The sequence below is a fragment of the Demequina muriae genome (genome assembly GCF_030418295.1).
Taxonomy (GTDB): domain Bacteria; phylum Actinomycetota; class Actinomycetes; order Actinomycetales; family Demequinaceae; genus Demequina; species Demequina muriae.
Genome location: NZ_JAUHQA010000001.1, coordinates 2,104,027 through 2,217,694, shown reverse-complemented (window position 1 = coordinate 2,217,694; position 113,668 = coordinate 2,104,027). Strand labels below are relative to the sequence as shown.

The window sequence follows — 113,668 nt, the reverse complement described above, 5'->3', positions numbered from 1 at the left end:
ACGGCAACAGCATCATCGACGCCGATGGCAACGCGGTCTGGCTCACGGGTGCCAACTGGTTCGGCTTCAACACCACCGAGCGTGTGCTGCACGGCCTCTGGTCCGTGAACCTGGAGAGCACCATCGCGGCGATCGCGGAGCGCGGCTTCAACGTGCTCAGGGTGCCGATCTCCACCGAGCTGCTGCTCGAGTGGCGATCGGGCAACGCCCCCGCCGCCTCCAACGTCAACGCCGGCACCAATCCCGAGCTCGACGGCGCCACCACCCTCGAGGCGTTCGAGGCGCTGCTCGTCACCTCGAAGGCGCACGGGCTCAAGGTGATCCTGGACGTGCACTCGGCCAAGGCGGACAACGCGGGCCACATCGCTCCCCTCTGGACAGCCGAGGGCATCACCACCGAGGACTTCTTGGTGGCGTGGGAGTGGGTGGCCGAGCGCTACCGCGACGACGACACCATCGTCGGCTTCGACCTTCAGAACGAGCCTCACGGGAAGCCGCCGGAGAATCCGCGTGCCACCTGGGGCGACGGTTCGGACGGTGATTGGCGCGCTGTCGCGTCCGAGGCCGCGCAGCGGATTCACGCCGTGCATCCCCACGCGCTGCTGCTGGTCGAGGGCATCGAGGCGACCCCTGCCGACGGCGAGCAGTGGTCCTCGAACGATCCGGGCGACTACGACATCACCTGGTGGGGAGGCAACCTCCGGCTGGCGGGCGTCCAGCCAGTGGATGGCCCCGCGGACAAGGTCATGTACTCCCCGCACGACTACGGCCCGCTGGTCTACGAGCAGCCGTGGTTCCGGGGATCGTTCTCGGGCGCGAGCCTCGAGCGCGACGTCTGGGGGCCGACATGGCTCTACCTGCATGACGAGGGCGTCTCACCCCTGCTGATCGGCGAGTGGGGCGGCCGCCTGGGGGAGGACGAGCGCCAGGACCGCTGGATGACATACCTACGGGACCTCATCGTGGACCGCCACCTGCATCACACGTTCTGGGTCGTGAACCCCAACTCCAGCGACACCGGTGGGCTGCTCATGGACGACTGGACCACGTGGGATGAGGAGAAGTACGCGCTCGTCGAGCCCGCGCTGTGGCAGGACCGGGAGGGGGCGTTCGTGGGCCTCGATCATGAGGTGCCGCTGCCGGGCGGCGTCACGGTGACCGAGTACTACGAGAGCGGCGGGCGTCCACCCGTCGGCTGACGTCAGCCGCGCTCGAGGAAGTCCTCGCGCTCGGGTCCCAGCCACAGGCTGATGGCCGAGGCGAGGGCCGGGGCGGTCTCGAGCAGGGGGTCGGCGGCGACCAGGTCACGTGCCACGACCCGCGCCTCCTCGATCAGGGCCGCATCCCTGACCACCCGCAGCAGCCGGAGCGAGTGGCGCCCGCCCGACTGCGCCGCGCCCAGGACGTCTCCCTCGCGCCGCAGCTCGAGGTCCTTCTCCGCCAGCGCGAAGCCGTCGGTGGTGGACGCGAGCGCCTCGAGCCGCTCGCGGGACACCGAGCCGGGCTCCGCGCGCGACACGAGGAGGCACAGGCCGGCGAGGGTACTGCGCCCCACCCGCCCGCGCAGCTGGTGCAGCTGCGAGATCCCGAACCGTTCGGCGTCGAGCACGATCATCACGGTCGCCTGCGGGACGTCCACCCCCACCTCGATCACGGTGGTCGACACCATCACCGGCGCCTCGCCCGAGGCGAATGCGGCCATCGCCGCCTCCTTCGCATCGGCCGGGAGCCGCCCGTGGAGACGTCCGATCCGTATGCCTGCGAACTCAGGCCGAGCGGCGAGCATCGCGGCCGTCTCCGTCACCGACGCGAGCGGGACGCTTGCCGAGGGTGCGTCATCGCCCTCCCACTCGAGCACGAGCGGCTCGTCGCCGCCGGCATCGGCCGCATCGCTCGGCGGCGCGCCGCCGTCAACTGCTGGCTCATCGGCGTCGATGCGCGGGCACACCACGTAGACGCGATGGCCCTGGTCGACCTCCTCGCGCACGCGCTGCCAGGTTCGCGCCAGCCAGGCCTCGTTGTCCGCAGGCACGATGTGAGTGACGGTCTCCGCGCGACCGGGCGGCCGGTCGGCGAGGGTCGACGTCTCCAGATCCCCGAACACCGTCATCGCGACCGTGCGCGGGATCGGTGTCGCCGTCATCACCAGCATGTGCGGCGGCCGGTCGCCGCGAGTGCGCAGGGCATCGCGCTGCTCGACGCCGAACCGGTGCTGCTCATCCACGACGACCAGGCCCAGATCAGCGAACTGCACGCCTTCGCTCAGCAGCGCGTGAGTGCCCACCACGATCCCCGCAGCTCCCGAGGCCGCGTCGGCCAGCGCCTGGCGGCGCACCGTGGACCCCTGCGAACCGGTGAGGAGCGTGAGGCGCGTCGCGCGCGCGTCGCCCCCGAGCATGCCGCCGTGGCCCAGCGGACCCAGGAGCTGCTCCAGGCTGCGCAGGTGCTGCGCGGCGAGCACCTCGGTCGGCGCCAGGAGCGCGGCCTGACCCCCGGAGTCCACGACCTGCAGCATGGCGCGCAGCGCGACCACCGTCTTGCCTGCGCCCACGTCGCCTTGAAGCAGTCGCATCATGGGCGTGGCACCGGCGAGGGAGGCGGCGATCTCGCGTCCCACAGTCTCCTGCGCCGGCGTCAGGGTGAACGGCAGGCTTGCGTCCAGCGCGTCCACCAGTCCGCCGTCACGCGGGGGGCGCGGCGTGGAGGCGAGCCCTTCCCGAGCGGCGCGGCGGCGGGCGAGCGCGGTCTGCAGGACGAGCGCCTCCTCGAACCGCAGGCGGTCCTGCCCGCGCTCCCAGTCCGATGGCGCATCGGGCACGTGGACGGCGCGGAGCGCCTCGAGCAGCGTCGGCAGCGACCGCTCCGCACGGATCGCGGCGGGGATCGGGTCCGGAACGTCCTCCTCGGTCAGCGGGTCCAGCACCGTGCGCACCGAGCGGCCGATGCGCCACGTGGGCACCGCTGCGGCCGCCGGGTAGATCGGGATGGGTCGCGAGGCCTCGAGGACGGCCTCGGCCTCGTCGGCCGCATCTACGCCGACGATGAGGTAGTCGGGGTGGGTGAGCTGGCGCCTGCCGCGGTAGTCGCCGACGGTGCCGGTGAACAGCCCGGTGCTCCCCGGCTTCAGCTTCGACTCGTGCATGCGCAGCACGCCCGCGCGCTTGGCGAAGAACGTCAGCTGCAGCGTGTCGTGGCCGTCGGTCACGATCGCCTCGAGCATCGCGCCGCCCCGCGAGCGCATGCTGCGCACCTGGGTGGACCGTACCTCGGCCATCACCGTGACGTGCTCACCGACGGCGAGCGCCGACATGTCCGTGCGCTCCCCCGGCGAGCCGTACCGGCGCGGGTAGTGGCGCAGCAGGTCCTCGACCGTCTCGAGACCGAGCTTGGCCAGTCCCCCGGCGGTACGAGCGCCCAGCACGCGCGACAGCGGCTCCGCGAGCCTGTCGGCGCCGTTCATGAGGGTGCGCGCTCGACGCCGATCAGCACCCCGGGGTGGGCCTGCTGGCCTCGGTACACGTTCACGTCCGCGTCGGGGGCGGCGGCTCTCACGGACATCCGCACGGCGTCGGCCACGCTGGCAGGCATGCCTGCGGCCAGGATCAGCGACACGACCTCTGTGTCGGGGACGATGAGGCGGTCGACATCGTCGTCGAGCGCGTCGCCGCTGCTCTGCCCCACCACGGTCGCCGCGACGGCGGCCGCCATCTCGTCCGCGAGGTCCTGGCCCGGGGTGACGAGGGCCGCGGCGGCGACCGCCGCGATCACCTGCGCCTCGTGCTGGCTGTCGAGGATGGTCAGCCGGGGCTTGCGCCGCTTACGTGCGAGCTCCTCGGCCGCAGCGCGCAGGGCCGGGTGGCCCGCCACGACGACCGCCGCGGTGCCGGAGGCGTCCTTCACCGCTCGTCGCAGCGCCCGGCGCTTGAGCGCGGTGGGATCGGGCACCACGAGAACGATCGCGCCCGCGTCGGCGAGCGGCTCCGCAAGGCCAGGGCAGTGCGTGAGAGCGACGATGCCCGTCGAGGCGCGGTCGGCATCATGGCCCACGCGCACATTGCGCACCACGATCTGACGGGCCTTGGCCTCGATCCCGCGCTCGACCGCCAGATGCGGCTGGTCCGTGTGCACATGCGCCTGCCACAGCCCGTGCGTCCCAGTGACGGCGACGGAGTCGCCCATCGCCTCGAGGTCGCGGGTGAGGGCCGCATGGATGTCGTGATCGGACTTGGCGACGAACATCACCTCGTATGCGCCCTCGTGAGAGTGGTGCACGTACGAGATGCGGGTGGTGCCCGCGTCGGTGACCTCCCACTCGACCCTGTCGAGGGAGCTGAGCACCTCGGGGCCGCCGAGGGTCTCGGCGAGCATCTCGAGCTGCAGCACCAGTCCCGCGGCGCCCGCATCGACGACGCCCGCCTCTTTGGCGAGCGGCAGCTGCTCGTGGGTCTGCGCGAGGGCGGCGCGGGCGTCCTCGACTGCCGCGACGAGGGTGGCATCGCGCCCGGCGCGGGCATCCACCGCCCGCTGAGCGCCCGTCGCCGCGGCGCGCGCCACGGTGAGGATCGTGCCCTCGACGGGCGAGCCGACGGCGCGGTAGGCGGCAGCGGCGGCGGCATCGAGCGACTGGGCGATGCCCCGCCCGTCGACGCGGCTGAGGCCTCCGTGATGATCGATCGCCGACAGGAACCCGGTGAGGTACTGCGAGATGATCACCCCGGAGTTCCCGCGGGCGCCCACGAGCGACCCGCGCGCGAACGCGGCCACCACCTCACGGTGGCTCGCGTCAGCTCTGAGCTTCGCGACCGCCCGGTTCCCCTCCTGCAGGGTGAGGTAGAGATTGGTGCCGGTGTCGGAGTCCGCCACCGGGAAGACGTTGATCGCGTCCAGACGCTCGCGGGCATGCTTGACGGCACGGGCACCGGCGTCGAGCCAGCGCCTCACGTCCGCAGATTCGTGCATCCATCCCGCCCGTCACGCGACATGCGCGCAGTTCTCCGGCGCCGATCTCGCTGCGCCTCTTGCCCGATTTCCTGGCACCATGGTGTCACGGTGGACCGTGACGACCGTCGACCCCGCTCACATGGCGACCGCTCGACCGCGCCTCGGTTGCCCGGTGCGCCATTCGTCAGATACCCTAGTGCGGTTGTCCGACACCGGACAGATGAACGTGGCGCCGCCCAGTCGGGCGAAGCGCAAGTGCAACTGAGGAGAACTATCGTGGCTGCCAACTGCGACGTCTGCGGCAAGGGTCCGTCCTTCGGACACTCGATCTCGCACTCGCACCGCCGGACCAAGCGTCGCTGGAACCCCAACATCCAGCGCGTGCGCGCCGTGGTGGCGGGAACGCCCAAGCGCGTCAACGTCTGCACCTCCTGCCTCAAGGCGGGCAAGGTTCAGCGCGCCGTCTGACGACGGCGTACTCGGGAAGCCGGCGCACCCCTCGGGGGGCGTCGGCTTTTTCGCGTCCGCCCTCCGGTCAGGAGAAGTGGTCCCACCCCGGGTCCGCCGGCGTCTCGCCGTCGACCAGCAGCGTTCCGGGCCCGTCGACCGCGGACCCGATGATGTGCCAGCCCTCGGGGACCACCGACGCACGCGGGAAGGTCGCCAGCATGTGGTGGTCCTCACCCCCGGACAACGCCCACGCGAGCGCGCTGTCGGGCTCCCCCAGCGCCTCGGCGGTGCGCTGCGCCGCCGGGTGAACGGGCACTGTGGCCGAGTCGACCGCAATGGTCAGCCCCGATGCCCGCGCCAGCCTCGCGGCGTCGCGCGCCAGCCCGTCTGACAGGTCCATCATCGCGGTGGCGCCGTGCAGGGCCGCCTCGAGTCCGGCGCCGATGCGCGGTTGAGGGCGCAGGAACAGGTCGACCGCCTCCGCGTCCACGCGCTCGCCGCGAGAGAGCTGCTCGTACCCCGCCTTGGCCCCGCCGAGCGCGCCCGCGACGGCCACGACATCCCCTGCGAGCGCATCGGCCCGCGTGATCGGTTCGGTGCCGTGAGTCTCCCCCATCGCGGTCACGGCGACCACGATCTCGCTCGCCCCCGAGAGATCGCCGCCCACGACGCCCACCCCGTGCGGCTCGCAGGCCTCCCGGAGCCCGTCCGCGAGCCCGAGCACGAACTCCACGGGTGTGGAAGAGGGGGCGCACAGCGTCACCTCCAGCGCGGTCGGAACCGCGCCCATCGCGTCGATGTCCGCAAGATTCTGCATGGCGGCCCGCCAGCCCACGTCCGCACCGGTGGACCACTCGAGCCGGAAGTGACGGTTCTCGACGAGCACATCCGTGCTGACCACGAGGTCGCCGTCGACCGAGAGCACCGCAGCGTCATCGCCTGGGCCCAGGATCTCGGCGTCGGTGCTGGGCAGTCGCGGCGCGAACAACGCGATCAACGCGTCTTCGCCCATCTCTCCGAAAGTCGTCATGGCACGAGCCTAGGCTCCCGCATCGGCCGTCCGTAGCCAGCCCCGCGTGCGGGTCAGGCGCCAGTACGCGGCTCCGAGCAGGACTCCCCGCGCCACGTTGAGCAGCGTGAACGCCAGCCACAGGCCGTCGTTGCTGGCCTCGCCCGTCACCCACGCGGGCACGAAGAAGACCGGCAGGTAGACGCCCACGACCGCCACGAGCATCGTGTTCCGCATGATGCGCGACTGCCCCGAGCCGATGAAGACGCCGTCGAGCTGATACGCCGCCACCGAGATCAGCGGCAGCCACGCGGCCCAATGGAAGTACTGGGCGGTCGTCGCGGCGAGGTCCGGCAGACTCGTCATGAGGCTGATGAAGGGGTCCTGGGCCACCAGGAAGAGCGCCGTGAACGCCGCGGCGATCCCGAGCGCGGGCAGGGTGGCCGCCGCATTCACCCGGTGGAACTCGGTGAGGTTCCTGGTGCCGAGGGCCTTCGCACTCATCGCCTCCGCGGCGTGGGCGTACCCGTCGAGTCCGTAGCTCGCGAGCAGCGTCACCTGCAGCAGGATCGCGTTCGCGGCCAGGACGTCCTCGCTGATGCGCCCTCCGGCGGCCGTCAGGAATGTCAGCGCGACGTACAGCAGGGCCGTGCGCACCGCGAGATCGGCGTTCATGGTCAGCAGCGCGCGCCAGCGACGCCGCAGGCCCTGACCGCGCCACTTGCGCAGCCGCTCCCGCAGCGTGGGGTCCAGGAACCTCCACAGCAGCACGGCGGCGACCGCGAGACCCACCCACTCGGCGATCATCGTCGCCCACGCGGCTCCAGCAGCGCCCCAGCTCAGCCCGCCCACGAAGGCGATGTCCAGCACCAGGTTGAGCAGGTTGACCACGACGGCGATCGCCAGCGGCCTGCGGGTGTCCTGCGAGCCGATGAAGTATCCGGTGATGACCGAGGTTCCCAGCACCGCCGGCAGCGAGTGCACGCGGATCTGTCCGTACGCGGTCGCCAGCTCGCGCACCTCGCCCGCGGGGGCGACGATGGTCATCGCTAGCGGGATCAGCACCCACTGCAGCACCAGGATCGCCGCCGCGATGACGCCCGCGAGCATCAGGCTGCGCTGGAGGTGCGAGATCGTGTCGAGTGGCCGCCCCGCCCCGACCGCGCGGCCCACGAGGCTGGTGGTGCCGAGGCGCAGGAAGGACAGCACCCAGTACGCCGCCGAGAGCACGATCGCGCCTGCCGCGACGGCGCCCAGGTTCTGCGTGTCCGAGAAATGCCCCAGCATCGCCGTGTCGACCAGTCCGACCAGCGGCACCGAGACGTTGGCGACGATCATGGGCCACGCGAGGGACAGGGCGCGCCTGTGGGGAAGACCCCTGAAGAGGTCGCGGCGAGAAGTCACGGATCGACGCTACCGGTTCCGGCACCCGCCGCCCGCCAGGGCCGATGCGATGGCCGGGGGCACCGGGCGGCCGAACTAGGCTGGGAGTCATGCCCAGCCGCCTTGCCGTCGCCGCCGCATCGGCCGTCGCGGCTTTGCCGCTGCTGGCGGGATGCGCGCACGCTGAGGTGATCGAGGCCGCCCCCTACGCGGCCGACCCCGACTGCGCCCGCGTGATGCTCGCGATCCCCGAGACGGTGGGTGGCCTGGAGATGCGCGCCACCACGTCGCAGGCCACGCAGGCGTGGGGGGAGGAGTACGCGATCCTGGCCCGCTGCGGTGTCGAGCCGCCCGGTCCCACCACTGAGCAGTGCATCGCGGTCGAGACGCCTGCGGCGACCGTCGACTGGCTGCTGCGCGAGGAAGGCGAGGACTGGGTCGCCGTGACGTTCGGCCGCTCCCCCGCTCTCGAGCTCACGGTGCCGCAGGTCCGCGCGGACGAGGCGGTCGGCGACGTGCTCGCGGAGCTGTCGCCCGCGGCCGCGTTGGCGCCGGAGAACGGGCTGGAGTGCAGCTGAACCGGGCGTCGCGGACTAGCGCAGGCCGGTGGCGCGCTCGAGCGCGCCGGTGAGCAGCGTCTCGATGAGCTCCGGGTAGCTCACGCCCGCGGCCGCCCACATGCGCGGGTACATGCTGGTCGCAGTGAACCCTGGCATGGTGTTGATCTCGTTCACGGTCACGGTGCCGTCGTCGCCCACGAAGACGTCGACTCGGGCGAGCGACTCCGCCCCCACCGCCGCGAAGGAGCGCAGCGCCATGTCGGCGACCTGCGCGGCGACGTCGTCCGCCAGCTCGGTGGGGCACCGCAGGTCCACGGCCTCGTCGTCGAGGTACTTCGCCTCGAAGTCGTAGAACTCGCGGCCGGCGCCGGTGACGATCTCACCCGCGGGTGACGCCACGGCCCCCTGGGGTCCGTCGAGGACGGCCGTCTCGATCTCGCGACCGACCACCGCCTGCTCGATGAGGACCTTGGGGTCGTGCTTGACCGCCGCGGCCACGGCGGCGTCGAGCTGCGACCACTCCGACACCTTCGAGATGCCCATGCTCGACCCCGCACGTGCGGGCTTGACGAACACCGGCATGCCGAGCGCCTCGATCTCGGCACGGCGCCCATCGGGGCTCTCCCCCGGCGCGAGCACCACGTCAGGCGTGACGGGCAGTCCAGCGGCGCGCAGCGCGATCTTCATGTAGGCCTTGTCCATGCCCACCGCCGAGGCGAGCACGCCTGATCCGACGTAGCGCACGTCGATCAGTTCGAGGGCGCCCTGGATGGTGCCGTCCTCACCGAACGGCCCGTGGAGCAGCGGCAGCACCACATGCACGTCTGCCAGCGCCGATGCGGTGCCGTCCGCACCGAGCACGCGCCACGTGCGCTCGGAGGCGTCCCGTGGGGGCAGCACCGTCCGCTCGTCGTGGGGGACGTGAGGGAGCGCGCCATCGCGGATGCGCCACTGGTCGGGATCGGCGGAGACGGGCACCCAGCGCCCCTCGCGCGTGATGCCGACCGCGACGACGTTCCAGCGGTCGCGGTCGATCGCGCCGAGCACGCCGCCTGCGGTCGCGCACGACACCTCGTGCTCGGAGGACCGTCCGCCGAACAGCACGGCGACGGTGGGCCGGGACGCGGCGTTCACGCTAGCTCAGCTCCGCCTTGCGTGGCCGGGACAGCAGCGACGTGAGCACCTCCGAGAGCGGCTGCTCGTGGTGCAGCATGTCCACGACTGCGTCGCAGATGGGCACGTCGACGCCGTGCTCCCGCGCGAGCTCCTGAATGGACAGGGAGGTCTGGACGCCCTCGGCGGTGCCGCCGGTGCGCTCGATCGCGTCGACGAGGTTCAGCCCGCGGCCGATGTGCGCTCCCAAGGTGTGGTTGCGCGACAGCGGAGACGCGCAGGTCGCGATCAGGTCGCCCATGCCAGCGAGACCGGAGAACGTGTCCGGATGGGCGCCCAGCGCGACGCCGAGGCGCGTGATCTCGGCCAGGCCGCGGGTGATCACCGTGGCCGTGGTGTTGTGTCCGAATCCCATGCCGTCGGTGACGCCGACGCCCACGGCGATCACGTTCTTGAACGCTCCACACAGCTCGACGCCCACCACATCGGGATTGGTGTACGGACGGAAGTAGTTCGATGCGGTCGCCGTCGCGAGCATCTCTGCGGCCGACGAGTCCGTGCCCGCGACCACCGTGGCCGTGGGCTGCTTCACTGCGATCTCGCGCGCAAGGTTGGGCCCGGAGACCACCAAGGTGCGTTCCGCGGGGAGTCCCCACACCTCGCGCAGGACGTCGCTCATGCGCGCATGCGTGCCGACCTCGATGCCCTTCATGAGCGAGGCCACCACCGCATCGGCCGGCACCGCATCGGCCCAGTCGGCGATGATGCCGCGCACCCGCTGCGCCGGCAGGGCCACCGCGACGATGTCGGCGCCCGCGAGAGCCGAGCGCGCATCGTCCGTCGCCCGAATCCCCTCAGGGAGATCCATCCCCGGAAGGAATCGCTCGTTGCGTCGCTCGGTGTTGATCTGCTCCGCGACCTCAGCGTCGCGACCCCAGAGCGTGACCTCGGTGCCGGCGTCCGCGAGCACCGCCGCGAACGTGGTCCCCCACGCCCCGGCTCCCAGTACTGCGGCGCGGGTCATCGGCCGCCACCGTCGCGACGCATGTCCCACGGCTTCGCCGGCGCCTTCTCACCACGGATCTCTTCCAGCATGGAGGTCAGCGTAGCCATGATGCGGTCGGTGGCCGCACGCAGCACCTCGATGTCGAGGGGACGCCCGCGGAACTCGTCGAGGTCGACCGGCGGACCCGCCTGAACCGTGACGTCCGTCCGGGGGAACAGGCGCGGCCGCTTCGAGTACGGCGCGAGCAGCTCATGCGCGCCCCACTGCGCGATCGGCACCACGGGGACGTCGTGAGCGAGCGCCATGCGTGCGGCTCCCGTGCGCGCGAGCATGGGCCACATCTCGGGGTCGCGCGTGAGGGTGCCTTCGGGAAAGACCACGATCGAGTCCCCACGTTCCAGCAGCCGCACGGCCGCCTCGACGGCCTCGCGCGCTTGGGCGCTGCCCCGGTGGACAGGAACGTGATCGAGGCTCGCCAGGAACTTGCCGGCCACGGGGATCTCGAACAGTGATGCCTTCGCCAAGAAGTGCGGGGCGAACCCTTGGTCGTAGAGGTAGTGCGCGACCGTGAAGGGGTCCGCATACGTCACGTGGTTGGATACGGCGATGAAGCCCTGGTCGCGCGGCAGGTGCTCTTCGCCGGACCAGTGGCGCCGCGTGGTCGCCGTGAGCACCGGCTTGACGAGAGCCGCGACGGCGCGGAACCCGGCGGGGATCGTGGGAGGCACGGGCTACTCGACCGCCGCGCCGAGCGCCGTCAGCTTGTCACGGAACGCCTCATAGCCGCGGTCGATGATGCCGATGCCGGACACGGTGGAGGTGCCCTTGGCCGCGAGCGCGGCGATCAGGTGAGAGAAGCCTCCGCGCAGGTCCGGAACCTCGATGTCCGCGGCGTGCAGCGGCGTCGGTCCAGAGATCACGGCGCTGTGGCGGAAGTTGCGCTGGCCGAACCGGCACTTCTTGTCGCCGAGGCACTCGCGGTAGAGCTGCACCTCTGCCCCCATCGCGACCAACGCCTCGGTGAATCCGAACCGGTTCTCGTACACGGTCTCGTGGACGATCGACAGACCCTTCGCCTGCGTGAGCGCCACGACCAGCGGCTGCTGCCAGTCGGTCATGAAGCCGGGGTGGACATCGGTCTGCAGCGCGATCGCGTTGAGGTCGCCACCGGGGTGCCAGAACCGGATGCCGTCCTGACGCACGTCGAACTCGCCCCCCACCTTGCGGAACACGTTGAGGAACATGCCCATGGTGCGCTGCTGCGCGCCGTGGATCATGACGTCGCCACGCGTCGCGAGTGCGGCCGACGCCCACGAGCCCACCTCGATGCGGTCGGCGAGCGCGGTGTGGTCGTAGCCGTGCAGCGTCTCGACGCCCTCGATGGTGATCGACCGATCCGTGTCGACCGAGATGATCGCGCCCATCTTCTGCAGGGTGTCGATGAGGTCCTTGATCTCGGGCTCGACCGCCGCGTTCTCAAGGGTCGTGATGCCCTTCGCGAGCACGCCGGTCAGCAGCAGCTGCTCGGTGGCGCCCACAGACGGGTACGAGAGCGTGTGGGCGATGCCCGTGAGGCCGTTCGGAGCCGTCAGGTGCAGACCGTCCCCGCCCTCCTCGACCTGCGCACCGAACTTCTGCAGGATCTCGAGGTGGAAGTTGATGGGGCGATCGCCGATGCGGCACCCGCCCAGGTCGGGGATCACGGCTTCGCCGAGCCGGTGCAGCAGCGGGCCGCACAGCAGGATCGGGATGCGCGATGATCCTGCGTGAGTCGCGATCTGCAGGGCGTCGGCGTACTGCAACGACGTCGTGTCGAGCGCGATCTCGCCGGACTCGACGTTGTAGTCCACGCCGGCGCCGTGGAGGCGCAGCAGTTCGGAGACGACCTTGACGTCGCGGATGTTGGGCACGTTGCGCAGCGTGGATGGCGTGGATCCGAGCAGGGCGGCGACCATGGCCTTCGAGACGAAGTTCTTGGCGCCGCGCACCGTGATCTCGCCACGCAGCGGCTCGCCGCCGTGGACGCGAATGGAGTCGGTCATGGTTGCTATCTTCCCTCATCGCGCGAGCGGGTACCGCATCGGCGCGTCGCTCGCGCCACGCCGCACCGCCCTCGCCCCGCCGCACCGCCCTCGCCCTCGCCCTCGCCCCGTAGGAACGTTCTGTACCCAGTTCGCGCTCGGGGTGCGCGCTGGAGGAAGAATTCGTCCACGCCTGGGTGACACGATGGTGCCGTGACCGCATCTGCGCCCCGTGCCCTGTTCGTCGGCCTGTGCACCCTCGACGTCATCCAGTCGGTGGACCGCGTGCCGGGCGCGAACGAGAAGGTCGTCGCGCGGGAGTCGTTGCTCGCGGCCGGAGGCCCGGCGACCAATGCGGCAGTGGCCTTCGCTCATCTGGGGGGTGCCCCGACGCTGGTCACCCAGCTTCCCGACCATCCGCTGTCCGCCGTGATCAGAGCCGACCTCGAGACCTGCGCCGTGCCGCTCGCCGCGGACGACGAAGGCGCGGGACCGCCCGTCACCGCCTCCATCATGGTGACGCGCGGCACCGGTGAGCGCGCGGTCGTGTCGCCCTCGTCTGGTGCCACCGCGCTCGAGGACGCCGCCGCGCCGGTGCCACCGCTCGACGAGGTGCGCGCGGTCCTCGTGGACGGCTACCACCCCGCCAGGGCGATCGCGACCGCGAAGGCCGCCCGCGCATCGGGCATCCCCGTGCTCATGGACGCCGGCAGCGTCAAGCCGCACACCCCGGACGTGGTCCGAGAGGTCGACGTGGTGATCGCATCGGCCGATCTCGCGACCCCGGACGGATCGCGCGAACCCGACGACGTGGTCGCGTGGCTCGCGACGCTGGGAGTCGAGCGCACGGTCATCACGCGCGGCGCTGACGACGTGGTGTGGCGCACGCCTGGCGCGACGGGATCCGTGAAGATCGACCCTGTCGAGGTGGTCGACACCCTGGGCGCGGGCGACTTCTTCCACGGGGCACTCGTGTGGAGGGTGGCCACGCTGGGCCTGGACGATACGCGGCTCGCCGAGGACATCGCATGGGCAGCGCGGGCCGTGGCGCCGTCGCTGGGGTCGTTCGGCACGCGGGCGTGGCTGCACCGCTGAGAACTACCAGGTCAGCGTGGGCCAGCCGTCGTCGTCCCACTCGATATCGATCAGTCCCAGTTGAGGCTGCCCATTCAGCGCCTCGTCGTAGTAGTGAAGAGCCACCACACCGTCGTACACCGACTGACCTCCTGGGCCAATGCGCTCGCCCTCCGTCTCGAGCAGCACCGTGCCACCCCCATCGAGCAGCGGCACGCCGTCCCGGTCGACAAAGGGCCCCTGGGGTGAGTCGGAGCGGCCCACCGCGATCCGATACGTGCTGTCCAAGCCGCTGCAGCAGCTGTCCCAGGACACGAAGAGGAACCACTGACCATCCCTCTCGACGAGGTAAGGCGCCTCGACGGCGTTGGGCGGCGCGCCCCGGTCAGCGACCCGCGCTGGCTCCTCTTTCCCCGCCCTCATCCCGCTCGGCCACTCGAGCTCGACCATCCGGATCCCAGACCAGAACGATCCGAACGCCATCCACGGCGTGCCGTCGTCGTCGACCGCGATGCCGGGGTCGATCGCGTTGTAGTCGTTCTCCCCGGATGACGAGATGACCGGCCCCTGATCGACCCACTCATACGCCGGGTCACCAGGATCGAGCGTGGTGTTGGTGGCCAACGCGATCGCCGAGGTCTGAGACCCGAAAGTGGACGCGGAGTAGTACAAGTACCACGTGCCATCGTGCTCGATGAGCTCCGGCGCCCAGAGATTGTCGACGCCCGGCACCGCCTCGCTCAGCCACGCTGGCTTCTCGTCCCAGACGAACCCCGCCCTTCTCCAGGTACGGCCGTCCTCGGACGACCGCACCGAGATGTTGCCGTCCTTGACGGTGCCCGTCCCGGTCGCGTACACGAACCACGTGTCTCCGTCCTTCGCCAGCGCTGGGTCGTGGACGTCCAGGTCGCCTTCCAGACCCCCACTACCGCCAGGTGAGCAGCCCGCCACCATGGCGCTCGCCACAAGCGCAACGGCGAACAGCCACCGTCGGCGACCGCCACGCTCGCTTCGCCAGGTCCAGCGACCCGTCACCCGAGCGCCAACGCGGTCCACGACACGGGTGGGAGCGTCACGGTGAGCTCGCCCGCCTCGATGTGCGCGGTGTCGTTCGCGTGCGGCGAGACCCGCTCCGGCTCGTCGAGCGTGTTCCGTGCGTAGATGTCGTCGTCGCTGAGCGTATTCGCCTCGAGCACCGACACGTCGCCGAGCCTGGCCACATCGACTGTCAGCGTTACGGCTTCATCGGCCGAGCGGTTGACCAGGAACACGGCACTGCGCCCGGTCTCCTCGTCGTGGGTCGCCACTGCGTCGACCAGCGGGACCACGCCATGGCGGTCCGTCGCATAGGTGGGTGAATCCAGTTTCAGCTCCAGCGCCTTACCGCGCGCGAGACGGGACGTGATCGAGAACGGGAAGAAGGTGGTCTGGCGCCATGCGGGGCCTCCTGGCTCGGTCATGATGGGCGCGATGACGTTGACCAACTGAGCAAGCGAGGCGCTCGTGACGCGATCAGCATGCTTGAGCAGCGAGATCATGAGATTGCCGAAGACGACCGCATCCGCCACCGAGTAGACGTCCTCGAGGAGCCGCGGCGCGATGGGCCAGTTGTCGAGCCCCTCGATCTTGTCGACGTTCTCGAAGCGCGTGATGTACCAGACGTTCCACTCGTCGAAAGAGATGTTGATGGTCTTGTCACTCTTCTTGAGTGACTTGACGTGATCCGCCGTCGCCACCACCGTCTCAATGAAACGGTCCATGTTGACCGCCGATGCCAGGAACGACGCGAGGTCGCCGTCGTACTCCTCGTAGTAGGCGTGGCAGGAGATGAAGTCCACGGCGTCGTACGTGTGCTCGAGTACGGTGCGCTCCCACGCTCCGAAGGTCGGCATCTGAGCGCTCGAGGAGCCACACACGACGAGCTCGATGGCAGGGTCGACCTGTCGCATCGCCCGGGCTGTCTGAATCGCGATCTTCCCGTAGTCGTCGGCGTCTCGGTGGCCCAGCTGCCAAGGCCCGTCCATCTCATTCCCCAGGCACCACATCTTGACGCCCAAGGGCTGGTCCCGGCCGTGCTCGCGGCGGAGCTCGGACAGCGCGGTGCCCGCGGGGATGTTCGCGTACTCGAGCAAGTCGAGCGCCTCGGACGTTCCCCGCGTGCCGAGGTTGACCGCGAGCATGAGCTCACTGCCGACCTTCTCGAGCCAGGATGAGAACTCGTGCAACCCCACCTCGTTGGTCTCAGTCGAGTGCCATGCGAGGTCCAGCCGACGTGGGCGCTGGTCCCGAGGCCCCACCGAGTCCTCCCACCGGAACCCGGACACGAAGTTTCCGCCCGGATAGCGAATCGTGTCGACGCCCAGCTCCTTGACGAGCTCGATCACGTCGGTGCGCCAGCCTTCCTCGTCGGCGGTCGGGTGCCCCGGCTCGTAGATACCGTCGTAGACGTGGCGTCCCAGGTGCTCGACGAAACCTCCGAACAGGCGGCGGTCAATGGTGCCGACGGTGAAATGGGGGTCGATGGTCAGATGAGCGTGTGGCATGCGAAGTGGTGCTTTCTGTGAAGGAGTGATGGGTTACTTGACGGAGCCGATGGCCAAGCCACCCTGCCAATAGCGCTGAAGGAAGAGGAACGAGATCAGCAGCGGCAGGATGGAGATGAAGGCGCCAGAAGTGATGAGATTCCAGACCTGCTCTCCGCCCGCGCCTGCATTCGACAACTTGGTCCAGTTGTTCAGTCCGACGGTGACCGGCAGGAGCTGAGGGTCCGAGAGCATCGCCAGCGGCAGGAAGAAGTTGTTCCAGGTGGCCACCACGCTGAGGAGCAGCACGGTCACGATGGCGGGCTTCAGCATCGGCAGCGCGATCCTGAAGAACGTGCGGAACTCGCCTGATCCATCGATCCGCGCCGCCTCGAGCATCTCGTCGGGAATCGCATCCTGGGTGTACACACGCATGAGGTACACCCCGAACGGACTGAGGAGCGACGGGAGAATCACCGCCCACGGGGTGTTGATGAGCCCCACGTTGCTCAGCAGCAGGAACGTGGGCACCACCAGCGCGGTGAGCGGCACCATCACCGATCCCAGGATGAATCCAAAGGCGACGCCACGACCGCGAAAGCGGTACTTCGCGAATCCGTACCCCGCCAGGATTGCGAGGATCGTGGCGCCGACTCCACCCGTGAAGGCGTACAGGAACGAGTTGCCCAGCCACGTCCAGTAGATGCCGCCTTGGTGGGTGAACAGCCCTTGCACGTTGTCGACGAAGTCAGCTGGGTTGTCGAACCACAGCGGCGCGGACGAGAACAGGCTCGAGGTCGACTTGGTCGACGAGACCAGCAGCCACCAGAGCGGCAGGATGAAGTAGATCGCGAGAATGCCGAGCAGCACATGCGAGCCGATGCGCCGGTTGTCTCCGACGCCGCGCTCGGTGTGATCTCGCGAGGAACGGCTCTTTCGAACTGAAGGCTTGTCAGTGACGGCGCTCATTTTTCCAATCCGCTCTGCTTGCGAGTGAAGTACAGGAAGATGTACGAGCCGATGAACACCAGGATTCCCAGCGAGAAGGCGATCGTCGATGCGTAATTGAATTGGCTGTATTGGAAGGCCAGTGCGTACGCATACATGTTCGGCGTGAAGGCCGCATCGATGGCGCCCGGCGCAATGTTGCGCAGCACCACTGGCTCGGTGAAGAACTGAAGCGTGCCGATGATCGCGAAGATGAGCACCATGACCATCGAGGAGGAGATCATGGGCACCTTGATGCGCAGCGCGATCTGCGTGCCCGTCGCACCATCGACGCGAGCCGCCTCGTAGATCGACGCGTCGATCGACCTCAGCGCGGCGTAGATCACGATCATGTAGTAGCCCGACCACTGCCACGTCACGATGTTCACGAGGCTGCCGAAGATGAGGTTGGCGGACAGGAACTCCGGCGCCTGCATGCCGAACACTTCGAAGATGGTGGTGGCAGGACCAAAGCGCGGACTGTAGAGGAAGCCCCACATCAGGGCTCCGATGACCACCGGAATCGCGTAGGGCGCGAAGATCAGCAGGCGCGAGGCCTTCGACAGCTTGGTCGCGAGGGTGTCGAGAACGAGCGCCGCCAGCAGCGCGATGCCGATCTGAAGCGGAATCATCACGAGGGCAAAGAAGCCGACGCGCGCCATTCCTTCCAGGAAGATCGGGTCCGTGAATGCCTTGATGTAGTTGTCTGCGCCGGTGAACGACTTGCCGGCAGCGAGCGTCGAGGTGAAGAGGCTCATGTAGAACGCATAGCCGAGCGGGACGACGAGGAAGATGACGAAGATGAGGAGGAATGGCGAGACGAACAGCCAGCCAACCCGTTGACGGCGTCGCGCCACCGTTCCGGGGTGCTGCGCACTGCCGGCCTTGGCGCGTGCAGGGGATGTCGTGGTTTCCATGGGCGAAGACTCCGTGAGTGATCGGGACCCCGCGACCGGGCCGAGAGGTTGACCCCCCGGCCCGATCGGAGAGATCAGTTGACCGTGAAGCCCTGGTCGTTGGCGTACTGGACAAGGGTGGCCTGGAGGTCGTCCAACGCCTGGTCAGACGACTTCTGCCCCTCCACCATGGCGAACAACTCCTCCGTGAGCTGGTCGTAGGCGTAGTTCTGGAACGGGCTGAACGTGAAGCCTTCGTAGCCCGCGGCCGCCTCCAGGAACACGTCCCGGTTGATCTGCTGACCGTCGAAGAACGGGTACTCAAGGTCGGCGAAGTAGTCGGACTCCAAGATCGGCGTCCACAGCGGGAACAGCGCCGCCTCCTCAATGCCGATCTTCCATGCCTCCTCGGTGCCGAAGATCTCCTTCGCCACCAGTGCTGCGGCCTCAGGGTTCTCCGCCTGCGAGGTCACGGCGAACGTGGATCCACCCCAGTTGATCTGCACCGGGTTCGCCAGGTCCCACTGAGGAACCGGGGCTGCGCGCCACTGGGCGTCCGGCTCGGCGTCCGACAGACCTGCGAGGTAGCCCGGGCCCCATGCCGCTGCAATGTAGACGGCGTAGCTGCCATCGACCAGCTTGGTGTTGTAATCGGCGGCGAAGGCGTCATCCGTGGCGACCAGACCACGGTCCACGAGGTCGGCCCAGTAGGCGTTGACATCCTTGGCGCCCTGATCATTGACCTCGATCGAGATCTCCTGCGGCTGGGCGCTGTCGTACTCGAACGGTACCGAGCCGGCCTGCGCGAAGAGCGCCTGGTTGTACGCCCTGCCATTGGTCGGGAAGTCGGCAAGCACTCCCGGAGCGCCCGCGTCCTTCAACGCCTCGGCCGCCACTGCGAAGTCTTCCCACGTCTCCGGCACCTCGATGCCGTACTCGTCGAAGATGTCCTTGCGGTAGAGCATGCCCATGGGCCCGCCATCGACCGGCACGGCATACACCGCGTCGCCGCTCTTCACGTCCGACCATGCACCTTCGGTGTAGTCGCCCTCGATGTCGTTGACGCCGTACTCGGTAAGGTCCACGAGCGCGTCACGGATGGTGAAGCTGGAGAGGACCTCGGCCTCAAGCATGATCACATCGGGGGCTCCCGAGCCCGCCTCGATCGCGGTGGAGAACTTCGAGTACTCGTCGTTCCCCTGGCCGGCATTGGTCCAGCAGACCTGAACGTCGTCGTGCGTCTCGTTGAACAGGTCGACGACGGGCTCGAAGGACGGGTACCACGCCCATACCAGCACTTGCGTGGCGTCTTCGTTGACGATCTCGTTGGTGCACGCCTGGTCCGAGCCGCCCGTACCGGCGCTCTCGCCGTTCTCGCCTTCTTCGCCGGACGAGCATGCGGCCAGCGTCGCCACGCCGAGCGCGGCCAACCCCGTGGCTGCGATGAGTCTGATGTTCATGTGGTGCTTCCTCTCGCGGTGTTCGACACCTTTGTCTGAGTGCGATGGGACCGGCCCGCGGTGAGCCACATAGGTAACTCTGCGGTGAGCCCTAGCTTGTACAACGTTGGAAAGTAAACGTTGTAAAGACATCATGGGGGCGTCGATGTCGCCTGTCAACCGCTCAACGGGGACTTTATGATTCTGTGACCTGGGTCGCGTGCGCGGCCTGAGTCAGCGTCGCGGCGCCGACTCGCGCTCGACGATGGAGAACTCCGCGAGCTGCGTTTGAGGTGGCGGTCGGTGGCCGCGGCTGTGCGCCTCAAGGCGCGCAATGAGCGTCTCGACAGCCGTCCGAGCGATCCAGTCCTGACCGGGGTGCACGCTGGTCAGGGACGGCACCGAGTACCGCACCTCTTCGATGTCATCGAATCCGATCACTGCGACGTCCTCGGGGATCTTCAGCCCCGCCTCAAGAAGCACGCGCACCGCTCCGAGGGCGAGGGTGTCGTTGAGGCCGAACACTGCATCGAACTCGACCCCGGATCGAAGGAGCCCGCGCATCGCCTCGGCCCCGTTCGCGCGATGCCACAGCCCGGTGTAGCCGATCAGGTCCGGGTCGACCGGAACCCCCGCCGCCTCCAGCGCCGCGCGGTAGCCTGCGAACCGAAGTCCGGCGGAGCCGATCACTTCGCCTTCGTGCGCTCCGATGATGGCAATCCTGCGGCGGCCGGATTCGAGCAGATACTCCGTCGCCGCGCGCGCGGCATCCTGGTTGCGCATCGTCACGTGGTCGGCTGGTCCGTCGAAGATGCGCTCGCCGAGCAGCACCAGCGGGTAGGGAACGTCCAGCGCGGCAGCGTCCTCTTGGCCCATGCCAAGCGGGCTGAAGATCAGGCCGTCGCTGGACTGGCGTCGTGGACTGCGAAGAAGCTCGAGTTCCCGGTCACGATCCCCACCCGTGTGCTCCAGCTGGACGATGAGGCCTGCGGACTCCGCCGCCTCGATGACTTGAGCCGCCAACTCGGCGAAGTACGCCAGGGCCATATCGGGCAGGGCCAGGGTGATGGCACCCGAGCGTCCGGCGCGAAGGTTGCGGGCCGTGAGATTGGGCGTGTATCCGAGTTCCGCGACCGCGGCCTCGACCCGTGCGCGGGTGGCCGGTCGAATATGCGGGTAGCCGTTGATCACATTCGACACCGTCTTGATGGACACGCCTGCGAGCTGTGCCACCTCTCGCAACGTCGGCGTCATAGTCCCTGCTCCTCAGATCGTGGCACTCAGGCTACAACGTTGCAGCCAGCCTCCTTAGCGCCCCGGCACGGTGATGAAGATGTTGAACAGGTCCGGGTGGTGTGCGTGCACGAGCACCGCGAACACGACGGCGTCGAACAGCAGGTGCACCGCGAGGACATACGGCAGCGACTTGAAGCGCGAGAAGATCCACGCCTGGATCAGCGCGAAGGGGATCGTGAGGAGCGGCCCCCACTCGCGGTAGCCGAGCTCCCACAGGAACGACACGAACACCAAGGACTGCAGGATGTTCGCGAGCCACATCGGGAAGTGCCGCATCAGCAGCGCGAACACGGTGCAGATGAAGAACAGCTCGTCCCAGATGCCGACGGCGTTCACCCCCACGAAGAGCCGCGCGATCTCGTTGCCGCCGGTGATCTCCGGCCAGTTCATGTACGCGCCGGAGCCGATGAAGTAGAAGGGCAGGATCAGGTACCCGGCGAGGACGACGAACCCCAGGTACCACCATTGCGCGCGACTCCAGCGGCGGCCCGTGAACATGGGGAACTTCACCGCGTCGTGCTTCAGCCAGTAGCGCGCGAGCGCCCACGGCACCAGCACCGCCAGCGACAGCGCGATGGCGAATCGGGTGATCCCGGCATCGGAGAGGTCGGCCTCGAGCGAGATCGTGGAGATGATCAGCTGACCGATCGCGATCAGGCTCAGGTCCTTGGCGAGGCTGCGGTCGATCAGGAACGCGAGCACCACCCCCGCGATCAACGGGACGTACCCGAGGGGGCGCTCATGAATCGCGAACAGCAGCACCGCCGCACCGCACACCAATGCGGCGGCCGTGACGCGGCCGACCGTTCTTGCGTCGGCGCGCAGGGGCGCGATCTCCACCGGGGCCTGGGAAGTCATGGTGACGAGCATCCCATGACCCCCGGCCGATGCGGTCGCTCAGCTCCGCGCGCAAGCGCACCGGATCTTCCTACAGCATGCACCCCGAGGGCAAACCGTGAACAGAATCTTCCTATAGGGGAAGGCGGCGCGGAGGGCTAGGCGTCGACCGGGCGGGCCGCCTCCACGTGGAAGGTGGGCTCGGTCTTGGCGGGCAGGGTCTTCGGACGCCACGAGCCGCGCGTCGCCTCGAAGGCCGTGATCTCCTCTTCGTGCTGGAGGGTCAGGCTGATGTCGTCCAGCCCCTCGAGCAGGCGCCAGCGCACGTAGTCGTCGATCTCGAACGGCACGGTGAGCTCGCCGCAGGTGACGGTGCGGTCCTCGAGGGACACGGTGATCTGCTTGCCGGGCTCGGCCTCGAGGAGCTTCCAGATGAGCTCGATGTTCTCCTGCGTGACGATGCCGGTGACGAGCCCCTGCTTGCCGGAGTTGCCGCGGAAGATGTCAGCGAAGCGCGGGGCCAGGACGACCTTGAAGCCGTAGTCCTTGAGCGCCCACACGGCGTGCTCGCGAGACGAGCCGGTGCCGAAGTCGGGGCCGGTGACCAGCACCGACCCGTTCTTGTAGGACTCCTGGTTGAGGACGAACGACTCGTCGCCGCGCCACGCGGCGAACAGCGCGTCCTCGAAGCCTGTACGGGTCACGCGCTTGAGGTACACGGCGGGGATGATCTGGTCGGTGTCGACGTTGGAACGGCGCAGCGGGACGCCGATGCCGGTGTGGGTGGTGATCTTCTCCATGGCGTCTCTCCTTTAGGCGGAGGCACCGACGAGCACGTCGGCGTCCTCCAGGTCGGCGGGGCTGGACAGCGTGCCGCGGATCGCGGTCGCGGCGGCGACGAGCGGGCTCACCAGGTGAGTGCGGCCGCCCTTGCCCTGGCGTCCCTCGAAGTTGCGGTTCGAGGTGGAGGCGGCGCGTTCCTTGGGCTTCAGCTGGTCAGGATTCATGCCCAGGCACATCGAGCAGCCGGCGTTGCGCCACTCGGCTCCGAAGTCGAGGAACACCTGGTCCAGCCCCTCCTGCTCGGCCTGCAGGCGCACTCGCGCCGAGCCGGGCACGACGAGCATGCGGGTGTTCGGGGCCTTGGTACGGCCCTGAATGATGGCGGCGGCGGCACGCAGGTCCTCGATGCGGCCGTTGGTGCACGATCCGAGGAACACGGTGTCGATCTCAAGATCGCGCAGCGCCTGGCCGGGCTCGAGGCCCATGTAGACCAGCGCGTTCGCGGCAGCCTCGCGCTCGTCGGCGTCGGCGATCTCCTCGGGGTTGGGGATCGAGGCGCTCAGCGGCAGTCCCTGGCCCGGGTTGGTGCCCCAGGTGACGAAGGGCTCCAGCTCGCTCGCATCGAGATTGACCTCGGTGTCGAACACCGCGTCGTCGTCCGTCACGAGCGTGCGCCAGTACTCGACGGCCTCGTCCCAGTCCGCGCCCTCGGGAGCGTGCGGGCGGCCCTTCACGTACTCGAAGGTCGTGTCGTCAGGCGCGATCAGTCCGGCGCGGGCGCCGGCCTCGATCGACATGTTGCAGACCGTCATCCGCGCCTCCATCGACAGCGACCGGATGGCCTCGCCGCGGTACTCGAGCACGTAGCCTTGACCGCCGCCGGTGCCGATCTTGGCGATGACTGCGAGGATGATGTCCTTCGCCGTGGAGCCCTCGGGCAGAGCGCCGTCGACGTTGATCGCCATCGTCTTGAATTCCTTGAGCGGCAGCGTCTGCGTGGCGAGCACGTGCTCGACCTCGGAGGTGCCGATGCCGAAGGCCAGCGCGCCGAACGCGCCGTGCGTGGAGGTGTGCGAGTCGCCGCAGACCACCGTCATGCCCGGCATGGTGAGGCCCAGTTGCGGGCCGACCACGTGGACGATGCCCTGATCGGCGTCACCCAGCGAGTGGATGCGCACGCCGAACTCCTTGGCGTTGTTGCGCAGCGTGTCCACCTGGGTGCGGCTCGTGAGGTCCGCGATCGGCTTGTCGATGTCGAGCGTGGGAGTGTTGTGGTCCTCGGTCGCGATCGTGAGGTCGGGCCGGCGCACCTCGCGGCCGGCGAGGCGCAGACCCTCGAAGGCCTGGGGGCTGGTGACCTCGTGGCACATGTGAAGGTCGATGTAGATGAGGTCCGGCGCGCCGTCCTCGCCCTTGCGGACCAGGTGGTCGGCCCACAGCTTCTCCGCCAGTGTCTTTCCCATCTCAACCTCCGTGCTCGACATCTCATATTTTGAGACGCTAGTATCGCTCTATGGACAAGCATAGCGGCGTCGGCGTCGTTGACAAGACTGCAGCGATTCTTGGCGCGCTCGAGCAGGGACCGGCGACTCTCGCCGAGCTCGTGACCACCACGCACCTGGCGCGGCCCACGGTGCACCGCCTCGCCCTCGCGCTCGAGCACCACCACCTCGTGGGCCGGGACGCCCGCGGCGCCTTCATCCTCGGCAGGCGCTTCTCCGAGCTCGCCGCGACCGTGGGCGAGGACCGCCTGGTCTCCGCGGCACTGCCGGTGCTGACGACGCTGCGGGACCGCACCGGCGAGTCGAGCCAGCTGTACCGCCCGCACGGCGCCCACCGCATCTGCATCGCCGCGGTCGACCGCCCGGTGGGCCTGCGCGATTCGATCCCCGTCGGTACGACCATGACCATGAGCGCAGGATCCGCGGCCAAGGTGCTGCTGGCGTGGGAGGAGCCCGCGCGCATCCACCAGGCGCTGGCGGACGCGAACTTCACGGCGGCCGATCTCGCGCAGGTCCGTGACGCCGGCCATGCCGAGAGCGCCGGGGAGCGCGAGGCGGGCGTCTCGTCCGTCTCGGCACCCGTGTGGGGAACGGCCGGGACGGTGATCGCCGCCGTGTCGATCTCCGGCCCCATCGAGAGGCTCACCGCGCACCCCGGAGCGGCCCACGCATCGGCCGTCATGGACGCCGCACGCCAGCTCAGCGACGTGCTGCGCCGCACCGACCACTAGCGCCGCACCGCCCCGCGGGGCCGATGCGCGCTCGAGTCCGCCATTTCCCCGGCCGAGCGCGCTTGCATCATCGCCCCTGGCAGAACACCCATTTCCGAATGTGAACGTTCTACCGCGCGCGTATCGAAACGTTTCTTGCTACGTTCCTGACACGGACTTCGGAGCGCCTCGCGCCCGGCCCGTGAAGGTCCCGGATACCTCGATGGCTCAAAGGAGAGCATTGTGAACCGAGCAGCGTCCAGACGCGCCTCCATCGCCGCGGCGAGCGCCGCCATTCTTGTCGCCGTAGGGCTGGCGCCCGCGAGCGCCGACGTCGTCAACGGCGACTTCGAGTCTGCCGTCGACCCATGGTGGACCACCGCGAACCTCACCGACAGCGCGAGCATCGACACCGGCGCCCTGTGCGTCGACGTGCCCGGCGGCACCGCGAATCCGTGGGACGCGATCGTGGGCCAGGACGGGCTGAGCCTCTCCCCCGGCGACTACGTGTTCGGCTTCGACGCGTCGTCCTCGACAGGCACGTCGACCGCGGTGGGGCTCGTCCAGTTCCCCGTGGACCCGTGGACCCAGCTCGCCAACGTGACGCAGCCGCTCACCGACGAGATGACGCGCTACGAGACATCGTTCACCGTCGACGAGGACGTGACCGGACTGCAGACGGCGTTCCAGGTCGGCGGCGCGAGCGACCCGTGGACCTTCTGCGTGGACAACGTGTCGGTGGCGCCCGCGGGCGTCGAGCAGGTGGTCAACGGCACGTTCGACGACGACCTGACCGGGTGGACCCACTACGGATTCGTCGACGGGAGCGCACGGGTCGAGGACGGCACGTTCTGCGCGACGGTGCCGGCGGGCACCACGAACCCGTGGGATGTGGCGCTGTTCCAGGACCTGCAGCTCGTAGCCGGCGACTACTCGTTCAGCTTCGACGCGAGCGCGGCAGGGCCGGTGCGGGCGATCGTGCAGCAGGAGGGGGGCGCGTACGCCTCGTACGGCGAGATCGCGGCAGGCAACGACGCCGAGTGGACCCGCTATGAGACCTCGCACCAGGCGAACGACGACCCGGTCGACCCTCGGCTGGGCTTCCAGGTCGGCGGCGCCGCCTCCGAGTGGGAGTTCTGCCTCGACAACGTGTCCTACCTGGGCGGCGTGACCGTAGAGCCATACGAGCCCGAGACCGGCCCCCGCGTGCGCGTCAACCAGGTCGGCTACCTGACCCACGGACCCAAGGAGGCGACGCTCGTCACCGACGCGACGGAGCCCGTCGGGTGGGAGCTCCTCGACAGCGCCGATGCGGTGGCCTCCTCCGGCATGTCGGTCCCCCTCGGCACTGACGAGTCCGCGGATCAGAACGTGCACGGCATCGATTTCTCCGACGTCACGGCGACCGGCACGTACACGCTGGTGGCGGATGGAGAGGCGTCCTACGAGTTCGAGATCGGCACGGACGCCTACGAGCAGTTGCGCTACGACGCGCTCAACTACTTCTACCTGGCGCGCTCAGGGCTGGAGATCGACGGCGACATCGTGGGTGAGGAGTACGCACGGGCCGCCGGCCACGTGTCGTCGCCTGCCGACGGCGTCGCGAACAAGGGCGACCTCGACGTTCCCTGTCAGAACGCGGCCGATGCGGCGGCGGTCTACACCGATGGGTACGGCTGGGACGGGTGCGACTACACGCTCGACGTCGTGGGCGGCTGGTACGACGCGGGCGACCACGGCAAGTACGTGGTGAACGGCGGCATCTCGGCCGCTCAGCTGCTCGGAACGTACGAACGCACCAAGACCGCCGCATCGGCCGAGCTGGGCGCCCTCGCCGATGGCACGCTGAACGTGCCGGAGACCGGCAACGACGTCCCCGACGTGCTCGACGAGGCGCGCTGGCAGCTCGAGTTCATGCTGGCGATGCAGGTGCCAGAGGGAGCACAGTTCGCTGGCATGGTCCACCACAAGATCCACGATGACGGCTGGACGGGCCTCCCACTCATGCCGGCGAACGACGCGCAGGTGCGGGAGCTGCACCGGCCCTCGACCGCGGCGACGCTCAACCTCTCCGCCACCGCGGCGCAGGGCGCTCGCCTGTTCGCGCCGTACGACGAGGACTTCGCTGACGAGCTGCTTGCGGCCGCCCGGTCCACGTGGGCGGCGGCGCTCGCCACCCCGGACCTCTACGCCCCGGTGGCCGACGGTGCGGACGGCGGCGGTCCGTACGACGACGACGACGTGACTGACGAGTTCTACTGGGCTGCGGCCGAGCTCTTCCTGACGACCGGCGACGATGAATACGAGGACTTCCTGCTGGCGTCCGACGTCGACGGCGCGGACGACGTCGCGGACGGGTTCTACTGGGGCTCGCTCGCCGCGCTCGCGAAACTGGACCTTGCGACAGTGCCGAACGACTACGAGCGCCGTTCGACCATCGTCGACCAGGTCATCGCCGGTGCCGACGCGCTGCTGGCAGTCCAGGAGGGTCAGGAGTTCGGCCTCGCGCTCGCTGACGATGCCTTCGAGTGGGGATCGAATTCGGCGGTGCTCAACAACCAGGTCATCCTGGGCACCGCGTTCGATCTCACGGGAGAGCGCGCGTATGCCGATGCGGTGATCGAGTCCATGGACTACCTGCTCGGCCGCAACGCGCTCAACGTGTCGTACGTCACCGAGTACGGCGACGTGACGAGCCAGAACCAGCACTCGCGCTGGTTCGCTCACCAGCTCAATGCCGAGCTCCCGAACCCACCTGCAGGCTCGGTGGCGGGCGGTCCGAACCCGGACTACGGCACGTGGGACCCGACCATCCAGGGCCTCTACCCGGATCAGGACTGCGCCCCGCAGCTGTGCTACGTGGACCACATCCAGTCCTGGTCGACCAACGAGATCACCGTCAACTGGAACGCGGCGCTCAGTTGGGTCGCCTCGTGGATGGCGGATCAGGGTCAGGCCGCGACCGAGGTCGCGCCGTGCGCGGTGTCGTACACGGTTCACGGCTCGTGGCCGGCTGGCTACAACACCCAGGTGTGGATCACGAACACCTCGGATACGGCGATCACCGACTGGTCCCTGACGTGGGGCTACCCGGCTGACGACACCGTGAGCAGGCAGGCCTGGAGCGCTCAGTGGAGCCAGGAGGGCGCCTTCGTCACGGCTGAGTCGATGCCGTGGAATGGGACCATCAAGCCCGGCAAGCGCACCACGATCGGGTTCATCGGGGCGCCCGGGACGCTGGCCGATGCGCCTCCCGAGCAGTTCTGGGTGAACGGCAACGCCTGCACCACGGGCTGACGCTCACTCACCGCGAGGGGCCGAGCGCATCACGCCGATGTGCTCGGCCCCTTGAGCGGTGCGTCGTCGGACCCCCGTGCGGCAGCTTCCTCCGCCAGCGCCGCCGCGACTCGCCTGACCGCGCGGTAGACGCCGTTGCCTCGCTCACCAGCCTCCGCCAGGACGACGAGCACGAGTTCCCCGTCCACTGAGCGGGTGATGACCTGACGAGAAGCACCGTAGATGACGGCACCCTCGGCCTCGTCGACCCCGAGAGCCTGCGCCACGAGCCCCGCGACGCCCACAAGTGTCGCGGCAGCGGCGGCTCCCTGCTCACGCGCGCCAAGCGCCGCATCGTCGTAGTGGGCGATGCCGTCATGACCCGCGACGATCACGCGGTGGACGCCTGGGTGGGCGTGCAGTTCCTGTGCGTAGTGAGCGCAGCGGTCGCGCGCGATCACGACGTGCGAACCATGCCGGAGATCGCACGCAGTCTCTCGGCCTCGTCGAGCACGGCATCACCGCCGGCGATCGGATCCGCATCGGCGTCCATCAGGATGGCGAGCACGTGGCCCGCATCGACGGGCGCGAGCACGACGGTGCCCGACTCCCCCACTGTCAACGATGCGCGCGCGGCGCCAAGGCCGAAGGCCGCCGTCGCGGTCGCCGCGAGGCCGAGGATCGCAGCGGTGAGCGCCGCCCCGCCGTCGCGCTCCTTGAGCGGAACGTCGTCGTAGAGTGCGATGCCATCGGTACGGGCGATGATGACTCGAGTCACGCCACGGACCGTGTGCCGGAGTCGCGCACCGGCCAAGAGCCCGTGCTTGGGGATGATCACGAGTGCACCCCGCCCACCATCGCCTGTGCCTCGACGGCGGAGATGAGCCGGGCAAGCAGCGCATGGACCGCATCGGGATCGCGAGGATCACACGCGACGAGCGCGTGCCGCGGCACTCCCACGAACTCCGCGAGCTCGTCGCCGCTCACCTCGGAGGGGTCCCACCGGTTCACCGCCAGCACGAACGGGGCTCCGGGCGCGAAGGCACCGAATCGCCGGACGATGGACTTCAGTTGAGCCTGCGCCTGCAGCCGACTCGCGTCGACCATCAGCACGTACCCGGCCATCCCGTGCGCGAGCATCGGCCACATGAAGCTGAACCGTTCCTGTCCGGGCGTGCCGAAGAGCGTGACGACGCGCTCGTCGACGCCGACCGCGATGGTCGCCGTCCCGTGGTCCATCGCGACGGTGGTCTGCTCCTTGAGCCGCGAGGTCGCGTCGGAGACCGTCCGCTCAGCGCCGATGGCGTCAGAGCAGATGGTGCGGACGAAAGTGGTCTTGCCTGACCCGAAGGGGCCGGCGATCACGATCTTGTGAATGTCTGACATGGCGCCGACCTCCCGGGCGAGCGATCACGACCGCTCGCCACGGCGAGGGACATCAGATCGAGAGCGACTGCTCGACGGACTGGAGCTGGCGGCGTGCCATCGCAAGATTCGCCCGGTCACGCTGCAGCACGAGGTAGATGAAGAGCCCGTGACCGCTCGGCGACGTGACGAGCCGGATCAGGTGGAACTGCTTGCCGAGCGTGATGAGGATGTCCTCGATCTTGTCGTCCAGTCCGAGCGAGTCCATGACGCGCATCTTCGAGCGCACCACCTCGGTGTTTCCCGCGGCGGCAAGATCGAGATCGACTCCGCCCCCTGCAGTGGCGAGAGTCATGCCCGACTCGTAGTCGACAAGAGCGGCCGCCGTCGCGCCTTCGATCGTCATGACGGTGGTCATCGTCTCAGTGGCGTTTGCCATGTTCCCCTCCTAGGGACCGTCGGACCCGGAGGCCCGAATCAGTAGTGCCGTCGCACCCCGAACTGGTGCGCAAGCGAATGCAAGACGTCCCTCCGTCGGGGAGGGACGCTACGTGTTCGCACGACGTCGGCGGGCGGACTGGTCACCATGGCGATGAACTTTTCGACCCGCTCCGCAGCGGGACCAAGGTCCGTTGCGACCGCGCCGAACCCGGAGTAGACCTGGAGCATGGACACCGTCGTCGTATATGAGTCGCTGTGGGGCAACACCGCCGCCATCGCGCAGGCCATCGCGCGAGGTTTCGGCAACGGCGCCGTCGCACTCACGACCGACAAGGCCACCCCCTCCGTCGTGGCCCGAGCGCGGCTCCTCATCGTCGGCGCCCCCGTGCACGCGATGAACCTTCCCACTGACGCCTCCCGCACCTCCGCCATGTCGAAGGTGTACGGCCGCCCGGGCCTCCACGCCGATGTGAGCCACCCGTCGATTCGCGACTGGCTCGAGGCCGTGCCCCCCGCCGACCGTCAGTTCGCCGCATTTGAGACCGGGATTCGCGGGCCACTGGGGCATGGGGCGGCGCGCGCCATCACCAGCCGCCTGACGGCACTGGGGCACACTCCGATCGAAGAGCCGCGCACCTTCACCGTCGCGCTCGTCACCGGCTCAGCGGAGCCGGCGGCGCTGCTGATCGGCGGCCAGGAAGAGAAGGCGGTGCAGTGGGGCGAGCATCTCGCCACTGTCATGGCCGCCAGCCGGGCGAAGGATTCACCGCATCGACCGTGAACCACGCGCGCATGCGTGATCTACCCTGACCGCATGACCGACCAGCCGCGTGCCATCGTCGTGTTCGACGGCGACTGCGGGCTGTGCAACGGATTCGTCGCGTGGCTCATCCGCCATGATCGCGAACGCCGGTTCCTGATCGCGGGCAGTGCGGGCACGGTGGGCCGTGCCGCGCTCGACGCGATGGGTCTGGCCCCCGCGGTGGCCGCGTCGACGCTCGTGATCGCCACCCCCGACGGCCCGCGGCTGCGTTCCGACGCCGTGGCGAGCGTCGCATCGCGCCTGGGCTGGCCCTGGCGCATCGGCGGAGCAATCCGGTGGATTCCCCGCACGATCAGGGATGGCGTGTATTCCGCAGTAGCGGCGAGACGCCCTCGGCGGCCCGCCGATGACCCGGCCTGCGGCACTCCCCCTGGGGAGCTCGTGACCGAGTGGCGTGCACGCCTCGCCACTACTGAGGACGTCGAAGCGATCACTGCCGCATCGCCCGGCCGTCACCGCTCGCCATAAGCGACTAAGGCCGCCCTCCTCCTGCGTTCTTGCCGTCCTCGCCTGGGTTCTCGGGCTTGCCCGTGTCCCCCGACGATCCTGACTTTCCTGTCTTGCCTGAATCCTCGGCCGGTCCCGGCTCCGCGGGCGACTTGGAGTCGCTCGGGGACCCCGCGTCGGCGGGCGGGGCGGCGTCCTCAGGCTTGGCGGGAGCGCCCGAACCGCCCTTGCTCTCGGGCTTGGCTCCACCATCGGACTGGCCGGCGTCTCCAGAGGCGCCGCGGTCGTCACCGACGGGCGGGCGGGTCTGCTGCGACTTGCCAGCATTTCCCTCTGCCGCAGCATCGGGGTTCTCGCTCGTCACGCCGTCAGTCGCTGCCGGGTCGTTGCCGTTCCCGATGGCTCGTGCGCGCTCGGCGACGCCCTGGCCGAACTCACGGCCCTCCAGGTCGGTCTCCGACATCCACATCAGCATGGCCGACACTTGCTCGCGAACCTCGCGCGACTGATCGGACCCTGCCGACGCCACCGATTCGGCGGCGGCCCTGAGCGCCTCGGTCGCCTCGGGGTCGAGCTCGTCGGTGGCCTGCTCGGCGTGGACGAGCGCGCCGTCGACGTCGCCCGTCTCGAGCAGCACCCGCACCTCAGCGAGGCGCTCATGCGCGCCCCCATTGTTGATGCCCACCGCTTCGAGGGCGCGGTCGAGCCCGTAGAGCGTGTCCCCGGGCGCAGCGCCGTCAGCGGCAGCGGCTCCCGCGAATCCCACTCCCACGAGACCGGCGCCTGCCACGATGGCGACGAGGCGCCGCGACAGCGCCGAGCCACGTCGCGGAGAAGGCCGGGCGTGGGCTCGTGCGACGCCACCATCGGTCGTCGCAGGAACCGCCCGGGACAGTGCGACCGCCATGGCGGCCACCTGATCATCTGACGGAGCGTCGGCGGACGTCGACCGCAGCGCGGCCATCACCGGACCAAGCTCCGCGAGGCGCGCATCGGCGATCGCGCGGCCGGAGAACAGCGCGTTCAGGTCGCGGTCGGAGAAGTGCTCGTCAGTAGTCATCTCACTGTGGTCATCGCTCGACGGGCCCCGGACGTTACGCGTCATCGTCAGATTCTTTTCCAGGAGTGTCAGAGTCGTCGCGACCGAGGGCGTCGCGCAACGCGCGGACGGCGCGGTTCTGCAGCACGCGCACCGCGCCCTCCGACTTCTGCAGCACCTCGGCGGTGTCCTTCACGGACATGTCCGCGACGACTCGCAGCATCAGGACATCACGCTGCATCGCGGTCAGTCCCCGAATCACTGCGCGCAGCTCCATCAATGAAAGGTCGCTGAGCGCCTCGGACTCCACGTTGCCGAGGAACCTCTCGTCAGCGATCGTCGACAGGTCCACCTCGCCGGTGACCGGCGCCGTACGACCGTGCGATCTCCACGCGTCCTGCATGCGACGGCGCGCGATCGTGAAGGTCCACGCCCGGAACCGATCTTCATCTCCCTCGAACCGGTGGATGTCGCGCGCAATGTTGAGGAAGGTCTCGGAGACGACGTCCTCCGCCTCGCCTGGCACACCAGATCCCCGCACGAAACCGTGCAACGGGCCGTAGAGGTCACGGTAGATGGATTCCCACGCCCAGGTGGCACCCTGGCGGGCCGCCGCCAGCGTGGCAGGGAAGTACTCGCCCAAGGTCACGGCCGAGCCACCTCCCCTCTCTTCGCATCATGGCACGACGAGGTCGACGCAGTGCACCACCGTGTGCACGCGTCGCACAACGAAGAAGACTCCCCACCTGATGGTGAGGAGTCTTTCCGTAGCCCCGACGGGATTCGAACCCGCGCTACCGCCTTGAGAGGGCGGCGTGCTAGGCCGCTACACAACGGGGCCCTAGCGGTCCGCCCAACCTGCGGCGAACGCGAGTCACGATGATAGCCGATGTTTCGACCCTTGCGCTAATCGCGGCCGCGCACTCGACCACGGGCCACGATAGCGAGCTCCTCGGCTGTCCCTCCGCAGCCCGCCTTCTCCTTCTCGCCACCCTCTCCCCCGCATCGTCCGTCGCCTCCTGTTGCCGAGCGTAGGTGAGTTATGTAAACTTGAGTGCATACGGCTCAACTTCGAGCCTCATGTCAGATCAAGCAGGAGGTTCATCATGACCACCCCACAGCAGGCGCCCCAGGCCGACCAGCAGCCAAGCGCCCTCGAGCAGTTCGGCCAGGACTTCACCGCCCTCGCCGAGTCGGGCTCTCTCGACCCCGTCATCGGCCGCGACGAGGAGATTCGCCGCGTCATGCAGGTCCTCACCCGGCGCACCAAGAACAACGCCGTGCTGATCGGCGAGCCCGGCGTGGGCAAGACGGCGATCGTCGAGGGCCTCGCCCAGCGCATCGTCGCCGGCGACGTTCCCTCGTCCCTCAAGGACCGCCGCGTGATCGAGATCGCCATGAGCTCGGTGGTCGCGGGCGCCGCCTACCGCGGGCAGTTCGAGGAGCGACTCAAGGCCATCCTCACCGAGGTCGAACAGGCCGAGGGCCGCATCCTGCTGTTCATCGACGAGCTCCACACCATCGTGGGAGCCGGCAAGGCCGACGGCAGCGTCGACGCGGGCAACATCCTCAAGCCGATGCTCGCGCGCGGGAAGCTGCGCATGATCGGTGCGACCACGCTCGGCGAGTACCGCGAGCACATCGAGACCGACTCCGCGCTCGAACGCCGGTTCCAGCCCGTCTACGTCGGCGAGCCATCGATCGAGGACACGGTCGCGATCCTGCGTGGGCTTCAGGAGAAGTACGAGGTCCACCACGGCGTGAAGATCACCGACGAGGCGATCGTCGCCTCGGCCCGCCTCTCCGACCGCTACATCTCGGACCGGTTCCTGCCGGACAAGGCCGTCGATCTCATCGACGAGGCCACCAGCGCTCTCAAGATGCAGCTCGACTCGATGCCGATCGAGTTGGACCGCGCGCGCCGCCGGATCATGCAGCTCGAGATCGAGCGCACGCAGGTGGCGAAGGACAAGTCCCCCGCCGCCCGCGCACGACGCGACGAGATCGACGCCGACATCGCGCGCCTCAAGGCCGAGTCGGACGAGCTGAACATGCGGTGGGCGCGCGAGAAGGACCTCATCGTCCGCGTCTCGTCGGCGACGGAGCGGCTGGAGTCCCTCCGCGGCGAGCTTGACCGCGCCGAACGCTACGGCGAGCTGGAGCGCGCCGGCCGCATCCGCTACGGCGACATTCCGGCGGCGGACAAGGAGATGGCCGATGCGCGGGCTGAGCTCGAGGCGATCCCCGCCGAGGAGCGCATGCTCCGCGAGGAGGTCACCGGCGACGACATCGCCAGCGTGGTGGCGAAGTGGACCGGCGTGCCTGTCGAGAAGCTGCTGACCGACGAGTCGTCCAAGCTGGGCCAGCTCGAGGACCGCCTCCACGAACGCGTGGTGGGACAGCATCGCGCGATCGCGAGCGTGGCCGATGCGATCAGGCGCGCCCGCGCGGGGCTCGCCGACGAGCACCGGCCCATCGGCTCGTTCCTGTTCCTCGGCCCCACGGGTGTGGGCAAGACCGAGCTGGCGCGCGCTCTCGCGGAGCAGCTGTTCGACGACGAGCGGGCGATGATCCGCATCGACATGTCGGAGTACATGGAGAGCCACGCCGTCGCGCGCCTGATCGGTGCGCCCCCGGGGTACGTGGGCTACGACCAGGGCGGACAACTGACGGAGGCCGTGCGGCGCCGCCCGTACAGCATCGTGCTGTTCGACGAGGTGGAGAAGGCCCACCCCGACGTGTGGAACGTGCTGCTCCAGGTGCTCGACGACGGTCGCCTCACCGACGGTCATGGGCGCACGGTGAACTTCACGAACACCATCCTCATCATGACGTCCAACCTCGGCTCCGACATCGTGCTCGGATGGGACGGCGTGGACCGGGCCGCGCTCGAGGCGAACCTGCAGGTGGCGCTGCGCACGGCGTTCCGGCCCGAGTTCCTCAACCGGCTCGACGACGTCGTGATCTTCGACCGCATCGACCCGTCCGCGATGGGCGACATCGTGGAGACGGAACTCGCGAAGGCCGTCGCACGGATCGCCGCGCAGAAGGACATCGCGCTGACCGTCACCGACGCCCTTCGGGAATCGCTCGCGCGCGACGGCTTCGACCCCGCGTTCGGGGCGCGTCCGCTCAAGCGGCTCATCCAGACCCGGGTGCTGAACGCTCTGGCGAAGGAGATCGTGGACGGCACCGTCGGAGAAGGCGATCAGGTGCGCGCCGACTGGGACGGAGAGCAGGTGGTGCTCGAGTCCGCATAGGGCCAACCGGGGACGCCGATCGATTACCGTGGTCGGCGTCCCCGTCCCCGCCCCCTGCCTCGTCGACGCCAGAGGGCGGCTGATCCGAAGGATCTCGATGATGCCTCGCACCGCAGTCCGCTCGCACGCGGCCGTGATCGCGCTTGCGCTGGTGGCGGTCACCGGCTGCGCGTCGCCCGCACCCGTCGCCGAGGCGCCTGAGCCGTCGGCCCCGTCGGTCGCGCCGTCCTCGTCTCCCGCTGCCACTCCCACGGCCGCGGATCGGGCGACCACGCGCGAACTGCGGGAACTGGAGGCGGAGTTCGAGGCTCGCGTGGGCGTGAGCGCAGTCGACACCGAGACGGGCGCCACGGTCGAGTTCCGTGCTGACGAGCGCTTTCGCTTCGCGTCGACTCTGAAGGCGTTCGCTGCGGCCGAGCTGCTCCGCACCGCGGCACCGGATGAGCGCGAGACAACGGTGACGTGGACCCAGAGCGACGTCGATCGGGCGGGCTACTCGCCCGTCACGAGCGAGCACATCAGCACCGGCCTCAGCTTCATGGAACTCGCCGAGGCGGCGGTGCGCGACAGCGACAACGCCGCCATGAACCTCATTCTCGAACGGCTCGGTGGCCCGTCCGCCCTCGGTGAGGGTCTCGCGGCCCTGGGCGACACGACGACTCGGGTCGTCGACGACGAACCCGATCTCAATGACGTCGATGCTGGCAGCACCGATAACACCACGACACCAGCGGCATTCGCCGAGAACCTGCTCGCGTTGAGCGATCCCGAGAATCTCGCCGGTGACGACTACGACACCCTGATCGACTGGATGAGCGGCAATGCGACGGGCGATGCGCTGGTGCGCGCAGGTGCGCCGGCCGGCTGGACCGTGGCCGACAAGTCGGGGGGAGCCGGGCCGATGAGGAACGACGTCGCGATCGTCTTCCCACCCGACCGCGCCCCAATCGTGATCACCGTGCTGACCGAACGCACGGACCCGACGGCGGAGTATGACGATGCGCTGGTGGCACGCGCGGCCGAGATCGTCCTGAGCCAGTTCGAGTAGCGCGTGCGACGGGCCGCCCTGCCACCGTCACCCACGCCCGCGCATCGGCCCGGAGACGAGAAAAGGCCCGCCGTAGCGGGCCTTCTCTTCTGGCTGGGGTACCAGGACTCGAACCTAGACTAAATGAACCAGAATCACTCGTGCTGCCAATTACACCATACCCCAACGCCCTCGGGCGGACCCGAGACGAAGGCCGAGCAGCAAGCCCGGCCGACGAACCACTCTACCCTGCATCGGCCGCCTGTCCAAAACCGAACGCGCGAGCGCGTCGCGCGCGGCGCGTCAGTCCCAGTACACATCGGCGAGGCTCTCGGCCTCGACGATTCCGCCCCTGATCAGGGCGTTGCAGGCGGTGCCGAGCGCGTCCATCACATCGGCGAGATCGTCCCCGTCGCCCCACGGTCCTTTGACGGCGGCGCTGATGGTCACCGGGCCGCACTGGATGGCCTCGGCCCGCGTCATGTACGTGCCCCGGTCGAGCGCCGCATCCTCCTCGCCGACGCGCACAGCGACCGCGCCGCCGCTCACCGTCAGCCCCACTGACTGCGCAAAGGTGCCCTGCGATGCGGTCACCACCGGCACCCACACGGTGCCCTCGCTGGCGACGTCCGCCACCAGAGCGAGAGCCTCGTTCCAGCGCATCGACTCCTCTGCGTCTGCTCCGGCGGACCGGTCGTGTCGCAGCAACGAGATCTCGTGAGTGACCTCCGCCGGGTGCTGCTGCACCCACACCTGCTCAGCGACGGTCACGAGGAAGAGCTCGTCGGCCCGTGCCGCCGCGACCGCCCGATCGACCGCAGCGTCATCCGCGGTGTCGACGGGCGTGCGGGGCAGCGTGCACGTGGCCTCACCGCGCAGCGCCTCCTCGACCACGCTGCCACCCCGGCCGAGGTAGAGGTCGGGTTGGCGCAGCATCGGCACGGGCGCGCTCGGTGTGGCGGTCGCGGGCTCCAGGCCCAGGTACTGCGCCACCGTCCCGAGCGAGTCCTGGTGATCGACGATGCGCGCCTCGTAGGAGAAGCCCCGCTCCCCGAGGCATTCGACGAGCACGCGCCTATCGCTCCACTCCTGGTAGACGACGGCGGTGGTCTTGGCGGCCGTGGCGGTGGGCGGATCGGGCTCCGGCAGAGGATCGGCACGGTCGTCGGGCCACGCCAGCACCATGCCAGCTCCCACGACCACGAGCGCTGCGGCGGCGACGAGGACCATGCGCGTGCGGCGTACGCGTCGCGGGGCCGAGAGCCGCGGTCGGTCGCGCGCGGCGTGCTGGTCCTCGACGACCACGTACTCCTGAGTCACCCGTCACCTCGCCTCGTCGCGCCCCTCACTTCGGACCCTACCCCTGCGGCCCCGCGGCGGCGAGAGTGGACGGTCACCGTCCGCAGAAGCCCTCGGTGATCGCCCGATGCGCGATCGCCGCCGGTCCGTCCACTCCCCCACGGGACGCGGCCCAGGATGGCCACGCCGCGATCTCGATCTGGACGCCGGCGCACGTGACGACGTCCGGCATCACGCCCGCCGTTCCCGGGACGATGCGGGGCGCACCCTCGCGCCCCACGCGCACCAGCAGCGCCGTGCCGTCGCTCGCGAGTCCCGCCACGTCGGCGTACGACGCGACGCGCATCGGATCGTGGGGAATCCACACCATCGCGGCACCGAGCTCTTCGTTCACACGCGCGAGCTCCGCGTCCCACTGCCCATCGGCGGCAGGCTCCGCCCGCCCGGCTCCCACGAGGGCAGCCGATTGGACCGCGCGCACGGGGTCCTCTCGCAGGTACAGCACTTCGGCCACGTACGCACGGAAGACCGCGTCCGCCCTCGCGCCGTCGACCGCCTCTGACACGGCCCTGGTGTTGTCGATGTAGACGAGGTGCGACGGGGACGCGCACCCACCGGCGCTGGACTTCGCCGTCAGCGCAGTGCGCCAGGAGTCCTGCTCCGCAGGGTCGAGGAGGGCGAGCGTGTGGGCATTGCGCATGGTGGCGGAGGCGATGTCCGCGCCGGTGGGGGCCGCCGCGATGTCGAGCAACGACGCGACGCGGCCTGCACGCCCCGCTTCTCGTTGGGGATCGGCCTCGTAGGGCAGCCCACGCTCCTGCATGCACGCGGCGACCTGCTGCTCGTCGGTCCACTCGTGAAACAGGAGAAGCGTCTGCTGCTCGTCCGTGAGGATGGTGCCGGACCGGACCTCGGGAGTGGGATCCTCCTGGACCACCGGATCACCTTCGGAGAACTGGTCGATCCCGACCAGCACGGCGACCGCGATGGCGATCACGCCGAGCACGCGCCACGGCACATGCCACCGCCGGAGAGGTGGCGGCCGAGCGCCGCTGCCCTCTCGCCCTTCGACCACGTCGACGGTCTCCATCGCGCTCCCGTGAGCGCCCGAGCACGCCGCGGGTGGGGACCGGCGCCGTTGCGCTCTCGATACGACGATACGTCGCCAGAGAGCGCGGGGCCAGAGATGAGCGAGGTCCTCCTGAGAGCAGCCGCCGTGCGCCGTTACCGGAGCGCGGAGAGAACCTCGTCCAGTCCGCTGACGCGCACGACGCCCGCCGACGTGGGCGCCGTCTCTTCTGCCGTCCCTCGGCGTGCGCCGGGTCGGTCGAGCCACACGCCGGTCAGCCCCGCAGCGGCTGCGGCGCCCGCGTCGATGTCGGGCTCGTCCCCCACGTAGGCGACCTCTGCCGGGTCGAGGCCCAGGCGACGCACGCCCTCGACGAACACCCGCGCATCGGGCTTGCCGACGCCGAACGTGTCGACCCCCACGAACACCTCGACGCGGTCGAGCCCGCAGGCAGCCAGCTTGAGCTCCTGGTAGGCCGAGTCCGCGTTGGTGACGGCGCCGTAGGGGATGCCAGCCTCATCGAGGGCGTCGAGGAACGGTGCCGCGTCCTCGAATGCGCGCCATCCCTCACGGAAGTGACGCTCGAAGCGGGCGTCCCAGACGTCGTAGGCCTCGTCGTCCATGGGGTCGCCCCCGAACTCGGCATGCAGCTCGTTCGCGCGCCGCTGACGCTGCTCGCGGTGCGTCATCTCGCCGCGCGTGTGAGCCCGGTACCAGCCGGAGCCGTCCGCGCGCCAGAACTGCACCAGCAACTCGGGGTCGATCCCTTCGCTCAGATACTCCTGCGCGACAGCGATCAGGGCGTGACGGAAGGCGCCGCGCGTGTCGACGAGAGTGTCGTCGACATCGAGCAGCAGGCCCCGGACCGGGCCGCCCGTCACAGCCCTGCCGTCACAGCGTCGCGCGCAGGCGACGCAGACGAACGAGCGCGTGATCCTTGCCGAGGATCTCCATCGACTCGAACAGCGGCGGCGACACGAGCCGGCCCGTGATCGCCACCCGCAGCGGCCCGTACGCGAAACGGGGCTTGATTCCCATCTCGTCCACGAGCGTCGCCTGCAGCGCCTGCTGCTGACCCTCCGCGTCGAACTCCTCGAGCCCGTCGATCACGCGGATCGCGGCGTCGAGCACCTCGGCGGCGTTCTCCGGAAGCTTCGCGAGTGCGGCCTCGTCGTGGGTCAACTCCTCGTCGCCCACAAACAGGAATCCGAGCATGCCGGGAGCCTCGCCCAGCAGCGTCATGCGCGTCTGCACCAGCGGCGCGGCCTCGGCGAGAATCTGCTCTTCGTGCGGCAGGAGCTCGCGCGTGTCCGCCGTGGAGAGATGCCCACTCGCGTGAAGGTAGGGCGCCATGCGCACCACGAACTCACCGACGGGGAGCTTGCGGATGTGCTCGGCGTTGATCGCCTCGGCCTTCTTCAGGTCGAACCGCGCGGGGTTGGGGTTGACGTCCCGGATGTCGAAGGCCGCGACCATCTCCTCCGGCGTGAACACGTCGCGGTCGGGGCCGATGCTCCAGCCCAGCAGCGCCAGGTAGTTCAGCAGTCCCTCGCGGATGAAGCCGCGGTCGCGGTGCAGGAACAGGTTCGACTCGGGCGCACGCTTGGAGAGCTTCTTGTTGCCCTCCCCCGTCACCATCGGCATGTGGCCGAACTCGGGCACCCGCTCGGCGACGCCGATCTCGACCATCGCGCGGTACAGCGCGATCTGGCGCGGCGTCGAGGACAGCAGGTCCTCGCCGCGCAGCACGTGAGTGATGCGCATCAGCGCGTCGTCCACCGGGTTGACCAGCGTGTAGAGCGGCTGGCCGTTGCCCCGCACGATCACGAAGTCAGGGATGCTGCCCGCGGGGAACGTCACGTCGCCACGGATCAGGTCCGTGAACGTGATGTCCTCGTCAGGCATGCGCACGCGGATCACGGGCTGGCGGCCCTCCGCGCGGAAGGCGGCCTGCTGCTCTTCGGTCAGATCCCGGTCGAAGCCGTCGTAGCCCAGCTTGGGGTCACGCCCGGCCTCGCGATGACGCGCCTCGACCTCCTCCGGGGTGGAGAACGACTCGTAGGCGTATCCGCCCTCGACGAGCCGACGTGCGACGTCCATGTGCATCTGGTGCCGCTCGGACTGGCGGTACGGAGCGTACGGGCCGCCCACCTCGGGCCCCTCGTCCCACGTAAGGCCCAGCCACGTCAGCGCGTCGAGCAGCTGCTCGTAGGACTCCTGAGAGTCGCGCTCGGCGTCCGTGTCCTCGATGCGGAACACGAACGTGCCGCCGTGGCGGCGCGCGTGCGCCCAGTTGAACAGTGCGGTGCGAATGAGTCCCACGTGGGGCGTGCCGGTGGGAGACGGGCAGAACCGCACCCTCACCGCATCGGCCGTCGTGGTCGTTTCCGTCATCGGCGGATCACCGGATTGCGCAGCACTCCCAGCCCTTCGATCTCGATCTCCACGATGTCAGCGTGGCTCAACTTGGTCACTCCCGACGGGGTGCCGGTGAGGATGACGTCACCGGGCAGCAGCGTGGTCACCTCGGACGCCATCGCGACGGCCTGGGCGACGTTCCTGATCATGTCCCTGGTGTTGCCGCTCTGCACGACCTCGCCGTTGATGCGCGAAGTGATCTCCGCGCCATCCGTCGCGAGCTCCGTCTCGATCCACGGACCGAGCGGCAGCGAGGTGTCGAAGGCCTTGGCGCGGAACCACTGGTCCTCGGCGCGCTGCAGATCACGGGCGGTCACGTCGTTGGCGCAGGTATAGCCGTAGATGAAGTCCTCCGCACGCTCGGCGGTGACGTCCTTGCACACGCGGCCGATCACCACGGCGAGCTCCGCCTCGAGCTGGATGTCGTCGCTGTAGTGCGGCAGCACGATGGGGTCGTCCGGGCCAATCACCGCGGTGTTCGGCTTGAGGAAGAGGATCGGCACCTCGGAGGCGGGCCCGCGATGCGGGATCTCCTTCGCGTGGGCCTCGTAGTTCTTGCCCAAGCAGATCGCCTTGGAGCGAGGAATCACCGGCGCGAGGAGTCGCACGTCATCGGTGAGGGGGATGCGTTCGTTGGTCACCTCCCCTGGCGTGTACATGGGGTCACCGGTGAGTACCACCAGTTCCTCGTGCCCCGGCTCTCCGTCGACGACCGCGTACCGCGGCTCGCCTCCGGTGGTGAATCTCGCGATGCGCATGGTCTCCAGCGTAGCCGGGCGAGGCGTCCGCGCACGCGACGGAACGCCGGGCGGGCGGCCTTCCGCCGATGCGTACGATGCGAGATATGCACGCGAGCACGGCCGATGCGACGCACTCGGCCACCATCGAACGCCCGCGCCTTCGCATCGGCGGGCTCGACGTCGCCCGCGCGATCGCCGTGCTGGGCATGGTCGGCTCCCACACCGGCGACGAGGGTATCCGGGGAGACGAGTCCGACGGTTGGGCATGGCTCACCGTCACCCACGGCTACCCCTCCGCACTCTTCGCCGTGCTCGCCGGGATCTCGATGACCCTGATGGTGACGACTCGTGGCACCGTGCCTGTCTCCGCGGTCACCGCCGACCACCTCTCCCACACGCGCGTGCGCATCGCCGTGCGTGCCGCGATCCTGATCGCGCTCGGAGTCCTGCTGGCTGGCTTCGGCACGCCGGTGATCGTGATCCTGATGAACCTGGGCGTGATGTTCCTGCTGTCGCTGCCGATGCTGCGGTGGCGCACCGGCGCACTGCTGGGCATCGCGGCCGTGTGCGCGCTCGGCGGTGGGTGGCTCGCGCGCATGGCAGCGCAGTGGTCCGCCGACGCAGGCCTGGGCGAGTGGCCGCCGCTGCACTCGCTGTGGTCGGGTCACTACCCCGCGCTCGCATGGATGGCATACGTCATGATGGGCCTCGCTGTCGGGCGCATGGACCTGCGGTCCACGTCGGCTGCGGTGCGGCTCGTCGCGGTGGGGGCAGCGATCGCCGCGGGCACACGGGTCACGGGATGGGTGCTGCGGGAACGGCTGTCCGACGTCTCCGCGACCACTCGGGAGCACTGGCTCATCGACGAGGCCCATTCGTACACGCCCATCGAGATGGTGGAGAACAGTGGCGTCGCGTTGGCCGTGATCGGGCTGTCCCTGCTGGCAGCGTCGCGCTGGCCGCGAGCACTGTGGCCTCTGATCGCGTCGGGCTCCATGGCACTGACGCTGTACGTGGCGCACCTGATCGTCATCGCCTCGGTCGGCGTCGAGATGGTCTGGCAGCCGTCCAACGTGTCCTTCGTGGTGCTCGCGGCATCGCTGGTGGCATTCGCGTGCGGGTGGCGGGCGATCGCAGGACAGGGCCCCCTCGAACGCATGCTCACGAGCGCATCGACCGCTGCGGCAGCGCGCTGGCGGTAGTCCATGGCGCGCAATTGCCGCGCACGCCGCCTACGCTCGCCTCATGAGCTCTCCGCGCAACGACGTGCTCGCGTGGCTCCTCGAGGGCGACCCGTCCATCCGCTGGCAGGTCATGCGCGACCTGCAGGGCGCCGATGCCGGGGCCGTCGCCGCCGAGCGGTCACGAGTCGCGCACGAAGGATGGGGCGCTCGCCTTCTCGAACTGCAGTGGGACGACGGCAGCTGGGATGGCGGCGCGTGCTTCCCGAGCCCCTTCTCCGAGGCGCTGTACGAGCGCGAAGGACAGCCATGGACTGCGACCTATCCCACGCTGTCACTCCTGTGCCAACTCGGCGTCGACCCTGCCGATCCTGCGGTGTCCGCCGCCGTGACGCGCGCCGGCGACGGCGTGCGCTGGGAGGAGGGCGGCCAGGCGTTCTTCGACGGCGAGGTCGAGCCGTGCATCAACGGCCGCACGGTCGCGATCGCCACGTACTTCGGCCGCGACGCCACCCCGATCGTCGAGCGCCTGCTGACCGAGCGGCTCACCGACGGAGGGTGGAACTGCGAGGCTCCCCACGCATCGTCCGTCTCGAGCTTCGACACCACGGTCAACGTGCTCGAAGGTCTCGCCGCCTACGGTGCGGCGGGAGGGCGCGTGCCCGTGGACGCCGCGCTGCGCGGGGGCGAGGAGTACCTGCTCGAACGACGCATGTTCCGCCGCCGTACCACCGGCGAGGTCGCTCATCCCGGTTATCTCCGGCTCGCGTTCCCCTCCCAGTGGCACTACGACATCCTGCGCGGTCTCGACCACCTTCGCGTCGCCAGCCGGGCCCCCGATCCCCGCGCCGCCGAGGCCATCGACGTGCTGAGCTCCAAGCAGCGCGACGACGGGCGTTGGGACCTGGACCGCGCGCATGCCGGCCGGATGCACTTCCCGCTCGAAGAGGTCGGCGAGCCCAGCCGGTGGATCACGCTCCGGGCACTCAGGGTGCTCGAGTGGTGGGAGTCCGGCACCAGGGAGCGAGCGTGAGCGGCCATCAGGACGATGCGCGGGAAGCTCAGTGGAGCGACCCGCGCGAGGAGATCGAGATCTCCGTGCTCATGGCGAATGGCCGCCTCGCGCCGCGCCGCTTCGCCTCGAAGGAAGACGCGCATGCGTGGGCGCACGAGGAGGAAGGTGAACGCGTGGTCGAGATCAATGCGATCTGCGACTGCGACCTCTGAGCGCGCCCGCCCTGCGAGAATGGCGCCCATGCCCACCACCGCCGTGTCTCGCGTCGCGCCGCTCGCTGCCGCGGACTGGCGCGCGCGTGCATCGACGCACCGCGACCGGGCCGACGCACTCACGGCGGACCACCTCGAACGACGCTCGCGTGGCGAGCGCCACGCGATCGAGGACTTCCTGTTCGAGTACTACGCGACCAAGCCCGGCAGGCTCCGCCGGTGGCACCCCGGCATCGGCGTCGCGCTTGCCGAGGCCCCCGAGCACCAGGAGTGGCGTTGGTACCGCACGGAGGGTCAGGTCACCGCTGTCGATGCCGAGGCCTTCCGCGCCGACCGCGGCGACGCCGTCACGCACATCCGGCGTCTGCTGGTCGCGACGGCGGGCCGGGCTCCCCTGCTGGGCTGCTTCGGGATGCACGAGTGGGCGATGGTCTATCGCGCCTCCGATGCTGGCCGGCGCCACGGGCTGCCGCTGCGCCTGGGTGGTGACGGCACCGATGCGGTGGTCGAGGCGCATCCGCTGCAGTGCACCCACTTCGACGCGTTCCGGTTCTTCACTGCTGACGCGACTCCCCGCAACGCCCACGCGCTCACGCGACTCTCCCAGCCCGCGATGGAGCAGCCCGGCTGCCTGCACGCGACCATGGACCTGTACAAGTGGTGCCTCAAGCTCGAGCCTGCGGTGCCGAGCGACCTGATGCTCGACTGCTTCGAGCTGGCGCGCGACGTGCGTCGGGTCGACATGCAGGCGTCGCCGTATGACGTGTCCTCGTACGGGCTCGCCGCCATCCCCGTCGAGACCCCGGAGGGCAAGAGCGAGTACGCGCGCCGTCAGCGGGAGTTCTCGGAGCGGGCGGCGCCGTTGCGCCAGCGCCTGATCGAGATCTGCGACGCGATCCTCTCCCCCACCCCGCTGTAGGAAGGTTCTGTACCCGCTTCGCCCTCGCGGTGCATCGTGGAGGAAGTTCTCGTACCCGTCCAGCTAGGGAATCACGTCCGCGGCGATCGCGAGCGCGGCGGCGGACCGCTCGTCCGCGGTGCCACCCAGGTCACTGCCCGGCTTGTTGGCGAACAGCACGCCCATGACGGCCATGCGCATGCGCAGCTTGTCCTCGACCGTGGCGTCCTCGGGAAGCGCGGCCGCCCAGAGCCGCTGCTTGATGTCGTGGACCAGGTCCGTGGTGGCGCGAAGGTTGTGCAGCGCCACCTCGTTCTGCTGGACGCACTGCATCACCCCGCCACCGGCACCGCGGGTGACCTCTCCGAGCCGCCGGATCATCTCGAGCCGTCGTTCACGCGTGGACGGCCCGTCGAGCATCCACGACACCAGCGCATCGACATCAGTCGAGACCTGGCGCAGGAGCGAATCGAGGATCTCCTCTTTGGTCTTGAAGTGGTAGTACAGCGCCGCCTTCGTGACGCCGAGGTCCTCCGCGATCTCTCGCAGGGAGGTCTGGTCGTAGCCGTTGGCGGTGAAGCGCTCGAGCGCGACGGTCTGGATGCGCTCCCGCGTATCGCCCCGTCGGCGCGTGCCTGACTCCACCATGACTGCTCCCTACCTGCTCCGAAAGTTCTTGAGAAATCTACTTGACGGCCGGCTAGTAGTGCCGCTAGCGTCACTCTCGTAACTTACCGGACGGCTAGGAAGTTCTGCAAGCACCTCCGCCACCGTTCCACGCGCCGACCTCGCCCGAGGTCACGCACACGCCCTCACCGGCATTCCCGCCAGCGCCGACCGCAGACGCACTCGTCGCCACCGCGGTCGCCGTCACGAAAGGTCCCCCATGGACACCACACCCGATCCCCGCCGCTGGTGGGGCCTCGCCGCGATCGGGCTCGCACAGCTCATGGTCGTGCTCGACATGACCATCGTCAACATCGCTCTGCCGACTGCCCAAGCCGACCTCGGCATCTCTGACGCCGACCGCCAATGGGTCATCACCGCCTACACGCTTGCCTTCGGTGGCCTCCTGCTGCTCGGCGGGCGGCTGGGCGACGTCCTGGGTCGCAAGCGCACGCTCATCATCGGCCTCAGCGGCTTCGCCGTCGCCTCAGCGCTCGGAGGTCTCGCTCAGAACTTCGAGATCCTGATCACCGCCCGCGCTCTTCAGGGCGTCTTCGCCGCGCTCCTCGCGCCGGCCGCGCTGTCGATGCTCAATGTCACCTTCACCGACGCTCGCGAGCGCGCCCGCGCCCTGGGCGTCTACGGCGCGATCGCTGGCGGCGGTGCCGCCATCGGCCTCATTCTTGGCGGCGCTCTCACTCAGTACGTCGATTGGCGATGGACGCTCATGGTCAACGTGCCCATCGCGATGCTGGCGGTCGTCGGCGCTGCGCTGTTCCTGCGTGACCACGGCACTGGAGGCGTCCGCGTGCGCCTGGACGTTCCTGGCGCGCTGCTCGCCTCGGGCGGACTGCTCGCGATCGTCTTCGGACTGAGCGAGGCGGAGCAGGACGGCTGGACCTCCACGATCGTCCTCGGCTCGCTCGCCGTCGGAGTGCTGCTGATGGCCGCATTCGTCCAGGTGGAGCGCCGCACGCCGCACGCCCTGCTGCCGCTGCACCTGCTGCGCGACCGGAACCGCGTCGGTGCGCTCACGGCGGTGGGGCTCTCGCAGATCGGCATGTTCGGCGTGTTCCTGTTCCTCACGTACTACATGCAGGGCGTCCAGGGCTACTCACCCATGGCGACCGGCCTCGCGTTCCTGCCCATGGTGGTGGGCATGATGACCGGCGCGGTGGTGCTCTCCGCACGCCTGCTGCCGCGGGTCGGCCCGCGCCGGCTCATGGTGCCAGGACTGCTGACCGCGGCCGCGGCGCTCACCTACCTCACGCAGATCGAGGTCGGGTCGTCGTACTGGGTCAGCGTGTTCCCCGGTCTGCTGTTCCTGGGGCTCGGCATGGGCCTGACGTTCATGCCGTCGATGGCGACCGCCACCGGCGGGGTGCGTGGCACCGACGCCGGCGTGGTGTCGGCAACGCTGAACACCACTCAGCAGGTGGGCGGGTCGATCGGCATCGCGCTGCTCAACACCGTCGCCGCCACCGTCACCAGCACGTGGATCGCCGACAACGGCGGGGCCGCTGCGGACGTCAGCGAGGCCGCGGTGCAGGGCTTCACCACGGCCATGTGGGTGTCCGTGGGTGCGGTGCTGCTCGCCGCGGTCGTGGCAGCGATCCTGGTGAACGCCCGCCCCACCGACAGCCACCGGTCCCCCACTGCGGAAGAGTTGGCGGAGGCCGAGGCGGCAGGCGCGCCGGTGCCGGGCGCCGTCGTTCCCGTCGCCGCTGGGGCTCACTCGACCACCACGACCGGAGGGGGCGCGCCTGCCGAGAGGCGCCCGTAGCTCTCTCACCCTCGCGGGGCAACGCACGTGGAGACATGTCCGCGACCCTCGCACCACCGCAGCGCCCCCGGATCCGTCCGGGGGCGCTGTCGGGTTCCTACTCGGCGAGAATCTCGCGCGCGAAGGGCACGAGGAGGTAGCCATCGGCCGCGTTGCCGTTGCCCACCAGCGTGAGGTGCGCGTCCGAGCCGATGGGGATCGACAGCTGCAGCGAGTCCGTCCCGGGGTACTCGAACATCACGGACCCCGGAACGATCAGGTCGCGCTCGACCAGTGTCGCCTCGGGGGGCATGAGCTCGTCGTTGTCGCCTGGCTGCAGCCGCACCGCGAGGCCATGCGACCCCAACGGCCCGCTCGGCCTCGGGGTGGGCTCGTAGGTCAGCACCGACGCGATGTCGCTGTCGTCCCCCGCCCCGCGGGACGAGGTCTCGAAGACATACCCCTCGGGTGCCACCTCGGACGCGGCGAGTGACTCGAGGTGATCTGCCAGCGCGTTCGCGTCGGCCACCAGACGTTCGTCGAGCCGCTCTGCCTCCTGCGCCTCCTCCATCAGGTCCGTCGCGAAGTCGGACACCGGCCAGGTCTCGAGCACCTCACCGGTGCGCGCGTCGATCAGCACGAACGAGTCTGCCGGCCAGTCGGGCGCGGGGTTCGGCACCGCGAAGTCCGGTCCCAAATCGGCGTACACACCGAGCGCGTCGATGCTCGTGCGGTAGTACGCCTCGACCATGGTGTTGTCGCCGGTATGGATCAGCACTGTGTCGGGATGATCGAGAATCTGCTCGTCCCACTCCGCGCACGGTGCCACGGGCGTTCCGTTGAACCAACCCTCGAGCCCACCAAAGTTCCCCACCGCCTTGCCGGGCACCACGGTCGCCTCCGCACACCCGACCCGGTCCGCAGGTCCCGTCGAGACTCCGGGCTCGGGCATCGCCGATGCGGTCACGGTAGGCGCGAGCGGCTCGCCGGGCATCGGCTCGGCCCAGCGCGCTTCGTTGACGCCCACCGCGACTGCTGCGATCGCCACGATGCTCGCCGCCGACATCAGCGCCGCACGGACATCGCGCCACCGCGCCACCCGGCGTCCCACTCGATCGGGTCCGTCGGCAAGGGTCGAGTCATCGAACCCCGCGCCTGCGAGTCCGTGCAGGTCGTGGAACGCCTCACGCGCGTCACTCATCGCGTCCCCCCTTCATGCGCCTGAACCGCCACCGTCTCTGGCCCCTCGAAGCGCATCTCCGGAAGCGCGATTCTGAGCCGTGCGACCCCATCGGACACATATCGCTTGACCGACCCCACTGCGATCCCGAGGGTGTCCGCCACGTCCGCCGTGGACATGTCTTCGACGTAGCGGAGCACCACGCACGCGCGCTCGCGCGGAGACAGCGTGAGGAGCGCCGCCCGCAGGTCGATCGCGTTGTCGACGCGGGAGCTGTGATCCGCGGCCGCCGGATGCTGGCGGGCCCAGGTCTCGAACTGGTCGCCGCCCGAGGCGACGACGGGCCGCGCCGCCGCGCGCCTGCCAGCGTCGATGAACGACGTCGCGATGGAGCGCTTCACGTACACGTGCGCAGCATCGAGGTCTCGCGCGTGGCGGCCGCTGCGGAAGGCCTTCACGAGGGCGTCTTGCAGCAGGTCCTCGGCGCTCGTCGCCTCCCCCGTGAGCATGTACGCGTAGCCGAAGAGCGCCCGGCCGCGAAGCCGCACCAGGTCGTCGAGCGTCTCGCGCCAACCGCTCACCCCGTGGTCCCCCCGCCTGTCATGCCAGCAAGAACGTACCGCGGACCGATCCGGTTGGGGGTGCTCCCTGGAGAGGGCTCAGCACCCCGGCATCGACGCTCGAGGCAGAGCCATGGCGGCGGGCGACCCCGTTCCTCCGGGGTCCCCGCCGCCATCGCTCATGGTGTCCTGCCGGTCGCGTCAGGCGAGCTGCATCGTCGTGATGCAGGTCGCGTCGTCAGCGTTCGACGTGGAGACGGTGGTGCTCGCGCTGAGCCCGTCGTGCTCCACGGTCACGTCCGCCTCGATGTCCCGCGGGAGCCACATGCCGACGAATCCGTTGTCGAACGTCGTCATCGTCTCGTCGACCAGCACCTCGCCGGTCGCGGAGTCAGTCACGACAACGTCGATCTGCTCGCCCTGGAGCTCACCGACGCACGTGGTGAGCGAGTGGAAGTAGCACTCGTGGGTCGTGTCGACATACGGAGCGAAGGAGACGTAGAACGCGTCATCCGGCATCGGCACGGAGGCCTCGGCGCCAGTCGCGTCCGTGAGCAGAAGCTCGTCGGGGCGCACGGAGGCCATGAGGCCCTCGGGCCGCTCGGACAGCGCCGTCGCATCGAGCGTGTCGATGAGCGCGCGGGTGTCGAGGCCGTCGAGCCCCTGCGCCTCGAGCATGGCGTCGGCCGTGGCGGTGGCCTCAGCGGCGGCCGTGGGTGCCGAGGAATCGGTGACGGGTTCAGTCTCGGGCGTGCCCGAGCAGGCCGAGACGCCGATGCTGATGGCCGCAGTGGCGGCGATGATCGCGACGGTGCGTCGCGCGGTGAGAGAGAGGGTGCGGTGCATGATCAGTCCTTGTGTCGTGAGGTGAGTGAGGGTTCGCCCGGTCCGGGTGGGAGCGGGTCGAGACGGATGCGGCGCGAGACTGACTGCCAGGCCCAGACGGGCGGGCATGCGCGCCGATCCCTCACGTACGACAGATGCAGAGAACGTTGAGGCTGGGAGTCATCGGTCGGTGGAGGGTTCGCGGCGCCCACCGACGTTCACGCGCGGGAATCCTGATCTCCCATGAGTGCGGCATGCCCCGCGTCGAGCTCATCATCACGACGATCACGAGCACCATGAGGCACGCCGCCATGACGCCGCCCTCGTGCTCGCCACAGGTGGCGCAACCCGCGTCGGCATGAGTGGAATCGACGACTGCGTGCGCCACGCCGGCGGCCATAGGCGCCGCATCTCCCGTGGTGTGGAGCGAGCCGAATGCCAGCGCAGCCATCACGGCCACGAGACCCGCGAGCGCGATCACTCGCGCCGCGACCGAAGAACTGTCGCGGCGTGCGGAGACGAATCGCGTGTGCATTGCATGCCAGGGTAATCCGAATTCTGGAACCCCGATCCGGGACGATAGGCCCGTACGGATCCGCCACCGAGGCAAGTGATGTCCACGGTTCACTCTCGGTCCACGTCGACGAGGCACGTCAGGACCACGAGACTAGGGCGCAGGCCGGTCCACGATCGCCGTCTCGCCCACCGTCATCGCCACCGCACCACCCGTCAGCGCGGCCATGTCCGCCTCGAGCACCGGCACCAGTTCTGGCGCCGCGTGGATCGAGAGGCTCACCGCCTTGCCGTACACAGGATCGTCCAGCACGGCACCGTGCGCCTCCGCCCACTGGTGCAAGTACGCGACGATCCTGCCTGCCTCCGCCTGGGGCGCATCGGCCGTCACCTGGGTGAGGTGCACCCGCTCCACGAGCCGAGCGCGATCGAGCGCGCCGGTCACCGCGCCGCCATACGCCCTCACGAGTCCGCCGGCGCCCAGCAGTGTCCCGCCGAACCAGCGGGTCACCACGGCCACGAGGTCGGTGACCTCTCGGTGGCGCAGCACCTCGAGCATGGGCGCCCCGGCGGTGCCCGCGGGCTCGCCGTCGTCATTGGATCGCTGCCGGTCCGCGTGCGGCCCGATCACGAGCGCCGTGCAGTGATGCCGCGCCTCCCAGTGCTCCTTGCGCACCCGGGCGACGACCGCATCGGCCGCCTCAACGGACGCGACGGGCTCGAGCCGAGCGAGGAAGACCGACTTCTTGACCTCCACGCGATGCTCGACGGCCGAGCGAACAGTCGACGGGAGCGGGCGGGAGGTCACCTCGGCAGGCTAGCGCGGAGGGCCGAGCGCACAGAATCGTCCTCCAGGACGTGCTCCGAGCACGAACGGTGTACAGAACCTTCCTACAGCAGGAGGGCGGGCGGGTTGGCGGATCGGCGGGTCAGGCGCCGCGGACCTTGTCGACGCCCTTGTTCGCCAGCTGGTCCGCGCGCTCGTTGCCCGGATCTCCCGCGTGGCCCTTGACCCACACCCAGGTGATCTCATGCCGCGCGACCTGCTCGTCGAGCGCGATCCACAGCTCCTTGTTCTTGACCGGCTTCTTGTCGCCGGTCTTCCAGCCGTTGCGCTTCCAGCCGTGAATCCACTTGGTGACGCCGTTCATGACGTACGTGGAGTCGACATGAAGCGTCACGGCGCACGGCCGGTTGAGCGCCTTGAGGCCCTCGATCACCGCGGTGAGCTCCATGCGGTTGTTCGTGGTCTGGAGCTCGCCGCCGAATAGCTCGCGCTCCTTGCCTCCGGTGCGCATCCACGCTCCCCATCCGCCCACGCCGGGGTTGCCCTTGCAGGCGCCGTCGGTCCACATGTCCACAGGGGTCAGGGTGTCGCTGGTCACCCCGAGAGCGTAGGCCATGCGCGCGGCTGGACGCCGTCGCACATGCGGCACACTGGTGCCCATGAGCAGCCACGAGAGTGCGAGCACGCCCGCAGTCGCGGCTCTGCTCGCGGCGGACGTCGCGCACACCCTCCACCACTACGACCACGACCCCTCGTCCGAGCTCTCGTACGGGCACGAGGCCGCGCAGGCCTTGAGCGCGGCCCCGGAACGCGTCTTCAAGACGCTGTGCGTCAAGGCGGACGATGCGCTGATGCTCGCGGTCGTGCCTGTGGCCGGACTGCTGGACCTGAAAGCCGTGGCGCGCGCCGTCGGCGTCAAGAAGGCGATCATGGCGGAGCCCGACGAGGCCGAGCGTGTCACGGGGTACGTGCTGGGCGGCATCTCACCGCTGGGCGGGCGAAAGAAGCTGCCCGCCATCATCGACTCGAGCGCATTCGACCACGACCAGGTGTACGTCTCGGGCGGGCGCCGCGGCCTCGACATCGAGCTCGCGCCCGCGGACCTGGTGTCGCTCACCGACGCGGCGACGGCTCCCATCGCGAAGGACGCATGAGCACGCTCGCCGCTCCCCCCGGTGACTGGGACTATGCCGCGCGCGTGGCCGACGTGAAGGCCCGGGTCCACATCGCCGAGGCCTCGTGCGGACGGGCGGGGTCGGGCGTGCGCCTGCTGGTCGCGACCAAGACCTGGAGCGCCGATGCGGCGGTGGCGGCGGTCGCGGCCGGCGCCAGGATCGTGGGCGAGTCGCGCATGCAGGAGCTCGCCGAGAAGGGCGAGGCGCTGCGCGCTGCGGGGGCGCGGGTCCACGTGATCGGCCAGCTCCAGCGCAACAAGGCGGCCATCGCCGTCGAGTTCGCGGACTGCGTCCAGACCGTCGACTCGATGCGACTCGCGGAGCGGCTGTCACGGCTGTGCGTCGAGGCCGGGCGGGAGCTCGACGTGATGATCCAGGTCAACGTCTCGGGCGAGGAGTCCAAGTCAGGGGTGGAGCCCGACGACGCCCTGGACCTCGCTGCGGCGGTGCAGGCGCTGCCCGCGCTGACGGTCACGGGGTTCATGACCATCGGGCTCCACTCCCGCGACGAGGAGGCCGTGCGCGCCGGCTACCGCCGGCTGCGCGAGATCCGCGATGCGGCCCTGATCCGCTCCGAGAGCGGCGCGCTCCCCCTGACTGACGCGTGGCACCTGTCGATGGGCATGTCCCGCGACCTCGAGTGGGCCATCGCGGAGGGCGCGACGATGGTGCGCGTGGGCTCTGCGGTCATGGGTCAACGCCCCACCCCCACGACGTAGGAACGTCGGCACTCATTTCGGGGCCCCGCTCCCTCGTGTGGGAACGCGAGGACTCCCGTCCGCCACAATGGTCACGATGACCTCCGCCGACGCCCGACTCCTCACTCGCCTGCCAGAGCCGACGCCTGGCGTCGCCCCCGACCCCGACGCGCTCTACGAGGCGTTCAGCGCGTGGGCCTCCGACGAGGGTCTTCCGCTGTATCCGCACCAGGACGAGGCGCTCATCGAGATCGTGTCGGGCTCGCACGTGATTCTGGCCACGCCCACCGGCTCCGGCAAGACTCTCGTGGCGACCGGAGCGCACTTCGCCGCGCTCGCCGCCCAGCGCGCCGGCACCGGCGGCCGCACGTACTACACGGCGCCGCTCAAGGCGCTCGTGAGCGAGAAGTTCTTCGCCCTGATTGAGATGTTCGGCACCGAGAACGTCGGCATGATGACGGGTGATTCGGCGGTCAACCCGGACGCCCCGATCATCTGCTGCACCGCGGAGATCCTGGCGAACCTCGCGCTCCGCGACGGTGCGGCGACGGACGCCTCGCTCGTCGTGATGGATGAGTTCCACTTCTACTCGGACCCGCAGCGCGGCTGGGCATGGCAGGTGCCGCTCATCGAGCTGCCGCGCACGCAGTTCGTGCTCATGTCCGCGACGCTGGGCGACACCGCGTGGCTGGTCGACGCGCTCAAGGACCGCAGCGACCGCGCCGTCGCCGAGGTGACCACTCTCGAACGCCCGGTCCCGCTCACCTTCGACTACAGCACCGAACCGCTTCCCGAGGTGGTCGAGCGGATCGTCGAGACCGGCCGCGCGCCGGTGTACATCGTCCACTTCACGCAGAAGGACGCGGTGGATCGCGCGCAGGCGCTGCTCAGCACTCAGGTCGCGACCAAGACGGAACGCCAGGCCATCGCCGATGCGCTCGGGGACACGCGCTTCTCCACGGGCTTCGGCAAGACGCTGAGCAAGTTCCTGCGGGCGGGGATCGGCGTCCACCACGCCGGCATGCTCCCCAAGTACCGGCGCACCGTCGAGCGGCTCACGCAGCAGGGCCTTCTCAAGGTGGTCTGCGGAACGGACACCCTCGGCGTCGGCATCAACGTGCCGATCCGCACGGTGCTGCTCACGTCCCTGGTGAAGTACGACGGCGAGCGGATGCGCCACCTCACGGCGCGCGAGTTCCACCAGATCGCGGGGCGCGCGGGCCGTGCGGGGTTCGACACCGAGGGCGAGGTCCTCGTCATGGCGCCCGAGCACGTGATCGAGAATCGGAAGTCGCTCGCCAAGGCGGGCGACGATCCGAAGAAGCTCAAGAAGATCGTGCGCAAGGGTGCTCCCGCGGGCTCCGTGAACTGGACCGATGCGACGTTCGAGAGGCTCAGGGACGCGCCTCCGGAACCGCTCACCAGCCGGTTCGCGGTGACGCACGCGATGGTCCTCAACATCCTGTCCCGGGGCGTTCCCAACCCGTTCCTGGACCGCGAGCCTGAGGACCCGGTGCTCGCGATGCGCACCCTCCTGGAGTCCGTGCACGACACGCCTGCTCAACGCTCGGCACACATGCGCCAGGCGCTGAGGATCTACCGTTCGTTGAGGATCGCCGGCGTCGTCGAGCATCACCGGGTGGCCGACCCCACCCACCCGCGGGGCGAACGCCCATCCGTGCGACTCACGGTCGACGTCCCCCGGAACTTCGCACTCAACCAACCGCTGTCGCCGTTCGCCCTCGCGGCGATGGACCTCCTCAATGTCGAGGCACCCGATCACGCCATGGACGTCGTCTCCGTCATCGAGGCGACGCTGTCGGATCCACGCCAGATCCTCATGGCGCAGCAGCACGAGGCCAAGGGCGTGGCCGTCGCCGCGATGAAGGCGGACGGCATCGAGTACGACGAGCGCATGGAACTGCTCGAGGACGTCACCTGGCCCAAGCCCCTCGCGGACCTCCTCGAACCCGCGTTCATCGCCTACCGCCGCACCAACCCCTGGATCCTCGGCGCCGAACTGTCCCCCAAGTCCGTCGTACGGGACATGCTCGAGAAGGCGATGTCGTTCGGCGACCTGGTGTCGGTGTACGGCCTCGAGCGCACCGAGGGGGTGGTGCTCCGCTACCTGGCTGAGGCCTACCGCGCCCTGCGCCAGACAGTTCCCGAAGAGCACCGCACCGACGAGGTCGAGTCCATCACCGCCTGGCTCGGCGAGATCGTGCGCTCGACCGACTCGTCGCTGCTGGACGAGTGGGAGCGCCTGCTCAACCCCGAGGTCGCGATCGGCGACGACGTGGACCCCCACGCCGCTGCCGCGTCGAGCACCGTGGCCGGTCCCTCGCGTCCTATGTCCGGCAACCCTCGCGTGCTGCGCCGCCTGGTGCGCAATGCGATGTTCCGGCGCATCGAACTCGCGTCGCGCGAGGACTACTCGGCGCTCGGCGCGCTCGACGGAGCCTCGGGATGGAACGCGCAGGCGTGGCGCGACGCGCTCGACCCGCTCTTCGAGGCACAGGGCGGTGAAGCGATCGGCATCGGGCCCGATGCGCGTGCGGCCGCGCTGATCACCTTCGTCGAGCCCGGCGACGACCACGAGGACGGGCGTGCGCGAGCGGCGCTCGCATCCGCGCCCGACGCGACGCTTCCGCAGGGCGCCTGGGTGGTCCGTCAGGTCATCGACGATCCCGCAGGCGATCACGACTGGGCCTTCACGGCGCTCGTCGACCTCGACGCGTCCGACGAGGCCGGCGCACCCGTGATCGAGATGCTCGACGTGGGCGCGCAGTAGCCACGCAGCGCACGACGCCGCGCCGAATTCCGCTTTCAACCGTACCGTTACCAGGGGTTTCGGTGCTCCCAAATGAGGCTCGCCTTGCTAGCGCCGATGCTCGCGCAGGCCTACTCTGACCGCATGAGCAGTCGCGCAGAACCAGATGAGAACCGCATCACCGGCCGCCTGAACCAACTGCGAGCGGGCGTGCTCGGGGCGAACGATGGCATCGTCTCGATCGCGGCGCTGGTGGTCGGAGTGGCCGCAGCGACGCCCGAGAACCACGCCGCCATCCTGGCCGCGGGCGCGGCCGGACTCGCCGCGGGCGCGCTGTCGATGGGCGTCGGCGAGTACGTCTCGGTCTCGTCGCAGCGCGACGCCGAGCACGCACAGCTCGCACGCGAAGAGCGCTGGCACGACGAGCGGCCGGAGTGGGAGCTCGAGCAGCTCACGCGGCTCAACATGCGCACCGGCATGTCAGAACCGACCGCACACCTGGCCGCGAAGGAGCAGACCGAGCACGACGCCCTTGCGATCCACGCACTGATGCACCTCGGGATCGACCCCAAGCAGCTGGTCAGCCCGCTGCAGGCGGGCGTGGCGTCGCTCGGCGCCTTCACCGTCGGCGGCATCATTCCGCTGCTGACCATCCTGCTCGCCTCACCCCCCTTGCAGGTGCCGCTCACCTTCGCCGCCGTGGTCGTGGCGCTCGCGCTCACCGGCACCACGTCCGCGTGGATCGCGCACTCTCCGTACCCCCGCGCGATCGTGCGGAACGTGGTCGGCGGCACGCTGGCGATGGCGATCACCTACGGCATCGGCCATCTGGTGGGAGTGGCGCTGTAAGGCGAGGACGGCGATCAGCTCCCCGCGCCGCCACCCGACGCGCCGCGAGGCGTGCGCTCATGCGGAAGTGGTCACGTGTCCCTTCACCCGCCCCACCCGGGCTTGTTACAGTCCATCATGGCGTCGATGCAGACAGCGATACCGCGTGCGGCACGGGTCGGCGCCGTCGTCACGGCAGCGCTAGCAGGGCTGATCGTCGTCCTCGCGATCGCGACGCAGCAGTCGGCGATCATCGCCATCCTCGGCGCGGCGGCGATGGTCCTCGCGCTCCTCGTGGCCGCCGCATCGGCTTGGAGGCACCCCGTCGTACCACCCTCCCCGGCCTCCGCAGGTCCGGCAGTCGCGGCAGGCCCGGCAGCCTCGGCAGATCCGGAGCCCGCGGACGCAGAGCACTCCGCCGTGGCCAGTGCGGCCCCGGCCCTCACCACCGTGGGCCGTCTGAGCCGCATCGGCACCTGGACCTACGACTACGGCACCGGCGACGTCACCTGGTCGGATGAGGTCGCCGAGATCCACGGGCAACCGGCCGGTTACCGTCCCACCTCCGAGGAGTCGCTCGAGTACTTCACCGCGGGTGACCGCAATCGACTCCGCGACGCCATCACACTCTCGGCCGAGGACGGCGATCCATTCATGGAGGAGTGCCTCATCGACGCGGCCGACGGCGCTCGCCGCACCATCCTCATCATCGGAGAGCCTCTGCGCGACGAGCAGGGCCGGCCCCAGCTTCTGCGAGGGACGATTCAGGATCTCACCCCGTGGCGGGAGGCGGAGTCCTCCGCCGAGGCGCAGCGGCGCCGGTTCACCGAGCTCACGCGCGCGCTTCCTCTCGCCGTGTGGAGCGCGACCGCGGACGGTGTGGTCGACTACGTCAGCGAGGCGCTCGCAGACTACGCCGGCGGCGACGTGCAGGACTTCGTCGGGGACGGCTGGCTCAGCCTCGTGCACCCCCACGACAAGGAGATGATGGTCGAGCGGTGGTCCACCTCGATCGAGAACGCGCAGCCGTACGAGGTTGAGTGTCGGGTGCGCAGTCGCGATGGCGAGCATCGCTGGCACCGCGTGAGCGCCAAGCCCGAAGTCGGGAACGACGGCAGGGTCGCGCGCTGGTGGGGAAGCTCCATCGACATCCACCGCACCCGGGCGCTCAAGCAGCAGGCGCAGCAGCTTGCACGCGAGCGCGACGTGATCCTCGACAGCATGTCCGACGGCGTCCTGGGTCTCGATGCTCACTGGAACATCACCTACATGAACGACCACGCCCAGGAGATGCTGGGCCAGGCGCGGGAGTCACTGCTGGGCCATGACCTTCGGACGGAGTACCCGAACATCATCAACACGCCGGTCCACGACGCCTATCGCACGGCGATCGCCACCCGCGAGCAGCAGTTCCTGTCCTTCCACGACCGCACCCAGGATCGCTGGCTGGAGATCACCGCGACGCCGAGCGAGCTCGGGATCACCGTGTTCCTCCGGGACGTCACGCAGACGCGGCTCCTGAGCGAACAGCTCGAGCAGGCGCAGAGGCTCGAAGCGGTGGGGCGCCTCACCGGGGGCATCGCTCACGATTTCAACAACCTCCTCACGGTGGTGATCGGTGGAGCAGATGCGGTCGCGCGTGACGGCGGCATCTCGCCCGAGTCTCGAGAGATGATCGGACTCGTCCGCCAGGCCGCCGACCGGGGAGGTCAGCTCACGAGCCGCCTGCTCGCCTTCGCGCGGCGTCAGCCTCTCTCCCCCCAGCACACCGACCTCAACCGGCTCCTCGAGGAGTTCGCGCCCCTGCTGCACCGCACCCTGGGCAGCGGGATCACCATCACGTCCGTGCTGGAGCCGGGACTGCCCCCGGCCTTGGTGGACCCGGGCCAGTTCGAGAACGCGGTGCTGAACCTCGCGATCAACGCCCGGGACGCGATGCCCGATGGCGGCTCCCTCACCCTGGAGACGTCGCTCCAGCACTTGGACGAGAGGTACACGACCGCCCACGCCGAGGTGGATCCCGGCACCTACGTGACGGTGACGGTGACGGACTCCGGGACCGGCATCGCGCCGGAGGCTCTCGACCACCTCTTCGAGCCGTTCTTCACCACCAAGGAGGTGGGACAAGGGTCGGGCATGGGCCTCGCGATGGCGTGGGGGTTCGCACGTCAGAGCGGCGGCCACATCACGGTCTACTCCGAGGTGGGAATCGGATCCGCCTTCCGGCTCTACCTGCCGCTGGCGCCCGCCGGGTCCGCTGCGGCCACGTCCGCCCGTGCCACCCGCACAGCGCCGGAGAGCGGAAGCGGCGTCATCCTGCTCGCAGAGGACGACCCGCTGGTGCGCAGCTTCGCCACGGATCACCTGCGCGCCCTCGGGTACGACGTGGTGCCGACCTCGACCGGTCCGGAGGCCGTCGCGCGTCTGGAGGAGATGGAGACCATCGATCTGCTCTTCACCGACGTCATCATGCCCGAGGGCATGACCGGACGTGACCTCGCACGACACGTGGTCGCCGCTCGTCCGGGCACCCCGGTCTTGTACGCTTCGGGCTACACCGAGAATGTGATCATGCACGACGGCAGACTCGACGAAGGCGTCGCGCTGCTGACCAAGCCGTACTCGGCCCAGGAGCTGGCCCTTCGCGTTCATGAACAGATGACCGGGGCGGCAGGCGAGGAGTGATGATCGACTCAGACGGCGCTGGACGCGTACTCATCATCGACGACGACCCGCTCGTCGGTCAGATGCTGCGAGCGCACGTCGAGGCGGCCGGCTTCGAGGGGCGCGTCACGGATGACGCCGCCACGTTCTTCGAGATCGAACGCCAGTGGCATCCCACCCACGTGGTGGTCGATCTGGTGATGGATCACATGGACGGCCTGGCAGTCCTCGACGCGTTGGCCAAGGCGGGCTCCGAGGCCGCCGTCGTCATCTCGAGCGGCATGGGCGCCCGGGTGATCGGTGCCGCCCAAGAGGTCACCGCGGCCCACGGGCTCACCTACGCAGGGGCCTTGGCGAAGCCGTTCACGGCCGCTGACGTCGAGGCCGTGCTGAGTGCCACCCCCAACCCGCGCCGACAGGCGGCGCTGGGCAGCGACGAGCCCCTCTCCCCCTGGGACGACCCGCAGTTCGTCGAGGTGTTCCAGCGAGCGCTCGACGACGGCGACGTGAGGTTCGCTCTCCAGCCCAAGGTGTCCTGCCGGACCCGCGCCGTCGTGGGCTACGAGGTGCTGTCGAGGTGGGAGGTCGATGGCGTGCCGGTTCCTCCGTCGATCTTCGTCACGCGCGCAGAGAAGACCGGCCTGGCGGCGGCGCTGACCGACCGCGTGTTCGCGGACGCATTGGCGTGGTTCGCCGATGTGGTGGGTCCCGGCGACGAGCACCTGTCGATCAACCTGTCCGCGAGCGAGTTCAGCACGCCGGGACTGGACCAGCGCCTCGCCGGAGCCTGCAAGAAGGCCGGCGTGGATCCCCACCGGGTGATCCTGGAGCTGACGGAGACCAGCCCTCTCGAGGATGCCCGGCTCTCGCTGGAGCTGCTCACCCGGCTGCGACTTCAAGGCTTCCGCCTCTCGATCGACGACTTCGGCGTGGGCTATTCGTCGATGCGCCAGCTGGCCGCGCTGCCGTTCAGCGAGGTGAAGATCGACCGCTCCTTCGTGATGGAGATCGCGGAGACCCGGGAGGCGGAGATCTTCGTCCGCTCGATGCTGGACCTCGCCCATGCGCTCGGCCTCGAGTGCACGGCCGAAGGCGTCGAGTGCGCCGCGGTCATCGATCTGCTGACCGAGTTCGGGTGCGATCATGCGCAGGGGTTCCACATCGCACGCCCCATGTTCCCCGAGGCCCTCGCATCGTGGACGGCACCGGCACTGCGTACTTGAACGACGCAGCGCACCTGAACGACGCAGCGTGCCTGACCGACGCCCCCGCTAGCGCCGTTCGACGCCCGCCTTGAGCAGCCCGTAGACGAGCGAGTCGGCGAGCGCCTCCCACGATGCCTCGATGACGTTCGGGCCCACCCCCACGGTGCGCCACGTCGTCCCGGTCTCGCGGTGGACGGTCGTGATGAGCACCCGGGTGACCGCATCGGTGCCGTGGGACGCCTCCATGATGCGCACCTTGAAGTCGGTGAGCTCGAACTCCTCGATCTCCGGGTAGACGCCGCACAGCGCGTCGCGCAGGGCGTGGTCGAGGGCGTTCACCGGTCCGTTCCCCTCGCCCAGGGCGACGATGCGCTCGGATCCCGCGCGCACCTTCACCACGGCCTCGGCGTCGGCATCGGTCGGGTCGCCCGGCACTGACGAGACGCGCACGCGCCAGGTCTCGACGTCCCAGAACGCCGGCGTCTCCCCCAGCTCGCTGCGCAGCAGGAGCTCGAAGGACGCATCGGCCGCATCGAAGGTGTAGCCGGCGGCCTCCGCGTGCTTGACGCGATCCGTCACGCGGCCCAGGAGCTCGTTCTGCCCCGCCAGGTCGAACCCGAGTTCCTTGCCCTTGAGCTCGATCGAGGCGCGGCCCGCCATCTCGGACACGAGCATGCGCATGTCGTTGCCCACCAGCGAAGGGTCCAGGTGCTGGTAGAGGTCGGGATCCACGCGGATCGCCGATGCGTGCAGGCCAGCCTTGTGCGCGAAGGCCGAGGCGCCGACGTACGGCTGGCGCGCGAACGGCGCGATGTTGGTGATCTCGGCGATGGCGTGAGCGATCCGGGTCGACTCCGCGAGGCCGTCGTGCTTGAGTGCGCTGACGCCGCGCTTGAGCTCGAGGTTCGCGACCACCGCGACCAGATCTGCGTTGCCCGTGCGCTCGCCATAGCCATTCACGCAGCCCTGCACGTGGGTGGCGCCCGCGGCCACGGCGGCCATCGAGTTGGCCACCGCACAGCCGGAGTCGTTGTGTGCGTGCATGCCGAGCACTGCGTCCACGCGCTCGCCCACGGCGCGCACGATCTCGCTCACGTCATCGGGCAGCATGCCGCCGTTGGTGTCGCACAGGCACACCACATCGGCGCCGGCCGCGACGCCCGCCTGCAGCGCGCGGATCGCGTACTCGGCGTCGTACTGGTAGCCGTCGAAGAAGTGCTCCGCGTCGAGGATCACGCGCCGGCCCTCCCCCGCGAGGAACGCGACAGTCTCCTCGATCATGCGCAGGTTCTCGTCGGGCGCGACGCGAAGCGCGCGCTCGGCGTGACGGATGTCCGACTTTGCGACCAGCGTGACGATGGGCGCCTCTGAGTCGAGCAGCGCGCGCACCTGCGGGTCCGCGGCGGCGGTGGTGCCGGCCTTGCGCGTCATGCCGAAGGCGGCGAGCTGAGCGTTCCTGAACGTCAGCTCCTTGGCCGCGAGCGCAAAGAACTCGGTGTCCTTGGGCACCGCGCCGGGCCATCCCCCTTCAATGACGCCCACGCCGAGCTCGTCGAGCAGGGGTGCGATCGCCATCTTGTCCGCGACGGACAGATTCATGCCCTCCTGCTGCGCGCCATCGCGCAGAGTCGTGTCGTAGACCTCCACTGTGAGATCCGTCATCGTGTTCTCCTCGGTTCGTGCTCACCCGCGACAACGTGCGACCACCGTTCGCCCAACAAAAAAGCCCCCCAGGGTACGGGAGGCTGCGCGTCGGGAGGGTGGTCGCCGACGCGCTACGGAATGATGATCGCGGCATACATCGGGTTCAGTATGGCATAGCGCCCGCTGGCGGCACATCAGCGGCATCGCACCGATGCGCGGGCATGGGGCGATGCGCCTGAGAAGCATCTGAGCCTCCGCTGGGTAAAATGAACCTTCTTCACATCTCCCCGGCTAGCGCAGCATGCGCAAAAAAGGATGGATTCCGTGCACGCAGGTGGTCGTAGTGCTGTCTCGACGGCCCTCCGCCAGCACGGCGATTCCGTCATGGTGTCGCTTACCCACCTCGATCCCCCGCCCCACTCCGTGGTCGCGGTGTCGCGGACGTCGGGAGTCCAGATCCCGTTGCGGCTGCTCACTGACGGCGCACGCACGGTCGCAGAGATCGACCTGCGCCGCTTCGCCGGCGACGAGCGCGAACGCTGGTCGCTCCACGCAATGACCGGCGACTCACGTGCGCCGCTCGCACTGCCGCGAGACGTGACCGTCGGGGAGATGCGTCCCTTCCGCGCGGGCTCCTCCGCCGCCCTCGTCTCGATCTCAGGAGCGGGCACCGTCGTGGTGGTCTCCGGCCCACCCTTCCCGCCCACGCCCAAGGTCGTGACCAACGCGATGGTCTCCCGTCAGTCGGGCACGACGATCATGGGGCGCGCCTGGGTTCCGCCCCACGGCGCCTCGTCAGCGAACCTGGTGCTGCGCGAGCGCGGCACCGACAACGAGGTCGCGGTTCCCCTCCGCACCTGGCGTGCGTCGAAGGCGGTGGGAGGCCTCCAGCGGCACGCGTTCCGCGCCACGCTGGCGTGGACCGACACGCTCGACGCGTTCGTCGACCCTGGCACCCTCGACGTCTCGTTGGAGATCACGTTCGAGCACGCGGACACCGTGCGGGTGCGCGTCCCCCGGCCCCGCACCGCGGGCGTGGTGCGCATGGACCCGAGCTTCGCGGTCGACGGCGACCGTGGCCACGTCTTCAGCCCCTTCTTCACCTTCAAGGCGAAACGCCTCTCCTTCACCCACAGCCGGCTGCCGCGCGACGTGATGTCGTTCATCCGATCCGAGTCACGACTCATCCGGGCGCGGCGCGCGTGGGCCCGGGTGCGGCACCCTTCTCAGCGGCCCATCTGGGTGATCGGGGAGCGGCCCGACCGGTTCCAGGACACGGCCTTCGCCTTCTTCTCATGGCTGAGCGAGCATCACCCCGAGATCGACGCGCGTGCAGTGATCGACGCCGACAGCCCCGACTTCGACCGCGCGGCCGCGGTGGGCACCGTCGTCAGGGCGGGGACCATCGATCACGCTCGCACGGTCCTGCACGCCACCCGCATCATCGGTTCGCACCACCCCGGATACCTGTACCCGCTGCGCACCGACCGCTTCGATGCACGGGTGAGGGGCCTGCGCGTGTTCCTGCAGCACGGCATCATGGGCACCAAGTGGATGGCCGACCTCTACGGTCGCGACGCCGACGGCTTCTCGCCCGACCTCGTCATTGCGAGCTCCGAGCGCGAGCGCGACCTGTTGGTGCGCGACTTCGGCTACCGGCCCAGACAGATCGCCGTGACCGGGCTGTCGCGCTTCGACACGTTGATGGCGCACCATCCCACGCCCCGCAAGCGACTGCTGGTGATTCCCACCTGGCGCGACTGGCTTGCCAACCCCGATGACTATGCGGGCAGCGAGTACTCGCGCGAGTGGCACGGTCTGCTCTCCGACCCGACATTCGTCGCCATGTGTGCCGATGCGGGACTCGAGGTGGTGCTCTCGCTGCACCCCAACATGCGCCGCTACGTCGCCGACTTCGAGGATGCCGGCGTCACTGTCATGCGGCCGGGCGAGATCAGCGTGCAGGACCTGCTGATCGACTCCGCTGTGGTGCTCACGGACTACTCCTCCGTGGGCTTCGATGCGGCGCTGCTCCACCGACCGGTGCTGTACTTCCAGTTCGACCGCGACCGGTTCCTGGGCCGCAAGGGATCCCACCTCGACCTCGATTCGGACCTGCCCGGCGACATCGCCTTCACGCGGGCGCAGGTGATCGGCGCGCTGGGGAGAGTCATCGGCAACGGTCTCCAGCCCTCGGATGAGAACGTCCAGGTCGCGGACTCGTACTACCCCCCGCGCGACCAGCAGGCGAACGCACGGATCCACGCCGCGATCGCATCGGCCCATCGCACGCGGCGACTGCGCATCACGGCCGATGCGCGACGGACTCTCGAGCGCATCGCGACGTCGGGCTACCGGCGACTGCGGCGCTCCGATCTGTACTTCCCGCTCGCGCGCCTGGTACTCCGGGTCGCATCGGCGCTGCCGCGGGATGATCGCCGCGTGGTGTTCGAGTCCGGTGTGGGCAAGCAGTTCGGTGACAGCCCGCGGGCGATCTACGAGGAGGTCCTGCGCAGCAGGCCCGACCTTCGCACGGTGTGGGCGTACAACGGGCGGCCAGCGAACATCGGCGGAGGGGCCGACGTGGTCAAGCGCCTGTCGCTGCGCTACTTCGTCCACCTGGGCCGGGCTCGATTCTGGGTCTCGAACCAGAGCCTGCCGCACTACGTCCACAGCGACGCCCGGCGCGTCTACATCCAGACGTGGCACGGCACTCCGCTCAAGCGCATGCTTCACGATCTCGACGTGGTCACGGGACGGGATTCCGGCTACGTCGAGAGAGCGACGACGGCGGCCCAGCAGTGGTCGGTGCTCCTGTCGCCGAACCCCCACTCCTCGTCCGTGATGCGATCGGCCTTCCAGTTCGACGGCGACATCGTGGAGCTGGGGTACCCACGCAACGATGTGTTCTTCGGCGTCGCACGGCTCGAAGCCGAGGCGCGTGTGCGCCGCGCGTACCGGCTCTCGCCCACCCGGCGCATCGTGCTCTTCGCGCCGACGTTCCGTGACGACCAGCTGGGAAGCGCGAGCGGCCAGGGGCCCGCGGGCAACATCGATCCCGTGCTCTTCGCCCGCCGCTTCGGCGCCGATGCGGTGCTGCTGGTGCGCAAGCACGTCCTGGACCGCACCACCGTGGTGATTCCTGACGAGGCGTCCAGCGCCGTCGTCGACGTCTCCGACTATCCGGACACGCAGGACCTGCTGGCGGCGACAGACGTGCTGATCACGGACTACTCGTCACTGTTCTTCGACTTCGCGAACCTGCGCCGGCCCATGATCTTCCATGTGCCGGATCTGGACCGGTACCGGGACGAGCTCCGTGGCTTCTACCTCGACATGGAGAAGGACCTGCCCGGCCCCCTCACGCGCACCGACGACGAGGTGCATGAGGCGATCGAGACGGCGCTGACCGAGGGCGCGCTGCCCGGCTTCGACATCGACGCCTTCGCCGCTCGGTATTGTCCCCAGGACGACGGGTCGGCCTCAGCGCGCGTGGTCGAGACGCTGATGACGGACAGGAGCTAGCCGATGGTCTTCACGAGCATCGTCTTTGTCTTCCTGTTCCTGCCCATCGCGATGGCGCTGTTCTACGTCTTCCCTGCGCGATGGAGGACCATTCCCCTGCTCGTCACGAGCGCGGTGTTCTACGCCTGGGGCGAGCCCGTCCTGGTGCTGCTGATCCTCGGCACCGGCATGGTCACCTACTACCTCGGCAAGGTGCTGCTGCGCGCGCAGGGCGTGGCCCGCAAGTGGTGGCTCACCGTCGGCATCGTCGTGATCTCGATCCCGTTGGTGGTGTTCAAGTACCTCGAGTTCGTCCTCGACTCCTTGGGCCTCGAGCGCGTGTCCGCCGACGTCAACCTCCCCTTGCCCATCGGCGTGAGCTTCTACACGTTCATGTCGATCAGCTACCTCGTGGACATCTACCGCCGCCGCGACGACGGCGCCCCCGGGCTGCTCGACTTCTCCGGGTTCCTGGCGATGTACCCGCACCTGGTCGCGGGGCCGATCGTGCGGTGGGCCCACATCGGCCCTCAACTCGCGAACCCTAAGTTCGATCCGGGACTGTTCACGTATGGCGCGATCCGCGTGGCGACCGGTCTCGCGAAGAAGGCCGTGCTGGCGGACTCGATCGCACCCATCGTCGACAGCCTGTTCGCGAGCGGCCATCCCACGTCGGTGGGGGCCGCGTGGCTGGCAGTCATCCTCTACTCGCTGCAGATCTATCTGGACTTCTCCGCTTACTCGGACATCGCCATCGGCCTTGCGGCCATGATGGGCGTCCGCTTCCACGAGAACTTCCGCTACCCGTACCTCGCACGCTCCGCCCGCGAGTTCTGGCAGCGGTGGCACATCTCGCTGGGGTCATGGTTCCGCGACTACGTGTACATCCCGCTGGGCGGCTCCCGCGTCTCGCCCCTCAAGGTGTGGCGCAACCTCTTCGTGGTCTGGGCGCTCACGGGCCTGTGGCACGGCGCGGCGTGGACGTTCGTCCTCTGGGGCCTCTACTACGGAGTGCTCATCGGCATCGAGCGGTTCGCGATCGGGAAGCCCCTGGAACGCCTGCCGCGATGGCTGCAGCACGTGTACGGCGTCCTGGTCGCGATGCTGGGCTGGGTGCTGTTCCGCGCCGTCGACGTGGGCCAGGCGATGGCCTACTACCGTTCGCTGTTCGGCGCGGGCGGGGTTCCCCTGTGGGACGCCCACGCCACGCTCGCCCTCCAGCGCGGTGCGGGCCTCGCGATCGTGTCGATCGCGCTCGCCGCGGGTGCCGCGAAGTGGCTGATGGATCGTGTCCGCAGTCAGATCGCGCTGCCGGACGACGACGAGTCCCTCACGTCCCTCGCCGAGACTCGCGCAGCACGCGTGCTGTCGACACGCGCCGCGATCGGCTGGTCCGTGGTGGTGGTGGCGTGCATGCTGATCGCGACCGCCTACATGGTTTCCTTGACGTACGCCCCGTTCATCTACTTCAGGTTCTGACATGGCTGATACCCCTTCGCACGCCGCCCCCCGGCGCCGCCGCACTCTCCTCGTGACTCTCCTCCCGGGCGTCGCGCTCTTCGCCATCGTCATCGTGGGGCTGGTGGGGCTGTCCCTGCGCACGGAGCCGCGTGCCTCGAACCTCGACGGCCGCGACCTCGTCGAGTTCCCTGCGCCCGATCCGGACGAGCCGGTGGAGGCCATCGAGGCGGTCATCGACAAGTCGTGGATGGCCGGTGTCGAGGACTGGGCAGGCGATCAGATCCCCGGACGCGCCACGTGGCTGTCCATCCACGCAGTGGTGCAGACGGACGCGCTTCAGGATCCCGTGGTCGACGACGTCTACATGGACGGTCCCGACGGGTTCCTGTTCGAGCGGCACCTCGATCGTTCGGTGCCGGAGAACATGGCCGCCAACGCGCAGGCGCTGTCCGACCAGCTCGCGGAGGCCGAGATTCCGCTCATGTGGATCTACGCCCCGCGCAAGGAGGAGCTGCGACCCGAGGTGACCCCGGAAGCGTGGGGCAACGACCTGGTCACAGAGCGGCCGAATGTGCTGGCCGCGCTCGACACCGGCGACCCGATGCTCGACCTCACCCAGACCTTCGACGACCCGGAGCTGTTCCGGGTGCAGTACTTCCGCAACGATCACCACTGGACGGCCGACGCGGCGGCGCTCGCCGTGCAGGAGTCCGCCGAGCTGGCGCGGGACGAGCTCGGCGTCGACATTCCGGACGACGCTCGCTCGTACGAGCGCGTCATCTACGACGATGCGGCGTTCTACGGCACGCTCGGGCGCCGCGTGACCGCGCCCGTGACCCCGGGCAAGGACTTCCTCTCCTGGATGGAGCCGGAAGGCGGTTTCTCGGCGCGCCAGTGCCTGGACGACGCGTGCGACTCACCGCTCATCAACACCTACCGGCTCGAAGAGGACTCGCTGTACGCCAATCGCTACCGCGTGTTCCTGGGCGGCGACTCCGGGCTGCTGCGGATCGTGAACGAGGATGCACCGTCGGACACCACGGCGGTGCTCCTCAAGGACTCGTACGGCAACCCGTTCGCGATGTACCTCGCCGAGCGGGTGCGCGAGCTGTACGTCATCGACGAGCGGCACTACGACGGCGATCTCGAGATGACCGAGTTCGCCGCGGACGTCGACGCGGACATCATGATGGTGCTCCACAATCAGGTGTCGCTGCTGGGCGTGACGCGCTTCGACTCGACCTCGTGGGTGGACGTCAAGGGCGCCAGCACCTACGTGGAGGGCGACTGACCCTCGCGGCTACCGCGCCTCGGTGCGCAGTCGCGCCGCGATATCCTCCACGTCGCGCAGATCGCCGCTGGCGACGGCCATCGTGAGGTCGAATGCCTCGTCGAGAGTCAGTGTCACATTCCGCCCGTTCAGGGCAAGGAACACCGTGAGCGCATGCCATCCCAGCCGCTTGTTCCCGTCGCCGAGCGGTTGATTCGCGACGATGGAGTGCAGCAGGGCGGCGGCCTTCATCTCGATGGTGGGATAGGCGTCCGCACCCATCAGCGTGGTCTGCGGCCGTTGCGCGGATGCGTCGAGGAGACCGATGTCGCGCACGGGACCCACGTGGAGGTCGCGGCACAGGTCCAGCAGCTCTTCAAGCGCGAGGAAACGAGTCATCACACCGAGCCGAGCCGGTCCAGCACCGGCCCCCAGCGCTCGATCATCTCTCGTGAGATCTCACTTACCTCGCGAGCGCGGTCGTGTTCGCTCGCCGTCTCCTCGACCGCTCGCAGAATCGCCTCGTTCTTCGAGACGCCCCACCGCTTGGCGAGGGCCGTGACCATCGCGTCCTGCTCCGCCGTCATCCGCACTGTCATCGCCATCCCCCAATGGTATCAAAGTGGTATCACGTCGTCCCATGGTCAGGCGTTCAGAGCGGACCCAGCCTCTTCCGGCGGTCGCGCCAGTCAGGCAGGTGGAGGTCCATGAGCGCGTAGAAGTCGCGCCCGTGGCCGTTCGCGAACAGGTGGCAGAGCTCGTGCACGAGGACGTACTCGGCCATCTCGAACCCGCGCCGCGCGAGCTCGATGTTGAGCGTGATGCGGCGCGTGGACGGTCGACAGCTCCCCCACTGCGTGCGCATGATTCGCAGAGAGAGGTGAGGCGTCTCCACGTCGAACTCCGCGCACCATGCCGGCAGCAGGATCTCGAGCCAGTCCGCAAGCTCGGCCCTCAGCGCCTCCGCCTCGGCGCCGTGCTCCAGCCGCGGCTCCATGCCCACCAGCAACGCGCGTCGGTTCGCGATCCAGGTGCGCCTGGACGTCACGAACTGATCGATCTGCCACAGCGGCGTCGCGTGCGGCGCGCTCACACGGATCTCGCCGTCCGGCGGCACCACTCGCATGCGGATGCTCCGCATCCGCTTGCGCAGCAGCGTGTACTCGAGCGAGGGGGCCGCGGATCGGTACTCGGCGTGGTCTCGTGACATGACCAGAACAGTATGCGCGACCGCTGCCACGCGGCTGCGCATCGGCGCCACTGCGGTGGACATCGAGAGCGCACCCAACCTGGGGACGCCTCCTTGCGTCCTAGCCACTATGAGCAATGGGACGATGACCGCATGAGCGCCTGGTCGAGCACTCTCGACGCCTTGATGCGCGAGCGCGCGGCCGCGCTGTTCGGCTACGCGTACGTGCTGACGGGAGACGCGCACGAGGCCGAGGACCTTCTCCAGGAGGCGTTGGTCCGCACCTTCCGCTCCAGCCGCCGCGTGGCGAACATCGACGCCGCGCACGCGTACGTGAAGCGCGCCATCTCGACGGCCTTCATCGATCGTCACCGCCGCGCGACCGCTCGCCCGCAACGCGCCGGAGGCGACGACGGCGACTACTCCCTCGCCCGCGCATCGGCCGCTGGCCCCGATCCCTCCGTCCGCGTGGCCGCCCACCTGGATCTGCACGCCGCCATCCTCACCCTCCCGCCGCGCGAACGCGCGTGCGTGGTGCTGAGGTACCTCGACGACCTGCCCGTCGCGGGCGTGGCGAGCGAACTCGGCCTCGCGGTCGGGACGGTCAAGCGCTACCTGTCCGATGCGGTCGCGCGGCTGCGCGAGGTCTGCGCCGACGTCGACTTCGACACCCCCGAGTCCATCCCTGTGGACGCCCATGCCCGAGGAGGCAGATGATGAGCACCGCTCGCGAACAGCTCGCCGCGATCCAGCACCGAGGTGCGACCACGTACGCCGGCACCGCCCTTGCCAGCAGCCACGGCCCGGTGACCCGGCGCGTGCGCCGCGACCGCACCGTGCGGGCGGGAGTCGCCACGCTCGCTGGCGTGGGGGTGGTGGGGGCAGGCGCCTTCGGCGCCCTGCAACTGCGGGGGGCCGATGCGGTCGCGCCCATGGGGACGCTGTCGCCGTCCGTGTCAGGCGACTCGGCGCCAACGCCCGAGCCGAGCACCGCCCTCCCCGAGGGTGGAATCATCGAGGTCGAGCCCGGCGAGCGAGCCGATGCCATCATCGAGCGGCTGGCCGAGGCATACGACACAGACGTCGAGACGGCGCGCGAATCCGTCGCCCTCAAACTGCCACCCGAGGCGGACGGCAACCCCGAGGGCTGGCTCGCACCAGGCGAGCACGCCACCTGGACCGAGGACGGCTCCGCCTCAGCGGGCACCCTCACCGGACAGGCATCGTCGATGGTGCTCGGCACGGAAGTGGCGCTGCACGGCGTGCCGCGCGAGCAGTGGCAGGAGGTCCTGATCATCGCGTCGCTCGTCGAACAGGAGACGAGCCGCACCGAGGACATGCCTCAAGTGGCGCGGGTGATCCGCAATCGCGTCGATGCGGGGATGCGGCTCGAGCTCGACTCGACGGTGCGCTACGCCCTCGGGGAGGACGGCGACGAGTCGCCGTTCACCACCGCTGAGGACAGAGAGGCGGACTCCCCGTACAACACGTATGTCCACGCCGGGCTGCCGCCGACACCGATCGCGACGCCATCCCGCGAGGCGCTCGAGGCCGCGATCGACCCCGCGGACGGCGAGTGGCTGTTCTTCGTCACCATCAACCCGGACACCGGTGAGACTCGGTTCGCGGAAGACTTTGAGGGCCACCAGGACAACGTGATGCTCCTCCAGGAGTGGGCCCAGGAGAACGGCTAGCTCGCCGGGTCGTACATGAACGCGCGCAGCTCCTGCGGGCAGCGGCAGGCGGCGGCGATCTTCGCCGACCACTGGACCGCGTCGTCCCGCGACGGGAGTTCCAGTACTAGGACGCCACCCGTCACCGGGGAGCCCGGGTGGGTCTCTGCGCTCACCGTGCCGTCCCCGGCGACCAGCACGGGGTCGACGCCCTCGTCGATCCCGCCGCCGAACACGTAGACGCCCGCCGCCTTCGCCTCCTCGATAACCGTGTGGGAGTCGGCGGAGGCGGCGGCGAGCTCGTCTTCAGTGAGCGCCGCCATCGCCACGCTGGGGAACGTGATCAGGAACTTCGTCATGGCTCGATGATGCGCCCGGTGCACGGTTCTCGCCAGCGGTCGATGGGCGGCATGGTCACCGGGACTACGCAGGAGGCACGGCGGCGGCGAAAGTGGGCCTGGCGACTACCTGGGGCGCAGGGCGGTGGTGACGCTGGGGGTGATGGCGCAGGGCGGCACGCGAGGCGCAGCTAGAGGGTGACGCGGGCCTCGGGGAAGGCCAGGAAGGCGGTCGCAGCGGCCAGTGCCGAGTTCCAGTTGATCGTGATCTCGTTGGTGGACCACGAGTAGATGTCGTCTACATAGGCCAGCTGCGGAGCGCAGTCCTTGCCCGGGTACAGGGCCGTGATCGCCTCGTCCCACGTCGCGACGTCCGCGTTTGGCCCGCCCGCCACGGAGCCCGCGGGCGGGTGCGGCAGCGACGCATCGGCCTGATGCGCGAACCACCGCGAGTGCTGGTTCTGCACGTACCGGGTGCCGTAGCCGGTGATGTACGACAGGTCCAGCGCGTTGCGTCCCAGCAGGTAGTCCATGCTCTCGCGGGCGGCGGCCAGCAGCGACTCGTCGCCGGACAGGTCGTAGCCGGCGCCCAGGACCACGATGTTGTTGAGGATCTGAGCGTTGGAGGCCCACACGTAGCCGTCCGCGGGCAGCGCCTGACCGAAGGCCTGCTGCGCCTGGATCGCGGCGATCGCCCGTGCCCCGGCCACGACCTGATGCGCGATGTCGGCACGGTCGGGCAGCGCGCTGTCCACCGTCGCGAGCTGGATCTTGGCGATGCCGTCGAGCTGGTCCCAGCTGAAGCCCTGCACCGGGAACGAGTCGGCGGAGTGCACCGGCGACGAGGCCAGGAAGTCGGCGTACTCGGACTCCCCCGTGGTCAGGAACAGCTCCGCTGCTGCCCAGTAGAACTCGTCGGAGACGTCGTCATCGTCGTAGGGCCCGCCCCCGTTGGCGCCATCGGCCTGAGGGGCGTACAGCTCCGGGTGCGCGAGCGCCGCGTTCCACGCCGTCGTCGCGGCCGCGAGCAGCACCCCTGCGTACTCGCGGTCATAGGGCTCCCACAGCCGCGCGCCCTGCGCAGCCGTGGCAGCCACGTTGAGCGTCGCCGCCGTGGAGGGCCGGTGCAGGTACCGCTCACGAGGGTCGTCGGCCGGCAGCATCGGCAGGCCCGTCCAGCCGTAGTCGTGCACCTTGTGGTGCACCATGCCCTCGAGCGCCTCGCCCGCGGGCACCATCATCGACATCAGGAAGTCGAGCTCCCACCGGGCCTCGTTCAGCACGTCTGGCACGCCATCCCCGTGCTCCGGAAGAGGAAGCGAGCCATCGCCCAGGGCGTCGACAGCGGCACCGCCCACGCGGAGCGCCCGCTCCCACAGACCCAGGAGCTGCGCCACCGCGATGCCGCCGTTCACCACGTACTTGCCGTGGTCGCCGGCGTCGTACCAGCCGCCCGCCACGTCGAGTCGGTAGTCGGCCGTCCACGGCTCCCCGTAGACCGTGACCGACTCCTCCGCCGGCTGGCAGGCGACGTTGAGGTCGCCCTTGTTCGTGTCACGGCCGGTCGCATTGGACACGTGACCGGCTGCTCGTGCGTAGTCGTCGCCGACAATGCTCGCCTCGATCTCCGTGCCCGATCGCGCCAGATAGAAGTACGCCAGCGCATCGGTCATCAGCGGTGCGTACAGCCCCTCCCTGATCACGAAGAATGCGCTGCGCTCCCCATCCGCCTCAAGCGCGTAGATCCCCGCCTCATCCACGGTCGAGAAGTCCACCCGGTGCACGTGAAGGCCGGCGGTCGCATCGGCCCCCAGCACGGTCGTCGAGCCGGAGGCGACGACCGCTCCCATGCTCGACCGCGCCTCCCACGCCACGGGTGCGACCGCGTCGCACACCAGAGTCGCCCGCTTGCGCGCGCCCGGCTCGTATCCGTACTGGTTGACGCGCACGCGCGAGCCAGTCGCCGCGGAGGGTGCCGGGGCGGCAGCGCGGGCGTCATCGTCCACGGGTCAGGTCCAATCCGTCGGCAGGGTGCGGTTCGAGGCGTCAGCCGATGCGGCGACGCGCCACGAGCATCATCCCACCCGTCGCCAGGGCGAGCACGGCCGCGGCCAGCAGCGTGAACGGCTCGGCACCCGTGGAGGACAGCGCGCCGTCCGTGCTCTCCCCCGCACCCGCACCGTCGCCATCGCCGTCGCCATCGCCGTCAGGGCCGGCAGGCTCGGCGGCGGCGAGCACGGTCAGCGGCGCCTCGCCCGCAGCGCCCGATGCGCCCTGCACCACGAGCGTGTGCTCGCCTGCGGGGACGTCGGCGGGAATGGCGACCGTGAGCGTCACCGCACCGGCGGATCCGGCGGTCGTGGACGCCAGCAGGATCGGGTCCGAGTTCAGCCACACCTCGACCGACTCCCCGGGCTGGAACCCGCTCGCGGAGACCGTGATCGCGTCGCCGGCGGTCACCGTGGCCGCAGAGGAGTCCACGATGATCTCGGGAAGGTCGACCACCAGGGAGACCGTCGCGGTGACGGGTGCGAGCAGGCCGTTGTCCGCGGCGATGGTCACCGTGGAAGTTCCGGCGGCCTCGGGGGCGCCCACGAGGCGACCACCGTCGGCGTCGGGCACCCACTCCACTCCGGCGGGCAGGCCGGTCGCCGAGACGGTGGCCGAGGGCACGCTCGTGACGGTCACCGGGAGGTCAAGGGCGTCGCCGAGCGTCAGGCGCGCCTCGTCGGCAACCTCGATGACCGGCGTCTGGGGCCGGAGCACCGTCCAGTCGATGGGGTGCACCGTGGCGCCGAACTCGTTGGTCACGGTGACCTGGGCGGTCCCCTGCTCCTCGTCGGTGCCGTCAGCAAGCGTGGGCGTGCCGACGATGCGTGCGGCAGGTCCCGAGGAGTCGACGGAGAGCCCGGTCGGAAGCCCACTCGCGACCACGGTGGCCGGTGACGACGAGTCCACCACGACGGTCAGGTCGAAGCTCGCGCCCACGTAGGCGTCGATGGCATCGGGCAGCGTCACCACGGGAGCGTCCCCCACGGCGACGTCGAAGGTCTGCTGAGAGGTGCCGGAGTCGTTGGCCGCGGTCACCGTGACCGACGTGGTGCCGACGGCCGTGGGGGTGCCGGTGATGGTTCCCGTGGCCGACAGCGCCAGTCCGTCCGGCAGGGCCGTGCTGGAGTACTCGGGCGCGGGGTAGCCCACGGCCTCGAGCACGATGGGGTCGATCTCTTCCCCGCGCAGCAGATCCACGTCGTCCACGGGACTGAGAGCCGCAGGCGCATGAACCTCGAGCGAGCGCGCGAAGGCGGCCTGCTCCCACTCGTTGCCCACCTCTGCGTCGATGTCGAACGTCCCTGACTCGGTGGGCGTACCCGTGAGCACCACGTCGTCGCCGTCCATCGCAAGCGCGGTGCCGGCGGGGAGCCCGGCGGGCGTGCCGAGCACGCTCACGTCCGGAATCGCCGTGGCGGTGCCGAGCACCACGGGGCCGGGCTGGTCGACGATGGTGGTGGTGGCCGTATAGGTGACGTCGACCGGCGACGCGGTGACGATCCGCACGTCTCGGTCCGCAGTCAGGCTGTTCGCCACGTCCGCGTGGACGTTGATGGTCGCCTCACCGTAGGTGGTGCCCGGGTTGCCCGTGAGCGTGACGGTGGTCGTGTCGGTGCCCTTGCTGGTGGTGGCCGTCATCCAGGCCGGGGTGTTCGTGACGCTGACGTCGGGCGCGGGGAAGCCCGTCACGTCGAACGTGCGCGTGGTCGTCTGCGAGGCCGGGAACCCGTAGGCCTCGTCCGCGAGGATCGACGGCATCTCGTACGTGGGCTCGCCCACGTTGGTGCCGATGCCGTCGAAGGTCACCGCCACGTTCTCGTTGTTGCTGGTCGCGGCCACCGTCAGGGTGATCGACGTGACGCGGGTCTTGTCGATGCCGTCCGCGTTCGACAGGTAGGAGACATCGCCGTCATAGGCGGGCGCGTAGCGGATGGTCAGGAAGTCCCCTGCCGAGCCGACGTTGCGCTGGAGGCCGCCCACGCTCGCGACATTGCCGTCAACGTCCTCGACCCTGAGTGCGAAGACGACGCCGTTGCCTGATCCCGACTGCACGTCTCGGTAGTTGAGGATGATCCGGTCCGCGCCGCCCTGCGTGATGTCGACGGCGGTGGGCGCCGTCCACCGCACCTGAGCGGAGCCGAACTGGCAGCCGATCGTATCGGGCACTCGCACGTCGACCGTCATGGTGCCGCCGCCCACGGTGAGCTGGTTGTTGCCCGACGGGGAGCAGGTGTTGTTGCCTGGCACGAGTTCCCGCGTGCCCATCGCGTTGCCCGCGAAGTCATCGACGCTGAAGCCCACCTCTGCTGCGCTCACGGGAGACGCGGCGCCTCCGACGAACGCCACGGCGGCGAGTGCGATGGTCGCGAGTGCGGCCGTGAGACGGCGGCGGGCAGCAACGTTACTCATGTGTCCCCTCAGACTCCGACCGCGGGTCCGGTCGGTTCGCGCCCGATGCTAGCGGACTGACCAGGCAAGTCAACCGTGCCGGTCTCTCAACCGACGCGACGCATCCAGCCCATCACGTCGTCGGCGCGCCCGTACTGGATGTCCGTGAGCCGCTGGCGCAGCGCCATCGTCACGGTGCCGGGGCCGCCGTCCCCCACGACCACGTCGTGGTCGGGCGACACCAGGCGGGCAATCGGCGTCACCACGGCGGCCGTGCCGCACGCGAACGCCTCTTGGATCGCACCGTCGGCGATGCCGTCCCGCAGCTCGGTGATCGAGATGTCCCGCTCGACCACCTCGCGGCCCTCGGCGCGCAGCAGCTCGATCACCGACGAGCGCGTCACGCCCTCGAGGATGGTGCCGGTCACGCGCGGGGTCCAGATGGTGCCGTCTCGGCGCACGGCGAACACGTTCATGCCGCCCAGCTCCTCGACGTAGGTGTCGCGCGCGGCGTCGAGGAACAGCACCTGGTCGCAGCCGTGGTCGGTGGCCTGCTGCTGCGGGAGCAGCGACGCGGCGTAGTTGCCGGCCGTCTTGGCCTGACCGGTGCCACCGTTGCCCGCACGGTGATACCCCTGCGCGACCCAGATCGACACGGGCTTCACGCCATTAGGGAAGTACGCGCCCACGGGAGACGCGAGCAGCACGTACTCCACAGTCCGCGACGGCCGCACGCCCAGGCAGGGCTCAGTGCCGATCAGCATGGGGCGCAGGTAGAGGCTGGTTTCGTCCGCGGACGGCACCCACTGCTCGTCCACCGTGAGCAGCGCCTCGACGGAAGCCATGAAGTCGGCCTCGGGCAGCGGGGCGAGCGCCATGCGGTGGGCCGAGGTGGCGAGACGCGCCGCGTTGGCCTCGGGCCGGAACAGGTGGATCGACCCGTCCGCCCATCGGTACGCCTTGAGACCCTCGAACACCTGCTGGCCGTAGTGCAGTACCGTCGCGCCGGGGTGCAGCACGAGGTCGCCGAACGGCTCGATGCGGTGGTCGTGCCACCCCTGCTCCGCCGTCCACGTCGCCTTCGCGAGGTGGTCGGTGAACACCGTGCCGAAAGGCTGGGAGTCCATGCGGTGAGCACGCTCCGCGGCCGATGCGGGCGCGGGGTTCTGCGTCACGGCGAAGGTGGGTGCGGTGCCAGTCGTCGAGTCGCTCATGCCGTCACTTTAACCGCGCTTGGTGAAGGCGACGCGCCCGCCTCGCCGCGCATCGGGCCCTCTCCCGCGCTACCGTCAAAGGAGCGGGCCGACCGCGCCCGCGGACGGGAGGCAGTCATGGCAGTCACGCACCTCAACCCCGAGTCGATGCATCGCTCCCCCGCGTTCTCGCAGGGCGCGGTCGCCACGGGTTCCCGCACGGTCTACGTGGGCGGCCAGAACGGCGCCGACGCCGACAGCGTGATCACCGGCGACCTCGTCACCCAGACCGAGGTCGCGCTGCGCAACGTCCTCACCGTGCTCGCCGAGGCGGGCGCGTCGCAGGACGATGTGGTCAAGCTGACCATCTATCTCCACGCCGACACCGACGTGCAGGAGGCGTTCGCCGCCTCACAAGAGGTGTGGGGGTCGCACGCGGTTCCGATCACGGTGGTGATCGTCGCCGGCTTCGGTCGCCCGGAGGCACTGGTCGAGATCGACGCGATCGCCGTGGTTGATTAGTTGCTCAGTGGACTAGCGGCTCAGCGGACTAGAGGATCAGCGGCTCAGCCGCACCAGTCGCACACGCCCGTCGACGGCAAGTTGGTGTAGCAGGACGGGCACGTCGCGACCGCCTGAGCGCGCGCGGGCTCCGCTGCGGCCCTGCGCCGGGGCGAGGCGCGCCGGATGCCTGACCGAGCCCCCGCATCGGCCGGTGCCGGCGGGACGCTCTCCGGTTCGGCGATCTGCACCCAGTCGCGTACGCCGTCCGGCGGGTGGATCGCGACGAAGGTCCGCGTGATGTACGCGACGGGGGTGGTCTGCCCGGCGCGCTCGAGCGCGACGTGGTCGCGGGAGCTCGGGATGAACACGTGCTCGAAGTCGAGCGCGCGCACGGCGGCGCGGGCCTTGTCGACGGCCCCGAGGGGCAGTTCGAAGTCCGCGAGGGCGCCATCGAGGGTGGAGAAGTAGGTGCGGGATTCGAGGTCAGTGCTGGGTGTCACTGGTTCATTTTCCCGCACTCAGCGGGGTGGTCGATACACATCTGCGACTCTCGAACGGGACTCTCAGCCCGGACCAGGTTCCGGACGCGCCGCCAGCACGATCTGCGACTCGGCCGGGAGCTCGACACCGCGGGGAGTGCTGAACGCGAGGGGGATCCCCCGCGCTCGAGACCACTCGACCGAGTCCGTGACCTGCACGTGCACGTGCGGCTGGGTGCTGTTGCCGGAGTTCCCGCATTGACCGATGGGTTGGCCGGCCTCGATGTGATCCCCCACGGCGACCCGGACCGAGCCTTCTCGAAGGTGCGCCACGAGCACGAACGGCCCCCTCTCGTGCAGCGCTATCACCACGTGGTTGCCTGCGATAGCGCCCGGACCGCGCCTCACACGGCCGGCTTGACCGACCATGTACGGCAGCAGAGCGATCTGTGACCGGCGCGCCACGTGATCCGCCTCGCCGTCCTGCGCGATGACGACCGTTCCCGCCGCGGGCGCGAAGACGGTCGCCCCGAAGCCCACGAACCCCTGTGGCGGCTCCGTCGACAGCGCCGCACGCCAGCTCCAGGGCGCGGACCGTCCGCGAGTGTCCACAGGGATCAGGTCGATCGCGAACGTGGTGCCCATCAGATGAGTCCCGTGACTCGGCACGCGCCGTGCTGGACTGTTCCGCGCGCGGAACCGCCCTGCCAACGGGTACCGCAGCACGACCGGCGGTGGGTCGAGCGGGACGGGGGTCGGGTTATCGGGGATCGCGGTACTTCCACATCGTGAGCGACCCGAACACGGCCACGAGCGCCGCGGACCAGCCGATCACCCACACCATCTCGCCGCCCGCGGACGCCCCGTCCATGAGGGCACGGACGGCATCGACCAGGTGCGCCACCGGGTTCACGCTGATCCAGCCCTGCAGCCAGCCGGGCATCGTGGACGGGTCCGCGAAGATGTTGGACCCGAACACCAGCGGCATCAGGATCATCATCGCGGTGCCCATGACGGCGCGCTGCGAGCGCATGAGCAGGGCGAGGAACGTCCACACCCAGGTGAGGCCGAACGCGAACACCAGCAGCGTGAGGACGCCCAGCACCACGCCGGTGAGCCCACCGCCCGGCCGCCATCCGATGATCAGGCAGACCACACCCGTGACCAGCGCGGCGATCGAGTAGCGCACCGCGTCGCCCAGCAGCATGCCCACCAGCGCCGACGGGCGCCAGATGGGCAGCGACCGGAAGCGGTCGAACACTCCCCTGTCGATGTCCTCGCGCAGCGTCGCGCCGGTGTACATGGTGATGAACAGCACGGACTGCACCAGGATCCCGGGCGCGAGGTACGCGATGTAGTCCTGGGTCGAGCCGGCGATGGCGCCGCCAAACAGGTACGTGAAGATCAGCGTCATCATCACCGGGAACAGCGTGACGTCGAACAGCTGCTCGGGCACGTGCTTGATCTTGAGCAGGGCGCGCCAGCCGAACGTCACGGACGTCGACAGGGCGTTCGGGCGCGCGGGGCGCTCGCCCCTCGCGAGGGCCGATGCGATCGCGTGCGGCTGCTGGCCGGTGGCCGTGGCCGATGCGGTGGTCTCGGTGGCGCTCATGCCGCCTCCTCCTGTGATGATGGAGCTTCTTCTGCGGGATGGCCGGTCAGCGCGAGGAACACCTCGTCGAGACTGGGCTGGCCCAGGGAGAACTGGGCGACGTCGATGCCCGCGCCCTCGAGCGCGCCGAGAGCACGGGTGGCACGGGCGCGATCCTCGACGGACGCGCTGAGCGCCTGGGGGTCGGGTTCGCGGATCACGTCGACGCCGAGCTCGCGGACCAGGACCTCGTGGGCCGCGTCGCGGTCGTCCCGGTGCATCACGCGCACGTGCAGCGACCCGGCGCCCACGGACGCCTTGAGCTCCGTGGCGCTTCCCTCGGCGATGATCCTGCCGGTGTCGATCACGCTGATGCGGTCCGCGAGCTGGTCCGCCTCGTCCAAATACTGCGTGGTGAGCATCACGGTGGTGCCGTAGTCGACGAGGGCGCGGATGATGTCCCACACCTCGTTGCGCGCGCGCGGGTCCAGGCCGGTGGTGGGCTCGTCGAGGAACAGCAGTTCGGGGCTGACGATGATGGAGGCCGCGATGTCGATGCGGCGACGCATGCCTCCGCTGTAGTTCTTCACCTGCTTGCCTGCCGCATCGGCCAGGCTGAACGCCTCGAGCAGCTCATTGGCGCGGCGCACGGCGGCGGCACCGCGGTAACCGTAGAGGCGTGCGATGAGGCGCAGGTTCTCCATGCCGGAGAGGTCCTCGTCCACGGAGGCGAACTGGCCGGTGAGGCCCACGAGGCTGCGCACCTCGTCCGCGTCGTGCACGATGTCGTGCCCGAGCACGCGGGCGTGGCCGGCGTCGGGGCGGATGAGCGTGGCGAGCATGCGGATCGCGGTGGTCTTGCCGGCGCCGTTGGGCCCCAGGAAGCCGTGGACGCCGCCGCGCGAGATGGCGAGGTCGATGCCGTCGACGGCGCGCAGGTCGCCGTACGTCTTGGTGAGACCAGCGGTCTCGATGGCAAGGTCAGTCATCAGGAATCCCCCGGGGTGGGTCCGGTTCGGGCATTCAGCGGTCGGACCGGTACTATGTTCACAGTGTCCACATCGGACCTGAAACACGGTACACACCGATCCCTTAAGGTGCAACAGATGGCGACGAAGGAAGAGACGTACCATCACGGTGACCTGCGCCCCGCGCTTATCGACGCCGTGCTGGAGGTCGCGCGGGACGGCGGCCCCCAGCACCTGTCACTGCGCGCCGTCACCCGACACGTGGGAGTCGCCCCCAACGCGGCGTATCGCCACTTCGAGGACTTCCGAGCGCTCACGGTCGCGGCCGCGCTCGTCGCGCAGGATCGCCTTGCGGCGGCTATGCGCGAGCAGACGGCGGCGTTGCTCGCTGAGGTCGACGCGGCACAGCCAGCGGCCGATGCGCGGGTTGAGGATCGTGCGATCGCCCGGCTGCGCGGCGTGGGCCTGGGCTACATCCACTTCGCGATCGCCGAGCCGGGGTGGTTCGAGCTCGCGCTCCTCACGTTCGACCCGAACGCGAGCGGTGAGCCGGGTGTCACCGTCGATGCTCAGGTGCCGCCGCCGTTCCAGCTGCTGCTGGACGCCCTGGACGGCATGGTGGAGGCGGGCGCGCTCTCCCCCTCCGAACGCGAGCACGCCGAGTGGCCCTGCTGGTCCGCGGTTCACGGCTTCGCGGACATCGCCACGCGTGGACCGCTCCAGCGTCAGCCGGCAGACGTGCTGTCCGCGCTGGGCGCCCACGTGGTGGACCGCATCATCGCCGGGCTGCACCTGCACCGCTGAACGCGGGCGCACGGCCTGGAGCGACACGATCGAGCACCATCGAGGCGCGCGCGAGCATCCCGTCCATGCAGCATCGGACCGCGATCGTGCGCACCTCCTCCGCCTGCTCCAAGGCCAGAGCGCGATCGCCCCACGTGAGCGCGAGCTCGGCGGTAGCGAGGGCCACGTCTGCCCTCACCCAGACATAGGCGTCCGTCTCGCGCGCGCAGGCCGCGGCCGCCGTTCGGAGCCACGCGCGCGCGCCGTCGCGGTCCCCGAGAGCGTCGCAGGCGAGCGCCATCGCCTTGGCAGAGGCACCCTGGTAGCAGGCGTCACTCAGCTCGCGAGCGAGAGCGAACGTCGACTCGAGACCAGCCCGCACGGCGGCTGGATCGCAGCCCAGGGCGAGCTCCGCGTGCGCGACGCAGGACTCGACCCACGGCCGGAACGCGGCCCACCGTTCCACTTCCACAAGTTCCAGGGCCTGGCGCGACCACCGCTCGGCGGCGGCGTAGTCGCCCAGCCAGTACTGCGTGCGGGCACCCACACCCCACGCCCACGCCTCTCGGCGCACCTTGCCGGTCGCCTGGGAATGAGCGAGCGACTCCTCGAACCTCTCGAGCGCCGCACCCAGGTGTCCCTGGTCGTGCAGGTCCGAGGCTTCGATCGACGCGACCGTCGCCAGTAGCCCTCGATCGTTCGCGGCGATCTCCCGCGCCGATTCGAGATGAGTGCGCGCCGGCACGCGCCGGCCCGCCAGGACATCGACGTAGGCGAGCTCGGCGAGCGCGCGCGACGCCACAGCATCGTGGCCCGCGTCCAGCGCGACCGCGAGCGCACTCCCGAGCACCACGGCACCCTCGTCATCGTTGCAGTGAGCCCCATGCACCAGTGCGGTGCCCAATTCGAGCAGGCACTCGGACGTCACTGCAGGATCCCCCGCCTCGTCCGCCGCTGCGGCGGCGGCGCGCAATCTCTCGATTCCCGCATCGGGCACCCCGGCGGAGAGGGCCGCCAGGCCCGAGGCGCGCATCGTCGCGATGGTCGCCTGGGGAGAGATACTCACGGCCAGCCGACGGGGCGGTGGGCGGGCCGCGTTGCGCAAGGACGCACTGGGCGACACCCCGAGCTCGCGAAGCAGCATCGCAGCACTGGCCTCCGCTTGCTGAGCCGCGGCCTCGTAGCGCCCGGCAGCAGCGAGCGCCGAGACCAGGAGCACATGCGGGCCCTCGTCAAGTTCGTCTCGCGAGATCAGTGCCCGCGCCAGGTCGATTGCCCTCTCCGCGTCGCCGTTCGCCAGCGCTTGGATGGTCGCCTCGTGGATCCCCGAGCTGATCTTGGCGTCAACTCGCTCGCGCTCAATGAGCAGCCAGGTGTCGAATGCTGCGCTGTCGCGCACCTCCACGCCCTCGAGCAGGCGGCCCTCCGGCGGCGGGCCCGCGAACCTCCCGCGTGCGGCCACGGTCACATCGACCTCGATCCCCGGGCCGAGGTCGCCCGTGAGCGGGTTCCCGTGGAAGGCCTCGGGTGCGCCGAGCCGCCGCCTCAGCTCGGCGAGACTCCACCGCAGCGCGCCCATCGGATCGTCGGCCTGCGTGAACAGTTCGTCGACGAGCGTCTGGCGCGTCACCGGATATCGCGTACACACCAGCCGCGCGAGGAGAGCCCAGGACTTGTGGCCGCGCGGGCCTGGAATGGGCACGCCCTCGCGCTCCAGCCGCGGGCGGCCCAGAAGCCGAACGGTCAGCATGGGGTGGGGCCTCCCCTCACCTGCGCCCTGCAGGGCTCATGCCGCCAACGCTACTCCGTGGAGCGCGAGGAGGCTCGACGCGAGTTCGTGGCGTTGCACCGCGTCGGCGTACGAGGTCTCCCTGCGGAGGATTGCGAACGCCCGCTCCCTCGCGATCTCCGTGCCCTGCCAATCGGTCAGTGCCGCCGCGGCTCCGGGGTGGTCGGCCTCGGCGCTGCGGGCGAGCACGCCGAGCTCGTCGCGCACGGCCCCGGTGCCACGAGCCATGATGATGTCCGCAAGCCTGTCGAGAATTGCCTTGAGTTCCATGATGGTGTCCCTTTCTTGTGGTGACACCGCCATGGTTCATCGCGTCCGTGTGACGGGGCGTGTGACGCGTGAAGCAACCTTACGGTTGCATCATTGCGCCTGTGGTGCAACACTGTGGTTGCACATCTCGCAACCGAGGAGAACCCCATGAGCCCCACCCAGAACCCGCCCGCGGAAATCGACAACGACGTCTTCTCCGTCTCGCGCACCATCACCATCGCGGCCCCTCCCGAGAAGGTCTGGGCCGCCGTCACCGAGCCCGAGCACATCGAGCGCTGGCACACCTCGGCCGCGACCCTCACCGCGCTCGAGCCCGGCGGCACGGGCGAGTGGACCTTCGAGGGATACGGCACCGCCCCCATCCGCATCGAGTCCGTCGAGCCGATGCGCTCGGTCACCTACCGCTGGGGAAGCGACGGCGACACCGAGCTGGTGGACGGCCGGTCCACGGTCTTCACCTTCACGCTCGAGGCCATTGAGGGCGGCACGCGACTCCACGTGCACGAGACGGGATTCGAGATGCTCAAGGACCCCCAGGGGGCGCTGCACAGCAACCAGGAAGGGTGGACGGTTCAGCTGGACAAGCTCGTCGCCTACCTCGAGGGAGACGCGTGACCACGGACACCCTGGTCCCCACCTTCGCCGCGCTGGGAGACCCCACCCGCTGGAGCGTGCTGGAGGCTCTCGGTGAGGGCGATGCGTCCGCATCGGCCCTCGCCGATCGCCTGCCCGTGTCGCGGCAGGCCATTGCCAAGCACCTCGCGGTGCTGCTCGACGTGGGCCTGGTCGACCAGGTGCGCGTGGGCCGCGAGGTCCGCTATCGCGCTCTGGGCAGCAGGCTCACGGAGACGGCCGATGCGCTGGCGCGCGTGGGAGCCGAGTGGGACCGCCGCCTGGCGATGATCAAGCAGATTGCCGAGGACCTGTAGGCAACCCGCGCATCGGCCGCACGCGTGCTGAGAGGATCGGAGGGTGACTGTTCCACCGCTGACTCAGACTCTGCGCTGGCGCGGGCGCACCGTGGCATGGGACCTCTTGGGGGACGGGCCACCGGTGGTGCTGCTGCACGGGACGCCGTGGTCGTCGGCGCTGTGGCGGCCCATCGCGGAGGTGCTCGCGGAGCGCTTCACCGTCCACCTCTGGGACATGCCCGGCTACGGCGCATCATCGAAGGACCCTGACCACGCGGTCGACCTCGGGGTCCAGGGCGAGCTTTTCGCATACCTGCTCGGCGAGTGGGGACTCGACCGGCCTCACGTGGTGGCCCACGACTTCGGTGGAGCGGTCGCGCTGCGGGCCCGCCTCCTCCATGGCGCGAGGTACGCGTCGCTGTGCCTCGTCGACGTGGTCGCGCTGTCGCCGTGGGGCTCGCCATTCTTCACCCTGGTCAAGGAGCACGCGGACGTGTTCGCCCAGTTGCCGCCCGCGATCCACCGCGGCGCGGTCGAGGCCTACATCCGCGGCGCGAGCCACCGCGGCCTCGCGGACGACGATCTCGCGATGCTCGTGGAGCCCTGGCTGGGCGACGACGGGCAGGCGGCCTTCTACCGACAGATCGCGCAGGCCGACGAGCGCTTCACCGACGAGGTCGAGCCGCTCTGCGGTGCCATCGACGACCCCACGCATATCGTGTGGGGCACGGACGACACGTGGATCCCCGTGGACCGCGCGCAGCGGCTGCAACGCGCCATCCCCGGCGCCTCGCTTTCACTCATCGAGGACGCCGGGCACCTGATTCAGCTGGATGCGATGGCCGAACTGTCCGCGGAACTCACCCGGTGCCTCGACGCGCAGACGCGCTGACGAGCCGCCGGCCTTCGTCAGCGCTTCTCGCCGCCTGGACCGTCCGGCGCCGCCAGCAGCTCCCGCACACGAGGCACCACTTCCTGCCCAAAGCGCTCGATGGCCTCGACCTTGTCCGCGTGCGGCATGCGGCTCGCCGCTGCGACAAAGTCGAACCGGGAGGCGCCTGAACGCCTCATCACCTCGGCGACCCGCTGCGCGACCGTCTCCGCCGAGCCGACCACCAAGGTGCCGGCGTCGACCTCCGCATCAAAGCGTTCGCGGTGTATGGACCAGCCGCGGCGAGAACCTTCGCCGTTGATCATGTCCGACCACACCGGCCAGAACTTCTCACGCGCCTCCTCATCGCTGTCGGCAACGAGTCCGTGAATGTGAAGCCCGACCGGCTGCTCCTCTTGCCCAAAGCTCGCGAGAGCCCTGCGGTAGAGATCGGCCAGCTGCGCAAACCGATCAATGGTCCCGCCGATGATGCCGAACATGAGCGGAAGGCCAAAGCGCGCGGCGCGAATCGCCGACTGCGGGCTGCCGCCCACTCCCACCCAGACCGGCAACGAACCCGGCGCCACGGGCGGCTCCAGCACCTGCTGCTCGAGCGCGGGGCGGAAGCGCCCTGACCAGGTCACCGGCTGGTCACGCAGCAGCCGCATGAGCAGGTCGAGCTTCTCCTCGAAGAGCTCCTCGTAGTCCTGCAGATCGAAGCCGAACAGCGGGAACGACTCGGTCGCCGATCCCCTGCCGACGATCATCTGGGCACGGCCGCCCGAGACGGCATCAAGCGTGGCGAACTCGTTGTAGACGCGGACGGGATCCTGCGTGCTCAGGACCGTGACAGCCGTGCCCAGCTTGAGCGTGGACGTGCGGCCGGCGATGGTGCCCAGGATGACCGGGGCCGCGCTGTCCATCATTCCGGGTCGGTAGTGCTCGGCGATGCCGAACGAGTCCAGTCCCACACGCTCGGCGGTGACGGCCTCTTCCACGACATCGCGCAGCACCTGCTGCCCCGAGACCTGCTCGCCACCCTCGGCGGGCGGCTGGAAGGCGAAGGTTCCGATGCCGAAGTGGAGTGCGCCGGGTGCGGGGTCGGACACCCGCTGCTCGCGGCGAAGGGATGTGCCCTCGGGGGTCGATTCCCGGTAGTCTTGGTTACTCATAGTTACTTGTGTAACACTCGGTAACCGGTCACTTCAACGTGACCGAGTAACACCGATGAGACCGAGGGGTGCCTCCATGGAACGTGACCACGCCCAAGGACAGATGCTGTCGATCTGCCAAGAGGACGATCCTGCGATCTTCCGATCGGTGCTCGACCGACTGGCGGACAAGTGGACGCTCATCACCATTGGGCTGCTCGAGGAGCGGGAGCTGCGCTTTACGGAGCTGCTCGACTCCATCCCAGGAATCTCCCGACGCATGCTCACGCGCACCCTGCGGTCACTCGAGCGTGACGGCCTGGTGCACCGGACCATCTACGCGGAGATTCCGCCGCGGGTGGAGTACCGGGCCACGGAGCTGGGCCGATCGCTCAGCGCACCCGTGCTCGCCCTCGCGACCTGGGTCGATGACCACAAGCAGGCCATCCTCACCCACCGGGAGACCTTCGACGACACCCACGCTGGCGCGGTCCCCCCAGACGCGACGTAGCCCGCACTCCACGGGTCACCACTGGGGCGACGCGCGGAGCGCGGGCACGAGGAAGGCTTACTCCGTGATCTCGATGGAGCGGTCGAAGGCGACGTAGCCGGAGAAGTCCTTGCCCACGCGGTCGGCGGCGCCGGCGAGCGGGTCCGGGTAGGACCAGGCCACGTCGGCGCGCTCGCCGTCGGGGAGGGCCGCGTTGAAGTACTGAGCGTCACCCTTCCACGAGCAGCGGTACTGCGTGGGGCTGGTGGGCGTGAGCTCGTCGCGGATGCTCGACGGTGGGAAGTACCAGTTGCCCTCGATCTTCACGAGGTCCTCGGTGCTTGCCTCTGCCAGAACGGTGTCGTTCAGAACTGCCTTCATCGGGTTTCCTCCGTGGTTGGTGGCGCGCTTCGGTCGAAGCGGCCGGTGGGGATGATGCGTGGGCTCAGACCTGCTGGACGCGCTCGATGTCGCGAGTCAGTGCCCACAGCTCGTCGGCGGTGGTGCGCTTCACGTACGCGGGGGTGTCGCGCTCGACGCGCCAGCTCTCGCTCAGCGGGCCGAGGTCCACGGCGTCGAACCCCAGGTCGTCGAGGAATCCCGCGACCGCGGCCTTGGCGTGCGGCGTGTTGCCCGCGATGGGCAGCGCGCGCCGGTCCTGGTCCCCCTTGGGCAGACCGTCCGTGGGGATCTGCTTGGCTGGGATGTTGTTGAACGCCTTCACGACGTGGCTGTACGGCAGTCGCGCCTGCAGCAGCTCGGAGGTGGTGGTCTCGTTGCGGTCCAGCGCCTCAATGCGCCCGTCCCGCTGCGGGTAGTAGTTGTTCGCATCCATCACCACCTTGTCCTCGAAAGGCTCGACAGGCAGATCGTCGATGCTCTTGAGAGGAATCGCGACCAGCACGAGGTCGCCCTTGCGGATCGCCTCCTCCACCGTCACGGCCGTGGCGTGCTTCCCCAGATCCCGCACCAACTCCTGCAGGGTCTCCGGGCCGCGCGAGTTCGCGATCAGCACCTCGTACTCATGATCGATGGCAGCGCGGGCGACGTTGGAGCCGATGTTCCCGGCGCCGATGATTCCGATGGTGGTCATGGTCGGAGGAACGTGCAGGTTTGGGTGGGTATTCCTGAGCCCTACGCCATGACCGTCGGGTGGAAGTAGTCGTAGACGCCTGCGTCGACCGGTTGATCGAAGACAAGTTTCATACGGACTACTGAGAGGTCCTCGCCCTTCTCGTCGGGCATGGTGGTCTGCTCAACGTCGCTAGGCGTCGCCGCACCTAGGTAATAGAACTCACTTCCGTCCGCGTCGTCCTTCTTCGAGAAGACATGCGGCACGACCGCACCGTTGACGATTGCCGCAACCTCCTTGCTCTCGAGGCTGCGGCGCGAACGGGTGTACCACTGCATCGTGGAGCGATCGAGCAACTCATCGCCATAGGCGGTGCTCGCTGATACGTCGTCGGACTTGTGGTACGTCACGAAGATCGGGCACGTCTCGGACTTGATGTCACTTCGGTACCCATAGATGGTTGAACTAATGTTCTTAGGCCACAGCAACAGCCGGCACGCATCCTTGCGGGAGTACTGGCGCCCCGGAGTGAACGGCCGATGCGAGGCGTACCGGGAACTCACGATTGCCAGTGCGGTTCTGAGGAGGTCGTCGACTTCGGTTGCGAATGCACGGCGGTCTCGCCATGCGTCGCCGAACGCTGGGGCGAGCCGGACCGTCTCACCCTCGCGAAGCACGAGGCCCCGGTTGTAGCGCTTGAGCTCCTGCTCCGTGTGGAAGTCAAGCGTCAGCACGCGCACAGCGCTTTCGACGTGCCTGCGCGAAGCTGGCACGCCTGCCGCCTGGAGACGCCCTTGCAACGCCGATACGGTGGACTCTCCGTGCTCGTGCAGAGCCATAAGTATGAGCGCCTCGTGCGGCCGTTTCGCATCGAGGACTTCGTGTGACAAGAACGTGAGCGAGTCGAGTTCCTCCTCGCTGAGCCCGTGCGCGGCTCGGAGAGTCTTCTCAGCCAAGGTTGGATAGTTGCCGGCCTTGGTTGCGAGGATGACTGGGTCCACCGACTCGAAGCGATAGAAGTCGTAAAGCCTCGGGACACCACCAACGCGGTTGCGCAACGTCTCCATCGCGGCCTTCAGGTTCTGCATGCTGTCGAGCCGCGTGCTCGATATCGCCTTCAGCACACGCTGCTCAGCAATGTGGTCGAAGCGCACGCTTGAGAGCCCTGCGGTCACACCAGACTCCTCGGCGTTCTGCATCTCCTTGCGCAGCGATTCCTTGTTCAGACTCTCGTCTCCGAAGAGTGCGACTGGGATCAAATAGTTGTTCGCGTAGTTGCCGATGAAGTCGATGACAACGAGGTACTCCTTGCCAGGGTCCTTCCTCAGTCCGCGACCCAACTGCTGGACGAAGACAATCGCGGACTGTGTCTGGCGGAGCATCAGTACCTGGTTGAGGGAGGGGATGTCCACGCCCTCGTTGAATACGTCGACCGTGAGCACGTAGTCAAGGTCGCCGCGCTCGAGGCTCTCGACGGCGGCTTCACGCTTCTCGATGGCGTCCTGCCCGGTCAGTGCGACGGTCCGCAGTCGATGTCCGCGAAGCGTCATCGTATTCAGGTGGGTCGAGAGCGCCTGGGCTTCCTCCCGGCGCGCACAGAAGATGAGCCCTCGGGGCGCCACGCCCGCTTGCGCATATGTCTCGAGCGCTGCAACCACGTGCTCCGCACGGACACTGGACCCGAGCCTTGCAACGTCCGTCTCGCTCGTGGTGGTTTGGCCATTGTCATAGGTGATGTCAGTGACGCCGTAGTAGTGAAATGGCGCCAGCATCTCTTCCTCGAGCGCACGCCCCAAGCGAATCTCGTATGGCACATTGAAGTCGAACAGCTCGAAGATGTTCCGACCATCAGTGCGCTCGGGAGTCGCGGTCATTCCCAGGAGGAACCCCGGGTTGAAGTGCTCCAGGACGCGAGCGTACGAATCCGCTCCTGCGCGATGCACTTCGTCGACGAGTACATACCCGAAGGCCCTCGGATCGAATCGCTCGAGAACCGCAGGCTGGGAAAGCGTCTGGACCGTCGCGAAGAGGTACTTCGAGTCGATGCTCTTGTGGCTTCCAGTGAGCTTCCCGAAGTCGCGATCTTCGCCTCCCAAGACGCGCTTGAACTCGGCAATAGCGCGGTCCAGAACCTGTTCACGGTGTACGACAAAGAGCATGCGATCTGGTGCATATGCGCGCACGTCGAGTGCGGACAGGATCGTCTTGCCTGTCCCCGTAGCCGAGATCACCAGGGCCTTGGTCTTGCCCCGCGCGCGCAGGTCTGCGATAGACCGGAGCGCGTCTTGCTGCATGCGGTTGGGCGTGAGTTGGTCGTGTGGCGTCTGCGAGGGCTCGTAGAGAATCCGGCCCGTAGCGTCGACATCAGACTCGCTGAATGCGCCGGAACCCGCGGATTCCTCCGAGCTCACCTGGACGGACGATCCACGAGACGTGTTCGTCGCGAAAGGCGACACGTCGAACTCCCCAAACTCCTGGGGCACATCGCCGTCGGGCTGGGGCCCCACCGCAATCTCGGTCAGGGCGTTTGGTTCGGGTGCGCGAACGCTGCGGGGTGACGCACGGGCGAAACCTCTCTGCGCTACGTACCGGGACGAGTAGCGCTCGATCCACGAGGCATGCAGTGGATCGGACTCCCGGTGTTGGTCGTCAACAAGTGCCGCAAACTGCTGAGCGAGGTCACTCCGGCTCGCCGCGGTGACCTTGAGGTTCCATTCGTGATTGCGTACGAGTGCGTTCTTAGTGAGATTGGAACTGCCCAACACCCCGACTATGCGATCCGGGTGCTCAAAGACGTACCCCTTCGGGTGGTAAGCAGTCTGGTGGTGAATCCGGGTGTCGATGCCGAGCTTCTGAAGCTCGTGCAACTCCCAGAATGCCTCGGGCCGATTGAACCCAAGGTAGTCGGATGTGACGATCTGTCCACGGCCTTGGAATTCCACCAACTCCTGCTTGAGCAGCGCGATCGCGCCCGGCGAGACGAACGCCACCGAGAACGAGAACGCCGTGCAATGCCGGAGCTCCTCGCGAAGGACTCGGAGCATCGATCCCGAGTCGTTGTTGAGCACCACAAGCGGGTTTCCGTTGCGGGGCGCTGATGCGTCGGAATCCAAGTACCCGAACCTGACGTCGCGCTCGAGCGCGGACGCGAGGTATTCCTCGACACCCATTAGGCGAGAGCCGCACTCTCGACGATGAGCTCAACAGCGGGGATGTCCGCGGGCGCCCACTCGAGGTCTTGCAGACCCTCCGGTCGGCACCAGCGCACCTCGGCATGCTCCGTCAGTACCGGTGTTCCCGATACCAGTTCGCACCAGAACGTCGTCAGTTCGATCGTCCCGAAGTCGTACTCGAAGACCGTAGTCGTGAGCATGTTGCCCACGGCGACGTCGCAGAACAGTTCCTCGTCGATCTCACGAGTCAGCGCGTCGCGAGCTTGCTCACCGCGCTCAACTTTTCCACCTGGGAACTCCCACATTCCGGCGAGTGCCCCGTCGGGGCCCCGTTGAGCACACAGGATCTCGCCACCGCGCACGATCACTGCACCGACAACCTGAATGTACTTCGCGCCCTGAGCCACTCGAACCTCCTGCCGCGCAGCTTATTGGTACGCGGCGTGAGGGCAGCGAGGCACGCCACAGCCCGGGAGGCTATGGCTCGTGGTGCACACCGGTGCTCTCTTAGTGGTGTCAAGTAAGTCCACCCGCTGTCCTCAGCGGCCGCGCGCCCAGCCATCAGCGAGCGCACGCGCCGCCCGCTGGCCGGGCGTGCGAACCGCATGCAGACCTATCGGTGTGGGCTGACGAGAAACGGTCGGCGCGTGCCTTGTTCCATCCCTCTAGCGTCGCGTCTCTCCGATGCCCGTCGACCCGCGAATGGCCAATAGGCCTAGGACGGTGCTTCGCACCAAGGCCGGTCGCCTCACGCACGAGGACGGGTTGACTGACACCGCTCCGATGCCTTGGCCTCCGGGATCGAAACGAAGCCCTCGAGTGGCCCCAGCTATTTCCCGGGTTGTGCTGCTAGGTCACGTCAAGCAGACGGCTCGCCGAGTTCGCGAACGACGGCGTCCCAGGTCTCGCGAACCTGAGCGATCACCTGCTTCTTGCTTCCGCTGCGGAAGCCCTTGGCTTCGATGTAGTCTCGAAGTTCAGATTCGGATCGCTGTGCTATGAGAACGTAAGCGAGATAGAAAAACGAGATGCCGTGAGGAAGATCACGGTGCATGGCGCTTGCGCGCTCAGGCGTATCGGGTAGGGCGCGATTCCACCACAGATCGAAGAACTTCACAATGTACTGTTCGTACTTGGCCATCGCCACCGTGAGTTGCTCGGCTGTATCAACGCCTACTTCTGCGAGAGTCCGGGCGTCGCGTGCTAGGCGCTCGTCCTCAGTGACGCGCAACGCAACCTCGGCAATCTCAGCAAGTTCTTCGTCTACGCGCGCCGCAACCTCCGAGCGCTCGAGCCAGGCGCGGAGTGACGTTTGGTTCAGTCCGACCTCTCCAGGTGATGCTTCGACACGCTCACCAACCGTTACTTGGTATGCGGCTAGATCGACTCGAATTGACTGAAACTCTGCGTCGGCCAACTCGAGGAGCCCCGCAAGCCTAGAAAACCGCCGCCGGAATGAGCGCGGCAGCGCCTCTTCAGACTTGTATCCCAGGTCATGCTCAATTTCCGCCCAAGCGTGCTGCAGGATGCTCCTTACCTGCACCTCGAACCGTAAGTCTGCCCATACACGATACTCGGGCAACTTACTTCGGTTGTCGGCAAGGGCTACGACGTAATGCGCGGAGAGATATCCGAACACGTTTGGCGCCAGCGCCTCCCTCTTGTCGACCGAGTTCAGCGAGTCGACGTCGAACTCGCGCTCGACAATCGTGCAGACAGCATCGACATCGTCCGGAAAGTAGGTGATTATGCGGATCCCAAGTAGATCCAGAAGGTCAGCATAAGTGCCATACGTTTCCGACTTGCGTGCCATCTTGCTGTCAGCGCTCTCGATAGTCTTCACACGATGCGAGACACTGTGGACCGGCACCTCTTCGGCTGCGAGCAAGGCTTCCAGGAAGGTGCAAACCGACTTGCCCAGGCCTTCGAGCGACCCGGTTGCGGACGCATACGCGCCGTAGTTTCCTCGGCCGATTCCTTTGCTCATGCCCTGAGAGTATCGGCTTCCCTCGGGTGTGCCAATGAATGGTCTAACAGCCCCGCATTCTTCGGATGTACTCATGAGTGACTGCATTCGGCCTATCTCCGTGCGCTGGCCACATCTCGTGCGCCTAGTCCGCAACAGATCTAACCTGACCCCATGGGACGCATCATCGTGGAGCAGCACGTCACCGCCGACGGGTTCGCGGCAGGACCCAATGGGGAACTCGATTGGGTCGACGACTCGGTCTCGGAGCCGGGGCCCATGGTCGATCAGGCGCTCGCCGAGCTGGAGCACACCGATGCCATCCTGCTGGGCGCAAACACGTATCAACTGTTCATCGGCTACTGGCCGCACGCGACGCCGCAGCACGATCCTCTCGCCGAGCCCATCAACCGGCTGCCCAAGCACATCGTCTCGTCGACGCTCAGCGAGGCGCCATGGGGTCACCACGCGCCCGCGACCGTCGAGACTGGCGATCCGCGTGCCATTGCCGACCGGCTCAAGGCCCGCTACGAGCGCGACATCATCCTGTGGGGAAGCCTCCAGCTCGCATCGGCGCTCCTAGATGCCGGCAAGGTCGACCAGTTGCGCCTACGCGTGGCACCGGTCGTGCTGGGACGCGGCACGGCACTGTGGGACGCCGCGCTCATGCCACGGCACCTGGCGCTGAGCTCCGCCACTCCCCTGCCCACCGGGCAGGTCACGCTGATCTACGACCTCGCGTGAGGCTCGGAGCGGGACACGCTGCCAGTCGAGACGCGTCTTACGGACGCGAGGGCGGCATCGCCTTCGAGTAGATCTCGTCGACCACGGCCGCGTAGTGGGCCATGATCACGCTGCGACGCGTCTTGAGCGAAGCCGTGAGCTCCTCGCGCGCCTCGGAGAACGAGCTGGGCAGGATGCGGAACTCCCGGATGGACTCGGCGCGTGAGACGTGGGCGTTCGCGAGCGCGATCGCACGCGAGATCAGGTCGCGCACTCGCGAGTCGTTCGCCGCCTCTTCGACAGTCATGTCCGGAAGCTCGTGCTGCTTGAGCCACGCGGGCAGCATCGCCTCGTCCAGCGCCACCAGCGCGGAGACGAAGTGCTTGCCTTCGCCCACCACCACCGAGTCCTGGATCGCGGGATGCGAGCGCATGGAGTTCTCCAGCACCGCGGGCTGCACGTTCTTGCCCGAGGACAGCACCAGGATCTCCTTCTTGCGGCCCACGATGTTCAGCGCGCCATTGACCATCTCGCCCATGTCGCCGGACGCGAACCAGCCGTCGCGCATGACCTCAGCCGTGGCCTCGGGAGCGTTCCAGTAGCCCTGGAACAGGCTCGCGCCGCGCAGCAGAATCTCGCCGTCGTCGGCCAGCTTCATCTCGTTGCCCGCGATGGGCCGTCCCACGGTGCCCATGACGTTGGCGTCCTCGGGCGTGCCCATCGCGGCGGCGGTGGTCTCGGTGAGGCCATAGCCCTGCAGCACGGTCACGCCGAGTCCCTGGAAGAAGTGGCCCACGTCCTCGTTCAGGCGCGCACCGCCTGCCAGCGCGTACTTGAGGTTGCCGCCCAGCTTGGCACGCAGCTTCGACAGCACCAACCGGTCCGCGACGGCGAGCTTCACCCTCAGGCCGAGCCCGGGCGTGCCGGTCTCGCGAGCGAGTGCATACTGGCGCGTGACCTTGGCGGACCATCGGAAGATGCGCTTCTTGAGCCCCGACTGCGCCGCATCGGCCCTGTTGTAGACCGTCTCGAGCACCCGCGGCACCAGCACGAGGAAGGTGGGGCGGAACGTGCCGAGGTCATCCGCGAGCGTCTTGTGGCTCGGGGCGAACCCGATGACGGTGCCGGCGGACAGCGCAAGAATCATGGCGATGCGGCCGAACACGTGGGCGAGCGGCAGGAACAGCAGCAGCCGGGCGTCATCGCCCGCGACGAACCCGCCGTAGCCGGGATCGCGCTCGATGTTCAGCACCTGCTCGACGAAGTTGCCGTGCGAGAGCATGGCACCCTTGGGGCGGCCGGTGGTGCCCGAGGTGTAGATGATGGTGGCGATGTCGTCGCCGACCACGTCGGCGGTGCGAGCGTCGAGGTCGGTGTCGGAGACCGACTCCCCTGCGGCGGCGAGCGCATCCAGGCCATCGTCGTCCAGCATCACCATCGTCACCGAGGCCTGAGTCACCAGCCCGGCCCGCTCCGCAGTGTCGACGGCGACCAGGGTGATGCCTGCATCGGCCACCATCCACTCCACCTGTGTCGCGGACGACGACGGGTAGACCGGGACGCTCACTGCGCCGGCGGCCAGGATCGCGAAGTCCATGACCGACCACTCGTAACGCGTGTCGCCCATGATGCCCACGCGGTCTCCGGCCTTGACGCCGCGGGAGATCAGGCCCTTCGCGACGGCGCGCACACGCGAGTGGTACTCGGCCAGCGTGATCGTGCGCCACGTGCCGTCGGCGTCCTTGACCTCAGCGAAGGCGGCGTCGGGTGCGGCATGGGCGCGCGCAGCCAGCATGGCGGTGAGGTGCGTGATCTCGTCACGCTGGACGAGCGTCGGCGTCGACATTTCTGCGGTCATATCGAGATCGTAACCTACGGTTGCGTAACTTAGAACGGAAAAGGTCCCGATTTTCGCCCAGCGCGCATCGGCCGTCCTCGCGCTCCGCAGGGAGAGGAGTCCGCGGTGCGACAACGGCCGATGCGGGCCAGGGCCGGGCGCTACTGGTCCAGCGCTTCCAGGCGTTGCTTGTACTCGTCGACGTCGATCTCGCCCTTGGCGAGCCGTTCGTCCAGGATGGCGCGCGCGGTCGTCGCCGGCTCCACCCGAGCGGCGGGCGCGGCGGCGGACTGCTCGGCGAGCGCATCGGCCCGCCTGTCCGTCACCATGCGCGCGGTCAGGTACACGGCCGCGCCGATCGCGAGCACCACCAGCAGCCAGAAGACCCCCGACCAGATCACCGGTGCGACGCTGTGGTCGATTCCTCGCATGAGCCTTCTCCCTTCGGGCACCCACGGTCGGGGTGCCGTCATGAATCCATGCTCGTCGCGGATTCTGGGAGGTCGCTGAGAACGGGCAGGGGGTTCTCAGGGAGTGCGGTCGCCCGCTACTCGCCGAGGACCTCGCCCAGCATCAGCCAGGCGCCGCCGGCGGCGCACGCGACGGTCACCAGCCAGAACAGCGCCACCCAGACCAGGGCCGGCACGCGCGTGGTCCGGGCCAGCGCATCGGCATCGGAACCGCCTCCCTGGGCGCCACGCCGCGAGCCGTGCAGCTCTACGACAGCGCGCACCGCGCCCAACAGCAGCAGCCACGTCACGCCGTAGGCCACGCCCACACGCCACGGGTCGGGCCCCGACCACGCCAGCCACCCGAAGCCGCCGATGGCCAGCACCATCACCACGAACCCGTACACGTTGCGGATTTGCACGAGGACGAGCACCAGCACCACCAGCAGGACCCACAGCAGACCGAAGGCGTACCCCGCGCCGAGCAGCGCCGCAGCGCCCAGGCCCAGCAGCGCCGGGGCCGGGTAGCCCGCGAAGGCCGTGAGCGCGAGGGGCAGTCGCTTGGTGGAGCCCGAATGCGTGGTGAGCCCCGACGTATCCGAGTGCAGCCGGATGCCGCGCACCTTCCGGCCGAGCAGCGTCGCGACGCTCGCGTGACCCGCCTCGTGAGCGATGGTCACCACGTGCCGCACCAGGTGCCAGACCTGGGGCACGGCAAGGCACACGACCACCACCGCCAAGGGCCACAGCGCGGCCCACGTGGACGCGACCACCGGAGTGGTCGCGTCGTCCCAGATGGTGTTCCACACGTCAGCGACGTTCATGCAGTGCTCCTGATCAGTTGCGAAAGTTTCGTCACGCGGCCGAGGCGCCGATGCTCGCCCACCAGTCCTCGAGCACGCGTGCGTGAGCGGCGGGTCGGTCGATCCACGGCTGATGCCCCGAGCCGTCCATGACCGTGACGGTCGAGCCACGAGCGTGGGACGCCCACTCGCGGATGCGCTCGGGGGTGGCGAACGGGTCGTTCTCCCCCGCCACCCAGAGGGACGGCGCTGTCAACGACTCGATCTCGGTGGTGGTCGCCACCCACCCGGGACGCGGCCCTCGCCACGTGGCTGCCTGGCGCATCATCTGCATGTCATGCGCGTACGTGTCCGTGTCGCGGGACAGCGCATAGCGCCACTCGAGGTCCGCCTGGGAGACGCCGCCCTGGGCCACCAGGTCGCCGTGGCCCATGGACCGGAAGGAACGGCGCAGGTCCCCCTCGTTGACGTCGTGGCGGGCGACGGCGCGGGCCACCGGCGCGAACGTGGCGAGGCGCATCCACACAGGCAGGTTCATCCCTTCCACGGCGGGCGCGCCCAGCAGGGCGACGCTGCGCACCAGGTCCGGCCTGCGCACCGCGAGCACGAGCGCCACGAACGCACCCGCCGAGCTCGCCACCAGGTCCACGGGCTCATCCGAGAGCGACTCCACGAGCCGGGACATCCAGATCTCGATCACGTCGCGCGCGCGATCCGGCGACATCCCCGCGTAGTCCAGCGGATCGCTGAGCGCGCACCCGGGGCGGTCGACCACGACGGCACGCACGCCGCTCAGCTGGCCCACGAGCGGCACAAACACGCCGCCCGCCGTGGGCGTGCCGTGGATGAACACCACCGGCCGACCCTCGCCGTACTCGTTCGCGCGCACGCGGATGCCGAGCGCGTCCGCCTCGACCCACCGCTCGCAAGGCTGCATCCCGTGATGCGCCCACATGGCCGCCTCGGCTTCGCGGTATCGCTGCTCGCTGCGGACGGGGGTCATGGTGCCATTGTGTCGCGACCCAGCCGCCGCATCGGCCGCCTCACGGACGGTGGTCGCCGCGGCCGCGCCGCGACAGTGCTGTGCCGACGATCGCGAGCACCGCCTGCGCGATCGCCAGGACCGGCATCCCCACGGCCCAGAACGCGGCGGCACCCACGAGCAGCAGCGCGATGCGGACGGCCACCTGCGCGCCGTCCGGCAGCGGCATGCTCGCGCGCGGGGACAGGAACACGGCCCAGATGCCCATGACGGCCAGCGGCAGGCCGATGCCGACGATCCACGACCATGCGCCCTCGTACGCGGCGAGTCCCCACCACGCCACACCGACGTACATGCCGAGCTCGGCCAAGAACACGGTCGCGCTGCCAGCCCTTCTCATGAACACAGCGTGCCATGATCCATCCCATGGGATCGCAGGCGGATCGGCCAGGGGTGGGCTCGGCGCTGGGGCGCGCACTGCTGCTGGTGCCGGCCGTGTTTCTGCTCCTCGGGCTGCCCGAGAATGTCGCCTCGTGGGATTCGCCCAACGCGAGTGTGCTGCCGACCGAGCGGACCATGCCGGTGTGGGGCAACCAGGTGCTCGCGGTCGTCACCGCGGTGACGATCCTGATGCTCGTCGCGGGCTGGGTCCTGCGACGCCGATCGCCACGACTGCGTGGGTGGGCAGCCGCGTGGGCACGATGGTGCAGCGTCGTCGCGGTGGCGGGCCAAATCTTGTGGTGCGCCGCTCTCGTCGCCTCATTCTGGGTCGCCATGCGGCCGGAGACCGACGGCGCCGTCATCGGCACCGTGCTGCCGGACGGCGGGATCGACGCCACGTTCGCGGTGATCGCTCTCGCGACCGCGGCACTCCTGATCCAGGACGCGGTCGCGCTGAGTGGTGATCACCGAACGAGCCGCGCTCCCCTGACAAGCCGAGCGCACACGGGGTAGCCGGCCCGCGCATCGGCCGGACTTCGCTCCGCAAGTGCTGAGACGAGGCCAGCGCTCAGACGAGGCTGGCGGAGCGCTCCCACAGGTCGCGAGCCAGGTCCGCGTCCCCGAGCTCGGGAGCCACCTTCGTCGCGACCTTGTACGACTCGTAGTAGCGACCGGGCTCGAAGTCCACACCCGGCTCGCCCGTGGCCAGCCACACGAGCTGGCCGGCGCCCTCGTCGGCGCTGATGGTGAAGAGCCGCTTGAGGGGCCCGTGATAGAGCCACTTCATGTAGTGAGTGGTCTCGCTTGCAAAACCCGTCGCCACGAGTCCCGGGTGGAAGGACACTGCGGAGATGCCGCGGTCGCCGTAGCGGCGCTGCAGCTCCTCCGTGAACAGGATGTTGGCAAGCTTGCCGTTGCCGTACGCGGTCTGCGGCGCATAGCCGCGCTCGCCGTGGAGATCGTCGATGTCGAAAGCGGCGAACCTCAGCGCCGCCGCGCTCGAGGTCTGGATCACGGTCGCGCGGCCCGCCTCGAGAGCGGGCATCAGCTCCATGGTGAGGACGAACGGCGCGAGGTGGTTGACCTGGTGTGTCTTCTCGTGACCGTCGACGGTGACCTCGCGGTGGCCCATGATGCCGCCTGCGTTGTTCGCGAGCACGTGGATGGCGGGGTGCGACTCGAGCAGCGTGGCGGCGAGGTCGCGCACCTGGGAGAGATCCGCGAAGTCCGCAACATGATGGGCGATGCCGACGTCTTTCGCGACCGCAGCCGTCTTCTCGGGGTTGCGGCCCACGATCACGACCTCGTGGCCGTCCGCCGCCAGCCTGCGTGCCGCCGCCGCGCCGATGCCGTCGCTGCCGCCAGTGATGATGATGGTCTTGCGGGGCATGCGGGGTCCTCTCATGGATCCTCGGTAGGGCGTGGGGCGTGACGCGTCAGGATACGTGCGTTGCGAAGCCAGACACGCGCATCGGCCGATGTCACCAGGCCAGCGCCGGCTCACGACTGTACGTGGCCGGCCCGGTCGGCGCCATCGCGCGTGGCGGCCACAGTGGTGCCATGATCACATGGTGGCCATTCACGTCAACGCAGACAACTTCGCTGTCGCAGAGACGCACCGCATGATGCGAGACCTGCAGGACGACGCAGGGGGCGTCAATCGCCTCCTTCACAGTCGCGAGCCGGCTGCGGTCGAGAAGCAGACCGTCATTCGTCTGAACCGGGACACGCTGTACAGTTTCGCGGTCGTCGACATCAGCGCCGGTGCGACCCTCACGATCCCTGAGCATTCCGACCGGTACCTCTCGGCGATGGTCGTCAATGAGCAGCACTACATCGACGCCATCTTCCACGACGCTGGCGAGCACCGACTGTCGGTTGATCAGTTCGGCACGCCCCATGTCGTGGTGGCAGTGCGAACCTTGGTGGATCCCACCGATGCCACGGATCTCGCGGCCGTCGCGACCCTGCAGGATCAGATCCACGTCGACGCGGCGTCAGCGAAGCCGTTCGACATGCCCGACTACGACTCGTCCGCACTCGATGAGACGCGTGAAGCGCTGCTCTCCCTTGCTCGCAACCTCACCGGCTTCGACGGCATGTTCGGCGCGAAGGATCAGGTGGACCCTGTCCGCCATCTCATTGGTACTGCGGCCGGATGGGGCGGGCTGCCGTCAACGGAGGCGAGGTACGTCGGGGTCGACCCGCGTCTCCCGGTAGGGCACTACGAGCTCACGGTGGGAGACGTCCCGGTCGATGGCTTCTGGTCCGTCTCGGTGTACAACGCGGCCGGGTTCTTCGAACCCAACGAGCGCGGCGCCTACACGGTCAACAACGTCACCGGAGAGCGCAACGCGGACGGAACGATCACCATACGGTTCGGTGACTATCCCGACGAGGTTCCGAATGCGCTGCCCATCACGGACGGCTGGAACTACCTGGTCAGGCTCTATCGACCGCGGGCGGAGATCATCCACGGCAGTTGGGCGTTCCCCACCCTCAGCCCTGAAAGCTCCATCTGATACGGAGCCCGCCGCGCCATCAGGCGGCCGCGAATCGTGACTGATCGCGCATCGGCCGGATTGCCCCGGCGACCCGAGGAACCGTCAGGCGACCCGGCGCATCCAGCCGTAGGTGTCCTCGTCGCGCCCGTACTGGATGTCGGTGAGGCGCTGACGGATGCCCATGGTCACCTGGCCGGCCTCGCCACCGTTGATCTGCACGTCGAACGTGGGCGACGCGAGCCGTCCCACGGGCGTGACGACCGCGGCGGTGCCGCACGCGAAGACCTCGGCGATGTCGCCGTCCTCGACGCCGGCGCGCACCTCGTCCAGCGTGATGTCCTTCTCGATCACCTTGCGGCCATCATCTTCGAGCTGCTGGATCACGCTGGAGCGCGTGATGCCCTCGAGGATGGTGCCGGTCAGACGCGGGGTCTCGATGGTGCCGTCGCGGCGCACCACGAACACGTTCATGCCGCCCAGCTCCTCGAGGTAGCGGTCGTTCTTCGCGTCGAGGAACAGCACCTGCTGGCAGCCGTGCTCGGCGGCCTGCTGCTGAGGGAGCAGCGAGGCCGCGTAGTTGCCGCCGCACTTGGCGTCACCCGTGCCGCCGGGTCCGGCGCGGTGGAAGCCCTGCGCGACCCAGATCGACACCGGCTTGACGCCGCCCGGGAAGTACGGGCCCACGGGAGAGGCGATCAGCAGGTAGTCGATGACGTGGGCGGGCCGCACGCCCAGGAACGCCTCGGAGGCGAACATGAAGGGGCGCAGGTACAGGCTCGACTCCTCGACGCCGGGCACCCACGCCACGTCGGCGGCGATGAGCGCCTCGAGGGAGCCCACGAAGTCCTCGACGGGCAGCTGCGGCAGCGCGAGCCGATGCGCGGAGCGGTTGAAGCGCTCGGCGTTGGCCTCGGGGCGGAACAGGTGCACGCTGCCATCGGCCCACTTGAAGGCCTTGAGACCTTCGAAGATCTCCTGCGCATAGTGCAGCACTGCCGCGGCGGGGTCGAGCTGCAGCGGGCCGTAGGCCTCGACGCGGCGGTCGCCCCAGCCCTCGTCCTTGCGCCACTGCATGCGCGCCATGTGATCGGTGAACTGGGTGCCGAACTTGAGGTCCGCGAGGGCGGCGTCCCGCTGAATCGCCGGCAGCGGGTTCGCGCTGGGGCGGACCTCGAAGGCGGCGGCATTCGAGGCGACCACACTGGACTGCGCGGCCGATGCGGTGGTGTCAGTCATCCCAGTTCCCCTTCGTGGGTGTGCGCTGGCAGTGCATGAGCGCACGATTCTCGCGACAACGTGCGCTCATGCACTGCCGGGGCGCTGAGCATGGTGCTAGCCGCGGATCCGTGCCGCGAGGGCGTCGCCCACCTGCACCGTGGTGCGGGCAGTGCCGTCCTTCGCCGCCGCATCGGCCGCCACGGCGTCCTCCACGCGAGCAGCGAGCTCCGGGTAGCCCAGGAAGTCGAGCATGAGCCCCACCGACAGCACGGTGGCTGACGGATCGGCGATACCCTGACCCGCGATGTCGGGCGCGGAGCCGTGCACCGGCTCGAACATCGACGGGTAGGTGCGGTCCGGGTTGACGTTGCCCGACGCCGCGAGGCCGATACCGCCAGAGATGGCAGCCGCCTGGTCGGTGAGGATGTCGCCGAACAGGTTGTCGGTCACGATCACGTCGAACTTGCCGGGGTTCGTGGTCATCACGATGGTCGCGGCGTCGATGTGCAGGTAGTCCCACGTGACGTCCGGGAACTCGGGTGCGACGGCCTCGACCGTGCGGCGCCACAGGTGACCGGCGTGCACCAGCACATTGTGCTTGTGCACCAGCGTGAGCTGCTTGCGGTCACGCTTGGACGCGACGTCGAACGCGTAGCGGACCACACGCTCCACGCCGTGGCGGGTGTTGATCGACACCTCGGTCGCGATCTCGTGAGGCGTGTCGACGCGTAGCGCGCCGCCGTTGCCCACGTACGGACCCTCGGTGCCCTCACGGACCACCACGAAGTCCACGGCGTCGACATCGCGCAGCGGCGACACCTCCCCCGGGTACAGGCGTGACGGGCGCAGGTTCACGTACTGGTCCAGAGCGAAGCGCAGCGGCAGCAGCACGCCGCGCTCGAGCACGCCGGATGGGACCGACGGGTCGCCGATCGCGCCCAGCAGGATCACGTCGTGGCCCTTGATGGCCTCGAGGTCATCCGCCGCGAGCGTGTCGCCGGTGGCGTGCCAGCGCTTGGCGCCCAGGTCGAACTCGGTGGTCTCGAACGTGATGCCGGTCCCCTCGGTCGCCGCGGCGAGGCACTTGAGCCCCTCCGCCACGACCTCAGGGCCGATGCCGTCGCCAGCGACCACGGCGAGGCGGTACGCCTGTGGCTGAGTCTCCACGGTCATCGAGCGGTCTGTCCGTCCACGTAGTCCGAGTCGACGTCGTCCTTCCAGGCGAACAGCTTGCGCAGCTCGCGGCCGGTCTCCTCGATGGGGTGGCCCTCGCCCTTGGCGCGCAGCTCCGCGAACTCCTTGCCGCCGTTGTCCTGGTCACCGATGAACCGCTCGGCGAACGCGCCGGACTGGATGTCTGCGAGCACGGCCTTCATGTTCTCCTTGACCTCGGGGGTGATCACGCGCGGGCCGGAGACGTAGTCGCCGTACTCGGCGGTGTCGGACACGGACCAGCGCTGCTTGGTGATGCCGCCCTCGTGCATGAGGTCCACGATGAGCTTGAGCTCGTGCAGCACCTCGAAGTAGGCGATCTCCGGCTGGTAGCCGGCCTCGGTCAGCACCTCGAAGCCGTACTGGACGAGCTGGCTGGTGCCGCCGCACAGCACCGACTGCTCACCGAACAGGTCCGTCTCGGTCTCCTCGGTGAAGGTGGTCTTGATGACGCCGGCGCGCGTGCCGCCGATGGCCTTCGCGTACGACAGTGCGAGGTCCCAGGCGCCGCCCGTGGCGTCGGCCTCGACCGCGACGATGTCCGGGATGCCGCGACCCGCGACGTACTCGCGACGCACGGTGTGGCCGGGGGCCTTGGGGGCGATCAGCAGCACGTCGATGCCCTCGGGCACCTCGATGTAGCCGAACCGGATGTTGAAGCCGTGCGCGAAGGCCAGCGCCTTGCCCTCGGTCAGGTACGGCTTGATGTCGTCGTTGTAGATGGTGCGCTGGTGCTGGTCCGGCGCGAGGATCATGATGACGTCCGCCCACTGCGCGGCGTCGGCCACGGACAGCACCGTGAAACCGTCGTTCTCGGCCTTCTGGGTCGAGCGCGAGCCCTCGCGGAGCGCGACGCGCACCTCGACGCCCGAGTCGCGCAGGTTCTGCGAGTGCGCGTGGCCCTGCGAGCCGTAGCCGACGACGGCCACCTTCTTGCCCTGGATGATCGACAGGTCCGCGTCCTGCTCGTAGAACATTTCAGCCATGGTGGTTCTCTCCTTCAGTGTGAACAGTGGTCAAGTGGGGGAAACTGCGTGCGGCCGATGCGCGGGCCGGCTTGGGGTGGTGACGCCGGGGCTTAAGCGCTCACGCGCTCGAAGGCGCGCTCGGTGATCGACTTCGCGCCGCGGCCGATGGCGACGGTGCCGGACTGCACGATCTCCCGGATGTCATGCGGCTGGAGGGCTGCGAGCAGCGCCTCGAGCTTGTCGGGAGAGCCCACGGCCTCGATCACCAGCGAATCGGGTGCCACGTCGACCACGTGAGCGCGGAACAGGTCCACGATCTGCAGCACGTCGGCGCGCTGACGGACGTCGGCGCGCACCTTGATGAGCAGCAGGTCGCGCTGGACCGACTTGTCGCGGTCGAGCTCGACGATCTTGAGCACGTGCACCAGCTTGTTGAGCTGCTTGGTGACCTGCTCGAGAGGCAGCGCGTCCACGTCGACCACGACGGTGATGCGCGAGATGCCGGGGTGCTCGGTCTGGCCCACGGCCAGCGAGTGGATGTTGAAGGCGCGGCGGGAGAACAGACCGGAGACGCGTGCGAGCACGCCCGGCTTGTTCTCGACGAGCACCGAGAGCGTGTGCTTGGTCATGCTGTCACTCCTCCTCGCCGCGGTCCCACTCGGGGGCGATGCCGCGGGCGTACTGAATCTCGTCATTGCTGGTGCCTGCCGCCACCATGGGCCACACCATCGCGTCGCGCGAGACGGTGAAGTCCACGACCACGGGCTGATCGTCGATCTCCATGGCGCGCTTGATGGTCGCGTCCACGTCCGCATCGGTCTCGCAGCGCAGCCCCACGCAGCCCATCGCCTCCGACAGCTTCACGAAGTCGGGGATGCGGCGGGTGCCGTGACCGGTGTGCAGGTCCGTGTTCGAGTAGCGCTGGTTGTAGAACAGCGTCTGCCACTGGCGCACCATGCCCAGCGACGAGTTGTTGATGATCGCGACCTTGATGGGGATCTCGTTGAGCGCGCAGGTGACCAGTTCCTGGTTGGTCATCTGGAAGCAGCCGTCGCCGTCGATGGACCACACCGTGCGGTCGGGCTCGCCCACCTTGGCGCCCATGGCCGCGGGCACCGAGAAGCCCATGGTGCCCAGGCCGCCGGAGTTGATCCACGTGTTGGGACGCTCGTACTTGATGAACTGGCTCGCCCACATCTGGTGCTGGCCCACGCCGGACGTGAAGATCGTGTCCGGCCCCGAGATCTCGCCCAGGCGCTGGATCACGTACTGCGGAGAGCCGTGACCATCGTCCGTCGGCGTGTAGCCGAGCGAGTACGTGGTGCGCCAATCGTCGAGCTGCGCCCACCAGGCCTCGAGATCGGGCTTGCCGTGACGCGCGTGCTCGGCCTCGAGCGCGGGCACCAGTGCAGCGAAGACCTCCTTGAGGTCGCCCACGATCGGCACGTCGACGGCGCGGTTCTTGCCGATCTCCGCCGGGTCGATGTCCGCGTGCACGATGGTCGCGTGCGGGGCAAAGCTCTCGAGCTTGCCGGTCACGCGGTCGTCGAAGCGGGCGCCCAGGGCGACCACGAGGTCCGCCTTCTGCAGCGCGGCGACCGCGGCCACGGTGCCGTGCATGCCGGGCATGCCCAGGTTCTGCGGGTGCGAGTCGGGCAGGGCACCGCGGGCCATCAGCGTGGTGACCGCTGCGGCTCCCGACAGGTCGGTGAGGCGCCGCAGTCCGGCCGATGCGCCCGAGCGGATCACGCCGCCACCCACGTAGAGCACGGGGCGGCGGGCGGTCGCGAGCAGGCGTGCGGCCTCCTGCACCGTCTTGGCGTGCGGACGGGCGCCAGCGTTGAAGCCGGGCAGCTCGATGCGCTCGGGCCAGTGGAACGTGGTCTGTGACTGCATGGCGGACTTGGCGACGTCCACCAGCACCGGGCCGGGGCGGCCGTGGGAGGCGATGTAGAACGCCTCGGCCACCGCGCGCGGGATGTCGTCCGGGTCCGTCACCAGCACGTTGTGCTTGGTGATGGGCTGCGTGATGCCCACGATGTCCGCCTCCTGGAAGGCGTCCGTGCCGATGGACGCCGCAGCGACCTGACCGGTGATGGCGACCAGCGGGATCGAGTCCATGTTCGCATCGGCGATGGGCGTGACCAGGTTGGTCGCGCCGGGGCCCGAGGTGGCGATGCACACGCCAGGACGGCCGGTCGCGTGGGCGTAGCCCTGCGCGGCGTGGCCTGCACCCTGCTCGTGACGCACCAGGATGTGGCGCAGCTGGGTCGAGTCCATGAGCGGGTCGTACGCGGGCAGGATCGCGCCGCCGGGGAGACCGAAGATATCGGTGGCTCCTGCGCTCTCGAGCGAACGGATGAGCGACTGGGCTCCCGACATCCGCTCGCCCTCGCTGACCGATGCGGTCGCCGTCGAGGGCGGCCGAGCGGACCCGGGCGCGGGGCTCATCAGCGCCGAAGGCTTGGGTGCCTTGACCTGTGCCATCTTCTCTCCCATTGAGTCGAAATGTTGAGGCGGCTCTCGCGTCCGCCTCGCATGAAAAAACCCCTCGGCCTTGGGTGGCTGTCGGGGGATGCGCGCGGACGATGCCTGGGCTTGGACTAGAGGTCCGCGCGCCCGGTAACTACGAGAATCGTCTGCATGGGATCGACTGTACGCCCAGGAGGGCGGTCATGTCGCCATTTGGGCCAACAATCTCACATTGTGGTTCACCGTCTCACCAAACGAGACGACCTTGCCCCATCCCCGCCTTAGCGCCCCTGTGGGCGCTCAGTGTCGGAGATGAGGTCTGCGCGTCACCGAGTGGGCAATCAGTGTCGCCTCTACGTCAGCCGGCGCGTGAGGCGCACGGTGACACCGTCGCCCAGGTCCTTCCCCAACTTCTTGCGGACCTTCGCACTGAGCGACAACATGTGGCCGCCTTTGCCCGTCGGCATGAGACCCACGTTCTCGAGCGCCTCGCCGTCCACCTCGGCGTCGACCTTCACCGACTTGCCGGTACCGAAGAACTCGGCGGAGTCGGGCATCTCGACGCACGCCCACGTCTCGCCCTTCACTTCGACGCCGATGGGCGCAGTGAAGGAATGGTCAATGGGCCCAATGTCGTGACTCATGAACTCATCGTCGCACGCGGCCCCGGGCGCTGCCGAGGTGTGGCTTCCGGCCGCTCCCCCGCATCGGCCCGTGTTCCGCCTGATAGCGCCCACGCACCTGCCCACCCCGCCGGCCCACGGGCTCGCACCGCACCATTCCGGTACGTGTCGAATTCCGTGCAGATCTGCCGCCCACAACGACCAAGACTCGACACTTGCGTGAGGAGCGGGGACGTCAGGGCCGTGCGGGTCCCCCACCTCGAGGAACGCTTACTCGAGCACCGCGCCGCGCGAGGCCGACTGCACGAGCTTCGCGTACTTGGCGAGCACGCCCTTCGTGTAGACGGGAGGCAGCGGCGCCCAGCCCTCACGACGGGCGGCGAGCTCCTCCTCGGAGACGTCGAGGTTCAGCAGGCCGTTCTCCACGTCGAGCGTGATCTGGTCGCCGTCGCGCACGAACGCGATGGGACCGCCGTCCACAGCCTCGGGCGCCATGTGGCCCACGCACAGGCCGGTGGTGCCACCCGAGAAGCGGCCATCGGTGACCAGCAGCACGTCCTTGCCCAGGCCCGCGCCCTTGATGGCGGCCGTGATGGCGAGCATCTCGCGCATCCCGGGCCCGCCCTTGGGCCCCTCGTAGCGAATCACCACCACGTCGCCAGCGGTGATCGTCCCATCCGCGAGCGCATCCAGAGCCGCGCGCTCACGGTCGAACACGCGCGCCGTGCCGGTGAATACCGAGTCGTCGAAGCCTGCCGACTTCACGACCGCGCCCTCGGGCGCCAGCGATCCCTTGAGGATCGTGATGCCGCCGGTCTTGTGAATGGGGTTGTTCAGCGCGCGCACCACGCGGCCGTCGATCTTCTCCGGCTTGAGGTCCTCCATGTTCTCGGCGAGCGTCTTGCCGGTCACGGTCATCACGTCGCCGTGCATGAGCCCCGCCTGCAGCAGCGTGTTCATCACGGCGGGCACTCCGCCCACGCGGTCCACGTCGTTCATCACGAACTGGCCGAAGGGCTTGAGGTCGCCCAGGTGCGGCACCTTGGCGGCCACGCGGGAGAAGTCGTCGAGGGTCAGGTCCACGTCCGCCTCGTGAGCGATCGCCAGCAGGTGAAGCACCGCATTGGTCGAGCCGCCGAAGGCCATGACCACGGCGATCGCGTTTTCGAACGCCTCCTTGGTCATGATGTCGCGGGCGGTGATCCCCTGCCGAAGCATCTGCACCACGGCCTCGCCGGACTTGCGCGCGTACATGTCGCGGCGGCGGTCGGCGCTGGGCGGCGATGCCGATCCGGGAACCGACATTCCAAGGGCCTCGCCCACGGACGCCATCGTGTTCGCGGTGAACATGCCGCCGCACGCGCCCTCTCCGGGGCAGATCGCCTTCTCGATCGCGAGCCTGTCCTCCTCCGACATCAGCCCGCGAGCGCACGCGCCCACCGCCTCGAACGCGTCGATGACGGTGACGTCCTTCTCGGTGCCGTCCGACAGCTTCACGTGGCCGGGCATGATCGACCCCGCATACAAGAACACCGATGCGAGATCGAGCCGCGCGGCCGCCATCAGCATTCCGGGCAGGGACTTGTCGCAGCCTGCCAACAAGACGGAGCCGTCCAGGCGCTCGGCGCTCATCACCACCTCGACCGAGTCCGCGATCACGTCGCGAGACACGAGCGAGAAGTGCATGCCCTCGTGGCCCATCGAGATGCCGTCGGAGACGGAGATGGTGCCGAACTCGAGCGGGTACCCGCCGCCGGCGTGCACGCCCTCCTTCGATGCCTGCGCGAGGCGCTGCAGCGACAGGTTGCACGGCGTGATCTCGTTCCACGAGCTCGCGATGCCGATCTGGGGCTTGACCCAGTCGTCGTCGCCCATGCCGACGGCGCGGAGCATGCCGCGCGACGCGGTGGCCTCCAGTCCGTCGGTGACTTGGCGGGAGCGGGGCTTCATGTCAGGCGTCGTCGTCATAGTCCGGAGTCTAGGACGGCCGATGCGTCGGCCGCGGCACAGGAGGGAAAACGCGGCCTGAAGTTGACGCTGTGTCAACTTTCAAGGCCATGCCGGGGCAGATGCGACGCCGTCATCAGACGTTCACCCAGGCGTCATCGTTCCGTGGCGCATTTGTCCCGTTCGCGTCGATACGTTGACCCCAGCCCAGTTCCTCACCGCGATCCGGGGTGCGAGCCGGGCCCCTGTTCGACTCAGCCGTTCCCGGCGCGAGTGACGCCGTCGGGAGCACCCGAAACTCGGAGGAACCTCGTGCCCCTCAGCACCGCATCATCACCGCGCGCCCGCCTCGTGGCGTCCTGCGCAGCCGCCGGCGCCACCGTCGCCCTCGGCGCCGTGCTCGCCGTCCCGGCCACCGCCGCCGTGATCGACGAGCCGCTCGTCGCCACCGGCGACAGCACCGTGACCCTCACGCCCATCGGCAGCCACGACACCGGCGTCTTCGACGAGTCCGCGGCGGAGATCGTCGCGTTCCACGCCGGCACCCAGCGCTTGTTCACGGTTGACGCGAACGCGGGCGACATCCGCGTGCTCGACGTGTCGGACGCGACCGCTCCCGTCCAGCTGTTCACCCTGTCCGCAGCCGGCCTCGCATCGGCGGACGGCTCCACCATCCCCGCCGGCGCCGTCGCCAATTCCGTCGACGTGCGCTCGGACGGCCTCGTGGCGGTGGCGGTCGAGGCTCCTCACAAGACCGACGATGGCTGGCTGGCGTTCTTCGACGCGGACGGCGCCGAACTGGGCGCGGTGCGCGCCGGTGCGCTGCCGGACATGGTGACGATCACCCCGAACGGCAAGCGCGCCGTGGTCGCGAACGAGGGCGAGCCCTCAGCCGACTACGACGTGGACCCCGAGGGTTCGATCAGCGTTGTCGACCTGCCCAAGAAACTGGGCGCGCCGTCGCAGCAGGACGTCGCCACCGCAGACTTCCACGAGTTCGAGGACGCACTGCCGGCCGGCGTGCGCATCTTCGCCGGCATCGACGGCGCTGACATGCCCGTCTCCCGTGGTCTCGAGCCCGAGTACGCCACCGTGGACACCAAGTCCCGCACCGCCTACGTGACGCTGCAGGAGAACAACGCGATCGCCGTCGTGGACCTGGCCTCTGCGACCGTCACCGACATCCTTCCGCTGGGTGCCAAGGACCACTCGATCGAGGGCAGCGGGATGGACGCCTCGGACGAGGACGGCCCGAGCGCCTACGACGACGAGGGCGCCATCTCGATCGGCACCGTCCCGGTGATGGGCCTCTACATGCCCGATGCGATCGCCTCCTACTCCTCGCGTGGACGGACGTACCTCGTCACCGCGAACGAGGGCGACGCCCGCGAGTTCGGGGATTACGAGGAGCCCGCCCGCATCAAGGACCTGGGCGACGACGGCATCCCGCCCGTGTGCGATGGCGTGCTGACCGAGGCGCAGCTCGAGGACTCGGTGCTCGGACGCCTCGACGTCAGCACCGCATCGGGCCTGAGCGACGACGGCTCGTGCTACGAGACGCTCTACAGCTTCGGCGCGCGGTCCTTCTCGATCTGGTCCACGGACGGCAAGCGCGTGTTCGACTCGGGCGACGACTTCGAGACCATCACCGCACAGGTGGCGCCCGCGCACTTCAACTCCGACAACGACGAGTCGACGTTCGACAGCCGTTCTGATGCCAAGGGCCCCGAGCCGGAGGCCGTCACTACCGGACGAATCGGCTCGCGCACCTTCGCGTTCGTGGGCCTTGAGCGCGTGGGCGGCATCATGGTCTATGACATCACCGTGCCCGCCAAGACGACGTTCGTGACCTACGTCAACAACCGCGACTTCGCTGCGGACCCCGAGTCGCCCGAGGCGGGCGACCTCGGCCCTGAGGGCCTTGCCTTCATCGAGGCCCAGGACTCGCCCACCGGCTCGCCCCTGCTGGCAGTCGCGAGCGAGGTCTCGGGGACCACGACGCTGTTCGACATCGACGTCGCCCCCGGCGGCAAGGGCCAGGGCAAGGGCAAGGGCCGCCGCTGAGCCTGCGCGCTCATCCAACCGCGAGGGCCCGGGGGCCGGTCACACGACCGGCCCCCGGGCCCTCGGGCGTCTGCCCCGACGGTGCGGGAGCCGTGCCGGCCGGCCTCCGAGCGCACCAGTCGCAAAGACGGGGCTTGACATTGACGCAGCGTCAACTTCTACAGTCGAGACATGACCACGACAGACACCACTGACGGCGCCCTCGACATCGCCCAGCTCGCCCGCCTCACCGGGGTGACGAGCCGGACCCTGCGCCACTACGACAGCATCGGCCTGCTGACCCCCGCCTGGACGAGCGCAGACGGCCGGCGCCACTACGCCCGTCCCGAACTGCTCCGCCTCCAGCACATCCTCGTGCTGCGGGAACTCGGCACCGGCCTCGACCGGATCAGGCGCATCGTCGACGCACACGACCCCGCCGAGACCATCGCGCAGCTGCGCGACCACCACGCCGGCCTCACCGCCGAGCGCGACCGCTACGCGCGACTGGCCGCCACGGTCGCTCGCACCATCGACTCACTCGAGAAAGGAAAGACCATGACCACCGACCAACTGTTCGACGGCTTCGACCACACGCAATATGAGCCCGAGGCCCGCGAGCGCTGGGGCGACGCCACCGTCGACGCCTCGAACGCCCAGTGGGAGAAGCTCGGCGAGGACGGCAAGCGCCGTCATATGCAGACGGATCGCGAGATCGTCGAGGCCCTCGGCGCTGCCGTGCGGGTCCACCTGGCGCCCGACAGCCCCGAGGTCCAGGACGTGATCGCCCGGCACCACGCGTGGGTGAGCGTGATCTGGACCCCCGACGCCGACGCCTACCGAGGCCTCACCCAGATGTACGTCGACGACGAGCGGTTCCGCTCCCACTACGACGAGGTCGCCCCCGGAGCCGCCCAGCTGTTGCGCGATGGCGCGGAGGTCTACGCGGACACGCGCCTCTAGCGCCCGCCCGCTCCCTCCGGCCGATGCGGTCGTCACCTGGGTGACGACCGCATCGGCCGGTCTGCGTGGAGGGGTGAGATCACCCACAGAAGTTCGTCGTGCGGGAATAGTTGAAAGATCATCTATTGTTGGTCAGGTGTCGCCATCGTTGCCGACAGCCATGACCATCCGAACCCCACGACAAGGACACACCATGACTCGCATCGGTATCATCGTCGGCTCCGTAGCCGAAAGCTCCATCAACAAGAAGGTCGCGACCGTGCTCCCCACGCTCGCCGACGACCAGAGCGTTGAGTTCGTCCACCTGGACCTCACCGCGCTGCCCATCTACAACTACGAGCTCGACGGCAACTGGCCCGACGTGGCCACCGAGTGGAAGCAGTCCATCGAGGACGTCGATGGTCTGATCATCGTCACCCCCGAGTACTCGCGCTCCATCCCGGGCGCACTCAAGAACGCCCTCGACTGGGCCTCGCGTCCCTGGGGTCAGAACTCCTTCACCGGCAAGCCCGTCGCCATCATGGGCGCGTCGATCGGCACCACCGGCACCGCGATGGCGCAGCAGCACCTGCGTAACATCCTCGCGCACTTCTCGGCGCCCACGCTGGGTCAGCCCGAGACGTTCTTCCACTTCAACCCGGCCGCCTTCGGCCACGATGGATCGCTCCAGGACGACGCTCAGGCGGCTGTCCTCGGCGGCTTCGTCAACGCGGCGGTGGACCATGTCCAGTCGCACGCGCGCATGAACGCGAACGTCTGACACGTCGCATGGGCGTGCCGACCACGCAGGACGCATGATCGCTCCGAGAGTGGTCATGAGCACCACGTAGAACGCACGACGCCTCATCACAGCACGGCCGCCGGGATTGCCCGGCGGCCGTGCTGCGTTGTGCCTGGCATGACGCATCTCTGGTGGGCCCGCCGCGACCTGCGCCTCGACGACAACCCCGCGCTGCTCTCCGCCCAGGAAGGCAGCCCGGCGGCGGCCGTCTTCGCGTGGACGCCGGCCCTGCACTTCTGGTCGGGCCGACGCCGCGCTCACCTGGCGCGCGTGCTGTGGTCGCTGCGCGAGGACACGGGC

107 protein-coding genes and 2 tRNA genes (2 of these 109 running past the window's edge) are annotated in these 113,668 nt (G+C 69.0%); 39 read left to right on the top strand and 70 right to left on the bottom strand.

Annotated elements, in window-relative coordinates; all coding sequences use genetic code 11:
* A protein-coding gene (locus tag QQX02_RS10375; protein ID WP_301142927.1) for a cellulase family glycosylhydrolase crosses the window boundary here: on the top strand, positions 1–1,199 show its 3' portion. 697 nt of this gene lie to the left of the window's left edge; 1,199 of the gene's 1,896 nt are visible here — the last part of the coding sequence; the start codon falls outside the window, past its left edge; its stop codon occupies positions 1,197–1,199.
* Positions 1,200–1,201: 2 nt separating this feature from the next.
* On the opposite strand, the gene QQX02_RS10370 is transcribed toward QQX02_RS10375, so the two are convergent.
* A complete protein-coding gene (locus QQX02_RS10370; RefSeq protein WP_301142926.1) occupies positions 1,202–3,460 on the bottom strand; it encodes an ATP-dependent DNA helicase RecG in 2,259 nt (752 codons plus the stop codon).
* Positions 3,457–4,959: a DAK2 domain-containing protein gene (locus QQX02_RS10365; RefSeq protein WP_301142924.1), complete on the bottom strand. Its 1,503-nt coding sequence runs from the start codon at positions 4,957–4,959 to the stop codon at positions 3,457–3,459. Before QQX02_RS10365 ends, QQX02_RS10370 begins: the two co-directional genes overlap by 4 nt.
* A 258-nt stretch (positions 4,960–5,217) precedes the next feature.
* Here QQX02_RS10365 and rpmB point away from each other — a divergent pair, with 258 nt between their 5' ends.
* Entirely contained in the window at positions 5,218–5,409 is a 192-nt protein-coding gene (gene rpmB, locus QQX02_RS10360; RefSeq protein WP_061962473.1) for a 50S ribosomal protein L28, read from the top strand.
* A gap of 67 nt (positions 5,410–5,476) precedes the next feature.
* Here the strand turns inward: rpmB and QQX02_RS10355 are convergent, their stop codons facing one another.
* Positions 5,477–6,421 (bottom strand): thiamine-phosphate kinase, encoded by a 945-nt coding sequence (locus QQX02_RS10355; protein WP_301142923.1) that lies wholly within the window; start codon positions 6,419–6,421, stop codon positions 5,477–5,479.
* Positions 6,422–6,430: 9 nt separating this feature from the next.
* Positions 6,431–7,804, bottom strand: coding sequence for an MATE family efflux transporter (locus QQX02_RS10350; RefSeq protein ID WP_301142921.1), 1,374 nt, complete (start codon positions 7,802–7,804; stop codon positions 6,431–6,433).
* 89 nt (positions 7,805–7,893) lie between these two features.
* On the opposite strand from QQX02_RS10350, the gene QQX02_RS10345 reads away from it, so the two are divergent.
* Entirely contained in the window at positions 7,894–8,361 is a 468-nt protein-coding gene (locus tag QQX02_RS10345) for a DUF3515 family protein (RefSeq protein ID WP_301142920.1), read from the top strand.
* 15 nt (positions 8,362–8,376) lie between these two features.
* Here the strand turns inward: QQX02_RS10345 and QQX02_RS10340 are convergent, their stop codons facing one another.
* The 4 genes from QQX02_RS10340 to murA are packed head-to-tail and all read right to left on the bottom strand — an operon-like array spanning position 8,377 to position 12,504.
* A complete protein-coding gene (locus QQX02_RS10340; RefSeq protein WP_301142918.1) occupies positions 8,377–9,477 on the bottom strand; it encodes a D-alanine--D-alanine ligase family protein in 1,101 nt (366 codons plus the stop codon).
* Between the two features lies 1 nt (position 9,478).
* Positions 9,479–10,480: an NAD(P)H-dependent glycerol-3-phosphate dehydrogenase gene (locus QQX02_RS10335; protein ID WP_301142917.1), complete on the bottom strand. Its 1,002-nt coding sequence runs from the start codon at positions 10,478–10,480 to the stop codon at positions 9,479–9,481.
* Positions 10,477–11,190 (bottom strand): lysophospholipid acyltransferase family protein, encoded by a 714-nt coding sequence (locus QQX02_RS10330; protein WP_301142915.1) that lies wholly within the window; start codon positions 11,188–11,190, stop codon positions 10,477–10,479. The genes QQX02_RS10335 and QQX02_RS10330 overlap by 4 nt, the downstream gene beginning before the upstream one ends.
* Positions 11,191–11,193: 3 nt before the next feature.
* Positions 11,194–12,504 carry a UDP-N-acetylglucosamine 1-carboxyvinyltransferase gene (gene murA / locus QQX02_RS10325; protein ID WP_301142913.1) on the bottom strand — a complete coding sequence of 437 codons (1,311 nt, stop codon included), beginning with the start codon at positions 12,502–12,504 and terminating at the stop codon, positions 11,194–11,196.
* Between the two features lie 192 nt (positions 12,505–12,696).
* Here murA and QQX02_RS10320 point away from each other — a divergent pair, with 192 nt between their 5' ends.
* Positions 12,697–13,578 (top strand): PfkB family carbohydrate kinase, encoded by an 882-nt coding sequence (locus QQX02_RS10320; RefSeq protein WP_301142911.1) that lies wholly within the window; start codon positions 12,697–12,699, stop codon positions 13,576–13,578.
* 3 nt (positions 13,579–13,581) lie between these two features.
* Here the strand turns inward: QQX02_RS10320 and QQX02_RS10315 are convergent, their stop codons facing one another.
* From QQX02_RS10315 to leuC, 9 genes are all read right to left on the bottom strand, one after another.
* Entirely contained in the window at positions 13,582–14,592 is a 1,011-nt protein-coding gene (locus QQX02_RS10315) for an arabinan endo-1,5-alpha-L-arabinosidase (protein ID WP_301142910.1), read from the bottom strand.
* A complete protein-coding gene (arfA, locus tag QQX02_RS10310; RefSeq protein ID WP_301142908.1) occupies positions 14,589–16,100 on the bottom strand; it encodes an arabinosylfuranosidase ArfA in 1,512 nt (503 codons plus the stop codon). Before arfA ends, QQX02_RS10315 begins: the two co-directional genes overlap by 4 nt.
* Before the next feature lie 33 nt (positions 16,101–16,133).
* Positions 16,134–17,048, bottom strand: coding sequence for a carbohydrate ABC transporter permease (locus QQX02_RS10305; protein ID WP_301142907.1), 915 nt, complete (start codon positions 17,046–17,048; stop codon positions 16,134–16,136).
* Positions 17,045–17,983, bottom strand: a complete 939-nt coding sequence (locus QQX02_RS10300; protein ID WP_301142906.1) for a carbohydrate ABC transporter permease — start codon at positions 17,981–17,983, stop codon at positions 17,045–17,047. The genes QQX02_RS10305 and QQX02_RS10300 overlap by 4 nt, the downstream gene beginning before the upstream one ends.
* 74 nt (positions 17,984–18,057) lie before the next feature.
* Positions 18,058–19,422 carry an ABC transporter substrate-binding protein gene (locus QQX02_RS10295; protein WP_301142905.1) on the bottom strand — a complete coding sequence of 455 codons (1,365 nt, stop codon included), beginning with the start codon at positions 19,420–19,422 and terminating at the stop codon, positions 18,058–18,060.
* Between the two features lie 213 nt (positions 19,423–19,635).
* Positions 19,636–20,655 carry a LacI family DNA-binding transcriptional regulator gene (locus QQX02_RS10290; RefSeq protein WP_301142904.1) on the bottom strand — a complete coding sequence of 340 codons (1,020 nt, stop codon included), beginning with the start codon at positions 20,653–20,655 and terminating at the stop codon, positions 19,636–19,638.
* Between the two features lie 54 nt (positions 20,656–20,709).
* Positions 20,710–21,555: a CPBP family intramembrane glutamic endopeptidase gene (locus QQX02_RS10285; protein ID WP_301142903.1), complete on the bottom strand. Its 846-nt coding sequence runs from the start codon at positions 21,553–21,555 to the stop codon at positions 20,710–20,712.
* Between the two features lie 137 nt (positions 21,556–21,692).
* Positions 21,693–22,334, bottom strand: coding sequence for a 3-isopropylmalate dehydratase small subunit (leuD, locus tag QQX02_RS10280; RefSeq protein ID WP_301142902.1), 642 nt, complete (start codon positions 22,332–22,334; stop codon positions 21,693–21,695).
* A 12-nt stretch (positions 22,335–22,346) separates the two neighbouring features.
* Entirely contained in the window at positions 22,347–23,780 is a 1,434-nt protein-coding gene (leuC, locus tag QQX02_RS10275; RefSeq protein ID WP_301142900.1) for a 3-isopropylmalate dehydratase large subunit, read from the bottom strand.
* 50 nt (positions 23,781–23,830) lie between these two features.
* On the opposite strand from leuC, the gene QQX02_RS10270 reads away from it, so the two are divergent.
* Together QQX02_RS10270 and QQX02_RS10265 are read left to right on the top strand one after the other, a co-directional pair.
* Positions 23,831–24,550: an IclR family transcriptional regulator gene (locus QQX02_RS10270; protein WP_301142898.1), complete on the top strand. Its 720-nt coding sequence runs from the start codon at positions 23,831–23,833 to the stop codon at positions 24,548–24,550.
* Positions 24,551–24,772: 222 nt separating this feature from the next.
* The gene (locus QQX02_RS10265) at positions 24,773–27,826 is read left to right on the top strand and encodes a glycoside hydrolase family 9 protein (protein WP_301142896.1); all 3,054 of its coding nucleotides are present in this window, start codon (positions 24,773–24,775) and stop codon (positions 27,824–27,826) included.
* Positions 27,827–27,855: 29 nt separating this feature from the next.
* On the opposite strand, the gene QQX02_RS10260 is transcribed toward QQX02_RS10265, so the two are convergent.
* From QQX02_RS10260 to QQX02_RS10245, 4 genes are read right to left on the bottom strand one after another with little or no spacing between them, the layout of a single operon-like run.
* A complete protein-coding gene (locus QQX02_RS10260) occupies positions 27,856–28,266 on the bottom strand; it encodes a roadblock/LC7 domain-containing protein (protein ID WP_301142895.1) in 411 nt (136 codons plus the stop codon).
* Positions 28,263–28,643, bottom strand: coding sequence for a roadblock/LC7 domain-containing protein (locus tag QQX02_RS10255; protein WP_301142892.1), 381 nt, complete (start codon positions 28,641–28,643; stop codon positions 28,263–28,265). Before QQX02_RS10255 ends, QQX02_RS10260 begins: the two co-directional genes overlap by 4 nt.
* Positions 28,640–29,191: a GTP-binding protein gene (locus QQX02_RS10250; protein WP_301142891.1), complete on the bottom strand. Its 552-nt coding sequence runs from the start codon at positions 29,189–29,191 to the stop codon at positions 28,640–28,642. The genes QQX02_RS10255 and QQX02_RS10250 overlap by 4 nt, the downstream gene beginning before the upstream one ends.
* 52 nt (positions 29,192–29,243) lie before the next feature.
* Complete coding sequence (locus QQX02_RS10245; protein WP_301142890.1) at positions 29,244–29,609, bottom strand: hypothetical protein; 366 nt, start codon at positions 29,607–29,609, stop codon at positions 29,244–29,246.
* A gap of 228 nt (positions 29,610–29,837) precedes the next feature.
* Here QQX02_RS10245 and QQX02_RS10240 point away from each other — a divergent pair, with 228 nt between their 5' ends.
* Complete coding sequence (locus QQX02_RS10240; RefSeq protein WP_301142888.1) at positions 29,838–30,392, top strand: flavodoxin family protein; 555 nt, start codon at positions 29,838–29,840, stop codon at positions 30,390–30,392.
* A 33-nt stretch (positions 30,393–30,425) separates the two neighbouring features.
* Positions 30,426–30,902 (top strand): thiol-disulfide oxidoreductase DCC family protein, encoded by a 477-nt coding sequence (locus tag QQX02_RS10235; RefSeq protein WP_301142886.1) that lies wholly within the window; start codon positions 30,426–30,428, stop codon positions 30,900–30,902.
* Positions 30,903–30,906: 4 nt separating this feature from the next.
* On the opposite strand, the gene QQX02_RS10230 is transcribed toward QQX02_RS10235, so the two are convergent.
* The 3 genes from QQX02_RS10230 to QQX02_RS10220 all read right to left on the bottom strand — a co-directional run bounded on the left by QQX02_RS10230 (position 30,907) and on the right by QQX02_RS10220 (position 32,761).
* Positions 30,907–31,986, bottom strand: coding sequence for a hypothetical protein (locus QQX02_RS10230; protein ID WP_301142885.1), 1,080 nt, complete (start codon positions 31,984–31,986; stop codon positions 30,907–30,909).
* A complete protein-coding gene (locus tag QQX02_RS10225; RefSeq protein ID WP_301142883.1) occupies positions 31,976–32,569 on the bottom strand; it encodes an RNA polymerase sigma factor in 594 nt (197 codons plus the stop codon). Before QQX02_RS10225 ends, QQX02_RS10230 begins: the two co-directional genes overlap by 11 nt.
* A 119-nt stretch (positions 32,570–32,688) precedes the next feature.
* Positions 32,689–32,761 (bottom strand) — tRNA-Glu (locus QQX02_RS10220).
* Between the two features lie 265 nt (positions 32,762–33,026).
* On the opposite strand from QQX02_RS10220, the gene QQX02_RS10215 reads away from it, so the two are divergent.
* Positions 33,027–35,180, top strand: coding sequence for an ATP-dependent Clp protease ATP-binding subunit (locus tag QQX02_RS10215; RefSeq protein WP_301142882.1), 2,154 nt, complete (start codon positions 33,027–33,029; stop codon positions 35,178–35,180).
* 100 nt (positions 35,181–35,280) lie between these two features.
* Entirely contained in the window at positions 35,281–36,228 is a 948-nt protein-coding gene (gene bla, locus QQX02_RS10210) for a class A beta-lactamase (RefSeq protein ID WP_301142881.1), read from the top strand.
* 90 nt (positions 36,229–36,318) lie between these two features.
* On the opposite strand, the gene QQX02_RS10205 is transcribed toward bla, so the two are convergent.
* The 6 genes from QQX02_RS10205 to QQX02_RS10180 form a co-directional block, all read right to left on the bottom strand.
* Positions 36,319–36,393, bottom strand: a tRNA-Gln gene (locus QQX02_RS10205).
* Positions 36,394–36,510: 117 nt separating this feature from the next.
* Positions 36,511–37,527: a hypothetical protein gene (locus tag QQX02_RS10200; protein WP_301142879.1), complete on the bottom strand. Its 1,017-nt coding sequence runs from the start codon at positions 37,525–37,527 to the stop codon at positions 36,511–36,513.
* A gap of 73 nt (positions 37,528–37,600) precedes the next feature.
* A complete protein-coding gene (locus tag QQX02_RS10195) occupies positions 37,601–38,596 on the bottom strand; it encodes a hypothetical protein (RefSeq protein WP_301142877.1) in 996 nt (331 codons plus the stop codon).
* A 134-nt stretch (positions 38,597–38,730) separates the two neighbouring features.
* Positions 38,731–39,456 (bottom strand): HAD family hydrolase, encoded by a 726-nt coding sequence (locus tag QQX02_RS10190; RefSeq protein WP_301142875.1) that lies wholly within the window; start codon positions 39,454–39,456, stop codon positions 38,731–38,733.
* 10 nt (positions 39,457–39,466) lie between these two features.
* The gene (gene gltX / locus QQX02_RS10185) at positions 39,467–40,969 is read right to left on the bottom strand and encodes a glutamate--tRNA ligase (RefSeq protein WP_301142874.1); all 1,503 of its coding nucleotides are present in this window, start codon (positions 40,967–40,969) and stop codon (positions 39,467–39,469) included.
* Complete coding sequence (locus QQX02_RS10180; RefSeq protein ID WP_301142872.1) at positions 40,966–41,751, bottom strand: fumarylacetoacetate hydrolase family protein; 786 nt, start codon at positions 41,749–41,751, stop codon at positions 40,966–40,968. Before QQX02_RS10180 ends, gltX begins: the two co-directional genes overlap by 4 nt.
* An 86-nt stretch (positions 41,752–41,837) precedes the next feature.
* On the opposite strand from QQX02_RS10180, the gene QQX02_RS10175 reads away from it, so the two are divergent.
* From QQX02_RS10175 to QQX02_RS10160, 4 genes are read left to right on the top strand one after another with little or no spacing between them, the layout of a single operon-like run.
* Positions 41,838–42,935: a heparan-alpha-glucosaminide N-acetyltransferase domain-containing protein gene (locus QQX02_RS10175; RefSeq protein WP_301142871.1), complete on the top strand. Its 1,098-nt coding sequence runs from the start codon at positions 41,838–41,840 to the stop codon at positions 42,933–42,935.
* A 43-nt stretch (positions 42,936–42,978) separates the two neighbouring features.
* A complete protein-coding gene (locus QQX02_RS10170) occupies positions 42,979–43,947 on the top strand; it encodes a hypothetical protein (RefSeq protein ID WP_301142869.1) in 969 nt (322 codons plus the stop codon).
* On the top strand, positions 43,944–44,141 hold the full coding sequence (locus QQX02_RS10165) for a hypothetical protein (RefSeq protein WP_301142868.1): 198 nt from the start codon (positions 43,944–43,946) through the stop codon (positions 44,139–44,141). The genes QQX02_RS10170 and QQX02_RS10165 overlap by 4 nt, the downstream gene beginning before the upstream one ends.
* Positions 44,142–44,169: 28 nt before the next feature.
* Positions 44,170–45,060 (top strand): 3-methyladenine DNA glycosylase, encoded by an 891-nt coding sequence (locus tag QQX02_RS10160; RefSeq protein WP_301142867.1) that lies wholly within the window; start codon positions 44,170–44,172, stop codon positions 45,058–45,060.
* Between the two features lie 63 nt (positions 45,061–45,123).
* On the opposite strand, the gene QQX02_RS10155 is transcribed toward QQX02_RS10160, so the two are convergent.
* Positions 45,124–45,687 (bottom strand): TetR/AcrR family transcriptional regulator, encoded by a 564-nt coding sequence (locus QQX02_RS10155; protein WP_301142866.1) that lies wholly within the window; start codon positions 45,685–45,687, stop codon positions 45,124–45,126.
* 238 nt (positions 45,688–45,925) lie between these two features.
* On the opposite strand from QQX02_RS10155, the gene QQX02_RS10150 reads away from it, so the two are divergent.
* Positions 45,926–47,488, top strand: coding sequence for an MFS transporter (locus QQX02_RS10150; RefSeq protein ID WP_301142864.1), 1,563 nt, complete (start codon positions 45,926–45,928; stop codon positions 47,486–47,488).
* Between the two features lie 97 nt (positions 47,489–47,585).
* Here QQX02_RS10150 and QQX02_RS10145 read toward each other — a convergent pair whose 3' ends face one another.
* The 6 genes from QQX02_RS10145 to rnhA all read right to left on the bottom strand — a co-directional run bounded on the left by QQX02_RS10145 (position 47,586) and on the right by rnhA (position 51,900).
* Positions 47,586–48,668, bottom strand: a complete 1,083-nt coding sequence (locus QQX02_RS10145; RefSeq protein WP_301142863.1) for a hypothetical protein — start codon at positions 48,666–48,668, stop codon at positions 47,586–47,588.
* Positions 48,665–49,228: an RNA polymerase sigma factor gene (locus QQX02_RS10140; protein WP_301142862.1), complete on the bottom strand. Its 564-nt coding sequence runs from the start codon at positions 49,226–49,228 to the stop codon at positions 48,665–48,667. The genes QQX02_RS10145 and QQX02_RS10140 overlap by 4 nt, the downstream gene beginning before the upstream one ends.
* Before the next feature lie 180 nt (positions 49,229–49,408).
* Positions 49,409–50,053, bottom strand: a complete 645-nt coding sequence (locus tag QQX02_RS10135) for a CueP family metal-binding protein (RefSeq protein ID WP_301142859.1) — start codon at positions 50,051–50,053, stop codon at positions 49,409–49,411.
* Positions 50,054–50,174: 121 nt separating this feature from the next.
* Positions 50,175–50,567 (bottom strand): hypothetical protein, encoded by a 393-nt coding sequence (locus tag QQX02_RS10130; protein ID WP_301142858.1) that lies wholly within the window; start codon positions 50,565–50,567, stop codon positions 50,175–50,177.
* A 132-nt stretch (positions 50,568–50,699) separates the two neighbouring features.
* Positions 50,700–51,353, bottom strand: a complete 654-nt coding sequence (locus QQX02_RS10125) for an IMPACT family protein (protein WP_301142857.1) — start codon at positions 51,351–51,353, stop codon at positions 50,700–50,702.
* 121 nt (positions 51,354–51,474) lie between these two features.
* The gene (gene rnhA, locus QQX02_RS10120) at positions 51,475–51,900 is read right to left on the bottom strand and encodes a ribonuclease HI (protein WP_436968530.1); all 426 of its coding nucleotides are present in this window, start codon (positions 51,898–51,900) and stop codon (positions 51,475–51,477) included.
* A gap of 91 nt (positions 51,901–51,991) precedes the next feature.
* Between rnhA and ybaK the strand changes: the two genes are divergently transcribed.
* The 6 genes from ybaK to QQX02_RS10090 all read left to right on the top strand — a co-directional run bounded on the left by ybaK (position 51,992) and on the right by QQX02_RS10090 (position 60,690).
* Complete coding sequence (ybaK, locus tag QQX02_RS10115; RefSeq protein WP_301142854.1) at positions 51,992–52,486, top strand: Cys-tRNA(Pro) deacylase; 495 nt, start codon at positions 51,992–51,994, stop codon at positions 52,484–52,486.
* Positions 52,483–53,226, top strand: a complete 744-nt coding sequence (locus QQX02_RS10110) for a YggS family pyridoxal phosphate-dependent enzyme (protein ID WP_301142853.1) — start codon at positions 52,483–52,485, stop codon at positions 53,224–53,226. The genes ybaK and QQX02_RS10110 overlap by 4 nt, the downstream gene beginning before the upstream one ends.
* A 67-nt stretch (positions 53,227–53,293) precedes the next feature.
* Positions 53,294–55,996: a DEAD/DEAH box helicase gene (locus QQX02_RS10105; protein ID WP_436968508.1), complete on the top strand. Its 2,703-nt coding sequence runs from the start codon at positions 53,294–53,296 to the stop codon at positions 55,994–55,996.
* Positions 55,997–56,119: 123 nt separating this feature from the next.
* Positions 56,120–56,824 (top strand): VIT1/CCC1 transporter family protein, encoded by a 705-nt coding sequence (locus QQX02_RS10100; protein ID WP_301142850.1) that lies wholly within the window; start codon positions 56,120–56,122, stop codon positions 56,822–56,824.
* A 126-nt stretch (positions 56,825–56,950) separates the two neighbouring features.
* Positions 56,951–59,488, top strand: coding sequence for a hybrid sensor histidine kinase/response regulator (locus QQX02_RS10095; protein WP_301142848.1), 2,538 nt, complete (start codon positions 56,951–56,953; stop codon positions 59,486–59,488).
* On the top strand, positions 59,488–60,690 hold the full coding sequence (locus QQX02_RS10090; RefSeq protein ID WP_301142847.1) for an EAL domain-containing response regulator: 1,203 nt from the start codon (positions 59,488–59,490) through the stop codon (positions 60,688–60,690). Before QQX02_RS10095 ends, QQX02_RS10090 begins: the two co-directional genes overlap by 1 nt.
* 48 nt (positions 60,691–60,738) lie before the next feature.
* Here the strand turns inward: QQX02_RS10090 and cimA are convergent, their stop codons facing one another.
* Positions 60,739–62,334, bottom strand: a complete 1,596-nt coding sequence (cimA, locus tag QQX02_RS10085) for a citramalate synthase (RefSeq protein WP_301142846.1) — start codon at positions 62,332–62,334, stop codon at positions 60,739–60,741.
* Between the two features lie 366 nt (positions 62,335–62,700).
* Between cimA and QQX02_RS10080 the strand changes: the two genes are divergently transcribed.
* Genes QQX02_RS10080 through QQX02_RS10070 form a run of 3 tightly spaced genes read left to right on the top strand, consistent with a single transcriptional unit; the run spans position 62,701 to position 68,572 of the window.
* Positions 62,701–65,841: a CDP-glycerol glycerophosphotransferase family protein gene (locus QQX02_RS10080; protein WP_301142844.1), complete on the top strand. Its 3,141-nt coding sequence runs from the start codon at positions 62,701–62,703 to the stop codon at positions 65,839–65,841.
* Positions 65,842–65,844: 3 nt separating this feature from the next.
* The gene (locus QQX02_RS10075) at positions 65,845–67,299 is read left to right on the top strand and encodes an MBOAT family O-acyltransferase (protein WP_301142843.1); all 1,455 of its coding nucleotides are present in this window, start codon (positions 65,845–65,847) and stop codon (positions 67,297–67,299) included.
* Between the two features lies 1 nt (position 67,300).
* Positions 67,301–68,572, top strand: a complete 1,272-nt coding sequence (locus QQX02_RS10070) for a DHHW family protein (protein ID WP_301142841.1) — start codon at positions 67,301–67,303, stop codon at positions 68,570–68,572.
* A gap of 9 nt (positions 68,573–68,581) precedes the next feature.
* On the opposite strand, the gene QQX02_RS10065 is transcribed toward QQX02_RS10070, so the two are convergent.
* From QQX02_RS10065 to QQX02_RS10055, 3 genes are read right to left on the bottom strand one after another with little or no spacing between them, the layout of a single operon-like run.
* A complete protein-coding gene (locus QQX02_RS10065; protein ID WP_301142840.1) occupies positions 68,582–68,950 on the bottom strand; it encodes a type II toxin-antitoxin system death-on-curing family toxin in 369 nt (122 codons plus the stop codon).
* Complete coding sequence (locus QQX02_RS10060) at positions 68,950–69,156, bottom strand: CopG family transcriptional regulator (RefSeq protein ID WP_301142838.1); 207 nt, start codon at positions 69,154–69,156, stop codon at positions 68,950–68,952. The genes QQX02_RS10065 and QQX02_RS10060 overlap by 1 nt, the downstream gene beginning before the upstream one ends.
* Before the next feature lie 47 nt (positions 69,157–69,203).
* Positions 69,204–69,761 (bottom strand): M48 family metallopeptidase, encoded by a 558-nt coding sequence (locus QQX02_RS10055; protein WP_301142836.1) that lies wholly within the window; start codon positions 69,759–69,761, stop codon positions 69,204–69,206.
* Positions 69,762–69,893: 132 nt separating this feature from the next.
* Between QQX02_RS10055 and QQX02_RS10050 the strand changes: the two genes are divergently transcribed.
* Both QQX02_RS10050 and mltG read left to right on the top strand, forming a co-directional pair.
* Positions 69,894–70,457, top strand: coding sequence for a SigE family RNA polymerase sigma factor (locus QQX02_RS10050; RefSeq protein ID WP_301142835.1), 564 nt, complete (start codon positions 69,894–69,896; stop codon positions 70,455–70,457).
* Complete coding sequence (mltG, locus tag QQX02_RS10045; RefSeq protein WP_301142833.1) at positions 70,457–71,434, top strand: endolytic transglycosylase MltG; 978 nt, start codon at positions 70,457–70,459, stop codon at positions 71,432–71,434. Before QQX02_RS10050 ends, mltG begins: the two co-directional genes overlap by 1 nt.
* Here the strand turns inward: mltG and QQX02_RS10040 are convergent.
* From QQX02_RS10040 to QQX02_RS10025, 4 genes are all read right to left on the bottom strand, one after another.
* Positions 71,431–71,772 carry a transcription initiation protein gene (locus tag QQX02_RS10040; protein WP_301142832.1) on the bottom strand — a complete coding sequence of 114 codons (342 nt, stop codon included), beginning with the start codon at positions 71,770–71,772 and terminating at the stop codon, positions 71,431–71,433. The genes mltG and QQX02_RS10040 overlap by 4 nt on opposite strands.
* Before the next feature lie 170 nt (positions 71,773–71,942).
* Positions 71,943–73,757, bottom strand: a complete 1,815-nt coding sequence (locus QQX02_RS10035) for a glycoside hydrolase family 9 protein (RefSeq protein ID WP_301142831.1) — start codon at positions 73,755–73,757, stop codon at positions 71,943–71,945.
* Positions 73,758–73,797: 40 nt separating this feature from the next.
* On the bottom strand, positions 73,798–76,212 hold the full coding sequence (locus QQX02_RS10030; RefSeq protein ID WP_301142830.1) for a hypothetical protein: 2,415 nt from the start codon (positions 76,210–76,212) through the stop codon (positions 73,798–73,800).
* Positions 76,213–76,298: 86 nt separating this feature from the next.
* A complete protein-coding gene (locus QQX02_RS10025) occupies positions 76,299–77,405 on the bottom strand; it encodes a branched-chain amino acid aminotransferase (RefSeq protein WP_301142829.1) in 1,107 nt (368 codons plus the stop codon).
* Positions 77,406–77,522: 117 nt separating this feature from the next.
* Here QQX02_RS10025 and QQX02_RS10020 point away from each other — a divergent pair, with 117 nt between their 5' ends.
* Positions 77,523–77,906, top strand: a complete 384-nt coding sequence (locus tag QQX02_RS10020) for a RidA family protein (RefSeq protein ID WP_301142828.1) — start codon at positions 77,523–77,525, stop codon at positions 77,904–77,906.
* Positions 77,907–77,950: 44 nt separating this feature from the next.
* On the opposite strand, the gene QQX02_RS10015 is transcribed toward QQX02_RS10020, so the two are convergent.
* From QQX02_RS10015 to QQX02_RS10000, 4 genes are all read right to left on the bottom strand, one after another.
* Complete coding sequence (locus tag QQX02_RS10015) at positions 77,951–78,388, bottom strand: hypothetical protein (RefSeq protein WP_301142827.1); 438 nt, start codon at positions 78,386–78,388, stop codon at positions 77,951–77,953.
* 63 nt (positions 78,389–78,451) lie between these two features.
* Complete coding sequence (locus QQX02_RS10010) at positions 78,452–79,012, bottom strand: M23 family metallopeptidase (protein ID WP_301142825.1); 561 nt, start codon at positions 79,010–79,012, stop codon at positions 78,452–78,454.
* 115 nt (positions 79,013–79,127) lie between these two features.
* On the bottom strand, positions 79,128–79,979 hold the full coding sequence (locus QQX02_RS10005; RefSeq protein ID WP_301142824.1) for an ABC transporter permease: 852 nt from the start codon (positions 79,977–79,979) through the stop codon (positions 79,128–79,130).
* Positions 79,976–80,947, bottom strand: coding sequence for an ATP-binding cassette domain-containing protein (locus tag QQX02_RS10000; RefSeq protein WP_301142822.1), 972 nt, complete (start codon positions 80,945–80,947; stop codon positions 79,976–79,978). Before QQX02_RS10000 ends, QQX02_RS10005 begins: the two co-directional genes overlap by 4 nt.
* 117 nt (positions 80,948–81,064) lie before the next feature.
* On the opposite strand from QQX02_RS10000, the gene QQX02_RS09995 reads away from it, so the two are divergent.
* Positions 81,065–81,730 carry a TetR/AcrR family transcriptional regulator gene (locus tag QQX02_RS09995; protein WP_301142821.1) on the top strand — a complete coding sequence of 222 codons (666 nt, stop codon included), beginning with the start codon at positions 81,065–81,067 and terminating at the stop codon, positions 81,728–81,730.
* On the opposite strand, the gene QQX02_RS09990 is transcribed toward QQX02_RS09995, so the two are convergent.
* Positions 81,702–83,339, bottom strand: coding sequence for a bacterial transcriptional activator domain-containing protein (locus QQX02_RS09990; RefSeq protein ID WP_301142819.1), 1,638 nt, complete (start codon positions 83,337–83,339; stop codon positions 81,702–81,704). The two genes, QQX02_RS09995 and QQX02_RS09990, sit on opposite strands and share 29 nt — an antisense overlap.
* Positions 83,340–83,495: 156 nt before the next feature.
* On the bottom strand, positions 83,496–83,768 hold the full coding sequence (locus QQX02_RS09985) for a hypothetical protein (RefSeq protein WP_301142818.1): 273 nt from the start codon (positions 83,766–83,768) through the stop codon (positions 83,496–83,498).
* Positions 83,769–83,915: 147 nt separating this feature from the next.
* On the opposite strand from QQX02_RS09985, the gene QQX02_RS09980 reads away from it, so the two are divergent.
* Genes QQX02_RS09980 through QQX02_RS09970 form a run of 3 tightly spaced genes read left to right on the top strand, consistent with a single transcriptional unit; the run spans position 83,916 to position 85,571 of the window.
* Positions 83,916–84,383: an SRPBCC domain-containing protein gene (locus QQX02_RS09980; RefSeq protein WP_301142817.1), complete on the top strand. Its 468-nt coding sequence runs from the start codon at positions 83,916–83,918 to the stop codon at positions 84,381–84,383.
* Positions 84,380–84,697, top strand: coding sequence for an ArsR/SmtB family transcription factor (locus tag QQX02_RS09975; RefSeq protein WP_301142815.1), 318 nt, complete (start codon positions 84,380–84,382; stop codon positions 84,695–84,697). The genes QQX02_RS09980 and QQX02_RS09975 overlap by 4 nt, the downstream gene beginning before the upstream one ends.
* 43 nt (positions 84,698–84,740) lie before the next feature.
* The gene (locus QQX02_RS09970) at positions 84,741–85,571 is read left to right on the top strand and encodes an alpha/beta fold hydrolase (protein ID WP_301142814.1); all 831 of its coding nucleotides are present in this window, start codon (positions 84,741–84,743) and stop codon (positions 85,569–85,571) included.
* A 17-nt stretch (positions 85,572–85,588) separates the two neighbouring features.
* Here QQX02_RS09970 and QQX02_RS09965 read toward each other — a convergent pair whose 3' ends face one another.
* Complete coding sequence (locus QQX02_RS09965; protein ID WP_301142813.1) at positions 85,589–86,722, bottom strand: LLM class flavin-dependent oxidoreductase; 1,134 nt, start codon at positions 86,720–86,722, stop codon at positions 85,589–85,591.
* Between the two features lie 76 nt (positions 86,723–86,798).
* Between QQX02_RS09965 and QQX02_RS09960 the strand changes: the two genes are divergently transcribed.
* A complete protein-coding gene (locus tag QQX02_RS09960) occupies positions 86,799–87,212 on the top strand; it encodes a winged helix-turn-helix transcriptional regulator (RefSeq protein ID WP_301142811.1) in 414 nt (137 codons plus the stop codon).
* A gap of 57 nt (positions 87,213–87,269) precedes the next feature.
* Here the strand turns inward: QQX02_RS09960 and QQX02_RS09955 are convergent, their stop codons facing one another.
* The 5 genes from QQX02_RS09955 to QQX02_RS09935 all read right to left on the bottom strand — a co-directional run bounded on the left by QQX02_RS09955 (position 87,270) and on the right by QQX02_RS09935 (position 93,423).
* Positions 87,270–87,572 (bottom strand): DUF427 domain-containing protein, encoded by a 303-nt coding sequence (locus QQX02_RS09955; protein WP_301142809.1) that lies wholly within the window; start codon positions 87,570–87,572, stop codon positions 87,270–87,272.
* A gap of 64 nt (positions 87,573–87,636) precedes the next feature.
* Positions 87,637–88,284 carry an NADPH-dependent F420 reductase gene (locus tag QQX02_RS09950; protein ID WP_301142807.1) on the bottom strand — a complete coding sequence of 216 codons (648 nt, stop codon included), beginning with the start codon at positions 88,282–88,284 and terminating at the stop codon, positions 87,637–87,639.
* 41 nt (positions 88,285–88,325) lie between these two features.
* Positions 88,326–91,433 (bottom strand): DUF3427 domain-containing protein, encoded by a 3,108-nt coding sequence (locus QQX02_RS09945; protein WP_301142806.1) that lies wholly within the window; start codon positions 91,431–91,433, stop codon positions 88,326–88,328.
* On the bottom strand, positions 91,433–91,843 hold the full coding sequence (locus tag QQX02_RS09940; protein ID WP_301142805.1) for a (deoxy)nucleoside triphosphate pyrophosphohydrolase: 411 nt from the start codon (positions 91,841–91,843) through the stop codon (positions 91,433–91,435). Before QQX02_RS09940 ends, QQX02_RS09945 begins: the two co-directional genes overlap by 1 nt.
* Before the next feature lie 452 nt (positions 91,844–92,295).
* A complete protein-coding gene (locus tag QQX02_RS09935; protein WP_301142804.1) occupies positions 92,296–93,423 on the bottom strand; it encodes a GTP pyrophosphokinase in 1,128 nt (375 codons plus the stop codon).
* A 153-nt stretch (positions 93,424–93,576) separates the two neighbouring features.
* Here QQX02_RS09935 and QQX02_RS09930 point away from each other — a divergent pair, with 153 nt between their 5' ends.
* Positions 93,577–94,146, top strand: a complete 570-nt coding sequence (locus QQX02_RS09930; RefSeq protein WP_301142802.1) for a dihydrofolate reductase family protein — start codon at positions 93,577–93,579, stop codon at positions 94,144–94,146.
* Positions 94,147–94,183: 37 nt separating this feature from the next.
* On the opposite strand, the gene QQX02_RS09925 is transcribed toward QQX02_RS09930, so the two are convergent.
* The 5 genes from QQX02_RS09925 to QQX02_RS09905 form a co-directional block, all read right to left on the bottom strand.
* Positions 94,184–95,983, bottom strand: coding sequence for an AMP-dependent synthetase/ligase (locus QQX02_RS09925; protein ID WP_301142800.1), 1,800 nt, complete (start codon positions 95,981–95,983; stop codon positions 94,184–94,186).
* A 140-nt stretch (positions 95,984–96,123) separates the two neighbouring features.
* Complete coding sequence (locus tag QQX02_RS09920) at positions 96,124–96,393, bottom strand: SHOCT domain-containing protein (protein WP_301142799.1); 270 nt, start codon at positions 96,391–96,393, stop codon at positions 96,124–96,126.
* Positions 96,394–96,509: 116 nt separating this feature from the next.
* On the bottom strand, positions 96,510–97,235 hold the full coding sequence (locus QQX02_RS09915) for a M50 family metallopeptidase (RefSeq protein ID WP_301142798.1): 726 nt from the start codon (positions 97,233–97,235) through the stop codon (positions 96,510–96,512).
* Positions 97,236–97,266: 31 nt separating this feature from the next.
* A complete protein-coding gene (locus QQX02_RS09910) occupies positions 97,267–98,217 on the bottom strand; it encodes an alpha/beta fold hydrolase (RefSeq protein ID WP_301142796.1) in 951 nt (316 codons plus the stop codon).
* A gap of 40 nt (positions 98,218–98,257) precedes the next feature.
* Positions 98,258–98,596: a YrdB family protein gene (locus tag QQX02_RS09905; RefSeq protein WP_301142794.1), complete on the bottom strand. Its 339-nt coding sequence runs from the start codon at positions 98,594–98,596 to the stop codon at positions 98,258–98,260.
* A gap of 26 nt (positions 98,597–98,622) precedes the next feature.
* On the opposite strand from QQX02_RS09905, the gene QQX02_RS09900 reads away from it, so the two are divergent.
* Positions 98,623–99,150 carry a hypothetical protein gene (locus QQX02_RS09900; RefSeq protein ID WP_301142792.1) on the top strand — a complete coding sequence of 176 codons (528 nt, stop codon included), beginning with the start codon at positions 98,623–98,625 and terminating at the stop codon, positions 99,148–99,150.
* Between the two features lie 55 nt (positions 99,151–99,205).
* Here QQX02_RS09900 and QQX02_RS09895 read toward each other — a convergent pair whose 3' ends face one another.
* A complete protein-coding gene (locus QQX02_RS09895) occupies positions 99,206–100,042 on the bottom strand; it encodes an SDR family NAD(P)-dependent oxidoreductase (protein ID WP_301142791.1) in 837 nt (278 codons plus the stop codon).
* Positions 100,043–100,205: 163 nt separating this feature from the next.
* Between QQX02_RS09895 and QQX02_RS09890 the strand changes: the two genes are divergently transcribed.
* Positions 100,206–101,159, top strand: coding sequence for a DUF1254 domain-containing protein (locus QQX02_RS09890; protein ID WP_301142789.1), 954 nt, complete (start codon positions 100,206–100,208; stop codon positions 101,157–101,159).
* An 84-nt stretch (positions 101,160–101,243) separates the two neighbouring features.
* On the opposite strand, the gene QQX02_RS09885 is transcribed toward QQX02_RS09890, so the two are convergent.
* The 7 genes from QQX02_RS09885 to ilvD all read right to left on the bottom strand — a co-directional run bounded on the left by QQX02_RS09885 (position 101,244) and on the right by ilvD (position 109,602).
* Entirely contained in the window at positions 101,244–102,377 is a 1,134-nt protein-coding gene (locus QQX02_RS09885; protein WP_301142788.1) for a branched-chain amino acid aminotransferase, read from the bottom strand.
* Positions 102,378–102,473: 96 nt separating this feature from the next.
* Positions 102,474–103,532 (bottom strand): 3-isopropylmalate dehydrogenase, encoded by a 1,059-nt coding sequence (locus tag QQX02_RS09880; protein WP_301142786.1) that lies wholly within the window; start codon positions 103,530–103,532, stop codon positions 102,474–102,476.
* Positions 103,529–104,557: a ketol-acid reductoisomerase gene (gene ilvC / locus QQX02_RS09875; RefSeq protein WP_062132483.1), complete on the bottom strand. Its 1,029-nt coding sequence runs from the start codon at positions 104,555–104,557 to the stop codon at positions 103,529–103,531. Before ilvC ends, QQX02_RS09880 begins: the two co-directional genes overlap by 4 nt.
* A 92-nt stretch (positions 104,558–104,649) precedes the next feature.
* On the bottom strand, positions 104,650–105,168 hold the full coding sequence (gene ilvN / locus QQX02_RS09870) for an acetolactate synthase small subunit (protein WP_301142782.1): 519 nt from the start codon (positions 105,166–105,168) through the stop codon (positions 104,650–104,652).
* A gap of 4 nt (positions 105,169–105,172) precedes the next feature.
* Positions 105,173–107,026 carry an acetolactate synthase large subunit gene (locus tag QQX02_RS09865; RefSeq protein WP_301142780.1) on the bottom strand — a complete coding sequence of 618 codons (1,854 nt, stop codon included), beginning with the start codon at positions 107,024–107,026 and terminating at the stop codon, positions 105,173–105,175.
* Positions 107,027–107,364: 338 nt separating this feature from the next.
* On the bottom strand, positions 107,365–107,655 hold the full coding sequence (locus tag QQX02_RS09860) for a DUF1905 domain-containing protein (RefSeq protein WP_301142779.1): 291 nt from the start codon (positions 107,653–107,655) through the stop codon (positions 107,365–107,367).
* Positions 107,656–107,904: 249 nt separating this feature from the next.
* Complete coding sequence (gene ilvD, locus QQX02_RS09855; RefSeq protein WP_301142778.1) at positions 107,905–109,602, bottom strand: dihydroxy-acid dehydratase; 1,698 nt, start codon at positions 109,600–109,602, stop codon at positions 107,905–107,907.
* A gap of 291 nt (positions 109,603–109,893) precedes the next feature.
* Here ilvD and QQX02_RS09850 point away from each other — a divergent pair, with 291 nt between their 5' ends.
* The 4 genes from QQX02_RS09850 to QQX02_RS09835 all read left to right on the top strand — a co-directional run.
* A complete protein-coding gene (locus QQX02_RS09850) occupies positions 109,894–111,645 on the top strand; it encodes a choice-of-anchor I family protein (protein WP_301142776.1) in 1,752 nt (583 codons plus the stop codon).
* A gap of 171 nt (positions 111,646–111,816) precedes the next feature.
* A complete protein-coding gene (locus QQX02_RS09845; RefSeq protein ID WP_301142775.1) occupies positions 111,817–112,587 on the top strand; it encodes a MerR family transcriptional regulator in 771 nt (256 codons plus the stop codon).
* Between the two features lie 193 nt (positions 112,588–112,780).
* Positions 112,781–113,347, top strand: coding sequence for an NADPH-dependent FMN reductase (locus QQX02_RS09840; protein ID WP_301142774.1), 567 nt, complete (start codon positions 112,781–112,783; stop codon positions 113,345–113,347).
* A 138-nt stretch (positions 113,348–113,485) separates the two neighbouring features.
* Positions 113,486–113,668, top strand: partial view of a cryptochrome/photolyase family protein gene (locus QQX02_RS09835; RefSeq protein ID WP_301142773.1) — the beginning only. 1,152 nt of this gene lie beyond the right edge of the window; only the first 183 of its 1,335 coding nucleotides appear in the window; the start codon lies at positions 113,486–113,488; its stop codon lies off the right edge, out of view.

Bases quoted from the DNA above. Each gene is read 5' to 3' on its own strand.
- QQX02_RS10370 (WP_301142926.1), bottom strand. From the start codon at position 3,460: ATGAACGGCGCCGACAGGCTCGCGGAGCCGCTGTCGCGCGTGCTGGGC.
- QQX02_RS10365 (WP_301142924.1), bottom strand. From the start codon at position 4,959: ATGCACGAATCTGCGGACGTGAGGCGCTGGCTCGACGCCGGTGCCCGT.
- QQX02_RS10355 (WP_301142923.1), bottom strand. From the start codon at position 6,421: ATGACGACTTTCGGAGAGATGGGCGAAGACGCGTTGATCGCGTTGTTC.
- QQX02_RS10345 (WP_301142920.1), top strand. From the start codon at position 7,894: ATGCCCAGCCGCCTTGCCGTCGCCGCCGCATCGGCCGTCGCGGCTTTG.
- QQX02_RS10335 (WP_301142917.1), bottom strand. From the start codon at position 10,480: ATGACCCGCGCCGCAGTACTGGGAGCCGGGGCGTGGGGGACCACGTTC.
- murA (WP_301142913.1), bottom strand. From the start codon at position 12,504: ATGACCGACTCCATTCGCGTCCACGGCGGCGAGCCGCTGCGTGGCGAG.
- arfA (WP_301142908.1), bottom strand. From the start codon at position 16,100: ATGCCACACGCTCATCTGACCATCGACCCCCATTTCACCGTCGGCACC.
- QQX02_RS10305 (WP_301142907.1), bottom strand. From the start codon at position 17,048: ATGAGCGCCGTCACTGACAAGCCTTCAGTTCGAAAGAGCCGTTCCTCG.
- QQX02_RS10300 (WP_301142906.1), bottom strand. From the start codon at position 17,983: ATGGAAACCACGACATCCCCTGCACGCGCCAAGGCCGGCAGTGCGCAG.
- QQX02_RS10295 (WP_301142905.1), bottom strand. From the start codon at position 19,422: ATGAACATCAGACTCATCGCAGCCACGGGGTTGGCCGCGCTCGGCGTG.
- QQX02_RS10290 (WP_301142904.1), bottom strand. From the start codon at position 20,655: ATGACGCCGACGTTGCGAGAGGTGGCACAGCTCGCAGGCGTGTCCATC.
- QQX02_RS10285 (WP_301142903.1), bottom strand. From the start codon at position 21,555: ATGACTTCCCAGGCCCCGGTGGAGATCGCGCCCCTGCGCGCCGACGCA.
- leuD (WP_301142902.1), bottom strand. From the start codon at position 22,334: ATGGAGAAGATCACCACCCACACCGGCATCGGCGTCCCGCTGCGCCGT.
- leuC (WP_301142900.1), bottom strand. From the start codon at position 23,780: ATGGGAAAGACACTGGCGGAGAAGCTGTGGGCCGACCACCTGGTCCGC.
- QQX02_RS10270 (WP_301142898.1), top strand. From the start codon at position 23,831: ATGGACAAGCATAGCGGCGTCGGCGTCGTTGACAAGACTGCAGCGATT.
- QQX02_RS10250 (WP_301142891.1), bottom strand. From the start codon at position 29,191: ATGTCAGACATTCACAAGATCGTGATCGCCGGCCCCTTCGGGTCAGGC.
- QQX02_RS10245 (WP_301142890.1), bottom strand. From the start codon at position 29,609: ATGGCAAACGCCACTGAGACGATGACCACCGTCATGACGATCGAAGGC.
- QQX02_RS10240 (WP_301142888.1), top strand. From the start codon at position 29,838: ATGGACACCGTCGTCGTATATGAGTCGCTGTGGGGCAACACCGCCGCC.
- QQX02_RS10235 (WP_301142886.1), top strand. From the start codon at position 30,426: ATGACCGACCAGCCGCGTGCCATCGTCGTGTTCGACGGCGACTGCGGG.
- QQX02_RS10230 (WP_301142885.1), bottom strand. From the start codon at position 31,986: ATGACGCGTAACGTCCGGGGCCCGTCGAGCGATGACCACAGTGAGATG.
- QQX02_RS10215 (WP_301142882.1), top strand. From the start codon at position 33,027: ATGACCACCCCACAGCAGGCGCCCCAGGCCGACCAGCAGCCAAGCGCC.
- bla (WP_301142881.1), top strand. From the start codon at position 35,281: ATGCCTCGCACCGCAGTCCGCTCGCACGCGGCCGTGATCGCGCTTGCG.
- QQX02_RS10195 (WP_301142877.1), bottom strand. From the start codon at position 38,596: ATGGAGACCGTCGACGTGGTCGAAGGGCGAGAGGGCAGCGGCGCTCGG.
- gltX (WP_301142874.1), bottom strand. From the start codon at position 40,969: ATGACGGAAACGACCACGACGGCCGATGCGGTGAGGGTGCGGTTCTGC.
- QQX02_RS10180 (WP_301142872.1), bottom strand. From the start codon at position 41,751: ATGCGCATCGCGAGATTCACCACCGGAGGCGAGCCGCGGTACGCGGTC.
- QQX02_RS10175 (WP_301142871.1), top strand. From the start codon at position 41,838: ATGCACGCGAGCACGGCCGATGCGACGCACTCGGCCACCATCGAACGC.
- QQX02_RS10170 (WP_301142869.1), top strand. From the start codon at position 42,979: ATGAGCTCTCCGCGCAACGACGTGCTCGCGTGGCTCCTCGAGGGCGAC.
- QQX02_RS10160 (WP_301142867.1), top strand. From the start codon at position 44,170: ATGCCCACCACCGCCGTGTCTCGCGTCGCGCCGCTCGCTGCCGCGGAC.
- QQX02_RS10155 (WP_301142866.1), bottom strand. From the start codon at position 45,687: ATGGTGGAGTCAGGCACGCGCCGACGGGGCGATACGCGGGAGCGCATC.
- QQX02_RS10150 (WP_301142864.1), top strand. From the start codon at position 45,926: ATGGACACCACACCCGATCCCCGCCGCTGGTGGGGCCTCGCCGCGATC.
- QQX02_RS10145 (WP_301142863.1), bottom strand. From the start codon at position 48,668: ATGAGTGACGCGCGTGAGGCGTTCCACGACCTGCACGGACTCGCAGGC.
- QQX02_RS10135 (WP_301142859.1), bottom strand. From the start codon at position 50,053: ATGCACCGCACCCTCTCTCTCACCGCGCGACGCACCGTCGCGATCATC.
- QQX02_RS10130 (WP_301142858.1), bottom strand. From the start codon at position 50,567: ATGCACACGCGATTCGTCTCCGCACGCCGCGACAGTTCTTCGGTCGCG.
- rnhA (WP_436968530.1), bottom strand. From the start codon at position 51,900: ATGTGGACCGACGGCGCCTGCAAGGGCAACCCCGGCGTGGGCGGATGG.
- ybaK (WP_301142854.1), top strand. From the start codon at position 51,992: ATGAGCAGCCACGAGAGTGCGAGCACGCCCGCAGTCGCGGCTCTGCTC.
- QQX02_RS10110 (WP_301142853.1), top strand. From the start codon at position 52,483: ATGAGCACGCTCGCCGCTCCCCCCGGTGACTGGGACTATGCCGCGCGC.
- QQX02_RS10105 (WP_436968508.1), top strand. From the start codon at position 53,294: ATGGTCACGATGACCTCCGCCGACGCCCGACTCCTCACTCGCCTGCCA.
- QQX02_RS10100 (WP_301142850.1), top strand. From the start codon at position 56,120: ATGAGCAGTCGCGCAGAACCAGATGAGAACCGCATCACCGGCCGCCTG.
- QQX02_RS10095 (WP_301142848.1), top strand. From the start codon at position 56,951: ATGCAGACAGCGATACCGCGTGCGGCACGGGTCGGCGCCGTCGTCACG.
- QQX02_RS10090 (WP_301142847.1), top strand. From the start codon at position 59,488: ATGATCGACTCAGACGGCGCTGGACGCGTACTCATCATCGACGACGAC.
- cimA (WP_301142846.1), bottom strand. From the start codon at position 62,334: ATGACGGATCTCACAGTGGAGGTCTACGACACGACTCTGCGCGATGGC.
- QQX02_RS10080 (WP_301142844.1), top strand. From the start codon at position 62,701: ATGGTGTCGCTTACCCACCTCGATCCCCCGCCCCACTCCGTGGTCGCG.
- QQX02_RS10075 (WP_301142843.1), top strand. From the start codon at position 65,845: ATGGTCTTCACGAGCATCGTCTTTGTCTTCCTGTTCCTGCCCATCGCG.
- QQX02_RS10070 (WP_301142841.1), top strand. From the start codon at position 67,301: ATGGCTGATACCCCTTCGCACGCCGCCCCCCGGCGCCGCCGCACTCTC.
- QQX02_RS10065 (WP_301142840.1), bottom strand. From the start codon at position 68,950: ATGACTCGTTTCCTCGCGCTTGAAGAGCTGCTGGACCTGTGCCGCGAC.
- QQX02_RS10060 (WP_301142838.1), bottom strand. From the start codon at position 69,156: ATGGCGATGACAGTGCGGATGACGGCGGAGCAGGACGCGATGGTCACG.
- QQX02_RS10055 (WP_301142836.1), bottom strand. From the start codon at position 69,761: ATGTCACGAGACCACGCCGAGTACCGATCCGCGGCCCCCTCGCTCGAG.
- QQX02_RS10050 (WP_301142835.1), top strand. From the start codon at position 69,894: ATGAGCGCCTGGTCGAGCACTCTCGACGCCTTGATGCGCGAGCGCGCG.
- mltG (WP_301142833.1), top strand. From the start codon at position 70,457: ATGAGCACCGCTCGCGAACAGCTCGCCGCGATCCAGCACCGAGGTGCG.
- QQX02_RS10040 (WP_301142832.1), bottom strand. From the start codon at position 71,772: ATGACGAAGTTCCTGATCACGTTCCCCAGCGTGGCGATGGCGGCGCTC.
- QQX02_RS10030 (WP_301142830.1), bottom strand. From the start codon at position 76,212: ATGAGTAACGTTGCTGCCCGCCGCCGTCTCACGGCCGCACTCGCGACC.
- QQX02_RS10025 (WP_301142829.1), bottom strand. From the start codon at position 77,405: ATGAGCGACTCGACGACTGGCACCGCACCCACCTTCGCCGTGACGCAG.
- QQX02_RS10020 (WP_301142828.1), top strand. From the start codon at position 77,523: ATGGCAGTCACGCACCTCAACCCCGAGTCGATGCATCGCTCCCCCGCG.
- QQX02_RS10010 (WP_301142825.1), bottom strand. From the start codon at position 79,012: ATGGGCACCACGTTCGCGATCGACCTGATCCCTGTGGACACTCGCGGA.
- QQX02_RS10005 (WP_301142824.1), bottom strand. From the start codon at position 79,979: ATGAGCGCCACCGAGACCACCGCATCGGCCACGGCCACCGGCCAGCAG.
- QQX02_RS10000 (WP_301142822.1), bottom strand. From the start codon at position 80,947: ATGACTGACCTTGCCATCGAGACCGCTGGTCTCACCAAGACGTACGGC.
- QQX02_RS09995 (WP_301142821.1), top strand. From the start codon at position 81,065: ATGGCGACGAAGGAAGAGACGTACCATCACGGTGACCTGCGCCCCGCG.
- QQX02_RS09985 (WP_301142818.1), bottom strand. From the start codon at position 83,768: ATGGAACTCAAGGCAATTCTCGACAGGCTTGCGGACATCATCATGGCT.
- QQX02_RS09980 (WP_301142817.1), top strand. From the start codon at position 83,916: ATGAGCCCCACCCAGAACCCGCCCGCGGAAATCGACAACGACGTCTTC.
- QQX02_RS09965 (WP_301142813.1), bottom strand. From the start codon at position 86,722: ATGAGTAACCAAGACTACCGGGAATCGACCCCCGAGGGCACATCCCTT.
- QQX02_RS09960 (WP_301142811.1), top strand. From the start codon at position 86,799: ATGGAACGTGACCACGCCCAAGGACAGATGCTGTCGATCTGCCAAGAG.
- QQX02_RS09955 (WP_301142809.1), bottom strand. From the start codon at position 87,572: ATGAAGGCAGTTCTGAACGACACCGTTCTGGCAGAGGCAAGCACCGAG.
- QQX02_RS09950 (WP_301142807.1), bottom strand. From the start codon at position 88,284: ATGACCACCATCGGAATCATCGGCGCCGGGAACATCGGCTCCAACGTC.
- QQX02_RS09945 (WP_301142806.1), bottom strand. From the start codon at position 91,433: ATGGGTGTCGAGGAATACCTCGCGTCCGCGCTCGAGCGCGACGTCAGG.
- QQX02_RS09935 (WP_301142804.1), bottom strand. From the start codon at position 93,423: ATGAGCAAAGGAATCGGCCGAGGAAACTACGGCGCGTATGCGTCCGCA.
- QQX02_RS09930 (WP_301142802.1), top strand. From the start codon at position 93,577: ATGGGACGCATCATCGTGGAGCAGCACGTCACCGCCGACGGGTTCGCG.
- QQX02_RS09925 (WP_301142800.1), bottom strand. From the start codon at position 95,983: ATGACCGCAGAAATGTCGACGCCGACGCTCGTCCAGCGTGACGAGATC.
- QQX02_RS09920 (WP_301142799.1), bottom strand. From the start codon at position 96,393: ATGCGAGGAATCGACCACAGCGTCGCACCGGTGATCTGGTCGGGGGTC.
- QQX02_RS09915 (WP_301142798.1), bottom strand. From the start codon at position 97,235: ATGAACGTCGCTGACGTGTGGAACACCATCTGGGACGACGCGACCACT.
- QQX02_RS09910 (WP_301142796.1), bottom strand. From the start codon at position 98,217: ATGACCCCCGTCCGCAGCGAGCAGCGATACCGCGAAGCCGAGGCGGCC.
- QQX02_RS09905 (WP_301142794.1), bottom strand. From the start codon at position 98,596: ATGAGAAGGGCTGGCAGCGCGACCGTGTTCTTGGCCGAGCTCGGCATG.
- QQX02_RS09900 (WP_301142792.1), top strand. From the start codon at position 98,623: ATGGGATCGCAGGCGGATCGGCCAGGGGTGGGCTCGGCGCTGGGGCGC.
- QQX02_RS09895 (WP_301142791.1), bottom strand. From the start codon at position 100,042: ATGAGAGGACCCCGCATGCCCCGCAAGACCATCATCATCACTGGCGGC.
- QQX02_RS09890 (WP_301142789.1), top strand. From the start codon at position 100,206: ATGGTGGCCATTCACGTCAACGCAGACAACTTCGCTGTCGCAGAGACG.
- QQX02_RS09885 (WP_301142788.1), bottom strand. From the start codon at position 102,377: ATGACTGACACCACCGCATCGGCCGCGCAGTCCAGTGTGGTCGCCTCG.
- QQX02_RS09880 (WP_301142786.1), bottom strand. From the start codon at position 103,532: ATGACCGTGGAGACTCAGCCACAGGCGTACCGCCTCGCCGTGGTCGCT.
- ilvC (WP_062132483.1), bottom strand. From the start codon at position 104,557: ATGGCTGAAATGTTCTACGAGCAGGACGCGGACCTGTCGATCATCCAG.
- ilvN (WP_301142782.1), bottom strand. From the start codon at position 105,168: ATGACCAAGCACACGCTCTCGGTGCTCGTCGAGAACAAGCCGGGCGTG.
- QQX02_RS09865 (WP_301142780.1), bottom strand. From the start codon at position 107,026: ATGGCACAGGTCAAGGCACCCAAGCCTTCGGCGCTGATGAGCCCCGCG.
- QQX02_RS09860 (WP_301142779.1), bottom strand. From the start codon at position 107,655: ATGAGTCACGACATTGGGCCCATTGACCATTCCTTCACTGCGCCCATC.
- ilvD (WP_301142778.1), bottom strand. From the start codon at position 109,602: ATGACGACGACGCCTGACATGAAGCCCCGCTCCCGCCAAGTCACCGAC.
- QQX02_RS09845 (WP_301142775.1), top strand. From the start codon at position 111,817: ATGACCACGACAGACACCACTGACGGCGCCCTCGACATCGCCCAGCTC.
- QQX02_RS09840 (WP_301142774.1), top strand. From the start codon at position 112,781: ATGACTCGCATCGGTATCATCGTCGGCTCCGTAGCCGAAAGCTCCATC.